A 115343-nucleotide genomic window follows, 5' to 3' on the forward strand; every position below is an offset into this window, starting at 1 on the left:
AAAATGATCGCTCGAGCGACGGCAATGCGTTGACGTTGGCCACCGGAAAACTCATGAGGGTAGCGGTCGGCGCAGCTCTTTGGCAAGCCGACCTCACTGAGAGTGCGGTGAACTCGCTCGGTCACTTCCATCTCACTCAGCGTTGGGAAGTGAAAGCGTAACCCTTCACTGATGATATCGAACACGGGCATACGGGGAGATAGGGCGCCATATGGGTCCTGAAACACCATTTGAAAACGGTGCCGCTGACGGCGTAACGCCTCCCCAGTGAATTGGCTCAGTGTCGTGTCGCCCAGCTTGACGTCGCCTTGGCTCGCTACCAAGCGCATGATGGCGGAGGCAAGGGTCGTCTTTCCAGATCCCGACTCACCGACGATGCCTAGTGTTTCACCTGGTGTAAGGCTGAGATCAGTGGCTTTTAGCGCTTCGAATGCGGGCGGTTGACGCTGGAATAGGCGTGTTTTAGGGCGCGCGAAACTGACCCGGAGTTGTCGAGTGGTCAGCAAAGAGTGAGTGTTCGAAGGTTCGGCTGGGCGGCCCTCAGGCTCAGCGGCAATCAACGTTTTAGTGTAATCGCTTTGCGGTCGGCGAAACACGTCCTCGACTCGACCGCTTTCCTGCAACTTGCCTTGGTACATGACGCAAACGCGATCGGCATGACGACGGACCAGATTCAGATCGTGGCTAATCAGCAATACGCCCATGTCGTGACGGTCACGTAGCTCTTTGAGTAGCGCTAGGATGTCCTGTTGCACGGTCACATCCAGCGCGGTCGTCGGCTCGTCTGCAATCAATAGCGCAGGGTCGTTAGCAATCGCCATGGCGATCATCACCCGCTGGCGCTGGCCACCGGAGAGCTGGTGGGGCCAAGCGTCCAGAAGTTCTTCTGGCCGAGGCAGCTTTACCTGCTCGAGAAGCGCTTTGGCTCTCTGCCGGGCCGCTTGGCCATTTAGGCCTTGGTGTAGTCGGAGGGTTTCGCCAATTTGCTTGCCGATGCGATGCAGAGGGTTGAGTGACGTCATCGGCTCCTGAAAAATGAACCCCACGCGGTTGCCGCGAATGCCGTTCCAGTCACGTTTGCTTAGCTGTGTTAGATCGGTGCCTTCTAGCCAACGTTGACCGCGCACTTCTGCATTGCTGGGCAATAGGTCAATGGCACCCAGCGCAGAGACCGACTTTCCTGACCCAGACTCGCCAACGATCGCGAGCGTTTCACCCGGGTTTACCGACAGTGAAAGGTCATCTACAACGACCTTGCCATCAAAGGCCACCGTGAGTCCATCGAGTGTCAGCAGCGGTTGTGGGGTTGGCTCAGACATGAGTCGTTTCCTGGGCAGTAGAGGGACGCTGCTTAACGTGGCGCGGGTCGAACGCATCGCGTAAGCCTTCCCCGATAAACACCAACAGAGACAGCATGATGGCTAGGGTCATGAAGGCGGTGATGCCAAGCCACGGCGCATGCAGATTGTTCTTGCCCTGTGCGGCGAGTTCCCCGAGCGACGGGGCCCCGGGTGGCAATCCAAAACCTAGAAAATCCAGTGCCGTTAGGGTCCCAATGGCGCCGGTAAAAATGAACGGAATGAACGTTAGGGTAGCGACCATTGCATTGGGCAGCACGTGGCGCCACATGATCAGGCGAGAGGGCAACCCCACGGCTTTTGCGGCGCGGACGTACTCCAGGTTGCGGGCGCGCAGAAATTCGGCGCGCACGATGTCGACTAGCCCCAGCCAGGAAAAGAGCAGCATGATACCTAGCAGCCACCAAAAGCCTGGCTGTACGAAGCTTGCCAGTATGATCAGCAAAAACAGCACCGGCAGTCCCGACCAGATTTCGGTGATCCGTTGACCGATCAAGTCGACTTTGCCACCAAAATAGCCCTGCACGCCGCCTGCGATAACACCGATCACCAGCGAGCCCGCCGTCAATACCAGCGCGAACGCCACAGAGAGCCTGAAGCCGTAAATGACGCGGGCCAAGACATCGCGGCCTTGGTCATCGGTGCCTAGCCAGTGGCGGCGGTCCGGCGGTGCAGGGGACGGGCGCGTCATCTGCATATCGAGCGTTTGGTAAGAGAACGGAATGAGGGGCCAGAGCGCCCAACCGTGGTTGCTAATCTGTTGCTGAATGAAGGGGTCTAGATAATCCGTGCGGGTCGGTAAAAAGCCACCAAACTCGGTTTCTGGATAATCGACCAATAGCGGCACGTACCACTGACCGTCGTACTGCATGACGATGGGTTTGTCGTTGGCGATGAGCTCGGCGAATAAGCTGATGAGAAACAGAACGGCGAACAGCCACAGCGAAACCCGCGCGCGGCGATTATCGCGAAACGCGGCGAGTCGCCGAAGCGTGATGGGCGATAGGCGAGAGGTGATTGCGCACATATCAAGACTCCCTCGACGCGAAATCGATACGCGGGTCGACCCACACGTAGGTAAGATCCGATACCAGTTTGAGCAGCAGGCCAATCACGGTATAGAGAAAGAGCGTGCCAAAGATGACCGGATAGTCGCGCTGCATGACGGCCTCGAAACCAAGCAGACCAAGGCCATCCAGTGAGAAAATCACTTCGATGAGCAGCGCACCGGTAAAGAAAATACCAATCATGGCTGATGGCAGCCCAGCGATGATGATCAGCATGGCGTTACGAAACACGTGCCCGTAGAGCACGCGTTGCTCATCGGCACCTTTGGCGCGTGCGGTGAGCACGTACTGCTTATGTATTTCATCCAAAAAGCTGTTTTTGGTCAGCATGGTCAGGGTGGCAAAACTGCCGATTGAGGCCGCGATAACGGGCAGCGTGATATGCCAGAAGTAGTCTTTTATCTTGCCCCATGCCGACAGGTCGTCAAAGCCTGGCGAGGTTAGCCCGCGTAGCGGAAACCAATCTAGATAGGTTCCCCCAGCAAACAGAACAATGAGTAGAATGGCGAATAGAAAGCCGGGAATGGCGTAGCCAACGATCACCAGCCCCGATGTCCAAACGTCGAAACGCGAGCCATGGCGTAGCGCTTTGCGAATGCCCAGAGGAATGGAAATCAGGTAGACCAGCAAGGTGGTCCATAGGCCGAGTGACACCGATACGGGGAGCCGCTCTATCATTAAATCGATCACCGGACGATCACGAAAGAAACTGGTGCCAAAATCTAAGGTTAGGTAGTCCGTCATCATGCCGATGAAGCGTTCATGGGCAGGTTTGTCGAAACCAAACTGCTGTTCGAGCTGCTCGATGAAGCGCGGGTCGATGCCCCGTGCGCCACGGGAATCATCATTGATCTGAACATCCGCACCGCCCATGTCCAAGCGTGTACTGGCCATGGCATTGGCACCTTCGAAGCGAGCCAGCATTTGATCGATCGGCCCGCCTGGCGCGGCTTGTACGATCATGAAGTTGAGCAGCATGATACCGAACAGCGTCGGAATCATTAGTAGCAGTCGGCGTAAGGTATAGCGAGCCACAATGCACTCCATGAATGGACGACAACAAGGAGGGTTGTCGGCAAGCGTTATCGGCGCTGGTTATCAGCGATGGTTGGCAGCATTCGTTCAAACTCACCCCGGGGCAGGCATGCCTACCGGCGGCGATTGCGTCGCTGAAGCGCCGCTTCACGTTCGGTATCTACCCACCAAGCATCGAGATCCATGGCGTAATCAGGAAAAGGTTCTGGGTAGCCAAACTTATCCCACACGGCGATGCGTGTCTCGCCAGAGTGGTAATGCGGAATCACATAAAAGCCCCAACGTAGCACACGGTCAAGGGCGCGGGTGGCCGTATCCAGTGATTCCCGGTCATCGGCTCGAATGATCTCTTCCACCAATGCGTCGACGGCTGGATGGGCCAGCGCCATACGGTTGCGGCTTTGTGGCGCTTCGGCGGCAGCGCTGGTCCAGTAATCGCGCTGTTCGTTCCCAGGGTTATTGGATTGAGGAAAGTGGCTAATGACCATGTCGTAGTCGTAATCCCGCACCCGGTTAAGGTACTGGTTAATATCGACAATGCGCATGGACGTCTGGATGCCTAGGCGTGCCATGTTGCGTAACATCGGTTGTACCACGCGCTCCAGCCCTGAATCATATAGGAGCACTTCGAGGGAGAGGGGGCGCTCCTGATCATCTACCAGTACCCCCTCCTCAACGCGGTAGCCTGCCTCACGAAGCAGGCTTAACGCCAACCGCAGCCGCTCGCGTAGTTCAACCGGGTGATCGATGGGTAAGGGCGCCGTAAACAGCCTGTCTGATCGATGTGACGCCAAAAGCTCATCACGGTATGGCTGTAGTAGCGCCAGTTCCTCATCGGAAGGCATGCCGACCGCTTCCATTTCGGAGTTTTGAAAGAAGCTCTCGGTTCGGGCGTAAGTGTTGTAAAAAATATTGGTATTGAGCCAGGGGAAGTCGAACGTCAGGCTCAAGGCTTCTCGTACACGTGGGTCCTGAAACTTCTCTTTACGCAGATTGAAAACGAACGCCTGCATCATCGATGGGTTAACGTCGGGTACGGTAATCCTCTCGATTAGCCCGTCACGGTAAGCAGGAAAATCGTAGCCGATGGCCCAGGTGGCGGCACGCGCATCGATACGAAAATCGGTGAGGCCCGCTTTGAACGCTTCCCAGGCAATGTCCCGATCCCGGTAGTACTCGTAGATGACCCGATCGATGTTATAGCGCCCGATATTGACGGGCAGGTCTTTACCCCAATAGTTTTCGTCGCGCTGGTAAACGATGCGACGCCCAGGGTCTACCTCACTAATACGGTATGGTCCTGAGCCAGGGTGAGCGGCAAGCGTCGGAGCGCTAAAATCACGAGGCTCCCAATAATGTCGGGGTAGGATGGGAAGCTGCGCCACGATCAGGGGCAACTCTCGAGAGTCGGTGTCATTGAATTCAAAGCGCACCTGATGCTCGTTCAACGCGATGGCTTTCTCGACGCCTGCGTAATAACTGGCATAGAAAGGGTTGCCCTGTTCGCGAAGAAGGTCGAACGAGAAAACGACGTCGTAGGCGGTTAGGGGCTCTCCATCCTGAAAGCGGGCTTGTTCGCGCAGGTCAAACTCGATCCAGCGACGCTCCGGATCCAAACGCACGCCTTCTGCTAACAGGCCGTAAAGGCTAAAAGGCTCGTTAGGGTTACTCGCCATCAACGTGTCATAGATTTGCGAGATACCGGTGGCTGGCGTACCGCGAATGATGAAGGGATTGGTCGAGTCGAAGCTGCCGCCGACCGCAGTGTGAGTGATGGAGCCACCCTTGGGCGCTTGAGGGTTTACGTGGGGGAAGTAGGCGAAATCTTCGGGTAGCGCCGGGCTATCGTAAAGCGATAGCCCATGTACCGTCTCGACCGGGACGGTACTGGGCGCGCTGCCAAGCATCTCTTCCGAGGCCCATAGCGAACAGCTCAGCAGCAGTGTGCTGATCAATAATCCCGTCTTTTTGAGCATGACGCTGCGTGCCATCGGTAAACTTCCTGTTGTAACCTTGCCTCAACGTTATAATGCCCGTGTATGACTGTGCTATCGTCTCTGCTACCGATCCGAGAGTGACAGTAGCTGCCCAGGCTGAAGGGCTTCGGGGCGCTCGATAGCATTCCAGCGGATTAAGTCTTGCTGATCAACGTTATATCGGGCAGCAATCGTTGACAGATTATCCCCTCGCTCGACGCGATGCACCTCTGGGGTAGCGGTCGAGGCCAGCGTCGTGTCGTTGGCTTGCGAAAGCTGAGCTAATACCTGCGTATCTACCTCTTCTGGCACCAGGAGCGTCTGCGCGCTACGTGGGTCGAGGCTGCCATTGAGCAGACCAGGGTTTAGCTCGGCTAGCGCTGATTGGCTGACATCCAATAGTTGGGATGCTTGTGCCAAGCTGACGGGCTGCTCCAGCTGCACTTTGGCAAAGGCAGGATCTGGATGGATGTCCGGCAGTTTGACGCCATACTTGTCGGGCTCGTTGATGATGGTGGCAATGGCTTTTAACTTGGGTACGTACTGCATGGTTTCATGGGGCAGTGATAGGTCCCAATATTTGCCGGCTAGCCCTTGGCTCTGTGCTTGGCGCTGGGCACGATTGACGGTGCCTGCGCCCGCATTATAAGCGGCTAGCGAGAGCATCAGATCTCCCTCGTACCACTCATCGGCCTGCATTTCCAGATAATCCAGCGCTGCTTCCGTCGAAGTGACCACATCCAATCGGCCGTCATAGTTGCCATTACGTACTAGCCCCAATGCGTCACCCGTACCGGGCATGAACTGCCATAAGCCGGCTGCACCGAGATGGCTTCGTGCGCTAGGGTCAAAGGAGCTCTCGACAAAGGGAATCAGAGCGATTTCACCGGGTAAGCCGCGGTCACTCACTTGTTGAGCGATCCAAGCGAGCCACGGTGTGGCACGTTCGGTAATGGCCGCGATGTTTTCCGGGCTAGAGCGATAGTACTCGATCCATTCATCGACTCTGGATTGAGCATCGGCGGGAAGGTTCTTATCCTGCCACTGGAAGCTCGAGCGTAGCGAGCTCCACGCATCCTGGGGCTCCAGTACCAGCGACTCCCAGAAGTGGTGATGCAGCGCAGTGGGCTGGAAGCGTGCGGTACGTTCGTTCCCATTATTCGCCACGGCATCATTGACGGTGGTATAGGTCAGATTCGGATCGGTGGCAGATGCTTGTGAGCTGGCTGCAGCGGCCAAAAAAAGGCCCATTACTACGGTACTCCCAGCGCTTAACAATAAGCGCTGGCGAATCGTTCGATAGGTCATAGTCGAGTTCGTTTCTAGTCGATAGCGTTCTTAAAAACGGTTCTTCCACTCCCGAAGAGTGGTGAACGTAGCGAGATTGTCATCGTTAGACCCCTGGCATCCCGCCGCTTGGCGCACGCTGTCGGTGCCCACGCGCAAGTAGGGGTTGATCGTCAGCTCGCGTCCTATCGTGCTGGGTAACGTCGGCCGGTCCAATGCCCGTGCCTTCTCACACTCCTGCAGTGTGTATGTCACAGCGTCATTGTCAGGGTCGGCAGCACGTGCAAACGTCAGGTTTGCTTGCGTATATTCATGCGCTGCAAAGACCAGTGTATCCTCGGGGAGTTCCGCTAAACGATTCAATGAGCTGAACATTTGCTCGGGTGTGCCTTCGAACAGGCGCCCGCAGCCTGCGCAAAACAGCGTATCGCCGCAGAAAAGCAAGGCGGGAATGCCGGGAGCGAAATAACTAATGTGGTCAAGAGTGTGTCCCGGTGTCGCCATGACATCGAACAGGCGACCCATGATGCGCACCTGATCACCGTCCCTCACGCGAACGTCGATTCCTTGGATGTCAGGGTTGTCGGGGCCAATGACGCGAGGAGAGTAGCGTTTGATGAGCGCATCCAAACCGCCAACGTGATCCTGGTGATGGTGAGTGATCAGTATGGTGTCTAGGGTGAGCGCCTCACGTTCGAGGATGTCAATGACAGGCGCTGCTTCACCGGGGTCCACCACGCAAACGCTTTGACTGGTATCTTGTCTTATGAGCCAAATATAGTTGTCGCTTAGGGCGGGTATCGGTGTCACGCTCATCATGGGCGAGATCCTTTGAATGCTAAAAATGCGTAAAGTCCAACCATGCGCTGTCGCGCGCAAAACTGATACAAATAGACGTTAAAAAGCCGTTACTGTGGAGGGAAGCGCCGTTTATGTCAAATTCGCCAAAAGCCGACAGCTTGGCGCAGCGCTTGACCTGCGCGCAGGCTTACTGGCAATCCGATGCAGGCCGAGCGCTTTGGGAAACCCAACGTGCCTGCCTGGGCCCTGTGGTAGAAGGCCGCAAAGGCGGCCACAGTCTCGAAATGGGCATGGGGCCAGCAATGATGGGTATGTCATTGATTACACACCCGATTCGCTGGGCTCCCAGCCGCGCCTTGGCAGAGAGCGATGCCTCGTTGGTGTGCCCGCCGGATCAATGGGCACTGCCTGACCGTTGCCTGGATACGGTGGTCATTCACCACTGGCTGGAACACCTTCATGAGGCTCACCATACCCTTCGGGAGGCGGCTCGCGTAACGGCGGATAATGGCGTTCTGGTTCTGTTTGGATTCAACCCGCTCGGTTTGAATGGCTTAACACAGCGCTGGCGCAAGCAACAAACGGCCTTCCCCTGGAACGGCCACTGGCGTTCGGCGAACCGTTTAAAGGATTGGTTGGCGTTTGTCGACTTTGAGGTTGAGCGCGTAGACTACTGCTGTTTTCGTGGCCCACTCAGTACAGCTTGCGGTGTGCGCTGGGAGGCTTGGGGGAGGCGGCATAATTTGCCGCTGGGCGAAAGTTATATGATCCAAGCCCAACGACGCCAGCGTCATGCCCCCGTTCAGCGCGTCAAATTTGGTCTAAGTGCTCCGATCGCGCCCTCTTCGTTGGGCGCTACACGGACGGGCGCTCCCTGGAGCCACTCGAAGAGCCAGCGTCGTTTAAAAAAGGATAGTGAACGTGATTAAGCAAGCAGCCGAGGGGCTGCCCCAGGTAACGGTGTATACCGATGGGGCCTGTCGAGGAAATCCGGGCCCAGGCGGCTGGGGTGTCGTGTTGGAAAGCGGACCCCATCAAAAGACATTGAAAGGCTATGAGGCCGAGACCACCAACAACCGCATGGAGTTGACGGCAGCGATCATGGCACTGCGTGCTTTGAACAAGCCTTGCAGCGTTGCGTTATGGACAGACTCGCAATACGTCCGCCAGGGCATTACCCAGTGGATCCATAACTGGGTCAAACGCGGCTGGAAAACGGCGGCCAAGCAGCCTGTCAAAAATGCCGAATTGTGGAAAACGCTTCATGAAGAGACGCATCGCCATCGCGTAGAGTGGCACTGGGTGAAAGGGCATAGCGGCCATCCAGGCAACGAGCGTGCCGATGAGCTGGCCAACGAAGCCATCGATGAACATCAAAGGAGAGCGGCATGCGTCAAGTCATCCTAGATACGGAAACGACGGGTATCGATCCCAAAGATGGGCACCGTTTAGTGGAGATTGGTGCCGTCGAGATGGTCAATCGTCGTTTTACCGGACGGACTTACCATCAGTACATCAATCCCGAGCGCCATATCGACGCTGAGGTGGTCGCGGTCCACGGCATCGATGATGCCAAAGTAGCGAACGAGCCTGTATTTGCTGAGATCGCCGATGCGTTTTGGGCGTTCATCGAAGGGGCCGAGTTGGTCATTCACAATGCCCCCTTCGATGTCGGATTCATCGACCATGAGCTAGGCATGCTCAACAAACGCCGTCGGGCACCCGCGCTCGGACCGGTGCGAGACCATTGCCGAATCCTCGATACGTTGGTCATGGCGCGTGAAATGCACCCGGGGCAACGTAATAATCTCGACGCGTTGTGCAAACGCTATGATATCGACAATGGACACCGCGTACTTCACGGCGCTTTGCTAGACGCCGAAATACTGGCCGATGTGTATCTGGCTATGACCGGCGGCCAAACGGCGCTGACCTTGGATGCCGATAGCGGCAGTGACAAGCGTCAGCAGAATGAAGCGAACGAAGGTCTTTCGGTGCGTCGCTTATCACTGTCGCCTGGGCAACTGCGTGTCATTCGCCCCACCCAAGAGGAGCGGGCAGCTCATCAGGCCAAATGTGAGGCCCATCAGTTGCGCTGGCTAGACGGATCCGCTGCCGATGCTTAAGCGCCAAATCCCCCATCATGTCAAAGAGGGGCGTGTGATACGTGTCTCTCGCAGTCACATTGCGCCTGCGCCTATCAAGAGTGAGCTATCGCCGCTGCAGCCTCTCCAACCATGGACTGAGCAGATGCAGCCACTGTGCTATTGGTACGATGAACCGGTGGCACTGCTGGTGGAAACCCAACCCGGCGACGACTGGATAGAGGGGCGACAGTGGCTGGGACAGTTGCCCGCATCCTGGTTTAGCTTGCTATCGACGGCACTACAAGTGGGTGCGTGGCTGGAGAATCACCGTTTTTGCGGACGTTGCGGAGAAAGAGCCACCAAGCTCGAAGCCGAGTTTGCCATGCACTGTCACTCCTGTGGGCACCGTAACTATCCGCGCATTTCGCCCTGTATCATTACGCTGGTCACCAGCGGTGAGGCAATGCTGCTAGCGCGCAGTCCGCGCTTTCCTCCTGGGCGCTACTCCACGTTGGCCGGTTTTATCGAACCGGGGGAGTCTGCGGAGGAGGCCGTACATCGAGAAATTTTCGAAGAGGTAGGGGTGCACGTGGATCGGTTACGATATCACCATAGTCAGGCGTGGCCCTTCCCGCACTCGCTCATGCTGGGTTTTTTTGCCGAGGCCACGACAAAGCGCATTCGGATCGATGGTGTAGAGATTAGCGATGCTGCATGGTTCTCGCCGCGGCAGCTTCCGTCGCTGCCGCCGCCTTACTCCATTTCTCGCGACTTGATTGAAACGCATTTAGCAAGGTGGCGCGAGTAGGACGTGTTTATTGGCTGGGGAACAGGCTGGTCAGCTTGGTGGCGAGCATGACGTTACCGGTGGCCTTCAATTTACCGGTCATGAACGCCGTCATGCCATTGATCTCACCGTTCATGATGCCCTTCAGCGTGTCCGTACTCATGCTCAGGCTGACCGACGGATCGTCGTGCTCGCCCTCATGCACGCCGAGCGTACCATCCTGGATATCCAAGTAGTGACTGCCCGCATCGGCGAAGTGAAACTGAAAGACTTCGTGCATCCCTTTGGCCGCCTCGGGGTTAAAGCGAGATTGCAACTTATCAAGTGTGGTGGATGACATAGGATCGTTCCTAAGTGTGAGTGGTGTGATTAACGTACCATGTTTGGATGAGATTATTTCAAACAATTGTTTTAATCAAGCCTGCGGTCACTAACGCGAAAAGCAGGCTTGATTGATAACAAAAAAGCAAACGTTTCAAACACAGCAGAGGAGAGTGACGATGGCTGAGTGGGTCGTGGAAATGGGCACATTCTTACTGCAAACCACGCTGATCATGGGGGCCGTCGGGCTATTGCTGATCATCGTTATGCGCAGCAAAGAGACTGGCGAACATGGCCTGAAGCTGCATGTCGAGTCGCTCAATGATCAGCGTCGGGCACGCCAGCGCCGTCTGCGTGTGACGACGACCGTCCAAGGGGCGCGTAAAAAGCTCATCAAAGCGTTTCGTCAGGAGGAGAAGGCCAGGCAAAAAGCAGCCAAACAAGGTCATAGTGGCAGTTCATCGCAACAAAACGTTTGGGTCTTGGACTTTCATGGCGATATCAAAGCGTCTCAGGCGGAACGGTTTGCCCAGGAAGTGTCTGCGGTGATCGACGTAGCCAGTGCCGATGATGAAGTCATCGTCAGGCTCGAATCAGCGGGCGGTCTGGTACATGCCTATGGCCTAGCAGCCGCCCAGCTCGATCGACTCAGAGAAGCGGGTCTGACGACGACGGTGTGCATTGACAAAGTGGCTGCTAGTGGGGGCTATATGATGGCCTGCACCGCCAGTCACATCAAAGCCGCACCCTTTGCAGTGATCGGCTCGATTGGCGTAGTGGCGCAAGTGCCAAATATCCACCGCTTGCTCAAACGTAACGATATCGATGTCGAGCTGCTGACTGCCGGTAAATACAAGCGCACGTTGACGGTTCTGGGAGAGAACACCGAAGAGGGGCGCGAGAAGTTCATCGATGATTTGGAAAACACGCACCGTTTGTTCAAAGAGTATGTCTCCCGACATCGTCCAGAGATGGATATCGACACGCTCGCGACAGGCGAAATTTGGTATGGCAGTGAAGCGTTGGAGCAAAAGCTGGTGGATAGTATCGGTACCAGTGAGGCTTACCTGGTGGAGCGAATCGCCAACGCACAGGTGTACCGCGTCAAGCTAGAGCCGCCGAAAACACTTAGCCGTAAGGTGGGGTTGGCGGTGTCGGCGGGGGTAGAGCATGCCATTGTGAAGGCGCTAGGCGTGGTCGATGCCGCAGGGTGGCAGCGCCGCTAACATCGGTGGCTGGCGGCGATGGTGCGCTACGCCGCATAGTGTTGCGCCAGGGTGGCGATGATCGCCTTGGCGCTTTCACTGCTCAGAGAGTAGTAAATGGTTTGTGACTCCCTGCGGGTATTGACCAACTGGTCACGACGTAAGATGGCTAGATGCTGTGACAAGGCCGATTGGCTCAACGAGAGCTGCTGATTGATTTGTGTCACTGACAATTCTTTCTCAGCCAGTAGGCACAGAATCTGCAAGCGTTTTTCGTTGGCTAGTGCTTTAAGCAATTGCGTGCCCGCCTCGATGGCGTGACCATTATGTTCCAGAAGTCGTGTAGCGGCGCTCGTAGAAGCAGACATGAAAATCTCCTTGCCTACACTGTTATGACAGCGTTGTTATAGGTTATGTAGCCATCGTCGCGTCGCGAGGATTGGGTTGTTTAATGATCAGTAATTTAGGGGTTTTTGTCCAAATATGGGTTTAACGATCTATCAATGATAATAGGTCGTGCGTTGTCGACAATGCTGGCGTTTAGATGCGTCTTTGGTCGTGTTTACACCCATAGTATGAGGGTGGGTTGGTGAATTACTTTATAAAGTGTCAACAATCCATCTTTGCTTTAAAGATGCTCTTTCATTGACACAATAATCACAAGGTCACCATGAGCCTCTACCAGCGTACCTACCAACACGCCATCGAACATCCAGACATGTTTTGGGCCGAGCAAGCCAAGCGAGTGCCCTGGTACACACCACCTAGCACCATTCTCTATTACGATGAGCAGCAGCATGCGCGCTGGTTTCACGACGGAGAGCTGAATATCTGCTACGCCGCCATCGACTACCATGTCGAGCAAGGTCGCGGCGATCAGCCTGCGCTGTACTGGGACTCCCCGGTCACCAACTCAAAACAAACGCTGAGTTACCAAGCGCTGCGCGATCGAGTGGCGCATGTTGCGGGCGGGCTCGCCAAGCTGGGCGTGAACAAAGGTGATCGCGTGATCATCTATATGCCCATGGTGCCCGAAGCGATGATTGCCATGTATGCCTGCGCCCGCTTGGGCGCGGTTCATTCGGTGGTATTTGGTGGTTTTGCCCCCCATGAGCTGGCGGTACGTATCGAAGATGCCGAACCCAAAGTGGTCATCGCTGCCTCCTGCGGTGTCGAAGTCGATAAAGTGCTGCCCTACAAGCCGATCGTCGACAAAGCTATCTCTCTAAGCAGCTTCAAACCCGATGCTTGTGTGATCTACCAACGCGATGTGCACCGCGTCGAGCTGCAGCCTGGCGATGTGGATTGGCAGACGCTGGAGGCAGAGGCGCTTTATGTTGAGTGTGTCCCCGTCAAAGCCACTGACCCGCTTTACATACTGTATACCTCTGGCACCACTGGGAAGCCGAAAGGGGTGGTGCGTGATACCGGCGGTTACGCCGTCGCCTTGGCCTACTCCATGGAAGCCATCTATGGGTTGAATCCCGGCGACGTCATGTTCACCGCCTCCGATGTGGGGTGGGTGGTGGGGCACTCCTATATCGTCTATGCACCGCTACTGCGCGGCTGCACGACCATCGTCTACGAAGGCAAGCCCGTTAAGACCCCGGATTCAGGGGCGTTCTGGCGCTTGATTGATGAGTACAAAGTGAAAAGCTTCTTCACGGCGCCCACGGCGTTTCGAGCCATCAAAAAAGAAGACCCCGAAGCCAAGCAGTTAGAGCAGTACGATATCAGTAGCTTGCAGCACTTATACGTGGCAGGCGAGCGTCTAGATCCGCCTACGTTCCACTGGTTAGACGACCTGCTCGATGTGCCGGTGATCGACCACTGGTGGCAAACCGAGACCGGCTGGCCGATTGCTGCCAACCTGCCAGGCATCGAAGCGGCGCCCACCAAAGCGGGGTCTGCGACATACCCCGTGCCTGGGTTCGACGTGCAAATAGTAGATCGCGATGGCGAACAGGCACCCGCCATGCAGCAGGGCATTGTCGTCATCAAGCAGCCGCTCCCCCCGGGGTGTCTGGTAGGCATTTGGCGAGACCCACAGCGCTTTCATAGCGCTTATATGGCGGCTTACCCAGGTTTTTATTTGACCGGTGACGGCGGCTACTTCGATGAAGAGGGCTATCTTTTTATCATGGGGCGTACGGATGACGTGATCAATGTCGCCGGACATCGTCTCTCTACCGGTGAAATGGAAGAAGTGGTGGGTGCGCATCCTGCCGTGGCTGAGTGCGCCGTGATCGGTATTCACGATGAGTTGAAAGGTCAGGTGCCGGTCGGGCTGGTGATCCCCAAAGATGGCTTTAATGGCTATGAAGCAACGCTTGAAGCCGAGCTCATCGAGCGGGTTCGCGATCACATAGGCCCCATTGCGTGTTTCAAGCAAGTGCTGATGGTCAACCGGTTACCCAAAACTCGCTCTGGTAAGATATTGCGCAAACTGCTGCGTAATATCGCCGATGGTAAATCCTTCGGGATACCCTCTACCATCGATGACCCGACCAGCCTGGATGATGTGCATACCGCGATGCGCGAACGCAATGTGGGTGCCGCTGATCAGGCTACTCCCACCGATCACTAATGCTGTGCTGCACGCGCCACCGCCCTGTGAGAGCCTAGCTGCCGGGGCGGTGGGGCGACAAGATACGTTCCACTGTCTTTTATTACTGCTGGTAACGCGTATAATGCGCGCCCCAGTAGCGCTTATGGCGCTTTTTTGAGGGTTCCCTAACCCCTCTCCATTAAAAAAAGGTCAATTCGCATGTTCGCTTTAACCGACGCTCAGCATCGCCGTTGCCTCATGGTGATGGTCGCTTTCCATATCACCATCATCGCCGCCAGTAACTACCTGGTGCAGCTCCCCTTCACACTGTTTGGTTTTCACACCACCTGGGGCGCCTTTAGTTTCCCATTTATCTTTCTGGCGACTGATTTGACGGTTCGCCTGTTCGGTAAAGGACCTGCGCGTAGTATTATTTTGCGCGTGATGTTTCCCGCGCTGATGGTCTCCTACGTCGTATCCGTGATTTTTCCGCGAGGCAGCTTCGCTGGCATCGAAGCGCTTGGCGAGTGGAATCTTTTCGTGGCCCGCATTGCAGTGGCAAGTTTTCTGGCATACGTGCTCGGCCAGCTGCTGGATGTGCAGGTGTTCGATCGCTTGCGCCAGTGGGCTTGGTGGGTCGCGCCCGTTTGTTCGACGATCCTGGGCAATCTAGCGGATACGTTTGCCTTCTTCGCCACCGCCTTCTATAACAGTCCTGATCCTTTCATGGCGCAGCACTGGGTAGAAATTGCTGCCGTCGATTACGCTATTAAGCTGGGCATTAGCCTACTGTTCTTCCTGCCGCTTTATGGGCTGCTGCTGGCGTGGCTCACGCGTCGCTTGGTGGTATGGACGGGACAACACGATGCCTCACCGCGAACCGCTTAACCGATAAGGACGTAGCATGACCGACCGTGCCCCCGTGGATCTTTACGTGATGGACCTGCCCGCCGAGGCCGATGAGACAAGCCAGCCGCTGGTAGTGATTCATGGCTTGCTCGGTAGCGCCGACAATTGGCGCTCTCACTTGAAAGTGTGGCAGCGAAAGCGTCGGGTGGTCGCGGTGGACCTACGAAACCACGGACGTTCTCCCCACGCCGAAGGCATGAGCTATCGGGCCATGAGCCAGGACGTGTTAGCCGCGCTGGATAAGTTGGGCATCGAGCAAGCCCACGTGTTAGGGCACTCCATGGGCGGCAAGGTGGCCATCACGCTGGCCCGCCAAGCCCCACAGCGCTGTCTCTCACTGATGGTGGCCGACATCGCCCCAGTGGCCTATCAGCACGGCCATGACGACGTCTTCGCCGCGCTTGAGCAGGTGCGCGAAGGTCAGCCTACCAATCGGCGTGAAGCGGATGCCTTGCTGGCGGAGCATGTCGATTCACGGCCCACACGACTCTTTCTCGCCACCAACCTGGTGCGAGACGAGCAGGGCGTGATGGGCGTGCGGGTGGGGCTAGACGAGATCAAGCGCGGCTACGAGGATATCATCGGCAAGCCCGATGGGAATGTCCCGTTCGAGGGGGCAACGTTAGTTCTGCGCGGCGCCGACTCTCACTACGTCAGTGACGACATGCTGCCCGCGCTGCGTGAGGTGCTGCCGCGAGCCCGGCTCGTCACTCTCAAAAACGCCGGGCACTGGCTACACGCCGACCAGCCCGAGGCGTTTCAGCAAGCCATCGATGCTTTCATAGCGGCGCAATCGTAAGGCCGTGCTGGTCGGGCGCGCTCAAAAAGCGGTTGAAGATGCGATAGGTATCGACGTCGAATTGTGGCGCGTCCCCCGTCAGCGCTTGAGCGCAGCGGTGGGTCGTGGCGCTCCCCAAGTAGCACCAATGGTCGACCACATGATACGCAATGGGGCCGCCTCGGCGGCTCTGCTCACGGATGACGATACGGCTTGGCCACGGCCATGCGCTCACCTGCAGTTTGGCCAGTGCTCGCTGCGCGCGCAGGCTATGCGCTTCCAGCGGTTCCTGCTGACAGCACGCGCCACGGCATTTGCCTAGCTGTTGCGCAAAGCAACGCCCTTTGCCTTTCTCCAGGCCCAATACGCGAGGGCAAAGGCCGTGCTCTTCGGCCACGCTGCGTAGCGCTTCTTTGGCCTCTTTGGCACTCCTAAATAGACCGAACAGCTTGCCCGGCTGAGGCTGGCTGATGGCCTTGCCGCTCACCAGTGTGGGGCAAAGGGCATCGCTTGGCCAGTACCACGCTTTCAGACTCCCTTGGCGGCGTAGCTGGCGGTTCATGATGGGCATCAACGTCTTGACGAGCTGCGCTTCGCGTAGCTGAGCGCTCATATCCCCCGCGGTTTCTTCCCACTCGATATGCTGGATCTGTTGAGCAAGACGCATTTCTTTATCGTCTTGATGGTCGCGTTGAAAATGACCCAGCACTCGACTGCGCAGATTGACACTTTTACCCACGTAGAGCGGCAAACGGTTATGCCCGTAAAAAAGATACACGCCGGGGGCACTAGGCAAATCGGCGATCTGATCGCTGGAGAGCTGCGCTGGCAGACTGCGATGGCGCTGTTCGTCGGTAAGGGCCGCCTGAAAACGCTCCGTTTCACATTCGCGTCGCCAGGTTAGCCATAGCTCCCATAGCGCGTTGGCATCGTCTTCGGCGCGGTGCTGACGTGCCCTAGGAATATCGTAATGGGCCAGCAGAGCGGTCAAGTTATGCGTGGGCAGCGTCGGGTGTAAGCGTCTTGCAAGGCGCAGCGTGCATATCACCGAAGGTTGGTAGCGATGGCCAGCGCGTTTGAACTCGTTCCGTAAGAAACTAGCGTCGAATCGCGCGTTATGCGCGACCAGGCAGGCACTGCCGAGCCATGCCAGCAGCTTCTCGGCGATGTCAGAAAACGTAGGGGCGTTGGCCAGCATGTCATCATAGATGCCGGTGAGCTGACTGATATGGGCGGGCACACTGGTCTGAGGATGAATCAAGCAGACAAACCGGTCGACGACGTCACCGTCCACTACCTTCAGTGCCGCGATTTCGGTGATCCGGTCGCGGGTGGCCCGAGTGCCGGTGGTTTCGATATCGATAAACACTAGTGGGGTATCGTGCATAGAGCTCCAGCGCGTGATGGATGTGGCAGGTAGCTAAGGCGTGGGTCAACGCGTCATGAGAAGGTGTGGATTCACCGCGAGGCGCGCTACAGGAAGCTCGTTAGAGATCGCACCAGCGTTTTGTAAATAGCGCTCGAACGCTGCATAGCGCCGCTCATCCAGCGCCGCCGGGCTTAGCGCGACGCGGCGAAGCAGATCATCCCATGTGGTTTGATGAATGGGATTATCCAGCACGGGGTGAGTCGTGACCAATAGCGACCACGCCTCGTCCGGGTGCTCGATCATCCAATTGCTGGCTTCTTCCACCGCCAACAGTACCCGAGACCACGTTGTGGCTCGACGAGCCACGGAATCGCTGTTAGCTACGAGAATGAGTCCGTCGTGGCGGGGGATATCGAGCTCGCTGTAGCGAACGGTGTGGGTGACGATGCCATCGGCCGCCAGTTGCGCGGGCAAGCTGTGGTAAAAACCATCCGCCACGGCATCGACTCTGCTCGAACGGAGGGCATCAGCGGCATCGAAATGCACGCTTTCGGGCGCAACGAAGTCATCCACTTGCCGCACCGAGCGTGGCAGTAGTCGCTCTACCAGCACGTCACGCCCTTCGCGGGTAGAAAAGCCGTAGTGCAGATCGGCCAGGGTGTCTTCGACGTTGGCAGGTGCGGGCGCTTCGCCCGCCACGATCACGGCGTTGAGCGGTGTCTCGATCAACGTGGCGATACGGACGATGGGCGCTCCTTCATGGGCATGTAGATGTAGAAGCGGCTGGCGAGTCAGGGCTAAATCGACCTCGCCGGCTGACAAAAGCTTGATGGCAATGGATGGGTCAGCTGGGGTCGATAGGGCGATATCCAAGCCTTGGGCGGCGAACAGTCCGCGCTCTTTTGCCACGATAAGCGCCGCATGCTGTGGGCTCAAATACCAATCTAGCATCAGCGTAAGTTGTTTGAGCGGTGGCGGATCAAGGGGCGGTGGCGGTACCACTGCCATGCTGGGAGCTTCTTCGAGTGCCTCTATTGCCCGGTCGTCATCGGCAGGCCACAACCCCTCGGGTAGTCTTACGGTGCTATCCAAAGAGAGCGGCGGCTCAGTGATCTCTGCTTCACGCTCTTCGTTTGCGTAAGTCACTGAAAATGAAAATAATAAAATAAGGACCCATGACAGAGCTATTAATGAACGTTCACGCCAAAAAGCGTTCAACATAACCTCAACTCCCGATGGTAGGACGGCGGAGTTTAGCTGTCAGGCAAAGCATCTGGCTAGTCCCTTGCATAAACCTAGCGAACACGCTCAGTAAATTCAGCAACGACATGCAATAATAGAACGGCATTAATGTAGAGACGGAGAGACATGGACGCAATTTATACGTTCTTCCTGGTGGGTGGTTCCCTAATGGCGCTCAGCATCCTCGCGAGTCGTCTCTCTTCCATGGTGGGCGTACCGATACTGCTGATTTTCTTGGGCCTCGGGATGTTGGCCGGAGAGGAAGGCCTGCTAGGCGTCGAGTTCGATGACTATTCCATGGCCTTTACGATCGGCCATCTAGCGCTCGCCATGATTCTGCTCGACGGTGGGTTGCGCACGCGTCTTAAAACGTTCCGAGTCGGGTTTCGTCCTGCGCTCTCTCTGGCGACGTTCGGTGTCTTCATTACCAGCGCCATCGTCGGCGTCATTGCCATGTGGGTATTTGATCTCTCCTTGGTACAAGGGCTGCTGGTAGGTGCCATCGTCGGGTCTACCGATGCTGCGGCGGTCTTCTCCATGTTGAGCGGGCGGGGAGTGAACCTTAACGAACGGGTAGGGGCGACGCTGGAAATCGAATCGGGTACCAACGACCCGATGGCGATCTTTCTAACCCTGATGCTGGTAGAGCTGCTGGTCGGTGACATCGGCGGTGTCGGCGAAACGTTGCTGTTCTTCGTTTCTCAGTTTGGTATTGGGTTGGCCGTCGGCATTGGGGGCGGATGGCTTAGCGCTAAACTGCTCCGCTGGCTGGACTTGGCACCTGGTCTTTATGCCATGCTGGCGCTGGCACTTGGCTTTAGCGTGTTCGGGTTGACCAGCGTGCTAGGAGGTAGCGGCTTTTTAGCGATTTATCTAGCGGGCCTGATGATTGGTAATCAGCCAGGCCGCCACCTCAATTTCATCCTGCCCGTACACGATGGTTTGGCCTGGTTGAGCCAAATCGGCTTGTTCTTGGTGCTGGGATTACTGGTGACGCCCAGCCAGCTTTGGGACGTGGCCCTGCCCGCTGGCTTCGTTGCGTTGGCGTTGATCTTCGTCGCTCGCCCGCTGGCCGTCTTGATTAGCATTAAACCCTTTTTCAAATTCCGTTGGCGCGAAACCCTCTTCATTGCCTGGGTCGGCCTGCGCGGAGCCGTTCCGATCGTGCTCGCCATTTTTCCAGTGATTGGCGGAGTCGAAAACGCGTCGCTCTACTTTAATGTCGCCTTTGCGGTGGTGCTGATGTCGCTGCTGATTCAAGGCGGCTCTCTCACCCTCATGGCCCGCTGGCTGAAAGTAGAAGTACCCGCGGGTACCACGCCCAACCGTCGCGGTCCACTGGGCATCCTCCCGGATAACGACTTCGAGATGTTCGTTTATGTCGTCGAAAACGAAGACCTTGAAGACGTTCCAATCCGATTGCTGCGCTTCCCCTCGGGTGCGCTGATTTCGGCGCTGTTCCGCAATCACGTCATGCTGCATCCCAAGGGTAGCACCCGGTTGAAACTTGGCGATGTAATCTGTGTGATTGGTCGTACGGAAGACCTGGTCGCGCTCAACCGACTGTTCAATGGCGATGCCAAGCTCAAGCAAGAACGCGCCTTCTTTGGCACCTTTACCTTGGACGGCAACGCCCAAATGCAGGATATCGCCCAAGCCTATGGCTTGACACTGAGCCCCGGCGAGCAGGAGATGACGCTCGCAGAGTTCGTCTCTCTCAGAGTCGGCGGTCACCCTGTGGTCGGTGACGACGTAGATTGGCATGGTATCCACTGGGTCGTCAGCGAAATGGAGGGTGGCATGATTACCCGCGTCGGTTTAAGGCTCTACTAATTTATTCAAAAGGCGTTGACTTACAAGGAGAAGCTGTTAGTATACGCACCCATAAGCCGGAGGGATGGCAGAGCGGTTGAATGCACCGGTCTTGAAAACCGGCATAGGTTAATAGCCTATCCAGGGTTCGAATCCCTGTCCCTCCGCCACTTATCTCGAAAAGCCCCTGATTCGTCAGGGGCTTTTGCGTTTCTAGGCCCCGCGCTTCCTTCCTACCTACAAGCCCTTTATAAAAGGCACCGGTCTTTCAGTGTGTCATCTGGTACGATTTTGCTCTAATCCATGTAGCAACTAACAATCCTCTGTTGAGATGATGGGAATTCAACAGGAGAATGCGATGTCTCTAACGGATAATGAGCACAAGCTTTAGGTTAATGATGTTTTGCGGACACCTGTAGGTGCGGGCGGAACATAAAAGCTAACACATGAAATTACGCATCAAACCACATCGCAAGGCTCGTGCGTCTGGCTCCGTTATGGAGATTTGACCAACGGGTAACTACATTGAGTTCATGCCAAAAGGTACACCTCAGCAACGTGTGGGGCAGTATTATTGGCAGAATGTAGGATTACAGCTCAGTAAATCCATCAAGACCATCAAGACTTATGAGTAGCTTGGCCATGAAAGTTGAGAATGTCCAAACGCGGCCATTTGGCTTATGTTGATACCTCAACCAATAGGACGGTGAGTTTATGAAACGGGTATTAGCTCTAGCGATAGCGTTGGCCATGTCAGGTATTGCTCATGCAGATCCGACCATTGATGGCTCAAACCCGCGCTATTTCGACAGGTCACTTCAAGAAATTCGTGCCTCGTTAGATGAAGCAGAGGCAGAGCGCTTTAACGAAGCCGTCGAAGCTCTGTTGATGCGTCGATCTCAGCAAGGGATGACGATTGTCGAGATCAGCGAGCTAAGTGATGATGAACTTGAAGCCATGGCCACAGAGGCTCGTCGCAGTCTGCACGGCCTTAGCGGCCCTGAGGTGCTCGAGCTCGCGGGAGAGCTCCCCGAGAAAAGCAAAGAGGCTGACGATCTTGACATTCCCATTGCGCAAGAAATGCTGGACCGCTTCGTTATCGAAAGCGCCGAGTACCAGTTGATTGAAGATGACTCGTTGAATGCTGATCCCGTGATAACGTTGCGCGTGACCAACAACACTGGCGAGCCAGTCGCGAGGGCGCACTTCCGAGGTGTATTGCAAAGCCCAGGTCGTTCGGTGCCTTGGGTCGACGAGACGTTCTACTATACCATTTCTGGCGGTATCGAGCCGGGCGAAACGTTGGAATGGAATTTAGCGCCCGATAGCACTGGCCCATGGGGCAACCCATCGATTGGTGATGACGCCAGTCTAAGTATTGAGGTGCTTCGCCTGGACGATCCCTCAGGGAGCATGCTTTGGGAAAGACCTTGACGTAAATGGTGCCTAAAAACCCGCCTCGGCGGGTTTTTTTGATGCCGATTAAGCCATTCACGATTCCTAGCCAAACTTAGTGAATTGCGTTGCGTTCACTTCTGGCTCAATCCAGCAGCGATTCCCCCGTGCGCGTGAGCAGCGCTTTCAAGCTAGGCGACTCGAACCGGCGCTGGATGGTAATGGCATAGAACTCTTCCCAGACGCCGGGGAGCGCGCCGTAATCTTTGAGCGTTCCGTTATTGAGCTCGTCACGCACGACGACCGGTGGCATGACGGCGATGTGCTGGGTATCCCTCGCCAGCAGACGCATCATGGCCATGTCATCCACCTCGGCGGCGATTTTGGGGGTAAGACGATGATGGCCGCAAAGCTGATCGAACGCGTGGCGCGTGGCGTTTTCCACGCCGGGTAAGATGAAGGCATGCCCGTTGAGCGCGCTAGGAAAAATGGGCGGGGGGGAAAGACGAGGCGTGGCGATCAGGCTCACCGACTGCCGCGCCAGTCGCTGAGAGTGCCAGGGGTGTTCGCTATCGCCGCGAACGGGCTGGTTCGAGAGCACCACGTCGAGCTTGTGGGCAGAAAGCCGTCTGAGCAGGTCGTCGAGCCCTCCGCTTTGCAAAATCAAATCCAAATCGTCTCGACCTAGTAGCGGCCTTACGAACCCCTCCTGAAAGTTACGCGACAGCGTGGCGACCGCCCCCACGCGAACGACCTCGCGGTGGGCGTGGCCACCCTCGGCGAACAGCGCGCTGAGCTCTTCTCCCTGGGTAAAAATGGCCTCGGCGTAATCGAAGGCGAGCCTGCCGGCTTCGGAAAGATGCAGCTGGCGCCCCTCTCGAATGAACAGCGCTTGGCCCAAGCGCTCCTCTAACTGACGAATCTGCTGCGAGAGGGACGACTGAGAGACATGCAGCGCCTCGGCCGTGCGGGTGAGATGGCCTAATTTTGCCACTTGCCAAAAGTAGTAAAGATGGTGGTAGTTGAGCTTCATGGCAGGAGATCTCAGCAAGGTGGGTCTTTTCGTTCTGTTTTAGCGAACGTTTTAACAGATATAAACTATTTTTTATATGGTGACGAGGGCGGCATAGTCTTTGGGATACGACCAAGGGAGAACGGCTATGCCTCAATTCATCGACTTCGCGGTGCTGGCACTACTGGCGTTATGGCTACTGATTCCGGTATCGCTACTGGTAGTGGCAGGCGCGAGTGCCCGCGCTGGCTCCTCCAAATCGCTAGGCCGTGCATGGAAAGCGGGCCGTCTGCTGACCCTAAGTGCGCTGGTAGCGAGCCTTGCCGTGGGCGCGCTGCTTTTGATGGATGCCTGGGGGCTACCGACCGGCCTGCCCGAAACCGCCCAGCCTTTAGGATTGTACCCCGACGGTTTGGCGGTGTGGATGGCGCTGCTCATCAGCCTGCTGGGTACCGTATTGCTGCGCTTTGCCGAGGGCTACTTGAAAGGTGACCGGGGAGAGCGTCGCTTTTTGCCGTGGTGTCTGGTCGTCCTCGCCAGCGTGATGCTGTTGGTGTTTACCCATCACTTGGTCGTGATGTTGATTGCCTGGGTCGGCGTCAGCGTTGCCTTGCACCATCTCTTGACACTCTATCCCGAGCGTGTGGAGGCGCAGCGGGCGGCGTGGCAGAAATTCGTCGTCAGCCGTATCGGCGATATCGCGCTGATCGCAGCGGTAGCGCTGCTCTATGCGCGTTTTGGCACGTTTGAACTGCCCCAACTGTTTGCCGCGGCTGCCGCTGGCTCAGGTGGCTGGCAGGTAGAGGCGGCCTCCGTTGCCCTGGCGGTGGCGGCACTGTGTAAGTGTGCCCAGGTGCCCATGCACGGCTGGCTAATCAAAGTCATGGAAGCACCCACGCCCGTGTCGGCGCTGCTGCATGCAGGGGTGATCAACTTGGGGGGCTTCGTGTGGCTACGTCTATTTCCAGTCTTCGATGGCTTGACGCTGGGGCACTATCTGCTCATCGCCGTGGGTGGTTTCACGGCTCTGGTGGCCGTCATGACGATGCTGACCCAAACGTCTGTCAAGCACGCGCTGGCCTGGTCGACCTGTGCGCAGATGGGCTTCATGCTGTTCGAAATCGGCGTCGGTGCCTACACCCTGGCGTTGGCGCATCTGCTGGCGCACTCGCTCTACAAAGCTCACTCGTTCTTGGCGTCTGGCCGTACCGTCCGTGCGGCTCGCTGTGAGCGCTTGCCGCTGGCCCCGATGCGTCAGCGACTGGCCCTTGCGCTGCCTGCGGCTGCGCTTGCCGCAGCGGTATTGGCCGTGTTCCCCACGCTGGTAAGCCACAACCCGCTACTCGGGGCACTGCTGAGCTTGGCCGTGGGTAGCACGCTATTGGGCATGCCCGTGGGCACGGCAAAGCGCAAGCGTTTAGCGCTATTTGTCATGGCGCTGGGGCTGGTACCGCTGTATGCCTTGCTTCACAGCATGCTCGCACCTGCGCTACCCAGTGCGTATGCCCCCTTGACGCTGACGGCGGGCTTGCTGGGCACGCTGATGCTGGCGAGTTTGGTGCTGGCCGCCGGAGCGGTCACGCTCTTTCCGCAGGCGGCTTGTGTGGCGCGCTGGCGGGTTCACTTTAGCCAAGGCCTCTACTTGGCGCTGCCGTTCCAGCGCGCCGTCGATGCCATTGCTCCCATTCATGATTGGTCACGTCCTGCACCGCTGGCCCACGGTTTGAAAGGAGAGTGGTCATGACGTCGTCGTACCTCGATGCTTTGAAGCGTGCCACCGACGCCATTGCCCCGGTATGGCCTCTGGATCAGTGGATTGCGGTCAACCCTTGGTGGGGGCTCAAACATCAGCCCATCGAGCAGGTGAGCCAAGCGTTGAGCCGCCGTGCTGGGCAGCCAATGACCATGCCCGCCGAGTTTTATCGCCATGCATGGGAGGCGGGGCGCATCACATCTCAGGATGTGCAGCAAGCGCTGCGTCAGGGCGGCTATGCTTACAGTGAACAGAGCCTAGTCGGCTACTTGGCATCTCCGCCGAAAGCAGCCACGCCGCTGCGCAGCGCCTGGGAGGTGCTGAAAGGGCACGATGGGTTCGATGCGCTTGCAGAAAGCTGCGCCAGCTACTTCGACCAGCATCAGCAGCGCTGGTCAAATCCTACTGGGGAGTCGCTGTATCCCTTCTGGAAACATACGGTACAGCACGATTTACGCTGGCCTAAAACGCTTCGCCAGTCGCTACGGACGCTGCCCGATGAGCCCATGGCCGCGGTCGAGCAGGTCGCAGCGGATTGGGCGCTGACGCCAGAGGCCTTCGAGGCGTTGACCCATACGCTGCTATTGAGAGTCAACGGCTGGGCTTCCTGGTGTCAGGGGATTGGGTGGCACTCGGCTGATCAACAGCCGAGTGCTGGAATACACCAGCTGGCGGCCATGGCGCTGGTTTGGGAGTGGCTCGGAGTCGATCAGCTCACCACCGTTCAGCGAAGAGAATGGTTTTCCCAGTGGCAAACCGGGCAGAGCACGCTTGACCAACACGAGGCGCTGTGGTGCTGGCAGCACGCCTATGAGCTGGGGTATCAGCGCGCGCTTGCATCGGTGCTGGCGGCACCGAGTGAGCCGCTGCCCCACGTACCCAAGGTGCAAGCTGCGTTTTGTATCGACGTACGTTCGGAGCGCTTTCGTCGCCACTTGGAGAACGCCGACGCCTCGGTGGGCACGCTTGGGGTAGCCGGGTTTTTCGGCATGCCGGTCGCCGATGCGGACACCGGCCCCGAGCGGGCTCAACCCCGCGTGCCGGGGCTGCTGAAGCCCGCCTACCGCATCGGCACGCCTGATCCTCATGCACAAGGCATTCAGCGCTATCAGCAAGAGAGCCAGCGTCAAAGCGTACGCCATGCCAAATACGCGCCGCTCTCGACGTTCACGCTCGTCGAGACCACCGGGATTGCCTGGGGCTGGAAGCTGATCAAAGACAGTCTGCGCAAGCAGGCACCGGTGCCGCAGTGCGAGGCGCCCGAAGGGTTGTTTCATACCTACGACGGCGAACCGATTGCAGGCCATGACAAGGTGGCTCTGGCGAAAAACCTGCTCACGCTCTTGGGGCACCCAAGCGCTTCGCTGTTGGTACTGGTGGGGCACGATTCACAAAGTGACAACAACCCCCACCACGCCGGGCTGACCTGCGGTGCCTGTGGCGGCCAGGGTGGCGGCATGAATGCCCGGGTCGCCGCTGCGCTACTGAATGACACGGAGGTTCAGCAGGCGTTGCCACAGATGGGTATCGTGCTGCCTTCGCCATTTTTCGCGCTAGCGGCGACGCACTGTACGCTGACCGACCGGGTGCACGTCTATCACGACGAGCAGATGCCCGAGACGTTGGAAAGCGCACTGAGGGCTTTCGAAACTGCTGCCCAGCGCGCCGGTGCGGCCACCCGCTTGGAGCGTGCTCCCGCTCTGGGCGTCGAGAAACAGGGTGCCACCGAGCGCTTGGAGAGTATGGCCATGCGCGGCGCCGACTGGTCGCAGCCGCGCCCGGAGTGGGGTCTGGTCAATAACGCCGCGTTGATTCTCGCGCCCAGGGCGCGCACCCAAGGTAAAGCGTTGGATGGCCGCGCTTTTCTGCACGAGTACTACCCCGAGCAAGACCCGGAAGGCAGCGTACTGGAAGGATTGATGATGGCGCCAATGCTGGTCGCTAGTTGGATCAATCTGCAGTACTACGCGTCGACCGTGGTACCCGACCTGTACGGTGGGGGCAACAAGCTATTGCATTCGGTGGTGGGCGGTCACGTGGGCGTGATCGAAGGGAACTCCCCCCAGCTACGTATCGGTTTGCCAGAGCAGTCGCTGCGCGATGGCGATACGCTGCACCACGAACCGCTGCGTCTTACGGTGGTCGTGGATGCGCCCAAGGCGCGTATCGAGGCCATCATCGAGCGCCAGCCGGTCGTTGCCGAGTTGATTCACCACCGCTGGCTGTGGCTAACGCGATTGGGCGAAAATGGCCTGGAGCGCTACTCACCCCAAGGCTGGCAGCCCATCGCGGGCGAGCGCGAGTGAATACGGCTCATTTGCTCGTTGCGTAGCCGGTCATTTCTAGATAGCCGACTCCTAGCGCCTCTTGCGTGATGGTGTCTCGCACCGTCACATCCCCTTCCCAATAGGGCACGGTGGTCGGCATCCAGCGATTGGGATGGCGGGCCTCGATCGTGAGATCCAACCCGGCGTTGGGCATTTCCAATTGCCAGGTCGTCGGTATATCGCGCTGCGCGACGCGCTCGGTCGTAAGCGGGGCCAGGGTAATCTCCTGGGAGCCTATCTGCTCGGTGTGGCCATTCGCGTCGAACAGATGGGCAAACGAGTAGTCGCCGCCGTTCTCTCCGCCGCCCCGTAGCCGATAGGCCATTAGCTTGCGCCCATCGTTCAAGTGCAGGGAAAACCAATCCCAACCGGTCTGCTCCGCGGTGAGTAGTTGGCTACTCCACTCGCGGTCCAGCCAGCCCCTGCCGGTCACGCTCGTTTGTTCGCCATTGAGTGTGACGCTTCCTTCGATCTGTAGATAGGGCTGGCTGTAGTAATGCGACCCCTGGCCTTGCACGGTTTTGGCATTGAATCCGTTGTCGCCGTGCCACACCAGCGGGCCTTTTGCCGACAGCGTTAGCGCGTAGCCAAAGCGCTCATTGCCCTCACTGCTGTAGGCGCTAAGGGTGAAGTGCTCGAAGTTCGCGGAGGCGGGACTTTGAAAGCGCCAATCGTCTATCCAAGCTTGAAACGGCGACGCCGTGACGCCCGCCTGACCCTGGGACTGTTCACTGTGGCTGCGAGCAAAGCGTTCCGCCGCCAAATGCGTGCCCCCTTTAGATAATCCCATGTGAGCCATCCAGACTTGGTCACTGGCCCACTCAATAGGCGCTGGACGCTCATCGGGGGGCATCAGTGCTTGGCGAAAGAGCGTCCATTGAAGGCCTAGCGGCTGGCCGACGCTATCCTCCAAATTGGCAGTAAGATACCACCACTCGATACGGTAGTCGGGATGGGGACCGTGGTCGTCGGGGAAAACGAGCGGCGTCTCGGCGCTAGCCTGGGCGTAACCTTCTGCCTCCGCTCCCAGTCCGGCAAAGCCGGCTTGGGGGGACGACATGTCACTTGGCTCACTGCAGCCCACCAGCAGGGTGGCCATGCCGATCATCCACGCGGTCAGCAACGCTCGCTGGGTGCGTTTGTTCATGTGACTCCTTCGTTGAGCAACGTGCTAGGCGCGCTGCGCCAGAGTTTCCAGCAGGGAAGGATGGCCGCAAGCAGTGCCACTCCGACCGCCGTCAACAACATCGTCATGATGTCGCTGGGAAACAGTTGGAGCGGTAATCGCCAGCCAAACGCCGCGACGTTGATGACGGCCACCAACAGCCAAGTGATCGCAATGCCCAGCGGTAGGGCTAATAGCCCGGTGAGAAGCGAGAGTCCGCCTAACTGCATCAACGGTAGCACCACCAACGTCCTGCGTGGCACTCCCAGCGCCCATAGCGCGGCGAGATGACGCTGGCGCTGATGCGCCTGGGCCAGCAGTGTGGCCAGCAGTGCCAAGGCGGCCACGCCGAGGGTAAGTGCATTGAGCGCGCGGGTAATAGTAAAGGTGCGCTCGAAAATTTGCCTCGCCGTTCGCTTGATCTCCTGCTGGTCCACCAGCGCCTCACCTGACAGGCCGAACGTATCCATGAGGTCGCGACGAAACCGCGCTTCGTCTGCGTCGGTTCGCAGAGCCACCCCCACGGTAGCCAGCTCACCCGCAAAGCGTTGGGTTAGCGCGTCGACGGTCATGACGATCTGCGACTGCGGGTTGCCATAATCAGGGTAGATCGCAGCGATGGTCGCTTCCTGGCTGCCCTGTCGAGTGGCGAGTGTCAGAGTGTCCCCGGGGACAAAGCCATAGGTAAACGCCATTTGCTCGTTGATGAATACGTCGTCTTCGCGCAGTGCTTGCCAAGCTACAGAGATGCCTCGCTCGGTGGCTAGCAGGGGCCAGTAGTCGGTCAGTCTGGGTATGGGATGGATCCCGAAGAGCGAAACAGCGCCTGCTGGAGGGGCTTGATGCGCGGACGCCGTGCTCACGTCGAGTACCTCCGCCGTGCCTCTGGCGGTGGGAAGAGTGTCCAACACGCTCGCTTGTTCGTGAAGCCACATGTTGAGGGGCGCTAGGGTCGAGGGAGCGGCGTTAATGTATAGGGGAGCCGTGAGACGCTGGTCCAGCCACTCTAAAAAGGTCAGCCGAAAGCCGCCGACCATACTGCTCACCCCTAAATTCGTAGCCAGGGCGATGAGAAGTGCCATCATGGCCAGCGATAGTCGAGGAAGCTGCCGCTGCATATCGGCCACGGACCATTGCAGCAGGGCGGCGCGGCGAAAGATGCGCTGCAAGCAGCGTAGTAAGATGTCAAGAAGCGGCGGTAAGCAGAGCGCACAGGTCAGTAGCAGAGCCGCGACGAGTCCAAAACTCAGCAGTAAGCCGCTGCCGCTAGGAAGTCTGCTCAACCAGAGTGCCACCCCCAGTGTCGTGAGTGCTGCAGCGCCCCCCGCAATGGTGAGGCGGCGTAGCTGGCGCTGATAGCTGCTTCGCCAAGCGTGGTCATGGCCCAAGGCAAGCACATTGAGCGTGGCGGCACGCCATAGCGTACCGCTACCGGCAAGCAACAAGCCACCCAGTGTGATGGCGAGGCTTCCAAGCCAGTAATGCCAAGGCAGGCTCAAGGCGCTCTGCACCTCGGTGCTATAGAGTGTGTTTAGCGTACTAGCGACATCAGGCAGGAGTTTACCTGCCAGCCACAGCCCGCTGACCAATCCGGCGGCGGCACCAATGCCACCTAACACTAAAAGTTCCAACAATATGGCGGCAGTAAGTGTAGCGGCCGGTACTCCCAGTGCCCGTAGCGTGCGCATCGTCGCCAGCCGCTGCTCCATGGCCAAGCCAAGCGTGGCTTGGACGATAAATAGTCCAACGATCAGGGAAAGAAAAGCCAGTGCCGTCAGGTTGAGATGGAAGCTATCGGTCAACTGGCCCGGTGAGGCCACGCTGGCCGCCCGGGTCATTCGGTAGCCGCTAGGGGGTTGCCTAATGGCGTCTGGTTCGGCGACCAAGCTAAGCGTTGCCCGCTCGCCAAGCAGCGCAGATAGCGCGCCAATGTCCATGACCAGTGTGCCGGGAGGGAGATCATTACGCAGCGTTAAGGGCGGTAAGTGGTATCCGCCAAGGAGGGGGGTTGCGCCTGGCGCGTCCGCGCGGTTCAGCCCAATGGAGGGTAGGGAGTCCGCTGCGAGCTGTGTCTGCCAAGGAGGTGTCATGAACGCTGTGAGCGAGCTAGTGCCGTCACCGGAGGGGAGCGTGAAGGGGTCGATACCCAGTAGCGTTAGGGTGGTGCCCTGGTGGAGGATCGTGGCTTCGAGCAGCGGTGAAACAGGCAGTCCCGCCCGGCGTAGCGCTAGGTAGTCGTCCATACTCAGCGGTGCGCCGTCCAAGCGGTCGAGCTGATCGCTGCTTGCAGTGAACAGTGCGCTAGCGCGGGCATAGCTCTCTTTTGCAGTGGTGTTAATCGCCTGCACGCTGCTCCATAGCGCGCTGGCGACCCATAAACCTATTAGTAGCATCGCCAACTGCGTCGGGTGGCGCTTATAGTGGCTGAGCAGTGTCCTCAGTACGTGTCCCATCATGCGACAGCGTCCTGAAGTTGGCCCCGATGTAAACGCAGGGAGCGGTCCAGTGGCGCAGCAACGCGGCCGCTGTGCGTCACCATCAACATCGCGCAGCGGGTCTCCTTGACCAGTTCAAGCAGCAGCTCCAGCACGCGCCCTGCCGTTTGCTCGTCTAAATTGCCGGTGGGCTCATCGGCCAGCAGTAGCGACGGGCGCACGGCGAGCGCTCGCCCAATGGCAAGCCGCTGCTGCTGGCCCCCGGAAAGCTGTTCGGGGTAGTGCGCTTCACGCCCGGCAAGCCCTAACCGCTCTATTAAATGACGGCTCCATCCAGGATCTTCTTTGTTTGCTAGCCTTGCCTGCAAGCTTAGGTTGTCGGCTACGTTCAGGCTCGGCACGAGGTGAAATTGCTGAAACACCAGCCCTAACTGCTGACGGCGGAGAAGGGCACACTGGGTTTCATTGAGCTCGGAGAGTGACTGGCCATCGATAACGACTTGACCGCTATCGGGTGTATCCAGGCCAGCGGCAAGATGGAGCAGGGTGGACTTGCCACTACCGGACTCGCCCATCAGCGCGAGGCTTTCGCCGCGGGCTAGATGGAGGTCGACCCCACCCAGTACCTGGAGTTTGCCCTGAGGCGTGCTGAAGGTTTTACGAAGCCGTTGCAGAGCAAGCATAGGTGTCTCCTAGGAGAGAGGAAGCCTGACTATAGCAAAGCACAGGGAATCCTCTCGGGCGTTACGGGTCTATCGTTGCGTGCATGACCCTATCGAAAAGTTTCAAAGTCACAAGGAGCGCATATGGAAAGGATTTACGCGTGGGATCATCGACATGAGCAGGTGGTGTATCGCATTCCTGGCCATACCCATAAAGACGGTCGTGAAGATAGTGATCTATCACCGGTTTGGCTGCCTGCATCACCAGAGGAGTTGCCAAGCGGGGTGGCCGTCGATGATTTACGTAAAGTCGATGTCGACGATTAGAACTGAGAAGAGCGCTCAACCGCCGTTTTTTATCGAAAATTTGCTAAGCTGATCGACGATTTTCTCGGCGGGTACTCATGGCATGCGCTCTTCCCCTTTCACTTTTCGTCCAACGCGTTGGCTACCCGGCGGGCATCTGCAAACGCTGTATAGCCCTCTTTTTCGAGCCACGCCTCGGCTCCAGCGTCATCGAGAGCGTATCACACTGGAGGACGGCGATTTCATCGATCTGGACTGGTACGGGCCACGAGGGGAAGCGACGCGCTGCGCTATTCTACTCCATGGCCTCACCGGGAGCTCGTCATCGCTGTACATTCTAGGCCAGCAGCAGGCGCTGGCCCAGCAGGGTTGGCAAAGTGTGGCGGTCAATTGGCGCGGCTGCTCCGGCGAACCCAATCATCGAGCCCGTGGTTATCATTCCGGTGCCAGCGAAGACCTTGCCGATATCGTCACGCAGTTAGCCGCACGCTATCCGAATAAGCCGCTCGTGGCCGTGGGCTACTCCCTAGGCGGGAACGTGCTGTTGAAATATCTCGGTGAGACAGGCAGCCAAAGCATGCTCCGAGCCGCCGTGGCGGTATCGGTACCGTTTCGGCTGGACCACTGTGCCGAACGAATTCGCCATGGCTTCTCGAGGGTTTACCAGGCGCGATTTCTACGCGGTTTGCGTCATTATGTGGAATCCAAACAGAGAGCTTTCCGTACGCAGGGCCGAGAGCAAGAGCTTGAGCGTTTGACGTCTCTGGAAACGTTGGACGGAATGGAAACGTTTTGGGATTTCGACGGTCGCGTCACGGCCCCTTTGCACGGCTTTGCCAGCGCTGAGGAGTATTACCGACGCTGCAGTAGCGCCTTCTTCGTATCAGCCATTCAAGTGCCGACGCTGATCGTGCACGCCCAAGACGATCCCTTCATTTACCCGCACAGCGTACCCGAGGCCGATATGATACCAGAGTGTGTGACGCTGGAACTCTGGGCCAGTGGCGGCCATGTTGGTTTCATCGAGGGCGCCCCTTGGCGGCCGCGATATTATCTCGAACACCGCTTGCCGGATTGGCTGGGGACACAGGTGCCTGTTTGTGCAATCTTGCAGTCCAGGCAGACGATAGCGTCGTGATCTTTCTATTGATGGTCTGCCTATTGAGTGAGGAGTGGTATGTCAGCGTTTTATGATCGTTTGAAAGAAGTGGCCTCGCCGCGTATTGGGCTTGGCTGTATGAATTTATCCCATGGCTATGGGCAACACGTGCCCGAGCAAGCGGGCATACGAGCACTTAACGAGGCCTTCGAAATGGGATATCGCCATTTTGATACGGCCACGCTATATGGTGCGACGGCTAACGAGCGCTTGCTGGGTAAGGCGCTCGCGTCCAAACGGCAAGGATTCTTCTTGGCTAGCAAGTGCGGCATGGCCATGAACCCAGAGAGCGGCAAAAGAGTGATCGACGGGCGGCCCGAGACGCTGCGCCGCCAATGTGAAGAGAGCCTGGCGCGCTTGCAAACCGATCATCTGGATCTTTATTACCTTCATCGTATGGATCGCCAAGTGCCCATCGAGGAGAGTGTGGGCGCACTGGGGCGGCTGGTCGAGGAGGGTAAAATCAGGGCCGTCGGTCTTTCAGAAATTTCGGCCGACACGCTGCGTAAGGCGCACGCCGAGTATCCCATTGCGGCGGTGCAGTCCGAATACTCGCTATGGACGCGTAATCCCGAGATCGCCTTGAGCCAGACGTGCCAAATCCTAGGGACGGCGCTGGTGGCGTTTAGCCCTTTGGGTCGAGGGTTTCTCTCCGGCGCCATCGATGCCGATACCGTCTTTGCCGAAGGCGACATGCGCGCCGGAATGCCGCGTTTCAATGGCGATAATCGTCACCATAACCTCACGCTGCTGGCGCAGTTCACGGCCGTGGCAATCCGCTTGGAGATCACTCCCGCCCAGTTGGCGTTGGCGTGGGTAAAAGCGCAGGGAAGGCATGTCGTGCCGATTCCCGGAACACGCTCTGTCACCCATATGCGGGAAAATCTACGAGCTGAACAGCTGGTGTTGAGCGAGCCAGACCTTGCGCTGCTCAACGAAATGATGCGTCCCAACGACGTCGCTGGCGCGCGCTACAACGAAGCACAGCAGGCGGATATCGACACCGAAGAATTCGCCTAGTAGACGCGCCATTTATTTTGAGCGCCGCGTTGCTTTCTATTGGCCCTGCGCTACTATTCTCATCATTCAGACGAGCGTTTCGTCTGGCAAAGGGCCACGACCATGTTAAAAGGCTTAATCGTTTGTTTTGCGGTGTTGTTAGCACAGTTAAGCGTGCTGAGTATTATCGATGCGCGTCTTTATAACGCTCAAGATGCTCGCCAAGTCACGTCGACGGTCGTCACACCGCAAAAAGAAGAAGATGGCGACGATCACGAGCCGCCGCTGCTGTAAGCATTTCATGGCATACAAGCCGAGCCTTCGGGCATCGAACAAGGGTAGCATCGGCTACCCTTTTTTATTCGGTGACCTTCTACCGTGTGTCTACAGCATCTCCTCTAGCCACTGATTGAACGTTGCCCAGGACTGCTCATCGGCACGTGGGTGGTAACGATCGCTGCCGAAGACACTGAACGCGTGCGGTGCACCCGAATAGATGCCGACTTCATACGTCACTCCCGCGGCTTCCAGTTCCTCCGCTAGAGTTGCCACATCGTCTAGGCTCACTGCCTCATCAGCACCGCCATGAGCAATGAAAATCGGCGGCGTGTCACTTGAATAGGCTTGCCCATCGGGTGTGTCTAGTCCGCCATGGAAACTCGTGTAAGCAGCAATATCGTTGGCTTCGCCCGAGCGAGCGATCTCTAGGGCGACTGCACCACCAAAGCAATACCCCATGATGACCGCCTGTGTGGCGGCGCCTGATGCTCGTGCTTGATCGAGCCCTGCTAGTGTCAGCGTTCGCATGCGTTCGCGGTCTTGATAAAGGGCTTGTGTGGCTGCCTGCTTGTCTTCAGTGGCCTGGGGACGATTGCCTGCCCCAAATAGGTCGACGGCAAACGCATCGTATCCTTGCTCTGCAAGCATATCGGCGCGCTGTCGTTCGTAATCATCTATACCGTCCCAATCGTGGACGATGATGACGCTCCCCTTGGCGTTGTCGCCCCCTGAGATGAAATAGCCTTCGAAACGTTCGCCGTTTACATCGTAGCTAACGTCCTCTCCACTGGGCGTATACGCATTAGCCGTCGTGGCGAACGACAGCGACGCGAGTGTCAAAAGGCCGAAGCAAGTAAATGAAGTAGGAATTTTATGGCGCATGGATCTGTCCAAGTGGGTGTAGGAGTTAAAGCATAGTCAACCCAATCGAAAGGAGAGACACAAACGCGGATGTTTAGCGTGGAAGACTAAGACTTGCGTCTGGAACTAGCTAACGGCATCCTTGTCCGTTGATAGTATGACCACTAGGGAGCATAGATACATGGCTTTTAACGATTCGAACACGGCGAGAACGCAACCCCAGAGTGTGGTGAGCGGCGCTAGTGCCAACAAGGTGTTACGCAACACTTACGCTCTTTTGGCGATGACACTGCTGTTTTCGGCTGTCACGGCGGGCGCTTCTGTGGCCATGGGTATCCAGCAGATGAACATTTTCGTGTTCTTCATTGGGGCTTATGGCTTGATGTTCTTGGTCCACAAGACCGCCAACTCCGCGGCAGGTCTGCTGGCAACCTTTGCGTTTACGGGCTTCATGGGGTTTACCCTAGGGCCGATTATTTCTGCCTATTTGACGCTGCCTAACGGTGGCGCGTTGATCATGAACGCTCTGGCCATGACCGGCCTGACGTTCATTGGCCTGTCTGCTGTGGCGCTGACGACCAAAAAAGACTTCAGCTTCTTGAGTAATTTCCTGATGGCGGGTGCCATCGTGCTGATCCTCGCCATGGTGGCGGGTATCTTCTTCAACATCCCCGCGCTGTCGCTAATGGTGTCTGCAGGTTTCGTGCTATTTGCGTCTGCCGCGATCCTCTATCAAACGAGTGAAATCGTGCACCGCGCTGGTGAAACGAACTACATCCTCGCCACGGTGACGCTCTACGTCTCTATCTACAATCTGTTCGTCAGCCTGCTCTCTATTCTGGGTATCATGAGCAACGACTGATCGTTAGCATGCAGGCTGTCACTTGACGCGGCATCCCCAACAGACAACAGACCCTACTAGGTAGGGTCTGTTTTTTTCACGGGTTCAGTAAGAGACGATACAATGGAGTACGGCTTATTGGTCATGGGCGCGCCTTACGCCAGTGCAGCACCGCACTCGGCACTTCGCTTTGCCAAGGCGCTCATTGATACAGGTCACCGAGTGGCGGGAATTTTCTTCTATCAAGAGGGAGTTCATAACGCTTCACAGTTAATGACTCCGCCACAAGACGAACTCAACATGCGTGATGCGTGGATTGCGTTGCACCACGAGCATGGCGTTGCACTGGAAGTATGCATTGCTGCCGCGCTGCGCCGGGGGATAATGAGCGAGACCGAGGCCAAGCGCCATGGCCAAACGCACTTCAACCTACAAGCGCCGTTCGAATTGACCGGCCTGGGGCAATTGCTCGCCCTTCAACAGCGTTGCGATCGTGTGATCACTTTTGCGTAGGGAGCAGTACGATGAGTCATGAACAAGAGCGGCTGGTGATCATTCGTCATGCGCCGTATAGCTCCAATGCCCTGCGAGAGGGGCTGGACGTGGCTTTGGTAGCGGCCGCGTTTGGCCAAACGGTCAGTCTACTGTTTCTTGGGCAGGGTGTACTGGCCCTGCTAAAAGAGCAAAAAACGGGTGCGCCAGGGCAGAAGGCGACGCTACCGACCATCGATATGCTGGAGATGTACGACATCGATCAACTGTTAGTGGCACAAAGCGCGCTGGATGCGCTGCACTTGCAAGTCGACCAGCTAGTAGAGGGGGCGACTGTAGTGGCCGACGAGGGGTTGCCCGAGTTGTTACATCGCCACTCTCAAGTGATGAATTTTTGAAAGGGCAGCGCCATGTTACATATTTTGAACAAGCCCACGCATAGCGAGCCCGCAGAACAGATGCTCCTCACCGTTGCCGACGGCGATAGTATTTTGCTCATCGAAGATGCCGTTCAAGCGTTACTGCACGTTAATTGGCGGGGCTGGCACCTGGAAAATGATATCCACGTGTTCATATTGGAGGAAGACGCAATATCTCGGGGTGTATATCCAGCTTCCCCCGTTCCTCAAGATCGATGGCTGGATATGAGAGGGTTTGTTGCGTTGACCGAGCAGCATACGAAGATTTTATCGTGGTACTGACTAATGAACGATACAAGTTTATACCGTTATCTCGATGCAACCCAAAAAGTTAAAATAGACCCTGAGGGCTATTTAGTTAAGCAAAGCGACTGGGACCATAGCGTTGCCGCGTTATTAGCTGCGGATGAAGGGCTAGCACTGACGGAGGAGCATTGGGAGCTCATTCGTGTGGTTCGGGATTTTTATACGCGCTACGAAATGGCGCCGGCGATGCGCCCATTGGTCAAAGCCACCAAGCAAGCCCTAGGCGAGGAAAAAGGGCGCTCGGTCTATTTGATGCGTTTATTCCCCGGCAGCCCGCCAAAACGTTTGGCTCGTATTGCTGGGTTACCTAAGCCAACGAACTGTCTATAGCCGACTGAACAGGGTTATACCAGATCGCCGCGGGTGCATACTGATAGCACGACCGCATCTTCTTGGCTGGTAGAGACTAGGGCGTGGCCCATGTCACTGTCAAAGTAGATACTGTCTCCTTCCGCTAGCACTAACGGAGCATAGAATTCCGTATAAAGCATGATGTCGCCGTGCAGTACCATCAAAAACTCTTCGCCATCGTGCCGTACCCACTGATGATATTCGTCAAAGCTGCGTGCTCGAACGATCGTTTTAAATGGGATCATGCGCTTTTGCGCGAGCTGATGGCCCAGCAGTTCATGTTCGTAAGTTGGGGTAGGGTGCAGTTGGCCTTTTCCTTTACGCGTCAGATCGCGACGTCCCATGGTGTAGCGCTCGCGCTTGGGAGGCGTAAAAAGCTGCGGTAGATCGATATCGAGACCGCTCATTAGCTTCTGTACTACGCTGAACGTTGGCGAGACTTGGTCGTTCTCGATTTTAGAAAGCGTAGAACGAGCAATACCGGTGCGCTGGCTCACGTCCTCCAGCGTCCATTGATTAGCTAGTCGAATCTGTTTGAGCCGTTCGCCCAACCGTAGTGGTTCGACGAACGGCTTTCGCCCTGACGCGATGCGCAGCGCTGCGTGCTCTTCAGAAGTGGCGGTCATAACGGTCACGTGAGGTAGAGGGCAACATGAACGCCGCATGGTACCACAGCTCTTGCGCTCAGGGCGCCACTAGGGAGCATCGGTGAAGGGGAGTCCCAAAAGCGCTTTGATATGCGCCTCGGCGCTGCTGGCAAGGGAGGTTGGGTTGTAACCTCCCTCTAGTACGGACACGACGCGATTGTCGGCATAAAGCGCCGCAATTTCCATGGCCAGGTGCGTTACCCAATAGAAGTCTTCATCTTCTAAGCAAATATCGCCCATTGGGTCCTCTTTATGAGCATCGAACCCTGCCGATAACATTACCAGGTCGGGTTTGAAGGCATGCAGTGCGGGGAGCCAATGACGTTCGATGACCCGTCGATACTCTTCACTGCCGGTACCGACTTCCAGCGGGGTATTCACCACGTTTTGCCATTCGCTGCGCAAGTAACGCCAAGGATAAAACGGGTATTGAAAGCTGGTGCAAATGAGCACGTCTGGATCGTTCTTAAAAATGTCGATGGTGCCGTTGCACTGGTGAACATCGAAATCGAGAATGGCGATCCGTCGAGCACCATAGGTTGCTTTTGCATGAGCGGCCCCCACGGCAATGTTGTTGTAAAAGCAGAAGCCCATGGCATCGGCTGCTTCGGCATGGTGGCCGGGGGGGCGCACGGCGCAAAAGACGTTATCCGCTTGCCGTTTGAACACCTGATCCACGCCCCGAATGACGGCACCTGCGGCTACACGCGCTGCTTTCAAGCTATCCGGGTTCATCATGGTGTCGCTATCCAGCGTCACGATTCCTTCGCTAGGCAGGCATTTCTCCAAGGCATGAAGGTGGCGCAAAGGATGAACTCTGGCTAACGCCTCGTCACTCGCCTCTTTGGCATCACCCTGCATGGTTTGCTGTAACAGTCCAGAAAGTGACAGGCGCGCCCGAATCGCCTCTAGCCGCAAGGGACTTTCAGGGTGCTCTGGCCCCATATGATGCAATACGCAGTCGGGGTGGGTAAGGTAGGCAGTGATCATTCGAGCGCTCCGGTAACGTTAGCATCACCTTAATCGCCTCGAGGGCTTGCGCGACAGTGTCAATAAGTCGTACACATTAGTCATTCATGTCAGAGGGAGACGCATCGTGAGCACACGCTTTCTGCATCATTTTTTCGAACCTCGCTCGGTGGCGGTGTTCGGTGCCTCTGAAAAGCCAGAATCTTTGGGTGGTTTGGTGTTGGGCAACCTGCAAGATGGCCAATTCAGAGGCAAGCTCTGGGCCGTTAACCTGAAAGGTTATGAAAAGGTGTTTGGCGTAGATTGCGTACGTACAGTGGAGGAACTGCCCGACATTCCTGATCTCGCCGTCGTGTGTTCGCCCATTGAGGGCGTTCCCAGACTGATTAAAAAGTTGGGTAAGTACGGTGTGAAGGCGGCTTTGGTGCTTTCCGGGGGTGCGTACCTAGACCGTGAGGAGGGCAGCAAGGGGTCGATACGCCAGCGCATGCTGCAGGCTGCCCGTGAATCCGGCATCCGCGTTCTAGGCCCGGAGTGTATGGGGCTAATCGTACCGGGAAAAAAACTCAATGCTTCGTATGCCAGCCAGCCGATCAAGGCGGGGCGCGTGGCATATCTAGGCCAATCAGGAATGCTGGCCAATGCGATGATCGACTGGGCAGCGGGCCGAGATGTGGGCTTCTCTCACCTCATTACCGTTGGCGATAGTGTCGATGTGTTATTGCCGGATCTCATCGACTACGTCAATCAGTATTCGCCTGCGCAAGCGATTCTTCTACATCTCGAGCGGGTGACGGATGCCCAGCACTTTATGACGTCTGTCCGGGATGCCTCACGCAACCGACTCGTGGTGGCGATCAAAAGTGGTCGCACCGCTCAGTCGGACATATCTGGTATGCCGCCCACGCCGGGCATTGCCAATCGCGATGTCGTGTTCGATGCCGCCTTTGCACGTGCCGGCGTGGTGCGTGTCAACGATTCGGATGAAATGCTCGATGCCCTAGAAACGCTGTCACGTATGAAACCGCTACGCGGTGATCGCTTGGCAATCGTCTCCAATGGACTTGGGCCTGCCATGCTGGCCATCGATAAGTTAATTAGCGCGGGTGGCAAGCTGGCTGAATTCAGCCCCGAAACCCAAGCGGCGTTACATAAAAGTCAAGTCGATATGAGCAAGCCCGGCGAAAACCCGGTGGACTTGGGCGGAAACGCGACTCCGGAGCGGTTTGTTGAGGCGCTGCAAATCGTCACCGCTGACCCGAACGTCGATGCCGTCCTAGTCGTTCATGCACCTACACGTTTAGCGCCTTCCCAGGTCACGGCCCAAGCGCTCATCGATCACCGTCGCTCTTTCAAACGTAATTTACTCACGAGTTGGATGGGTTTGAAAGAGGCGCTCAATGCGCGACATGTCTGCAACCTCGCGGGTATTCCTACCTATACGTCACCTGAAAAAGCGGTGAAGGCCTTTATGCATATGGTGGATTATCAGCGCGTTCAGGCGTTGCTGCATGAAATACCGCCCAGCCTGCCGTTTTCCACGAGCCCAGAGATTCGCGCCGAGTGTCGTGCGCTGATCAAGCAAGCAAAAGAACAGGGCCGCCAAACTCTCGCTCACTCTGAAACCGCCCAAGTATTGGAAGCTTATGGTATACCCACTGCCCCCAGCGCCTACGTGAACTCACCAGAAGAAGCCTTGGTGGTCGCCGAACGCTTTCCAGGACCAAAGGCGCTGAAAGTGGTTCACGAAGGAAACTGTCGGCCGTATCGCTACCGCAAGCATCCGCATAAGATTTCCGCTGGGTTACTGCAAGATTTAGAGACGCCCGAACAAGTCGCCGACGGGGTGAGGCAATTAGACGATAAAGTGCAGGAGAAATTTCCCGAGCATGCCATTCGCGAATACTGTTTGCAGCCGATGCAGCGGGGCAAACATTCGATGCAGATTTGTGCAGGCATCACCCGGGACCCGGTATTTGGGCCGCTGATCGTGTTTGGTATCGGGGGCTATAAGGTCAACGTGTTGGCTGACCGGCAGGTGGCGTTGCCCCCGCTCAATATGAGCCTCGCCTCCGACGTCGTGGGGCGCACCCATGCGGCCTCTTTGATCCGCGAGCACTCCGCCGACCCCGAGCGGGATATCCAGCATCTATGTCAGTTGCTAGTCAAACTTTCCCAAATGGCGTCGGATTTGACCGATTTACGTGGCCTGGAGCTCAATCCATTGCTGTTGAACCGCGACGGTATGTTGGCAGTGGATTTTGCCATGGATCTGGGGCACCCCGCGCGTTTTGCGATCATGCCGTACCCGGAAGAGCTTCGTCAGTGGGTGACGTTGAAAAATGGCTGGCAGGTAGAAGTGCGACCCATCCGCGCAGAGGATGCACCACTGATCACCACCTTTCACCGGCAGCTCTCAGAGGAGAGCATCCGTTTCCGCTACTTCCATAACAAGTCGAACCTTACCCAGCGCGACTTGTCGATTTTGTCGCATATCAACTATGACCGTCAGATGGCATTCATCGCGGAGCATCAGCACGATGATGGCAGTAAGGAGATGTTGGGGGTGGTTCGGGTATGGAACGACCCTGACAATATCCGCACCGAGTTCTCCGTGATCATTCGGGATGATCTTCAGGGACTGGGCATTGGCAGTCTACTGATGAAGAAAATGATCGACTACTGCACCAGTATAGGCACGCTCGAAATGATCGGTAAGATCATGGTGGATAATCACCCCATGCGAGCGTTGATGAAACATCTTGGTTTTCGTTGCCGTTACAATATGGAAGAGCAGGTGATCGATGCCGTACTGCGACTGAATGAACCCGACAGCGAGTGGCAGCGCCATCGTTTGGAGAGTCAACCGGATTGACCCTTCCAATGAACGGTCTGTGGCTTGTCACCCGCAGACCGTTTGAGTGTTACGTCTTGCGCCTGGGCATCAGGGCGCTAAACGGAAGCGGCTCCACTCACCGCCGTCGCGCCGTTCGTAGCGCAGTCGGTCGTGCAAGCGGCTGGGCTGCCCCTGCCAAAACTCGATCATTTCCGGGTTTACCCGATAGCCTCCCCAGTGAATAGGGCGGGGAATATCCTGGCCTTCATAAGCTTGTTCGAAGCGCTTTTGACGCTCTTCGATCCAGTTCCTGTCAGGAATCACCACGCTTTGGGTGGCAATCCAAGCACCGAGCTGACTACCGCGTGGGCGACTGGCAAAGTATTCATCCGACTCTTCGGCGGAAACTTGCTCCACCGGGCCCTCTATCCGCACTTGACGTGATAGAGACGGCCACCAAAAGGTGAGAGCGGCATAGGGCACATTGCTCAGCTCGCTACCTTTATGGCTATGATAGTTGGTGAAAAACACCATGCCTCGCTCGTCGAACCCTTTCAGCAGCACAACGCGTGCATGGGGACGACCCTGACTGTCGACCGTAGAGAGCGTCATGGCATTGCCATCTTTACCTTCGCTGTCAAGGGCCAGACTGAACCACTCATCGAACGTCACGAATGGGTCGTCGGAGGTGTGCGTTTCGTCCAAACGCCCGCCCTCGTAGTCACGCCTGACGTCGGCAATGTTACGTGTCATCGGTGAAGCTCCCCTGAGGTGATAAATTACATTGAGGTCATGTTCGCTGGTCTAACGCTAAAGCTCAAGTGTTGTTCGTTCAGGATGGCCCAGTGACACAGCGTTGGAGCGCTCGCGGAATCCTTCTATGAGAATATTGCCATAAATGCGAAAATATACCCGTACGAAGATTGAGGATAGCGCGATGCAGAGCCGCACGACACGCATAGCCGTATGGGATGCGTTCATTCGCTTGTTTCATTGGTCCCTGCTGGCAGCGGTGATTATTTCTTTCTACACCACTAAAACAATGGGTCAGCCCTTTCTATTTCCGCTGGAAGTACATGCTCAGGCGGGCTATTTGATCATTGGGTTACTCGTTTTTCGCTTGATCTGGGGCTGGGTGGGCACCCCTTATGCTCGCTTTAGTACGTTCGTATATGGCCCTAGGACTACCGCACGCTATAGCAAAGCGCTAATGGCACGGCGCGCATCTCCCTACGCCAGCCATAATCCGCTCGGCGGGTGGATGGTCGTGCTGTTGCTAGTGTCGCTTGGATTTCAAGCGTTAAGTGGGCTGTTCTTGAGCGATGATATTTTCTTTCAGGCACCGCTTTACGGAGTGTTAGGCGCTAACATGGGCGATCTGCTCGCTCAGTTACACTCACTCAATAGCGATCTACTGTTAGTGTTGATTGGTTTGCATGTCGCAGGGCTACTTTGGCACACGCTACAAGGCGAGCGGCTCATTCCCGCCATGTTGACGGGAGTGAAAAGATTTCATAGCCCGCCCGTCGACGCAAAACCCGTCTCGTCGCGCAGGCAAACTTGCTACGCCGTTGGGGCGCTGCTGATCGCATCAGGCGTCAGTGGCTGGCTATGGTTTTATTGATATCGTTTAACCGTTAAGACGGAGTTGTCGGCTTCGAAAGCGCGCGTAGCCCATGCAGCCCGTAAAGAGCGCCAGCGATACAAGCGCTTCTAATACGCCTCTCATTCCCTGTTCTGGCAAGGTCGCCAACATCACACCCTGGGTGAAGTAGAGCAAGCTGACGAAGGCAAGCCAAGCGTGCCCACGGGCACGTTGACCAATGATCGATGGCAAGAACAGCACCAAAGGCAAAATGAACGCCACCACGGGTCGCCAATTGAACGTTTCGCCCTGTACGAAGAAGCCACGATAAATCACCAGCAGAAGCAGCACGCCAAAACTGACGAGCACTAACAGTCGTGCTTGTCGCGTCAACGTGTCGAGTCCGTGTTTATCTTCCAGCGTCTCTAACCACTGTCTCATGATGACGACGTCTCCTGGCGCATTTTATGTAAGGCTAACGCGAGTTTGGCGAGCCGTCTTCCTTGTGCTTGGCACAACGCTCGTTCGTGCTCGTCAACCGGTCGGTCACTGCGTGTGCCAGCCACATGGCTGGCCCCGTAAGGCGTGCCGCCATGCTGAGTGCTCAGTAATTCCGTCTCGCTGTAGGGGATGCCCGCATAGACCATACCGTGATGCAAAAGTGGCACCAGCATGGTCAGCAACGTGCTTTCTTGGCCGCCATGCAAGCTAGACGTCGAGGTAAACGCACAGGCGGGCTTGTCGATTAGCGCGCCGTTCATCCAAAGACTGCTAGTGGTGTCGAGAAAAAACTTGAGTGGCGCGGCCATATTGCCAAAGCGCGTAGGGCTACCCAACGCTAGTGCGCTGCAGTGGCGTAAATCGTTCAGGTCGGCGTAGACTGCCCCTTCAGCGGGAATCTCTGGGTCGACGGCTTCACAGGTGGGGGAAACCGAAGGTACCGTGCGCAGTCGCGCTTCTATACCGGGAATGCTCTCGACGCCCGCTGCTAGTTGGCGGGCCATGTCTGCCGTAGCTCCTGAACGGGAGTAATACAGAATCAAGACAAAGGGCTTGGCTTCACTCATGACGTATCCTAATTGGTGGGCAGAGCGACCAGGCGTTGAGCGGTCACTGGCAACGCCTCATATGGTAACAGAGCTATCCCATAGGCAGGAGCGCTATCCATCAGGCTGACTTCCGGAAGCCGAACATAAACCCATGCTGTGGTGCCATCGGCCAGTGTCTGCTCTATGCGCTCATAGCGAATGCCGAGCCGTTCATAACGATCGAGGCGCTCGAGCGCGCGTGGTGACACGGTCAACAATAGACCATCGACATGGCTATGATCACTCGGCGAGAGATCCAATCCATGACGCTCGAACCCTTCCAGGCGTGCCGGCTCTGGCGAGCCTGAGTCTCCCATGACAATCCAACGAACCGGCCAATAACGTAGCGTGCCGTAAACGAATACTTGGTGGGTGCGCTGTTCGATCGTGGGCAGCTCATCAGGCCGTTCATAGAACCATGGGCTGAGCATGGTCAGCCAGAGCCAAGCGGTCACGCCTACCGCGCCAGCCAGCAACCCGACGCTTAATCGCTTTCCCCAGCTCATATCTCTTTCCTTGGTGATAGGTAGATGTATAGGGTGCAGAACGGCCTGTGATAAGACAAGTCTTAAGCAGTGTCGGTGATTTTGCTAAGATACATTACGCTGTCTAGGCCTAGACCCTATCGGAGGAGCCTGTTATGAGCCAGTCACTTCGTGATGAAATGGACTTCCGCGCGTTAGTGGGTGATGTGAAGCCACTGCCAAAGCGCAATCGTGCAGATACAGGTCCCCAACGTCAGCGGCCATCGGAAGCACAGTTGGCCAGACGCGAAAGCGCCGAAGAGCGTTTGGATGAGCGTAACTTTCTCTCGGACGATTTCGTCGATTTACTGCCACCTTTCGATCCTATCGAGTTTCGCCGTGAAGGTATTCAACAAGGGGTGGTCGACAAATTGAAGCATGGCGGATACAGCGTGCAAGCACAGCTTCATCTGCTTCGCCGACCGCTAGCAGAGTGTCGACGCATGCTCTTTCCCTTTATTCAGGAGGCCTATGCCCACGACCTTCGCTCGGTAATGGTCGTTCATGGGCGAGGACGGGAGGTGGACAGCCCGGCCAACGTGTTGCGCTCCTATATCGCCAAGTGGCTCGCTCAGTTCGATGAGGTGCAGGCTTACGTGTCTGCCCAGCCATCTGAAGGCGGGCTCGGCGCTACCTGGATCATGCTACGCAAAAGCGACCGTGCTAAAGCCAATAATCGCGAGCGCCAGCAGAAACGGCGCGGCTAAACAAAAAACGCCGACAAAGGCATGCCCTTGTCGGCGTTAGCGATGCAGCTTGTCTTTAGTGGGTAGTGGCTAAACGCTTTTCGAAGAGCGCCTGGCGTACTTCTACGTCGGTCTGGTAACGGACGCTAAACGCATTGAGGGCGCGCAGAGCATCTTCTGGGTGCTGATCATCTCGTAATGCCATGGTCGAAAAACCGCAGCGACGCATGTAATCCAACTGATCGACCAGAACGTCACCTACCGCACGTATCTCTCCCGTAAACCCGTAACGTTCTCTGAGTAGGCGGGCAATGGTGTACCCACGCCCGTCGGTGAAAGCGGGGAAGTCGACGGCGACGGCGGGTGCTGCCTTTAGTTCACTAGCCAGCTCAGCGTTGAGCTCTGTGTCGCTCGCTAGCAGCGGTGCCAGTTCTGTATCAGCCTGGTTGTTCTGCCATAGCGCAAGGGGGACGAAGGCAGGGCGCTGCTCGGGCAGTGTTTGCGCATCGTAGGAGACGCACCAAGCATTTTCCGCGGCCAGTTCGCCGTTGTCGATCAAGTGATCGACGTGAACAGGGGTCTGTTCCATTGCCTCGGCTTGGGTATCATTGCTGGGCATAAACACGCTCCTTGAAGGGTTTTAGGCCAATACGGCGATACGTATCCAGAAAGCGCTCATCTTCGTGACGTTCCGCTACGTAAACTTCGAGCACCTTCTCGACCACGCCCGGCACGTCCTCACGGAAGAAAGAGGGGCCTAGAATTTTACCCAGTGAGGCGTCGTCCGTTGAATTACCGCCAATCGAGACTTGGTAATACTCTTCGCCTTTTTTATCCACGCCAAGAATGCCGATATGGCCAACGTGGTGGTGTCCGCAGGCATTCATGCAGCCTGAGATGTTGAGGTCCAGGGGCCCCAGGTCGTACAGGAAATCCAAATCTTCGAAGCGCTCTTGTAACGCCTGAGCAATGGGAATGGAGACCGCATTGGCAAGACTGCAGTAGTCGCCACCAGGACAGCAGATGATGTCGTTCAGCGTGCCTACAGTGGGGTTGGCCATTCCCAGGGCATCCAGTTCTTTCCAAAGCGCTTCGAGCTCGTCGACTGGCACGTCGGATAGCACCAAGTTCTGCTCGTGAGTTACCCGCACTTCGCCAAAGCTATAGCGGTCGGCGAGGTCGGCCACGGCGTCCATCTGGTCGGCAGTCACGTCACCTGGAGCATGCTCGCGGCGCTTCAACGACAGCGTGACCGCTTTATAACCCGGCACTTTGTGGTCGGTCACATTATTGGTGACGAAACGCGCAAAGCTGCGATTGTCACGACGCAGTTGGTCGAACGCTTCCACCGAGCTGTCGGCCACCGGGCGGAGCTCAGGCTCGGGGAAGTGCGCTTTGGCCGCGTCGACGGCGGCTTGATTCAGTGTCTGGGGGCCATCTTTCAAATGCGCCCACTCTTCGTCGACACGTCGGCGGAACTCTTCGATACCGAGTGCCTTCACCAATATTTTGATACGCGCCTTGAACTTGTTGTCACGGCGACCGAACTGGTTATAAACCCGCACGCACGCTTCGAGATAGGTCAGCAGGTGCTGCCAGGGCAGGTCCTCACGCACCACGTCGCCAATCATCGGCGTGCGGCCTAAACCGCCACCCGCCAATACTTTGACGCGAAGCTCGCCGTCAGCGTTGCGCCACAAGCGCAGACCAATGTCATGAACCTGAATCGCTGCCCGATCTTGGGCGGCGCCGCTGACGGCAATTTTGAATTTGCGCGGCAGGTAAGCAAACTCGGGGTGCAGCGTCGACCACTGGCGGATCAGCTCGCACCAGGGGCGGGGGTCTTCGACTTCATCGTTGGCAATCCCCGCAAACTGGTCGCTGGTGGTATTGCGGATACAGTTACCGCTGGTTTGGATGGCGTGCATCTGCACTTTGGCCAGCTCGGCCAAGATATCCGGCACGTCTTCCAGTGCAGGCCAGTTGAGCTGCAGGTTTTGTCGCGTGGTGAAGTGGCCGTAGCCGCGGTCGTAGCGGCGAGTGATCTCGGCCAAAGCACGCAGCTGATGGCCCGCCAGCATACCGTAAGGTATAGCAATACGCAGCATCGGCGCATGCCTTTGAATGTACAGGCCGTTTTGCAGCCGCAGCGGGCGAAACTCTTCTTCTCCCAAACGACCGGCTTGGTAGCGCTCCATCTGATCGCGGAACTGCGCTACGCGCTCGTCAACCAGCGTTTGGTCGTGAATATCATAACGGTACATGTGGCACGATCCTGCTAAAAGCGAAATGGTCACGTCGAGACGGACGGTAATATACCGTCACTCTAACGCGGGCGTCATATTCTACAAAAGAATATATAATTATCTTTTTATCGTTAAATGCTATTTGAACTGCGAGTGAGTGTCATGGACTAACCAGCGGCGGCGCTGCCACACCCATAAAAAGCCAGTGGAGTTGAGCAGCCGGTAAAAGAGCTGTGTCAACCAGACCCCGACTAACCCGTAACCGAGCCAAATACCGACCCACCACGCCAGAGGTAAAAAGAGTAGCCACTGCATCCCTAGCGTGAGCAGCATGACGGTACGCTGAGCACCAGCGCCCATCAACGCCTGCGCTAGTACTAGCGCGGCGGCGTCGAACACGATCATCAGGCCAGTAATTTGCAGGGGCAGTCTCCCTAACTGAACCAACGCTTCATTGGTAAAGAAAATGCCTAGAATCGTGTCGGGTATCACCAGCATTGGTAACGCTAAAACAGTCAGCAGCATACCGGCAACGCTCAAGGCGTCAATGCCCCAGCGGTGTGCCGCCTGCCGATCGTCACGGCCCAGCGCCTCGCCGACAAGACTCATGGCCGCCACTCCAACGCCCACGCCTGGTAGAATCAGCAGAAGAGATAGATTCACTAAGACATGACCGACCGCAACGCTCGGCGTGCCGAGTTTACCCAGTAGCCAAAAGAGCACGACATAACCAGCGGCAAACCAAAGCTGCTGTAGCGAATGGGGAAACGCTAGCGTCAGCGTCGACAAAATGCTCTGCCAGGAGGGTATCGAAAGCGCGTTTGGCTGACACTGTCGCCACGTGATGACTCCCCAGATCCCCAGTCCCAAGAGCAGTGACAAGGTCGTACCGATGGCGGCTCCGTTCACCCCTAAGCCTGGCAGTCCAGCGACCCCATAAATGAGAGCCGCGCTCAGTGCAACGTTAGTTGTGTGGACGACGACGACGATACGAAGGTAGAGGTGCGTTTGCTGTCGCCCGTTCCAGTAGCCGCGCAGGCATAGCGTCAGCGCGATGGCGGTCAGTGCGACGATCCGCAAGCGAAAGTAGTCGACGGCAATGTGCGTGACCGCTTGCGAGGGAGCAATCCATCGGATTAGCTCCGACGCCTGCCACCAAGCGATGCAAGAGATGGGTAAACCGACAGCCACACCAATGACCAACCCGGACCCTAGGGGACGTGTAAGACAACTTTGATTGGCACCTACTGCCTGGGCGGTTTGCGACTGGACGCTGGAAGAGAGACCGAACACCAGCGCTGTCATCATGAACATGGCATAGCCGCCGAGTCCGACCCCTGCCAACGCCTCTTGTCCCAGATGACTCACTAGGGCAGCATCGATCAAGTTGAGCACGCTCTGAGAAAGCATGCCCAACATGATCGGAAGGGCCAAACGCATGACCTTACCTTGACGGCGCACTACCGGCGTCATGGATGAGTCGATCAACTAGGGTCGTAAGAGAGCACCGGCGAGAGCCAACGCTCCATTTCGGTCAGCGGCATCTGCTTGCGCTCGGCCAGCACCTCGACCTGATCTCGGGTGATTTTGCCGGTGGAGAAGTACTTCGACTGGGGGTGCGCAAAGTACCAGCCCGACACGGCGGCCGCTGGCCACATAGCAAAGTTTTCCGTGAGCGTTAGGCCAGTATTCTCCGTGGCGTTTAACAGGCGGAACAACGTCGCTTTTTCAGTATGGTCAGGGCACGCAGGATAGCCGGGGGCAGGGCGAATACCCTGATATTTCTCGGCAATCAGCGCATCGTTATCCAGCGCCTCTTCGGGCACGTAGCCCCAAAACTCTTTACGCACCCGCTCGTGCATGCGTTCGGCAAAGGCTTCGGCTAGCCGATCGGTCAGCGCCTGGACCATGATGGCGTTGTAATCGTCACCGGCGGCCTCGTAGGCTTTGGAGAGTTCATCCACGCCATGTCCGGTGGTCACCGCAAAGCCCCCAATCCAGTCGGGTTTGCCGCTCTCTTTCGGGGCGATGAAATCAGCCAGGCTGTAGCAGATACCGTCACGGCCCTTAGTGGTTTGCTGACGGATGTGGTGCAAACGCTCGATAACCTTGGTGCGACTCTCATCGGCGTAGACCTCGATCACGTCGTCATCCACGCTGTTGGCGGGCCATAAACCAATGACCCCGCGGGCATGCACGCGCTGTTCATCGATCAATTTGCGTAGCATCACTTGCGCATCGGCAAACAGGCTCTGGGCGGCTTCGCCCACCACTTCGTCATTGAGGATTTTTGGGTACTTCCCGGCAAGTTGCCAACTCATGAAGAAGGGCGTCCAGTCGATACGTTCGACCAGCTCTTCCAGGTCGTAATCGTCGAAGGTCATCAGACCCAGGGTATTCGGCTTGGCGGGCGTGTGATTTACCCAATCGGTGCGAAAGCGTCGTTTACGCGCCTGGGTATAGTCCAGGTCTGCCGCTTTGGGGCGGCGTTTGGCGTTGCGCTCGCGGACTTTCTCGTACTCTTCACGGATCTCGGCCACGTAGGCCGACTTCAAATTGGGGGCTAGCAGTCTGCCTGCCACGCCCACGGCGCGAGATGCGTCGGTGACATAAATCACGGGGTGCTCATACTGCGGTTCGATTTTCACCGCCGTGTGTGCTTTTGAGGTGGTGGCGCCGCCAATCAGCAGCGGCAGGTTCATACCGCGGCGCTGCATCTCTTTGGCAACGTGTACCATCTCGTCCAGCGACGGGGTAATCAAACCAGAGAGGCCGATGATATCGGCATCGTTGTCGATGGCGGCCTGGAGAATTTTCTCGGTCGGTACCATGACGCCCAGGTCGATGACTTCGTAGTTGTTACACTGCAGTACCACGCCGACGATGTTCTTGCCGATGTCGTGGACGTCACCCTTGACCGTGGCCATCACGATTTTGCCCTTGGCCTGAGTGTCCTCACTTTTTTCCGCTTCGATGAAGGGAATCAGATACGCCACCGCCTGCTTCATGACACGGGCGGACTTGACCACCTGGGGCAAAAACATCTTACCCGCCCCAAACAGGTCGCCGACCACGTTCATGCCATCCATCAACGGACCTTCGATCACCTCGATAGGACGTTCCGCCTGGGCTCGGGCTTCCTCGGTATCCTCTTCGATGTATGCGGTGACCCCTTTCACCAGCGCATGCTCGATACGCTTGTTGACCGGCCAACTGCGCCACTCGAGATCCTCTTTCTTGGCGGCGCCGCTGCCGTCGCCCTTGTACTGATCGGCGATCTCCAGCAATCGCTCGGTACCGTCGCTGCGGCGATTGAGCACGACGTCTTCGACGGCTTCACGCAGCTCGGTGGGCAGGTCGTCATAGACTGCGAGCTGCCCCGCGTTGACGATGCCCATGGTGAGGCCCGCACGAATGGCGTGGTAGAGAAAGACCGAGTGAATCGCCTCCCGCACGGGGTTGTTGCCTCGAAACGAGAAAGACACGTTGGACACGCCCCCAGAGACCATGGCGTGGGGTAGGTGTTCACGAATCCATTGGGTGGCTTCGATGAAATCGACGGCGTAGTTGTTGTGCTCTTCAATACCCGTGGCGATGGCAAAGATGTTAGGGTCGAAAATGATGTCTTCTGGCGGGAAGCCAATCTCGTCGACGAGCAGCCGGTAGGCACGCTCGCAGATCTCGGTCTTGCGCGCAAACGTATCGGCCTGGCCCTCTTCGTCGAACGCCATGACGACAATGGCGGCGCCAAAACGACGGCACTTGGTGGCCTGTTCGCGGAAGGCGGCTTCCCCCTCCTTGAGCGAGATCGAGTTGACCACTGCCTTGCCCTGAACGCACTTCAGGCCCGCTTCGATGATGTCCCACTTTGAGGAGTCGATCATGATGGGCACGCGGGCGATGTCCGGCTCGCCTGCGATCAGGTTCAAAAAGCGCACCATGGCTTCTTGCGACTCCAACATCCCCTCATCCATGTTGATGTCGATGATCTGCGCGCCGTTTTCGACCTGCTCTAAAGCCACTTCCAGAGCCGTGGTGAAATCTTCCTCTACGATCAAGCGCTTGAAGCGAGCAGAGCCGGTGACGTTGGTGCGCTCGCCTACGTTGACGAACAGCGAGTCGGCTTCGATGTTGAACGGCTCGAGACCCGACAGCCGGCACGCTTTGCTGCGCTCAGGCACTTGACGGGGCGCCATAGAATGCACGGCTTCGGCAATGGCGCGGATATGGTCAGGCGTCGAGCCGCAGCAGCCGCCAATGATGTTGACCAAGCCGCTCTGGGCAAACTCACCAACGATCGCCGCCATCTCTTCTGGAGTTTGGTCGTACTCGCCAAACTCATTCGGCAAACCCGCGTTAGGGTGGGCAGAGACGAACGTATCGGCTTTGGTGGCGAGTTCTTCCAGATAGGGGCGCAGCTCCTCGGCCCCCAGGGCGCAGTTCAAGCCCACCGACAGCGGGTTAGCATGACGCACGGAATTCCAGAAGGCCTCTGTCGTTTGGCCGGACAGCGTGCGGCCCGAGGCATCGGTGATCGTGCCGGAGATCATCACCGGCAAACGACGATCGAGATCATCGAATAACTCCTCGAGGGCGTAAATGGCGGCTTTGGCGTTGAGCGTGTCGAAAATCGTTTCGATCATGATCAAATCGGCACCGCCTTCGATCAGAGCGCTGGCCGCTTCGTAATAGTTGTCACGCAACTCGTCGAAGGTGACGTTACGTTTGGCGGGGTCGTTGACGTCGGGCGAAAGCGATGCCGTGCGCGACGTTGGCCCCAGCACCCCGGCCACATAACGCGGGACATCGGTCTCCGCCGCCACGGCGTCGCACACCTCGCGCGCCAGGCGAGCCGACTCGCGGTTGAGTTCCGGCACCAGGTCTTCCATGCCGTAATCGGCTTGAGAGAGCCGAGTACTGTTGAACGTGTTCGTTTCCAGGATGTCTGCGCCCGCTTCCAGATAGTCGCGGTGGATACGGGCGACCACATCGGGGCAGGTCAACGCAAGTAGATCGTTATTACCTTTCAGATCCGATGGCCAAGCGCGGAAGCGTTCTCCGCGGAAATCCTCCTCGCTGAGTTGGGCATTCTGCAGCATGGTGCCCATACCGCCATCCAGAATGAGAATGCGTTGGGAAAGGCGATGGGTGAGGGAAGCAGTCAAATCACTAGCAGCCATGGCAGGGGACATTCTCCAGCGTCGCAGTCGGAAAGGATGTTTTTTATAGTCGTCGATAGGTGAGCGGGGCTTATCATACCAAAGGGCACCCTGTAGGGCAGCAAACGTGGGCGTGAAGTTATTGCAGTCTCTCTATTAAGCTTTCTCATGCACACCGCAATAGCCGACTAAAATACTCGGGATTGTGTCGGCAGGCGGTTTTGCTTACCATAGTGGCAAATGACATGTGATGTGGCGTTGCCACTACCACGGGAGGACAGTGTCCCATATGACCACGACTATCGAAGCGCCTGGTATCGACATTACCGACAGCGCACAAACATATCTCGCCGAACTGCTCGAAAAACAGAACGTCGAGGGAATAGCCGTCCGCATTTTCATCACTCAACCCGGCACTCCCTACGCAGAAACTTGCTTGGCGTACTGCCGTCCTGGTGAAGAAGAGCCCACTGACGTCAAACTCGAGCTCGAGAAAATCAACGTTTTTCTCGACAAAAACAGCCTTGCCTTTTTGGAAGAAGCGGTGGTCGATTTCAACGCCGACCGCATGGGTGGTCAACTGACCATCAAGGCCCCCAATGCCAAAATGCCCAAGGTCAATGCCGACAGTCCGCTCGAAGATCGCATCAATTACACGCTCTACAGCGAAATCAATCCTGGACTGGCGGCTCATGGCGGTGAAATCAAACTCGTCGAACTGACCGACGACAAAGTGGCCATCTTGGCCTTTGGCGGGGGGTGCCAAGGGTGTGCCGCGGTGGATCTTACGCTCAAGGACGGTGTCGAGAAGACCCTGATGGAGCGTATTCCCGAACTGGCAGGTATCCGTGACGTGACCGATCACACCGATACCACGAACGCCTACTACCGCTGAGCGTACCCGGCAGATGCCAAAAAGAGCGTGGTCGCATGAGCTAGGTTTACTAACCTGCCAGCGCTAAACGTTGCTCTTGATAGCGAATAGCCATCCCGCTATTGGGGTGGCTTTTTTGGTTGGGCCGGGTCACTGGCAGGCGGCGTGAGTGCTTCTGGTAGTGCCGCCAACTGAGCTTGCAAGGACGCCATACGCTGCCATAGCTGTTCTTGCCACTGATCGCTATCGCGTGCTTGCTGTTGCTGTGCCTCTAATGCCTGATTCGCCCTGTCCAGCGCTACCTGCAGTTCGCTGCGCTGCGTTTGTAGCTCGGCATTGTGGCGCTTGAGCTCTGCCAAGCGCTGCTGCTGAGAGGCGCTTTCCTGCTGATAGCGATGTAGTTCATCGGTCACCTGCCGAACCTCTTTGGATAGCGCTTCTGCTCGCTCTTCCCGCTGCTGTAGACGCTTTTGCAGCACTTTCTCTTCTTGTGCCCGCTCTTGACGCAGCGTGTCCAATAACGCCATCAATTTGCCTTCTGACGCCTCATTGCGCTGTTCCTCTTGGGCCAAGCGCTGCTCCCAGGCAGTTTGCTGCGCGGCCTGTTGCTCACTAAAACGCTGCTGATCCGCTTTGAGAGTTTGCTGGGCTTGCTCGAATTGCCCTCGATAGTGGCTAACTTCTTCAGCGGCTTTCTCTGCCTGCTGCTGCCAGTGACGTTCATGGGTCTGGCTTTCGCCCAGGTCACGCTGAAGCACCTCCAGGCGTAGTTCTATGTGGCGAAGGTGCTCGGCCAGGGCGCTCTCACGCTGTTCGGCATTGGCAGCCTGTTGACGTGCTTCGGCCGCTTCTTGCTGCGCGCCCTCCACCTGACGATTGGCCTCTTCTCGGTAGTGCACTAGGGCTTGGTAGGCCGACTCTTGCGCTTCCCGCCATAGCTCACTGGCTACATTGACGACGACTTCTGGTACCCCTTTGGGAGGCGGTACATCGCGATTTTGCTCACGCTCGGTGCGCCATTGCCGGAAGTGTTCGCTGATGGTGGTAAAACTGCCGGTGCCAAGCACTTCGCGGATACGCTGCACGCTGGGGGAGTCCCCTTGAGCAAGCAGCGTGTCGATTGCTTGCTGAACGTCACTGTACTGAACTCCGTTGCGCGCCATGGCGTCCTCCTCATGCGTTGAGTGGCGTTACTTGAGGGGCATTGTCCTGTCTTTGTGAGAAAAAAACAATTATTACGTAAAACATAAAACGTAATATTATTTATCTAATAATAATAAAATTCAAGATTACGCTCATTATCTTGAATTTATAACGCTGTAACGCCACACTGCTCACAGCGATATAGACCACGGCTAGCAAGGAGCCAGCATGCCCCCTTCAATGACTCGATTTAGCCTAGACGAACACGCACCCATTGGTGCGGAGACTGGCATCAGCGATAAGAGGGAGGGGAGTCACTGGCCAGCGAGCCAACGAGCGCTGTCTCCTCATCTGCGTTCACGAATCGAAGCGGACAACGACCACCAGGCCGTGCTGCTGTGGTTAACGGAGTATCGAGACAGCCCACAAACACTCAAAAGCTACCGGCGAGAAGCCGAACGACTGCTGCTTTGGCTAGCCAGCCAGGACAAAGGGCTGCCCGATATGAATCGTGAATTACTGCGCCAGTTCGAAGCTTTCCTAGAGAACCCGCAGCCCCGGGCAGTATGGGTGGGGCCTTCAAAACCCCGAGAGCATCCTGAGTGGCGGCCGTTTAGAAACGGTCTTTCTCCCACGAGTCGTCGGCAGACCTTGATCATTCTGCAGGGCTTGTTTACCTGGCTGGTGGAGGCCGGCTGGGTAGGGCACAACCCCTTTGCGCTGATGCGCGACAAAGCGCGGCGAATGAACAATCAGGGGCAGCGCATAGAGCGCTATCTGGAGCAGCCGCTATGGGCTTGGTTATGGCAGTGGCTGAACCAGCCGAGCCATAGCAACGACGCTCGGCTCGTTTATGAGGGCGCCCGAAGACGGTTTATCTTTAGCTTTGCCTACCTACTAGCGCCACGCGTTAGCGAGATGGCCAATGCTCAAATGAGTGACTTTCACGAAGTCGAAGGTCGCTGGTGGTGGCGCGTGATAGGGAAGGGCAGTAAGCAAGCCCGCATACCCGTGCCCGTAGACATGCTCGAGAGCCTGCAAGCCTGGCGAGAAGCGCTAGGTCTCGTATCGTTGCCAAGCTATCACGAGCCAACTCCGGTGATTCGCGCACTGGATAAACGCAGAGGTATAAGCGACAACCAGCTTTACCGATTGATCAAAGAGACGTTGGCCAACGCTGCTGACGCACTCGAAGAGAAGGGCGGCAAGCCTGCTTATGTCGAGGCGCTCCGGCGAGCAACGCCTCACTGGCTGCGGCATACGGCGATTACCCACCAAGCGCAATCAGGCGTAAGCTTACGCTACTTGGCGGAAAGCGCCCGCCACGCAAAGCTGGATACCACCCGACGCTATTTGCACACCGAAGCCGACGAGTGGCATCACGAGCAGCAGCGACACCGCTTGAAAACGCCCCCAAAAGAATGGGCTGAACCGTTATAATAGCGGCGACAAAGACTCATCAACCCAAAGGATACGCCATGGCGACTTCAGGCGCAGAGCTAGCCCAGCAGGAGCTGGTGGAAGAGTTCGAGATGTTCGATAACTGGATGGACCGCTATCAATACATCATCGATATGGGCAAGCAGCTTCCTGACTTTCCCGAAGAGCGGCGAACCGACGAGTTCAAAATTCAGGGCTGTCAATCCAATGTATGGATGTGCCATGAAAAGGCGGGTGACAAGCTCGTGTTTAAAGCGACCTCGGATGCGGCCATCGTCTCTGGACTGATCGCCGTGCTGCTACGCATCTATAGCGAGCGTACGCCAGAAGAGATCAGTCAGACCGAGCCGCATTTCTTGAAAGACTTGGGGCTTGATAAACATCTTTCGCCAACGCGCAGTAATGGCTTACACGCGATGCTAGAGCGTATTTATCAAGTAGCCAAGCAGTGATAAACGAAGAGCACGCGATTAGTGATGGCCGCAGGTCGAGCAGCAGCGCTTTGACGTTTGCTCCTGATCATCACGGCATAACGCTTCGCTGCGTCCGCCGGGTACCGGATCCATGCCCCCTGGATGGCCAGGGTGGCATTTTACGATGCGCTTGGCGGCCATCCAGCCTCCTTTGATCGGACCATGCACCTGGAGCGCTTCGATGGCGTAGGCAGAGCAGCTTGGCCAAAAGCGGCACCGCGGGCCCAATAATGGGCTGAGAGTGTATTGGTAGATGCGTATGCAGCCCACCAATATGACGGTCAGTAATCTATGACAGCCTCGCTGCAGGAGCCGCCATACGTTTTTCACGGTGTTTTTTTACCGTAAAGCATTGCCGGATCGATCATCGGCTCGCTGGTGATCTTTGCGCCGTCTGCCCCTAACGAGACATAGAAGCAGCTGCGACGTCCAGTGTGACAGGCAGGCCCCGTTTGATCAACCTGTACGAGCAGCGTATCGCCGTCACAGTCCAGCGCCGCGTTAATAAGGCGCTGTTGTTGGCCCGAGGTTTCGCCTTTGCGCCAAAGCTTCTGGCGTGAGCGCGAGTAGTAGCATACTCGCTGCGTGGTCAACGTCTCCTCCAGGGCTTCGCGGTTCATCCATGCCATCATCAGCACCTCTTTAGTATCGTGCTGCTGGGCGATGGCGGGGATTAGACCATCTTCGTTGAATTGGACAGCATCTAACAGCGTGGCCAATGGGGGCAAGCTATCGGTGGGCGAGGCGGACTCTAGCGCCTTGAAAAATTGCTTGGGAGTCATTGAGTCAAGTTGAGACATTAGGCATTACTCGCTGTTCGGCACGCTTGGCACAAACCCTGAAGCTCGATGGTTTGACGCTCGACGTTGAAGCCTTGACGCTTTGCCAGGGCCGCAAGCTGATCGCTGATTTCATCCAAGTGTAGTTCTTCGACGTAACCACATTGACGGCAGATGAGCAGCTGGAAGCCGTGGGTATGCTCAGGGCAGGCGCAGGCGACATACGCATTCTGCGATTCGATACGGTGCACCAACCCCTGCTCGATAAGAAATTCCAGGGCGCGGTAGACGGTGGGCGGGCGAGCGGCGGCGTGCTCCGTAGAAAGCTGGTCCAGCAGGTCATACGCTTTCAGCCCTCCGCCATGCTCTGCGATGAGCTCAAGCACCCTGCGGCGTATCGGGGTGAACCGAACACCGCGGGTGTGGCACTGAGATTCTGCTTGCTGCAATAGCGTATTGGCTTCTGTCATTGGATCACTCGTTGGGCATTAGACAAGCAGTCTACGCCGTTGCCGAAGGTGTGTCAGGGGTATCGACCAGCTCGCTCTTGCGCGCAAAGTGGTGCTGGGCAAACGCGACACGCTTGGCCACCGGGACGTTGTCGGGTTGACGCTCGATGAGATCCAAGCGACGGCGCAAGCCTTCGCCGTTGGTCATCTGAATCGCCAAGCCGGGTCGGGCATTGAGCTCCAGCAGCATTGGTCCGTGTTGACGATCCAACACCATATCGGTCCCCAGGTAGCCAAGGCCGGTCATCTCGTAGCAGCCCGCCGCTAGGTGCAGCAGTGTTTCCCACTGGGGTACGACCAGACTGGCCAAGTCGTGCCCCGTATCGGGATGGCTGTAACAAGGACGGTCGAACTGCACGCCACGCAGCGCTGCCCCGGTGGCAATGTTCAACCCCACGCCGACGGCGCCTTGGTGAAGATTCGCTTTACCATCGGAGGCGGCGGTGGAGAGGCGCATCATCGCCATGACTGGGTAACCCTTGAAGACGATGACGCGAATATCGGGAACGCCTTCGTAGGTATACTCCAATAAGCTCTCTTCGAAATTGATCAGCGTTTCGATCACGGCCACGTCGGGTGAACCACCAAGCGAATACAACCCCGAGAGGAGGTTGGAGACGTGACGTTCGATATCGCTGATCGTTAGGCTCGCACCGCTGGGTTTGTAGAACAAACCATTCTCTACTTTCTCGATGACCAAAATACCTTTGCCACCGCTCCCTTTGGCAGGCTTGATCACGAATCCCGCATGGCCCTCTAGCATTTCGCTAATGTGTTGAACACCAAACTGTGTCGTGACCGTGCCAATCAGCTCAGGGGTGGTAATGCCGTACTGCTGAGCCAGCAGTTTCGTCTTTAACTTATCATCTACCAGCGGATAGAGCCGACGTGCGTTATACCGCCCTATGTAACGAATGTTACGCCGGTTCATACCCACGATGCCTTTATCCCGAAGACGGGTAGGCCACGTCCAGTTTTTCAGCCAACTCATGACGGCTTCTCGTCTTCGGTGATGGGTTTGAAACGGCGCAACTCCAGCAGGCGATAGCCGGTGTAATTACCCAGCAGCAAAATGAATGCCATCAAGATGAGCTGCACGCCCAGGAAGTTGAACGTAATATGGCGCACCCACGGGTTGTTCATGGCCAGGAAAGCCAACACGGCGGTCAGCAGGCTACCACCGCCCTGGATTAGTACCTGCTTGGGGCCTTCCTCCTCCCAAAGGATCGACATCCGCTCGATGGTCCACGCTAGGATGATCATCGGGAAGAACGTGACCGTCAATCCGGCACTCAAACCCATACGGTAGGCCAGCACAGTGAAGATCGAGATGATCGCGATGACCGTAATGATGACCGCCGACACCCTCGCCACCAACAGCAAATTCAAGTAAGAAAGGTAGTTACGGATGATCAAGCCAACGGCGACGATCAGCAAGAACCCAATCAAACCGGTCAGTAGCGTCGTTTGAATGAAGGCCAGCGCAATCAGTACCGGCATGAACGTGCCCGATGTCTTTACGCCCACCAGCACACGTAGGAACACCACGACCAGCGCGCCAATCGGTATCAAAAGGATCGTTTGGAACAGCGCTTGCTCTTCTAATGGTAGGCTGTGAATCGAGAAATTCAGCAGCGTATCGTCCGAGTAGTGGTTACGGACCGCCGCGGATGCTGGCTGATAATGGGTCAACATCGAGAACGATACGCGAGAGTTAGTGCCACCTTGCACTTCGAGTACGGCACGACCACCGGTTTCCCACAGCAGCAGGTTATCAGGCTGTCCCTGCTCGCCAGTGGCAGGGTTGAACAGCGCCCACTCTTCGGCGGTTTGGTCGAACACTTGAATCCAACTACTCAGCGTTTGGCGGCGGCGACCGTCCTCGAGGAGCAAACCGCTGACTTCTCTTGCCTGCACGCCTGCCTGATTCAAAAGGCGAACGATCAGCGCGGAAGGCTGCATCTGAGTTAGCAGCAAGCGGGCGTTTTCACCTTGTCGCTCGCCATTGATATCCAAGATAAGTTCACGAGCGAACGTGGCGTTATTGGCGCTACGCCCCCAGGCGCGCTCGATTAGCTGGTTGGCCGCCGTGTCGTAGGGGCTTTCCCAGGGAGTGACGGCTGGAATGCCGGGCGGCGTTTGTACGGGCGCACGCGAATCAGGGGATACCAGCATCTGCACGGAGTAATAAAGTTGCTGGCTGCCTGCTGCCTCACGGATGGTCCACTGGGCTTGCCGACCCAGCTCATCCGCCTGATAGGCAAGCCCATAACCGGATGAGGCGGTGTTTTCAGTCAGTACGCGAAACCCGGCCTGGTGAGATGGCAACGCCAAATCGACCTGCACTGGACCATTTTGTGCGTTGAAGTTAATGACTGCTTCAATTTCCCACACTTGGCGCTGTTCTCCTGGAAACCAGGGAATCTCGAACTGTAAATGGCGATGCACGCTGGCGACGATCCCGACCAGCAGTAGTAACCCAACGATAAAATAAAACGGCAACCGGGACATGGTGATTCCTTTCAGCGTAAAGCGGCAGGGGAGTGGTATTACTCTTCGGTATCGTCTTGATCGGCCGCTTCATCGTCAGCCGCTTCTTCAGAGGGCTCACCACCTGGAAATTCCGGGCGGTCATGCAGATACGTTTCGGCCACATCGATCGTGGCAATATCCATCATGAAGCGACGACCCAGTAGCACCGGGTAATCCAAATGCGTACGGTCGTTCAAGGTGAATTCGACATTTTCGCGGATGGGGCCCAATGTCATGAGTAGAGAAATGACAGGACGGGACTCTTCGCCAGAAGCCTGCACGATTTTGACGCGTCGCTCGATAGGCGCCTCGATCCACTCATCGCGCACTTGATCGACGACGACGTCGTCATCATTGAGCGCTAACTTGAAACGCACCCAGTCTTCACCGTCACGCTCAAAACGCGTGATGTCAGCGGCAGACAGGGAAGACGTGTTGGCCCCTGAGTCCACCCGAGCCTTCAGATAAGTACCAATGCTGGGTAATCCCACCCATTCGCTGCGTCCCAGCAGCGTTTTGTTGTCTGCAGGCTCTGTGACACTGCACTCTTCACGTATGATGACGGGCTCTTCACCGCGTGCTTCCAAGCTCGCAATATCTTGGCGCATTAGCCGCAACAAGCTGCCTACCTCGCGAACGTCGGCCGTTAGCACCTGCTGCTGACTACTTTGCTGTTCATGCAATTGCGTCGTCGCTTCACAACGTTGTGAAAGGGACGCTTCAAGTTCAAGGATGCGGTTATTGAACGAGGCCTCGCTCAACGGCGGCGGTTCATTCGACTCTGGCTGTGTCACTGCGCAGCCTGCAAACGACATTGACAAACCGGCCATTAGCCATAAAACACCTGAGCGCATAACGAGGGATATCCTTGGACAGTAAGAGCACGAATGATAAGGAGAAGGCAGTCCGCTTGTCCAACATGGTAGCGGTTTTTCATCAGACCATTTCATCCGATTTAACATAATATATATTATGCGAACTGAGGATAACGTCTAGCATGGCAACGCGCTAACGGCATCTATTGAACCGCCATATTTTCTCCTACAATAACTATACACTTCGACATTGATATCAAGGATTTCCTCAATGAAACTCTCACGAAAGCGCCTGCGTGCCTTCTTGCTCGTATCTAGTGTTGTGCTGCTTACTGGCTGTACCAGCGTCAACATCGAGGAGTATGCTGATACCGCCCCCCGCTTAGACATTGCGGAGTACTTTACGGGCCAAACTCGCGCTTGGGGAATGGTGCAAGACTACTCAGGTGAAGTACAGCGGCGTTTTACAGTCGATATCACGGGTACTTTCGAGGGCGACACGCTAACGCTAGATGAAGCCTTCGTATTTTCCGATGGTGAAACCGACCAGCGCGTTTGGGAATTCGAGCGTGTCGACGAGCACCGCTGGATTGGTACCGCCAATGACGTCGAGGGCCAAGTCGATGCCCGGCAATATGGCCACGCGTTTCACATGCGCTACCCACTCGACATCGACGTGGGAGGACGTACGCTCAGTTTCACCATGGATGACTGGATGTACCTTCAGCCCGACGGGCGACTCATTAACCGCACCGCCATGCGCAAATTTGGCCTGACACTGGGAGAAATAACGCTCGTATTCGAACAAGTCGACCGCTAGGCAGCCATTAAAAAAGCAGCTTGGCGGCACGCCAAGCTGCTTTCACTAGCGACATCAAAGCAAGAGTTTATTCATCAGCAGGCGCGTAAGAGCCATCTTCACGATGAACTTCGTTGCCAGTGATCGGCGGCGTGAAAACACAGGCCAGATGCATCGTCTTATGGGCACGCAGCAGGTGTTCATCGTGCTGATCCAGTATATAGATATCGCCTGGTTTGATGGGCCAAATTTTGCCATCCGCCAGGGTTTCTACCTCGCCTTCCCCTTCGATGCAGTAAACGGACTCGTAATGATGCTTGTAGTGAATATGCGTCTCGGTGCCTTCGAAAATACGCGTGATGTGGAACGAGAAGTTTCCGCCATCGTTGGCCAGCACGAGACGGGTGCTATCCCAGTTGCCGTTTTCCGCGGTGACTAGGCGGTCCGTTTGACGAGCTTCTTCAATATTACGAACGATCATATAACGTGCTCCGTTGCATGGCAGCCCGTACAGGCTGCCCGTTCCTATTCAAGGACGTAATGGCGTTAGGACGGTTAGACTAACGCTCAACTACGCGCTAATGACAGTCTTAACTGACGTTTCCAGAATATCCAGTGCTTCCAACAAGTCTGCGTCGGTAATGGTGAGCGGACATAGGCACTTCACGACTTCCCCGTCTTGACCGCTGGTTTCAATGATCAGGCCATGTTCGAAGGCCTTGCTGGTAATCTTATCGGCGATATCACCCGACACGACATCGATACCGCGCATCAAACCGCGACCGCGCTCAGTTGCCGGCATGCCGTTTTCAGTCAGCAGTGCCGCTAGCTTCTGAAAACGCTCTTCAACGATACGCGCCTTACGCTGCACGTCACGCTCGAAGGTATCGTTCGACCAATATTTTTTCAGCGCTGCAGTCGCCGTCACCATGGCTAGGTTAAAGCCGCGGAAAGTTCCGTTGTACTGACCGGGCTTCCACTTATCCAGTTCAGGACGCATCAACACATGAGCAAATGGCAGTCCAAAGCCCGACAGCGATTTCGAATTGGTTACGATATCCGGCGTGATACCTGCATGCTCGAAGCTGAAGAATTTACCCGTACGGCCACACCCTGCCTGGATGTCATCGACGATCAATAGAATATCGTGGGCGTGGCAAATGCCCTCCAAGCGCTTGAGCCAATCCAGACCCGCAACGTTGATGCCGCCCTCGCCTTGCACGGTTTCGACGATGACACCTGCAGGAATGTCTAAACCGCCTGACTTGTCATTCAGCAGTTTCTCAAAATAGTCCAATGTGTCCGCGTGCTCGCCCATGTAGCCATCGAACGGCAGGAAGCTGGCACCTTGGGTGGGAATCCCCCCGGTAGCTTCACGGAACTTGCGGTTGCCGGTGGTAGCCAGTGCGCCCATGGTCACGCCGTGGAAGCCGTTGGTGAAGGTCACAATGTTATGGCGACCTTTAGCAACACGCGCCAAGCGGATGGCTGCCTCAACGGCGTTCGTGCCCGTCGGACCTGGCAGATGCACTTTGTAATCGAGCCCGCGGGGCTTGAGGATCACGTTCTCCAATGTTTCCAGATAATCGCGTTTGGCACTGGTCCACATATCCAAGCCGTGAACCACACCGTCACTGGACAGGTAGTCAATCATGGCTTCTTTTAGGTGCGGATTGTTGTGGCCGTAGTTCAGCGTGCCGGCACCGGCCAGAAAGTCGATGTACTCTCGGCCATTTTCGTCGGTCAAACGTGCATTCTGTGCCTTCGTGAAGACAACGGGAAACGAACGTGAGTAGGTACGAACGTTGGATTCCATGCGTTCGAGTGTCTGGGTCTGCATTTGCGACCTCCTTATCAGTGTTGTGAGCCAAGCGAGAAAAGCAGCTAGGTCAACACGAGCGGGAAAACGCTCGCTCAAGACGACAGATCAAATATGGTTCGTCTGAAACGGCCCGATGCGGACGAGGTTTTCCGGGTCGTGCTCTCCACCTAACTGCTCAGTGGAGAAGTATTCCCGGCTATTGAGGGGAGCCTGCCAGCGCGCTGCCAAGCGTCGAAACAGCCCCCAAGAAGCCTGGTTATCAGGTGTGATGGTGGTTTCGAGGTGGTGGACATCATCCAGTTCGGGGCGCGACATGATGGCTTCTACCAAACGGCGTGCTAACCCCGTTCCACGCGCTTTCTCACCCACCGCTACTTGCCATAAGAAATAGGTATCTGGCGCGTTGTCTTTGACATAACCCGAAACGAATCCCACGACTTCGCCCTCTTCATTGGTGGCAACGGCGCAGGTATCTCGGAACTGGGTCGCCAGCAACAGGTACGCATAGGCTGAGTTCACGTCGAGCGGTGGACACGCTTTGATCAATTCGTAAATGCCCCAACCGTCGTCGGCATTAGGCTTACGAATAAACAGTGGCATTTCTGCATGGCCTACCACGGCGTCTGCAACGGTAGGTCGAGCCAGCTCGGCAGAGGGTGTAAACGGCTTGATGGGCGTACTCATGGTTATGCTTCGCTGTAGCGAATTTGAGTTTCATTATAACAGCTGATTATGAGCAATTCAAAAGCCATATTATTCATCTCCCTACTTTCCATAAATTGTGGTTATCAAACAGGCCGACTCCCACGCCTGCTCTTGGCGAGATCACTCAATGAGTTTAGATCAGGCTGACCGCTACGCGAGACAAAAAAGGCGAGCCGATGCTCGCCTTGCATAAGCAAAAGGCCGTTCAATAACGGGAGGGAGTGCGCATGGTCACGAACTCCTCTGCTCCGGTGGGATGGATGCCAACGGTAAGGTCAAAATCTTCTTTGGTCAGCCCAGCGCGTACCGCGATGGCGATACCTTGAATCAATTCACCGGCCTCCTCGCCCACCATATGGGCACCTACGACTACGTCGCTGGCGTCATCGACGATAAGTTTCATCAGCATGCGTTCCTGACTTCCGGAAAGCGTATGCTTCATGGCTCTAAAATCGGTACGGTAGACGCGGATTTTATCGAATTTTTCCCTTGCAGCCTCTTCCGAAAGTCCCACCGTGCCAATGTTAGGATGGCAAAAAACGGCGGTGGGGATGGTGTCGTAATTCAACGGCCTTGGCGCTTTTTGGTGGAAGTGAATGTCTACTAATTGCATGGCTTCTGCCAGCGCTACCGGCGTCAATTCAGGCCCCTCGATCAGATCTCCCAAGGCGAGAATCGAAGGCACCGTGGTTTCATAACGCTCATTGACCGGCAGTTTGCCATCACCATTTAATGCGATACCCAACGACTCGACGCCCAGACCGGTCACGTTGGCTTGGCGGCCAGTGGCCGCCAAAACGGCATCTACTTCCAGCGTTTCACCCGTGGTGAGTGCCACTTGCAGCGCGCCGTTCGACTGTTCGATACGAGCAATGTTGGCAGCAAAATGTAATTTCACACCTTTCTTAGCCATCTCGTCTCGGGTGAATTCTCGTACTTCCTGATCGAAGCCTTTCAAAAAAAGATCGCCTCGATAAATCAGGTGCGTCTCACTACCTAAACCGTTAAAAATGCTCGCAAACTCAACGGCGATATAGCCGCCCCCCAGCACCAAAAAACGCTCGGGGAAGGTTTCCAGGTCGAATATCTGGTTGGAGGTCAAGGCAAGGTCGCTGCCAGGGAACTCAGGCACCCAAGGCCAGCCGCCGGTGGCCAGCAAAATCTTGTCGGCACTGATGCTGACGTCGCCCTCGGCATTGGACAAAGTAACCGTATGCGGATCGGTCACCCGGGCGCGCGCGTTGAAGAGCGTCACCCCTGCTCCCTCCAACATGCGCTGATAGATACCGTTGAGTCGTTTGATCTCGCTGGTTTTGTTGTCTCTCAGAGTCGGCCAATCAAAGGTTGCAGGGGATGGCAGCTGCCAGCCAAACCCCGCTGCGTCATCAAAACTGTCATGAAAGTGTGCCGCATATGAATAGAGCTTCTTGGGCACGCAGCCCACGTTCACACAGGTGCCTCCTAAGTAACGATCTTCTGCAATCGCCACGCGAGCTCCAGCCGCCGCCGCCATACGTGCCGCGCGAACGCCGCCGGAGCCTGCGCCAATCACGAATAAATCGAAGTCATATGCAGCCTCTGCTGACATGGTTATCTCCTGTCCTCTGCCGAACTTACCACGGTTGGGTAAGAGCTAATAAGATTGACCTTGCGGGCAAGGGAGGTTAAAAACGCCTTCCTTAGTTTGTTAACAACAGTTTGTTAACAACGCCGTTGGCCCCCGAATAAACTCAACTAACAATGCCGCCTGGAGATTGGATGCCTCATCGAATTGCAACGCTGCTAGAGAACAACCGCACATGGGCTGAGCGCATGCGCAAAGAGGATCCGGACTTTTTCAAACGGTTGGAGAACCAACAATCCCCAGACTATTTATGGATCGGCTGCTCGGATAGTCGCGTACCGGCCAACCAGATCATTGCTCTGCCGCCTGGCGAAGTGTTCGTTCACCGTAACGTCGCCAACCTGCTTCACCATACCGATATGAACGCGCTCTCGGTGGTCCAGTACGCAGTCGATGTGCTCAACGTGCGCCATATCATGATCGTGGGCCACTACGGGTGTGGCGGCATCAAAGCAGCCGTGACCGGCGGAGAATGCGGGGTGGTGGACTACTGGCTACACTCGGTCCGCGAACAGTACACACGCCATCGTGATACCCTGGAGCATCTGCCGTTAGAGGAGCAGATCGACCGCATGTGTGAGCTAAACGTCAACGCCCAGGTCAGTAGCCTATGCCGGACGAAAATCTTGCAGCGAGCTTGGCAACGCGGCCAGTCGATCTCGGTACACGGCTGGGTATACGGCTTGAGCGACGGCCGCGTCAAAGACTTGAACTGTACGGTCAGTGGCCTCGATCAAGTCGAAACGCTGTATCGCATCGACCGTGTTCAGCCTAGCGACTGATGGCGATTTTCCTCTCGGTCCCTAATGCAACAGCTCCACCATCGCCACGATCCGTTGCCGTCAGTCGTAGCGGTAAGCTCGGTGGCAGCTACGACAGCTCAGTCCAACATCGGAAAACGCGCGCGTCGCTGCTCGGTAATCTTCCCGTTCTGCCGCTTCTACCAAAACGCTCACTTTCTCTTCCAGGTCGGTGAACCCGGCAGCAAAATCTTCCCACTCTTCCCAGATGTCTGGCTTGGCGTCAGAGCCACGTCCATCGGTTCCTGCAATAAAGGCTGGCAAAAAATGGGCTTGGGTCGCTTTCTCTTGCAACTCTGCCAGTCGCGGGGCTGCTCCACGAGCATCCTGATTGTTGACCAAGTCGAAGCGAAGCTGCCGGAGCAGACGCTCCAGGTCTTTGAGTTCGTCTTGGCGCCAAATGACCGCCTCACGTTCGCTCGCAAACGGCGTATCTTCTGCCGTCTGCGGCATTGCAGGGAGAGACTGCTCAGCCTTTGCACTCATGGCAAAAAGCCCTAGTAGCGTCATGACGCATGCCCACTGGGGGGCTCTTCGCCCCCTTGAAGATCGATGCTGCATAATGATGTCCTTTACCCTATGGCGCAGGTGACGCCTGTGCCTTTCAAGCCGCAGTATCCCCCCGGATTTTTATCGAGGTACTGCTGATGATACGCCTCGGCATAATAGAAAACGTCCAGCGGTCTGATTTCTGTGGTGATAGTGCCTTTACCGGCTTGTGTAAGGGCCTGCTGAAAGGCTTCGGCACTCTGCCGAGCGACCGCCAGCTGCGCGTCCGTGGTGGTAAAGATGGCTGAACGGTACTGGCTGCCGATATCGTTACCCTGGCGATTACCTTGCGTTGGGTCGTGCTGCTCCCAGAAAATTTGCAGCAGAGTCTCTAGAGGGACCTGTTTGGGATCAAAAATGACCCGGACGACTTCGGTGTGGCCGGTCAGGCCAGTGCAGGTTTCTTTGTAGGTCGGGTTGGGCGTCGTGCCACCGGCATAGCCAGCCGCCGTGACATATACCCCCGGCTGCTGCCAAAAAAGGCGCTCAACTCCCCAAAAGCAACCCATACCGAACACGATCTCTTCATGTCCTTCCGGATAAGGAGGATGGATCGAGTGTCCGGTAATGGTATGAAGGTCGCTTGTCTCGATAGGTGTGTGGCGCCCTTCTGGTGCGCTTTTTTTCGTCAATAGCGTCATAACACCCTCTCTATTGCTGGGGATAAATATAAGGATCGCCCGAACGGGTGAATCTATAGATCAGGTCCACTGCCTGGTTAGCTCCAGACACTGCTTGAACATACAGGTTCCGCCAAAGCGTGTAGCGTAACGTAAGTTCCGCGATGGGAGAGAAAATACCTACACCGTAGCTAATGCGTAAGTCATCAGTGAGCTGACCGCTCACGGCGACCTGGCTATCATCACCGGCACCGGTGGTATCCAGCGTAAGATCGTCGATACCGAATGCTTCCCCAATCGAGCCCACGGCGCCGCCCGTCCGTCCTAATGACATTCCGATCAGCGCCGTGGTCAACGCGCTGTCGATCCCGCCACCCGACGCATCCGGTGCCCGGCCGCGCAGCAGGTACGAAAGGGAGCGCGTTTCGTCCATCGCAGGTTCGGAGAAGATCATGACGTTCGGCTGCTCTGCGTTGCCGGTGACCCGCAAGCCAGCAATCACGTCATCTTCGGTGACTTCAGGGTTTCGAATGGCTTCGAAGTCCAATACCGGAAGTCCAGGTGGCCCACTGAAAATAAGCTGACCACGACGAATCAACAGATCCTGGCCAAAGGCTTGGAAACGGCCATCGACGAGATTGACATCGCCAAATAGCTGCAGCGCGCCGCTGTCTTGGCGAACTTCGAGACTGCCGCTCAGCCCTGATTCCAGCCCGTAAGCTGAAATCTGCATATCCCGGCCAAGATTGAGCGTGATCAGAACGTCAAGCACCATGCCGGTGGATGCTAACTCGTCGGCCGCGCTGGGGTCGTTGCCTGCTTCTGCGGCCAGACGTGCTTGGCGCTCGGCCTCGCGGTCATCTCGCTCGGTGATGATGATCTCATCGGGGCTAGGTGATGTTGCTGACGCTGGTAAATCACCGACCTCCAGACGCGCCCAGGGGAGGTCCACGTTACCACGAACTTGAAGACGCTCAGGAGTGACGCGTATGCGAATGTCCGGCGCTGCCTCCAAGCGGCCAAACTGCGGGAGAACGACGAGCAAGGGTTCTTGTGTTGCATTGAGATCGACCCCGATTCGCCAGGCGTCACCGGTGGGCCAATAGGCGTTACCACTGATGTTAAGGCGTCCGCGTTCTGCGGCAATGAATCCATCGATTTCCCCCTCTTCACCATCGAAGGCAACGGCTAGTTCACCATCCACGATCGCAATGGGAATGTCTGGCCCGCTCACTTTTAAACGACGCAGAGCAAGCTCACCCTGTAAGTCCGGCTGGCTAGTCGAGCCGCCAATGGTAACGGTGCCATTCAGGCCGCCTTCTAACTCGTCCATACCCACTACCATGGGGCGATACGGCGCTAGAGTGACGTTATTGGCGCGCAGCTGACCGTCTAGGGCACCCTGACCTAGAGGGTCGTTAACCGCCAAGTTGAGCGTCAATTCTCCCGCTTCGGAGAGGGATAACAGCACGTCTGCCTGCGCTTGCGCTTGATTGGCTTCGATTCGTGTATCGAGATCGATCACCGGTAGCTCGACGGGCTGGCCATAATCGTTAACCGCAGTGATGGCCAACTCACTCAATAATTGAAGATTGGCTTGCCACTGTGCGCCGCCCTGACGCCAACTAGCGACTAGATCGGCCGTGGTGTCCCCCTGGAAGCTCCACTCCTCTGGCAGGAACGGCTCCAACATTTCCATAGGCACCTCGCGCACGCTCAGCACGGCGCGCCCTTGGTCAGCAGAGGCCGTTATTGGCTCTTCAGAGCACACTAGCCCTCCCTGCAAGCGACGCAGACAAAACGGGCTGAGGTTGGCCTGCCCATTGGCCAGGTTGTAAGTAATGTCCAGAGGCTCTTCCAGTCGGATGTCCCCAGCCTCCGAATCGACTTCCAGAGGTGTCAGCCGGGCTTGATAACGCTGAGCTTGTTGGTTGAAACGGCCATTAAGCGCCACGTTCGCGCGGCTTAGAACATTGTTGGTGTCGCCGGTGGCATCAAGGCGTAGGGCATGCTCTGAGAGTCGGCCGGTCAGAACCAACGCGACAGAGGCCAATGATTGACCTGCTGCGTTGACGCCTTGGGCATCCAGGTCGATGCGTAGGTCAGGATCATCCAGACCTTCCACTCTTCCAGATAGCGAAAGCACCGCTAAGCGGTTCTCGGCAAAACGCAGATTGCGGCCGTTCACATTCGCTACGATGTTAGGCTGCGTAAAGCTGCCTTGTGCCTGAATGTCGCCGGTCAGCTCCCCGGCTAGATCAGGATGGAGGCTTTGCAATTGGTTGAGCGCGATATTGGCCTCTAGGGACATTGCCTCTTGGCTCATTTGACCAGACGCGGTCAGGCGATTATTGCCTTGGGTGAATAGCAGCGTTTGGATATCGACTTCTAGATCACTGTTGGCGGCGAGTTCTGCTTGAAGAGTGAGAGGATACTCCTGCAATCGCCCCTGAATATCGAGTTCAGGCACGCTGACGTCCCAGCGCGCTCCCCGCTGGCGGACACTCGCCACGATGCTGCCGCTGAGATTGCCTTCCAACTGGGGGACGAAGAGTGAAGGATCCAACGCATCCAAACGTACCTGTGCGTCCACGGCGATGGCCTCGGACCAGTTCACTTCGCCTTCACTGCTCACAACGCTCTCATCGACGGTGATCGCGAGCGGGAGCCAGCGGAAAGAGGACAAATCCCCTTCACCCTCCAATTCGATGGCGGTCGTTGGAACTTGAGGGCCTTGCGCCACCGTGGCCAAGTTCACTCGATACGACGCTAGGCTTCCACTGACAGCGAGATCGAGGTTCTCCAGTATATAGGGGGCGCTTTGGCTTTCATTGCCACTATCGGTCTCTTCGCTGCCTGCACCTTCGCTGGAAGGGTCGCTCAACGGCCACTGCAAGCGATCACTTTCGAGACGTGCCTCGAAAGGCAGCGTGGGCGCAAGCGCATCGACTTGAGCCGTCAACGTAGCTCCCACCTGACCGGATAACCTTAGATCAGCCGTCAAGTCGGCAAGGCTACCGGAGAGATCGAGGGCTACCTGCTCTCCCCTTAGCGCGGGAAAAATGTCGGGCAACCATAGCTCTGCGCGAAGCGCCGCATCCAGGGGATAATCACCGCTCAAGCTGATGTCAGCCGTTAAACTGGCATCGGCATCTGGGGTGGCAAGCTCCAATGTACTGAGCGTGATACGGCTTTCCCGTGCCTGCGCTTCTAACAACAGTCGCTCGACCTGGTACTCGAAGGCACCTGAAATATCGACATCCGTGACGAGCAAGGAGGCCAACTCGACGTCGATTGGCATGGTGAATTCGGGTAGCGACAGGCGCTCCCGATCGCTCAGCGCAAGTGACGGCGCTCCATCGTCAGCTTCGACGGGGCGAGTGGCCTGCACGGCAGCGTCAATGGCAGTTGCGCTCAATGCTGTGTTGGTGTCTTGCGTCAGCAGTACACCTGGAGATGGCGGCAAGTAGATCGACGGCGATTCGAGCGTCGTGGGTGCAATGGTGACCTGCTGCCCTTCAGCAGAGATCGAGGTGGTAAATGCTGTCCATTCGATACGAGTACCATCGCCCAAGGTAAGCCGCACGTCATTCAGTGCGATGTCGCGCAGCTCAATGGGAAACGGCAGCGTTATATTTAAAGGCCCCGGTTCTTCTTGAGGCGGCTCTTCCGCCCCTGACCCGCTGGAGAGACGAATGTCAGCCTGTTCTATCCGCAGTGACTCCAGGCAAAGCTTACCGGAGAGTAAACAGTCTTCTGCCCACGCAAGCTCGACATCATCAATCTCGATCCGAGTGCCTGCAACGGCCATCTGAAAGCCTTGAAGACGAAAACGATCGAGAAGCGCGCCCTCTTGTTGTTCATAGGTAAAGAAACCGCGCTGTTCGCCCTGCGAGAACAGCTGCTCCGTCCCCCAAGGCGACAAGGCAACGCCGAGCATAACGATGATTATGCCCAGCACCCATAGCGGGAAGACGATGAGCAGACGCAGCAAGCTCCATAGGGCTAACCAGAGGCGGCGTTTGGCCGAGAGCGGCTGACGCTGTGGGGCTGTTGGTTTATCGACCTGAGTCAAGGCGCTCTCCTAGAATTCCGGACCGATAGAGAAGTGCACGCGGAAAGCGTCGTCCACATCGAAGGGGTGGGCTATATCGAAGCGAATAGGCCCTACAGGAGAGATCCAGCGAACCCCTACCCCTGCGCCTGTTTTGAGATCATTGGGCCCCCAATTATCGAATGCATCACCGGCATCGATGAAGGTGGCGCCCCACCAGTCTCCGGTCACACGGCGCTGGTACTCAAGCGTCGACGTCAGCATTTGCTGGCCACCGCGTAAACGCCCTTCTGGGTTGCGGGGGGACAAACTCTCGTAGGAGTAGCCACGTACGCTGCGGTCACCGCCGGCAAAGAAACGTAGCGAAGGCGGTAGTTTGTCAAAGTCATCCGTCTCAATGGCCCCTATGCTCAACCGTGCAGAAAAGCGATTATCGTTACCGATCATACGAATCCACTCAGTATCCCCCGTGAGCCGGGTGAATCGCGCATCGGATCCCCAGGCGCGGTCGGAGTATTCGATCGACAGCTGCTGGCGGTCGCCCCATAACGGAAAACGTTGAGGGCGCGTGCGGGTTCTCGACCACTGAATACCGGGATAGAACAGCCAAACTTCGTCTGCCTGACCACCTTGAGTAAAATCTTCATAGGTCGTTCTGAAGTAAAGCGTTTGCACCCAGCGGTTATCGAACTCCCAGCGCCGCGCCACTTCCACCGTGCCTTCTAACGACTGGGTGTCGCTATCATCGACGTTTCGCACGCCGTATTGGAGACGGTAGCTGTCACGTAGGGGATCTTCGAGCGGAATGTTGTACACACCGGTAAACCGCTGCTCTGGAGCAGATACATAGAGATCATGGTTGAGGCTATGGCCAAACCGGTTGATCCAGGGCTGTTGCCACCCAAAGCGGAGACGGGGGCCCACGTCGGTAGCAAAGCCCACACCCACTTCGAATTGGTGTCGATCAGCGGGCTCTACATTGATGTCGATGGGAAGCCGAGTGTCATTGTGGCTGTGAATGCTCAGTGCGCTGGCCAGTGCTGCGCTGCTCAGTCGCGGACGCTGGGGTTGCGATGCCGTCGCTTCGTTCCACCAGGGAGATCCACCGCTGGGAGGAGCGATCGTCAATTCTTGCGCGGTTTCCAAGCGTGGCCTCACAGAAACAGAACTGAACCAACCTGTTTCCGCCAGCCGCTGATTATAGCGGGCTAGCGACTCGGCGAGGTAAGGGTCCCCTGTTTCGAAGGTTTGCATTTCACGTAACCGCTCGGGCTGGATATGGCTGCCCGTGATCAACGTCTCGCCAAACTGATAACGAGGGCCGCTATCGAAGGTCATGTAGAGACGCGCGCTTTCCAAATAAGGACGGACTTCCATTCTGCGGTCGGAGAAGCCCCAGTCGAAATAGCCGCGTTCGATCGCTAACCCAGCGAACTGCGAGCGCAAGTTATCCCATGGAGCATGACGTAAAGGGTCGCCTTCTTTGAGAGGAAAGTCATCTAGCGCTTCTTGGAACGGTGGATCGTCGTTGGCATCTCCATTGAGGGTGATGTCGAGCACTTCGATCGTGACTTGTGGGCCTGGTTCTATGCTTATGGAAATAGGCGTCGCGTTTAGATCCACCGTGACGTCGGGCTCATAGTAGCCATATACGCGCATGGCCTCTTGGGTACGCTGGCGAATTTCCCCCTCTAAACGCGTGTCGGTGTATTGTTCGGCGTCGATAGTTTCCAAGTAAGCACCGATGTTATCGGAGACTTGACCGCTGACACCGCTAATAGCCGCCTCTAACGCCCATGTGGAGGTGGCAACCGATAAAAGTGGCAGTGTCACTACACAGGCCATTTGTTTGGCCGAGGGCCAATGCCGTTGTCTTCCCATACCGTGATATCCCTAACCCCATGACCGGCTGTGTGGCGACTACACTTGACCGCATAAACAGGTACTTAATTTCTCAGCATCTCCATCTGCGCGCTAAAGGCAAGCTGCGCTTGGCGGACCTGCCTGACGTCGCTCTCGAGTGTACTCAAGCGTTGAGACCACTGCTCCTGAAGGGCCGATAGCTCCGCCTGAGTGGCAGATTCATCGACTGATGCAACGGCCGTCACGTCGTTTGATAGCTGAGTCAACTGCTGCTCGACCTCTGCCTGCCAGTTTTGAAACTGTGCCTCTAGTGCTTCTCGGTCGCTGGAAACTTGGCGCTCCATGGAGGTCAGACGCTGCCCCAGAACGTTCTCCAAATGCGCTACTTCTTCGACCAAATTTTGCCGCCCTGAAGTTCCTGCTTGCTCCAATGCATCCAACGAAGAGCGTATCGAGGCGAGCTGGCGGTCGCGTAACTCGGCTTGCTCTTGGACTTGTTCCAACTGTAAAGCGAGTGGCTCCAGTGCTTCATCGGAGACTAGCTCCTCATTATCCGTCAGCAGCCCATAGAGCTCTTCCCGGGTATTGGTGAGCGCAATGGAGAGCTGCTCCTGCTCTTGAAACAGCGTCGTCATTTGAGCTTGTACAAAGGTTAACGCATCCTGAGCATCCGTGTCACCTGAGTCCAGCCTGGCGTGTAGATTAGAGACTTCACCACTAACGCGATGTACTTCGCCCAGCAGCCGTTCTCTCTCGTACCACAATCCCGCCGCCGCAGCTCCCAAGAGAAGTAGAATCAACACTAACATGAGCCACAGGGGCCAAAGCTTCGGGCCTCTGCGATGACGTAAATGATGCGCCGTCAGGCTTTGATCCACATCGGGAACGATACGCTGAGATGAAGTCGCGTCAGACATGATGTTTCCTTAAAGCGTCGTTGGATCGGCGCGGCGCCCAATCCCTCGGTAATGCAGGCCACAGCTCGCCACAAAAGCCGGATCGTAAATGTTACGACCGTCCAAAATAAGCCTTGCGTTGAGGAGACTCGCTAAGCGATGCCAATCGGGGTTCCAGTAGGCCTTCCATTCGGTCACTAACATCAACGCATCCGCATCTTGGCAAGCCAAATAGGGATCTGCGTCGAAAGTCATTAGACCGTCCCGCTGGCCAACGGTAGCGTGCAGCGCATGAGTGGCGGCCGGGTCGTGGAGCTTGACCGTGACGCCCTGTGCCCACAAGGCTTCGAGCAACGTGAGCACCGGCGCGTGGTCGATGCGTGCGGTGCCGGGCTTGAAGGCCGCTCCCCATATCGCCACGGTTTTACCCGCTAGATCGCCTTCGAAGAACCCCCATAGTTTTCTGAACAGAGTCTCTTTCTTCTGCTCATTGATGTCCATGACTTGCTCGAGCAACGCCGAGTAACGTCCGCTAGCGGACTGTACGTCGGCTAGGCGCATCAAATCCCTCGAAAAATTGGGCCCGCCGAAGCCGCAGCCCGGATAGAGGTACTCAAAACCGATACGTGTATCGGCCCCCATTCCCTGGCGAACGTGTTCGACATCGACTCCCAGCGTGTCCGCCAACCCAGCAATCTCATTCATGTAGCTAATACGTGTCGCGAGCATGCCATTGATGGCCAGCTTGGTCAGTTCCGCTGCCCGACAAGGCATACACTGAAACACTTCGCTACGACGGTTGAAAGCGCGCAGTAGCTCTCGAGTCACCTGTTCGCCCTTGGCGTCATCACAACCCAGCAGCCAGCGCATGGGCCGCGTAAACGATTGCCATGCACGTCCTTCCTCTAATGTATCAGGCAGGGCAACACGACTATGCTGCTGCCCCATGAGAGAGTGCAGCCGTTCCGTCTCGCCTACCGGGAACGTCGAGTTATTGACCAATACTGCCCCACTGTAGGCGTCGAACATGCCGTGCCCGAGAAGCGTGCTGGCCGCTTGTCGCTGGCTAGGAGAGAGCCCTAGCCAAACAACATCGGGCGTCTTACACATCTCCGGGGCGTCGATGACACGTAAGTTACCAGCAGCCATGGCCTGTTCGATATGCCCCATGAGAGAAGGCTCGCGCCGCAGCCAATCTGCATTGACCAGAGTGGACCACGGAACGCTGTCGTGGAGCAGCCAATCTACACGGTGTCCGACCCAGGCCAGGGCGGCCGCCGCCGTGGCCGCGCTGAGCTCACTTCCATGCAGCAGTACCTTCATCAGCGGCTCTCCTTATCCGATAAGCGCCGGTAAAATAAAGTGTTAGGCCTCATGCTGCGTTCCTTTCCATGCGTTCCACGCCAGGAGTGGTTAGAATAACCATCATACTCAACGTAAGAGTGGATGGCACCTCGCCTAACAATGGCCAAGGGCGCATCGACTACTCACCATTCATCGCTGATAGGGGTTACACCATGCCAGAGACACTTCAGGATAGCACTACTGGGCGCCACCAAGACAACGTCGACGCCGCAGAAGTTGCGAAATTTGAAGCACTTGCCAGTCGCTGGTGGGATCCAAACAGTGAATTCAAACCGCTCCACGATATCAATCCACTGCGACTTGATTTTATCGATGCCAGAGCGGGGCTTGCCGGAAAAAAGGTCTTAGACGTTGGCTGCGGTGGCGGCATTCTGAGTGAAGCGATGGCCCATCGAGGTGCCCATGTGACGGGTATCGACCTGGGCGAAGCACCGCTTGGCGTTGCCCGCTTGCATGCTGAAGAAAGTGGGGTCGAGGTCGATTATCGCCATGTTAGCGTCGAAGGCTTAGCAGCCGAACAGCCTGGTCATTACGATGTGGTGACCTGCATGGAGATGCTGGAGCACGTCCCTGATCCTGCTTCGGTCATTCGTGCCTGTAGCGTACTGGTGCGTCCCGGTGGTTATGTGTTTTTCTCTACGTTGAACAGAACACCAAAATCCTACGCGTTTGCCATTGTAGGCGCAGAGTACGTGCTCAAATTATTGCCCCGCGGCACTCACGATTACTCGAAATTCATCCGCCCTTCTGAGATGGCCCAATGGGCACGCTCGTCAGCGCTAGAAGTACGCGAACAAACAGGGCTGACGTATAACCCCATTACGCGTCATTATCGCTTGGTGCCCCACGATGTGTCGGTTAACTATATGATGTATTGCCGTAAAGTGAGCGAATGATGACGTCAGCTACTCCCCCCATTGCGATTCTATTCGACTTGGACGGCACGCTGGTCGACACCGCACCGGATCTCGCGGCGGCGACGAATGCACTGCGTGCGCATCACGGTTTAGATCCTTTGCCGTTTCACGTCATACGCGCCCAAGTCTCGAATGGCGGCAGCGCATTGGTGACGTTGGCACTCGGACTGGAGGCGGGTAGTGCTGAGCACGATGCGGCCAGGCAGTTCTTGTTGGATGCGTACGAGCAGGCCTTGGCCGTCGATAGCAGACTGTTCGCTCCCCTAGATGAGTGGTTGATTACCTGGGAGGGGGAAGCACGTAAGTGGGGAATCGTCACCAACAAACCACGCCGCTATACCGAACCATTGATCGAGGCGCTGGCGCTTACCCCGGGGGCTTTGTTGTGTGCTGATGACTTGAGGGTCAAAAAACCAGCGCCTGAACCACTTTGGGAAGCAGCAAAGCGATTGGGCATTCCACCCGAGGCGTGTTGGTACGTCGGCGATCATGTGAGAGACATGGAAGCCGCCAAAGCGGCTGGCATGACCGCCGTGGCCGTGGGCTATGGCTATATCAGTGAAGAGGAGGACTATCAGCAGTGGCCCGCCGACCTATGGTTTGCGACCTGCGCTGAGCTGGTGGCCGCTTTGCACGGCCACCGAACGACTTAAAAAGAGAAACGGTCAGGCGCGTGGCGGCTGGGCATCGAATTTCTGGCCGCTGACGCCTTTACTATCGGGCCCCATGAGCCATAGATATGTTGGCATGATCTCTTCAGGCGTGCGCAGCGTGAAGGGATCTTCTCCAGGGTAAGCGGTACGGCGCATTTGTGTCCGCGTTGCCCCAGGGTTCAACGTATTGACCCGCACGTTGGGCTGCTTATCCAGCTCGTCAGCGAGCACTTCCACAAAGCCTTCCGTTGCAAATTTGGAGACCGAATAGGCTCCCCAGTAAGCGCGGCCCTTCCGCCCTACGCTAGACGACGTAAAAACTACCGAAGCATCATCGGATGCTTGCAGCAACGGCAGCAGCGCCTGTGTCATCCAAATGGGACCATTGATATTGACCTGCATCACCTGTTCCCACAGCTCAGGATTATACTGCTCGAAAGGAGTGATACGGCCCAGCAATCCCGCATTATGCAATAGGCCATCCAAACGCCCGAACTCTTTGTCCAGCGTTTCTGCCATGTCATGGAAGTCCTTGAGGGTCGCGCCTTCGAAGTTGAGCGGAAAAATGGCGGGCTGTGGGCCTCCCGCTGCTTCGATTTCATCATAAACGCGTTCAAGCTTGGCAATCGTGCGCCCTAACAGCACCACGGTAGCCCCATGGCGGGCATAGGCTAATGCCGCCGCGCGACCAATCCCATCTCCCGCACCGGTTACCAACACGACGCGATTTTCGAGCAGATTGGGCGCTGGTTGATAGTCGATTTTACAGCTCATGAGGTTTCCTTGAGGCGTTTCTCTTCACACTTGTTAACCTGCGGATTGGCGTAAGAAATCGTTGGCCAACCCTGCGGCACTGCTTTGCGGATAGTCGTCGCGGACCTGCTCTAACAGTTCACGACTGCGTTGAGCTTCCCCTTGACGTGCTTTGACCAAGCCAAGCTTGTAGAGCGCATCGGGCACTTTGGTACTGCCGCTGTACTGCTCGATGACACGGGTAAACGCTTGGTCTGCAGCGTCCAGCTCACCCTCCGCAGCGTAGAGCTCGCCAAGCCAGTAATGACCGTTCGCGGTCAAGCTGCTATCGGGGTGGTTGGACACAAAGGCCTCGAACGCCGCAATAGCGTCCCCAAATTGGCGGGCTTGTACATGGGCAAAGGCAGCTTGATAGTCGGCCTGGGCATCTTCGGAAACGTTTCGCGAGGAAGGTGCCTGTACGACCTGCTCTGCAGCCTCGGGCTCGACCTCAGGAGTGGCCTGCTCGATTTGACTTGGCGCGCTGCTCATCAAGCGATCTTCGATATCCAGGTATTGCTGCTGCGACTGGTTTCGCAATTGCTCCAATTGATGCCGCAGCTCTTCGATTTGGCCCCGTAGCTGCTGGATTTCCTGCTGATGTTCCTGCACTTGATTGAACAGCACCAGATTGCCACCCGATGCTTCTTGCCGCTGCGTTTGCTGATAAAAGCCGCTGGAAGAACCAGAAGAGAGATCTTGCACGAGGGGCTGTTGTGCCAACGCTGTACCGGACAAAAATGATAAGGGCAATACGGAAAGCGGGAGCGCCAGGGCTCCCGCACCGCACAGCCTCTCAACATAGCGCTTGAGACTGTGATTCATATTAGCTCCGAGCGATGCGATTGGCGTGCCTGCACACGCCAATACGATCAGTAGTTAAAGACGACGCGACGGTTCTGCGAGTAAGCACTTTCGTTTTGGCCGCTCGCTGCCGGACGCTCTTCACCGTAGCTAACTACGCTCATTTGTGACGGAGAAACGCCCTGAATGTTCAGGAAGCGCTGCACGGCGCCGGCACGACGCTCGCCTAGTGCCATGTTGTATTCACGAGTACCACGTTCGTCGGTGTGGCCGTGCAAAACCACACGGGCATTCGGGTTGGCACGCAGGTAGCGCGCATGCGCCATCACGACGGATTCATACTCGCTCTTGATCGTGTCACGATCGTAATCGAAGTAGATCGTACGCACTTCAGGAATGCGCGAATCGGCCTGCTGGCCAGCGCCTGAACCCGATGTTGAACCATACTGACCACCTGTGCCCACACCCGACGTGTTAGCACCCATACTGCTGCCATCCTGGCTTCCGTACGAGTCACCGTCCTGGGTTCCGCCGGTGCTGGAACAGCCAGCGATCACTACGATAGATAACGCGACTGCCAATGAGCGAGCCAACGGCTTAAGTTGCATAATCAGACTCCTTGCCTGAAAACAGAGATTAGTGCTGTTCATCTATTAATTTAAGAAAGGCGACCACGCAGGGTCACGTACATCACCTTGTGCTGCGGGCAACCTAAATGACGAGCGGCCATCGGCTGAAACGGCACTTAGTACTCCGCTATTACCCTGTTGGGTAGCGAAGATTACCATGGTCCCGTTCGGTGCAACACTAGGAGATTCATCTCTTGTGGATTCGCTCAACACCACCAAGCGACCGCCATCAAGATTTTGCTTGGCCACTTGGAAACCGCGGCTCGAACGGTGAATCATAAAGATCTCTTCACCGTCAGGTGAAAAGCGTGCACGGGCGTTATAGTTACCCGTGAAGGTCAATCGGTTGGTCTCTCCACTACCCAGCGAGGTTTGATAGATTTGTGGGCCGCCGCTGCGATCGGAGGTAAAAATCAAGCTGCGACCATCCGGAGACCAAGCGGGTTCGGTGTCGATACTATTGCTTTGAGTGATACGCTCCAAAGAACGACTGGCCACGTCCAGCACGTAAATTTCCGGCTGACCGTCTTTAGAAAGTGACATGGCGATACGGCGGCCATCGGGAGACCACGTCGGTGCGCCATTGATGCCGTCGAACGAGGTGGCTTGAACGCGCTGGCCTGTATTGACGTCCTGGATGTAAATAGATGGCTTGCCAGTCTCGAACGAGACGTAAGCGAGTTTGCGGCCATCCGGAGACCATGCCGGTGACATGATCGGCTGATCGGATGTCAATACTTGCTGACTGCGGCGGCCATCGGCATCGGCAACGTACAGGCCAAACTGCATGTTGTCGCCCAGCCCCTGAGCCGTCACATATGCAATGCGCGTCGAAAATGCGCCGCGAATATCCGTAATGGCTTCGAAGATTTGATCGCTGATGTAGTGCGCTGCGCCGCGAAGATCGTTACTGCTCGCCGTGACGGTTTCACTGATCATGGGGCGCTGGCCACTAATGTCGACCAAATCGAACTGTAACTCATACCCCCCACCTGTTTGCTGGGCACGCCCCACGACGAGGTAGCGAACGTCCAGCGACCTCCAGGTGCCAAACTCGACGTCCGACGCTTGGCTGGGACGGTCAAACATGGCGCTACGCTCGAGCGGTGCGAAAAAACCGCTACGCTCGAGGTCGTCTTGCACGATTTGAGCAACGTCCTCGGGTAAGCCTTCGTTGCCTGCAAAGGGAACGACGCCAATGGGCAGCGCTTGATCACTGCCGCGGGTAATTTCAATGGTTAGATTGGCACTTGCTACGCTGCTGATCAGTAGCAGTACGCAAAAGAGCCACACTTTGCTTAACGTTTGCATCAGCGAACATCCCCCGGGGTAAATCGCAGATTAAATTGACGTAAAGTACGCTGCTGCTCCGCTGGCAAGTCACGTAACTCGCTGAACGGGGCAGCATGCTCGACCGCTTGCATGGCCGAACGATCAAATGCACTGTCGCCGCTGGAGGCGGCCACAGAAGTCGCTAACAGCTCACCCGATGGGCCAAGCCGTACTTGTATCGTAGCACTCATCGAATCACTCGCAGCGGGCGGAATCAGCCACGCCTGCTCAACGGCACGGCGCACGATGTTGATGAAGCTGTTCGCTGCTTGCTGTGCTTGCTGAGCATTGGCAGCCGCCTCTGCTTCTCCAGCGAGCTGGCGCTGCATAGCGGCTTCTGCCGCCTCTGCGGCGCGACGCTCTTCGGCTTCCCGTTGGCGCTGGGCTTCTGCCTCACGCGCGCGCTGCTCCTCTGCTTCTCGTTGGCGACGAGCCTCCTCTTCGCGCTGACGCTCCGCCTCTGCCTCCCGAGCACGTTGCGCTTCGGCTTCTTCACGTGCGCGCTGCTCTTCGGCTTCGCGCTGACGTCTAGCCTCCTCTTCGCGAGCACGCTGCTCTTCCGCCTCGCGCTGACGTTGAGCTTCTTCCTCGCGTTGACGCTGTTCCTCGGCCTCACGCTGACGCTGAGCCTCCGCTTCCGCTCGTGCACGCTCTGCTTCCACCTCTCGCTGACGCTGGGCTTCTGCTTCTTCGCGAGCACGCTGCGCTTCGGCTTCGCGAGCCTGAGCTTCGGCTGCCTGCTGTTCGGCCAACCGTTCAGCCTCTTCAGCACGACGCTGCGCCTCGGCTTCGGCCTCTGCTTGCGCTTGTTCGAGGGCGCGGGCTTGTTCAGCCGCTTCGGCCTCCGCTTGTCGCTGGGCTTCGGCGGCGGCCTGCTCCTCTGCAGAGGGCTCTTCGCTGGGCGGTTCTGGATCGGGCGTTTCAGGCTCAGTGGCACTGTTCATAGCCGCCTGCTGCTCGGTGACTTGCTGAGCCTGATCGGTAAACGTTTCCGTGCTCACGAACGTCGCTTGTACGATCGAAGAGGAGTCAGGCTCGGCCGTCATACTGGGTAGCTTTATCAAGCTAAACACGATGACGAGCAGGTGCACGGCAATGGCCAAAATCGTCGGCCACGTATAGCCAACGTCTTGAGGGTCACGCGGTGGTTTCACAGCCATGTGCGACTCGCCCTTAACCATCTTGCGGCGGCTCGGAAAGCAGCCCCACGTTGGCGACACCCGAGCGCTGCAGCGTGCTCATCAGAAGAACGATCTGGCCATAGGGTACATTGCGGTCACCCCTCACCATGACCGGTGTTCCCGGGCGGCGTTGCAGAATGGCCACGACCCTTTCCGACATCTCGTCGAGCGTCACGGCCGTCGAGTCCTCACCCAACGTAATGAAGTAGCCGCCCTCTCGATCGACTGAGATGATGATCGGGTCATTATCTTCCTGAGTCTCAATAGGCTCGGAGGTGACCTGTGGAAGGTCGACCTGCACACCCTGCGTCAGCATAGGAGCGGTAATCATAAAGATGACCAACAGCACGAGCATGACGTCGATGAAGGGGACGACATTGATTTCCCCCATCGGCTTGCTTTTGCCACTACGATTGAACGGACCTTGCATGGCAGACTCCCTTAACCAGCGCTAGGTTTGCCGTCACGCCCTTGCAGATTACGATGCAAAATGGCGTGAAACTCCTCAGCAAAGTCTTCGTATTTGCCCAGTAGGCGGGACGCATTGTTGGAGAGACGGTTATAAAAAATAACGGCGGGAATCGCAGCGAAGAGCCCCATGGCGGTGGCAATCAGCGCCTCTGCAATCCAGGGGGCCACCGTGGCGAGCGTGGCTTGTTGCGTCATGGAGAGCGACTGGAACGACCCCATGATGCCCCACACCGTGCCAAATAGGCCGATATAGGGACTGGCAGAGGCGACCGTTGCCAAGAACACGAGATGCTGAGTCAGACGATCCTCTTCCCGCGACCAGGCAACGCGCATGCTGCGTTGAACGCCTTCGAGAACGGTGTCAGCACTGCGAGTCTTGGGCATCAAGCGATTGAACTCACGAAAACCAGCTTGAAAAATATGCTCTGCGCCGTGCCGAGGATCGTCCGCAGGAATCTCACGGTAGAGTTCGTTCAAGTCAACGCCAGACCAAAACGACTCTTCGAACTGGTTGTACTCCTGCTTGGCTCGTCGTAGCGCGATACTGCGCTGAAAAATCACCACCCACGAGAGAATTGACCCCACCACGAGCAGCAACATGACCAGCTGTACGACCGTGCTGGCGCTCATTATCAAGTGGGGAATGGACATGGCGTTATCGTTCACAGTTGCCCTCTTCAATCAATTAGTGTCGTTATCGACGGGATACGGTGTTAAGTGATGATGGCCACGCTTTGGGGCGCAGTGTTGCTGCGTGCAAGCAGGCTATCTCGACTGTGGCAGAGCACAAGAGTTCCTTTTCACGAAAAACCTGCTGCGCGAACGTCATTCGGCAGCGTCCCTGCTCCGCGATGCTGGCCGTCACCGTGAGCGCCTCATCTAACCGGGCCGGTTTGGCATAGTGACAGGCCATGCGGTATACCACTAGCTGCGTACCTTCGTCTAGCAGCGTTTGCTGGTCGAGGCCTAAATCTCTCAACCACTCACTGCGTGCACGCTCCATAAACTTCAAGTAGTTAACGTAGTAGACAATTCCCCCCGCGTCAGTATCTTCCATATAAACCCGCACGGGGATGCTAAATGTTTCGCTCATGGTCGACGCTCTCCCTCGGCATTGATCGAATGCTCGTGGGGCACGCGGTCGAAGTGCAACCAAGCTTGGCGGGTAACCACGCGTCCCCTGGGGGTACGCATCATTAGGCCTTGCTGAATCAAATACGGCTCGATAACGTCTTCGATGGTATCGCGCTCTTCGCCAATGGCGGCAGACAGTGAGTCGACCCCGACCGGACCGCCATCGAACTTGTCGATCATGGCCAGCAGCAGGCGTCGGTCCATATGATCCAACCCGTGATGATCGACGTTTAGCATATTGAGTGCCGCATCGGCGAGCGTCACGTCCACCACGCCGTCGCCCTTGATGTCGGCGTAGTCGCGTACCCTGCGCAGCAACCGATTGGCAATACGAGGCGTCCCACGAGAGCGCCGGGCGACTTCGATGGCCCCTTCACGGCTGGTTTCCACGCCAAGCAAACGGGCGGAGCGCGCGACGATTTCGGTTAGCTCTTCGAGGTTATAAAATTCGAGGCGTTGCACGATGCCAAAGCGGTCGCGTAGCGGAGACGTGAGCAGTCCTGCTCGTGTCGTGGCACCTACCAGTGTGAACTTTGGGAGATCCAGCTTGATGGATCGCGCTGCGGGGCCTTCACCGATCATGATATCGAGTTGAAAATCCTCCATCGCCGGATACAGAACTTCCTCTACCACGGGAGAGAGGCGGTGGATTTCATCGATGAACAGCACATCGCCAGGCTCGAGATTCGTGAGCATGGCGGCAAGGTCGCCGGCGCGCTCGAGCACCGGACCAGACGTCGATTTCAACCCGACGCCCATTTCGGTGGCAATGATGTTTGCGAGCGTCGTTTTGCCCAACCCTGGCGGGCCGAAGACCAGGGTGTGGTCCAGACTCTCCTCGCGCAGCCGTGCCGCCCCAATGAAAATCTCCAACTGCTCGCGCACCCGTGGCTGGCCAATATAATCCTTGAGGTGCTTGGGACGAATCGCATGGTCGATGCGCACTTCGCCTTGCTCGGGCTCGGCGGCAATTAATCGGTCGTGTTCTAACATAGTGACTCTTCTGGAGTGCTTACCAAGGCGTACTCATGATACCCGTACAGCTCAACCAGACATTCGCTTGGTCAATGCGGCTTTGATGAGGGCTTCGGTGCTCTGGTTCGGATCAACATCGGCGAGCATTTTGGCCGCCTCGGTCAACTTATAACCCAGGCTGACGAGAGCGGCTTCTGCGTCTGCCAAATGGTCTCTAGGCGCGGCTCGTCCACTGGTAGCTTCTAAAGCGAGGGGAGCATGACTGCCCTGCTCCCAATCCGGAAAGCGGTCGCGCATTTCGATGATCAAACGCTCCGCCGTTTTTTTACCCACTCCTGGCAGCTTCGTCAGTGCTTTGCTGTCGTCGTCTCGCACGCAGCGCATAAAAGCGTCTTCATCCATACCGGATAGAATCGCCAAGGCAAGCTTGGGGCCGACGCCGTTGACTTTGATTAGCGCACGAAATAATGCCCGTTCATGCTCGCGTCCAAAGCCATAAAGCAAATGGGCATCGTCACGTATTGTCAGATGGGTATATAGCATCACCTGCTCGCCAGGGGCTGGCAGCGCCACGAAGGTGTTCATTGAGGCTTCGAGCTCGTAACCTACCCCGTGAACGTCAACCACCATCCACGGCGGCTGTTTTTCCAGCAATAAGCCCGTCAAACGTCCAATCATCCTTTGCCTCACAGCCATTCGAAGTAGCGGTCACTATAAAGCTACTCTGTACAGATGACCAGTAACCCTAAAGCCGCCAACGACCGGTAGCGCGGCGTTTACTGCGAGATGGCGTCGCCATGACGAGCGCACTCCCTGCATAGGCGTGCGTCAAGGCAATCGCCAGCGCGTCGGCAGCATCCGCTTGGGGGGTGGCCGATAGGCCAAGCAGCGTAGTGACCATGTGCTGAACTTGGCTTTTATCGGCTCCCCCTTGCCCGGTTACCGCCTGTTTGATCTGCCGCGCTGCGTACTCGGCAATGCTTAATCCATGGTTCGCTAGGCAGACCAGCGCCGCTCCACGGGCTTGACCGAGTTTCAGCGCGGAGTCTGCATTTTTGGCCATAAACACCCGCTCGACGGCGACGGCATCGGGGCGATGAAGCCCTATCACCTCGCCAATCCCTGCATAAATCTGAGCCAGGCGCTGCTCTAGCGCTCCCTCAGCCGTTCGAATGCAGCCGCTGGCTACATAGCGTGGCTTCATCCCTACTAGGTCAATCACTCCATACCCGGTGATCCTGGAACCTGGATCGATCCCCAGAATTCTAATCGTCGCAGGGGGCTGTCTTTCGTCCATGGACACTTCTCTTCGCCCTCTTCCTTTAGTACTACCTGAAACAAAAACACCGACGCTGGCGCGTCGGTGTTTGACTCGTCAATGCGATAAGGCGATCTTATTCGCCCGCAGCATCCGCCTTTACTTTTTGGCGCAAGCGAATGTTGAGCTCTTTGAGCTGGTCAGCGCTGACCTCACCCGGGGCGTCGGTCATCAAACAAGCCGCACTTTGCGTTTTCGGGAAGGCAATGACTTCACGAATGGTTTTTGCGCCCGCCATGAGCATGACCAGACGATCCAAACCAAAGGCAAGGCCGCCGTGGGGCGGTGCGCCGTACTGCAGCGCATCCAGCAAGAAGCCGAACTTCTCTTGCGCTTCTTCTTGCCCAATACCCAAAATCTCGAACACGGTGCTCTGCATGGTTTGGTCATGGATACGGATAGAGCCACCGCCAAGTTCCGTACCATTAAGCACCATGTCGTAAGCGCGGGAGAGCGCTTTGGCCGGGTCGGCCTTCAACGCTTCCGGCGAACAAGACGGTGCCGTAAACGGGTGATGAAGCGGGCTTAAGCGGCCATTGTCGTCGGCTTCGAACATGGGGAAGTCAACGACCCACAGGGGCGCCCACGCCTGGGTGTAGAGGTCAAGATCGGCCCCGAGCTTGACGCGCAGCGCACCAATGGCTTCATTGACGATACGCGCTTTGTCGGCACCGAAGAAGATGATGTCACCATCCTCGGCCCCCACACGGTCCAGCAGCTCTTCGACGACGTTCTCCATGAACTTGACGATCGGCGACTGCAAGCCATCCAGCCCTTTGGCACGTTCGTTGATCTTGATCCACGCCAGGCCTTTCGCACCATAAATACCCACGAACTTGGTGTATTCATCGATCTCTTTACGAGAAAGCTTGGCGCCACCCGGCACTTTGAGCGCCGCCACACGACCGTCGTCTGCGCTGGCCGGGCCGGAAAAGACCTTGAAATCCACCTGCTTCATGAGGTCATCGACATCCGTCAGCTCCAACGGAATACGCAGGTCGGGCTTGTCGGAACCAAAGCGGTCCATGGCTTCTTGCCAGGTCATGCGCGGGAACTCGGGAAGTTCGACACTCAACACTTCCTGGAACAACTGACGAATCATGGCTTCGGTAATGCCCATGATGTCGTTCTCTTCCACGAAAGAGGCTTCGATATCGATCTGCGTAAACTCCGGCTGACGGTCAGCACGCAGGTCCTCGTCACGGAAACACTTGGCAATTTGGTAGTAGCGATCGAAACCCGCCACCATCAACAGCTGCTTGAACAGCTGGGGGGACTGCGGCAGCGCAAAGAAGCTGCCTGCATGGGTGCGGCTAGGTACCAGATAGTCTCGCGCGCCTTCAGGTGTGGCACGGGTCAGTACCGGCGTTTCGATGTCCAAGAATCCTTGGTTTTCCAGGTAGGCACGAACGCTATGTGAAATACGCGAACGAAGACGCAGTTTCTCGATCATATCGGGCCGACGTAAATCGATATAGCGATGCTTCAAACGCACTTCTTCACCGACTTTGCCATGCTCGTCGAGCTGGAAAGGCGGCGTTGCGGCGGTATTGAGCACCTCGACGTCTTTTGCCAGCACTTCGATCATGCCGGTGGGCATGTTGGGGTTCTGAGTGCCTTCGGGGCGCAGCCGAACGCGGCCAGTGATGCGCAGAACGTATTCACTGCGAGCACGATCGGCATTAGCAAACGCCTCGGCGGTATCGGGGTCGACGACGAACTGGGCGATACCGTCACGGTCGCGCATGTCGAGAAAAATAACCCCACCGTGGTCACGACGGCGGTGAACCCAACCGCAAACGGTGACCGTTTGATCCACCAATGTTTCGTTAAGCTGGCCGCAATAATGGCTGCGCATGTCACATCCTGTTCTGTTTCGTGGCAATTAAGTTGTCTTGGGCCATGGCCCTGACAGCCGCGGCTATGCCGCGGCGCCTTTGTTTGTTGACGTGCTGCTGGCATCGCTTTTCGCGCTACCGGAAGCTTGTCCTTCAGCAGCAAGATTCTTTTTGCTGCCTGTCTTGAAATCAGTTTCGTACCAACCGCCACCCGCTAAGCGGAACCCGGCTGCAGAGACCAAGCGCTCCAGATCATCTTGCTGACATGCAGGGCAGCTTTTTAACGGATCTGCGCTAATTTTCTGAAGTTTTTCCATGCGATGGCCGCAGGCCTTGCACTCGTACTCATAGATGGGCATGTTGATGGCTCCTGAAAAAGCTCAACTCCAACAGGTTTCGTCTTGTCGGTATCGCGGTTCACCCGACGTTATCAGGCTGACAATATGTGGCCTGCCAGGATAAATTCCAAGACTGCGGTCGATAGAGCGGTCATTATACCCTTTTGTGCCCCCTGCCGAGCAAGGCCAAGCGGCTTTCGGCAATGAATGGAGAACATGCAATGCCCAACGCGGTCATACTGGATGCCCAAAGCCTTGGCCCAGACATCGATTTGACGGCGATTCGTAACGCTGTCACGCACTTAGAGATCCATCAGCAGAGCACCACGACGCAAGCTCGTGAACGCTTGGTCGAAGCAGAGATCGCGATCGTCAACAAGGTCAAACTCGACGCCGACACGCTCGCTCAGCTACCTTCTTTGCGACTCATTTGTGTGCTGGCCACTGGGCTGAACAACATCGATCTGGAGGCCGCTAAAGCGCATAACATCGCCGTCAAGAACGTCTCGGCCTATGGCACAGCCAGTGTCTCGCAACATACCCTCATGCTCATGCTGTCATTGGCCAATCGCCTCCCCCGCTATCAAGCGGACATTGCCGATGGAAAATGGCAGGACAGTGACTTTTTCTGCTTGCAGGAACATCCCACACTGCAGTTGTCTGGCAAGCAACTGGTCATGGTCGGCCAAGGGGAACTGGGGTCTGAAGTGGCACGTTTAGCCGAAGCCTTTGGTATGCAAGTCACGTTTGCCGCCCGACCCGGCAATGAGCACAACGATCAGCGGCCGTCCTTGGACGAACTGCTGCCCACCGCCGACGTCATCAGCCTACACTGTCCGCTGAACGAGGCTACGAAACACCTTCTCAACAAGGAGCGTCTTGCCAAGGCCAAGCCGTCACTCTTGATCGTCAACTGTGCCCGTGGCGGCATCATCGACGAAGTGGCGGCGCTCGAGGCCCTTCGTAACGGGGACATTGGTGGGTTAGCGGTCGATGTGCTGCCTACCGAGCCGCCCAAAGACGGGCATCCGCTCCTCGATGCTCTGGCAAAAGCAGAACCGCTCAATTTGATCGTAACGCCTCACAACGCTTGGATAACGCCTGAAGCACGGCAAAACATCGTTGGCCTCACTGCCGACAATATCCGCGCTTGGCAAACCGAGGCTCACTAACTTTTTCACCCAGTGCCAGTAGCACGTATCTAGTAGGTCGAGAAGTGGTCAGGGGCGTATTGGTTCTCGAGTGTCTCCAGCGTGACATGAGTGACCTGCGCCCCTTGTGGACCTTGCCATAGCCATTGACCAAGCTCTGAGACGGCCGCAACCTGGCCACACATGAGCACTTCCACACGACCATCAGGCAAGTTTTTCGCATAGCCGGTGACGCCTCTCAAGAGTGCTTGCTCTTGAGTAGCACGGCGATACCAGACGCCCTGCACTTTTCCCGTTACGAATGCACGTACACAGCATTGAGCCATCGTCCACTCCTTAACATCAAAGCAGTTCTCGCTTGACCAGCACGGCGCTATTGCGTGGCACTAGCGGACGTCCACGGCGTAACAGCAGCGAGCGCGTAAAAGCAGCACCAAACAGCAAAATAAGCGAGCTATAGTACACCCACAAAAGAATCATGACGACGGACCCCGCCGCTCCATAGGTCGACGCCGTCGCGGTATAAGCCAAGTAGATCGCAATCACGCTGCGCCCAATGGTGAAAAGCACGGCAGTGACGACAGCGCCAATCAATACATCCTGCCAGCGTAACACGACATCCGGCAGTACTTTAAAGATAGTGGCAAAGAGTAAAGCGACCATGGCCAGTGAAATCAAAGATTCTGCGGTCGTCGTCAGTAGACTTGCGAAAGGGAGAAGATCATTAGCAGCGTGAAGCATCCCTCTGAGCATGACACCGAGCACAAGCGAGACGAGCAGAATAAAGCCAATCGAAAGTACGACGGTCAGCGAGAGCAGTCGGTTTTTGATGAAAATAAATGCACTGTTACTGGTCGGTTTAGCGGTCACTCCCCAAATGGTATTGAGCGAGAACTGCATCTGGGCAAAGACGGTCGTGGCACCGACGAGTAACGCAATAAAGCCAAGTAAGGTCGGCAGGATACCCGACTCTTCAATGCGCGATTGCGCCACGGCTTGCTCGACCGCCAAGGCCGCATCCACTCCTAAAGTGCCTTGTAATTGGGCGACAATTTGGCCCTGGGCGGCCTCTTCTCCTAACACCACACCAATCACGGTAACGGCAATGATAACCGTCGGTGCGAGCGAAAACAGCGTATAAAATGCCAATGATCCGGCATAACTGAACGCATTGCGCTCGAGCCATAACGACGTTGCATCCTGAACCACGTTCCACCAAAACGTGAGTGTCTTTTTAATCATAGTGTTTCCCTTCAACGCAGTGTATAGCGTTCTTTTGCAACGCCGGTCTGACAACGAATGAATAAGCATACCTAATCAAAGCGTTGAGCGCAGTCATGATTGCATTGCAGGGATGTAGGGTGGCGATCATAATGGCACCGCTCTATTCTTCATTTTCCGCAATCAGGAAATGCGATGAACTCAGATGCAGCCCGATCTGCCACATCTTACGACTTTGATTGCTTAGTGTTCATAGGTCGATTTCAGCCACCCCACTTGGGGCATCTGGCCATTATTCGAGAAGCGCTCAAAAAAGCGCGCCAAGTGATCGTCATGGTGGGCTCATCCTGGCAAGCACGGTCGTTACGCAATCCCTGGCATTTCAATGAGCGCCAATCGATGCTTCGCTCAGGATTTGACGATGCGGACAATCAGCGGCTTGAAATCACTCCCCTGTTGGATGCGCTTTATAACGATGATGTGTGGGTGAGAGACGTACAGCGCAAGGTGCGCGATCTGGCTACCCCCGCCAATGCACGCTTACCGCGCATTGGGCTCATTGGTGCGAGTCGCGGCCAATCAAGCTACTATCTCTCGCTTTTCCCCCAGTGGGAGTCCGTCAGTGTCCCGTTGGTCGAAGGTATTTCAGCTAGTCACATTCGTGAGCGGCTGTTTCGTTCCCCTGGCTCTACCGATGACTACTTGAGTACCGGTGCTTACCATGACTTGCCACCCGGCGTCGTAGAGAGCGTCAGAGATTTTTGCAAAGGAAATGCTTACCATCGGCTGCTGGAAGAGCAGCAGCTTCTAGACCAATATCGTCACGCCTGGTCCCAGGCACCCTATCCGCCTATTTTCGTCACGGTGAACGCTGTTGTCGTTCAGTCGGGTCATGTGCTGTTAGTCAAGCGTACGGCGGCGCCGGGCAAAGGATTGTTCGCCCTCCCCGGTGGTTTCATCAACCCCCATGAGCGTTTGCTAGATGCTTGCTTGCGTGAACTTCGCGAACGGCTCCGGCTGAAAGTACCAGAGCCCGTTTTGAAAGGCTCGCTAAAGGGTCAGCGGCTGTTCGATGAGCCACACCGCAGCTGGCGAGGTCGCACGTTGGCCGAGGCGTTTTACTTTGCTTTGCGGCCCGACCAGCAGTTGCCCCGCCTTAAACCCGTCAAGGGCGGCGATCACGCACGCTGGGTGGCGCTTGCCGACCTGGAGCCCGAAAGCCTCTTTGAAGACCATTTTTTCATTATCCAAAACTTCCTCGGCCTGCCCGCAGATTTTGGCTCTCTTTAGAGCTACACGTTTAGGCCTGCAAGAAATCACGCGGCAGTTTCATCATCTGCCGCCACAGCCGCTCTACCCCCGGCTTGTGCACTAGCGAACAGCGATAGAGACGTATTTCTAGCGGTATATCCCAACTCTCATCCCCAGCTCTCACGAGCTTGCCGGTTTTTAACTCGTCGCGTATACAAAAATCAGGTATCCAAGCAACACCAACGCCTTGTAATACCATGCCCTTCAAACCTTCGGCCATCGCCGTCTCATAAACGGTTCGAAGTTTCATTCGTAATGGGTCATTTTTCAGCAGCATGCGCACGCTGCGGCCTAGAAAGGCCCCTTGGGTATAAGCCAAATACGGAATCGAGCTATCACGCTGCAGCGAAAATAGCGGCTTACCCTGCGTATCAGGTAGCGAGACGGGCAACATCTTGACCTTACCGATGGAGAATGATGGAAAGACCTCTGCATCTAACTGCATCGTCGCGAAAGGGTCGTAGTAGGCCAGCATCAGGTCGCAGTTACCCTCGCGAAGCACATGAATGGCTTCACCGACATTCATGGCGACCAAGCGCGTCGGCAACTCCCCCAGTCCTTTTTGCAGTCTTGAGATCCAGGGGGGGTAGAAACTCAGCGCGAGCGAATGCGCCGCGACGATGTCCAGCGCTTCGTTGGCAATCGACAAGCCGCGTAAATGACTCAACGATTCATTAAGCTGTTCGACTAAATTGCGTGCAGTCACCAAAAAGAGTTGCCCTTCCGAGGTCAACCCAATGGGGGTGGTGGATCGATCCACCAGGGTGACGCCAACGGCCTGCTCCAAGGCCCTGATACGCCGACTGAACGCGGGCTGGGTGACATGGCGCTGTCGGGCAGAGGCTGAAAAACTCCGAGTGTTTGCAAGGGCGACAAAGTCTTCCAGCCATTTTGTTTCTAGGTTCACCCATGTCTCCTATTGTTTGTTCGTTGAGAGTTTCGTCCGTTGGTGACGCTGAGACTCTATTGCACGGGGGCCATTAAATAAGCAGCGCGAGAAACGACCTTTTTCCACATAGGTCGCTGGCTCACTTCATCGAGCGTTACACGGCGACACCTTGCAAAATCGGCTTCTAACATGGTGGCCACATCGGCAGCAAAATCAGCACTTGGCACGAATGCCGTAATCTCAAAATTTAGCCGAAACGAACGATTATCTAAGTTCACTGTGCCGACTGTTGCTGAAGAGTCATCGATGAGCATGATCTTTTGGTGCAAGAACCCAGGTTGATAACGGTATATTTTTACGCCTGCCCTTAACATGTCAGGCAAAAACGAAAAGGCGGAAAGAAACACCAGTAAATGATCTGGCCGTTCTGGAATCATCACACGTACATCAACACCACGCATGGCGGCTAGTCGTAGCGAGTCTTGTACGCCTTGATCGGGTACGAAATAGGGACTTGTAACCCAAAAGCGGTGATTGGCACTATGAATCAGCTGCTGTACGAGTAACCCTGCGGTATCCTGCTTGTCGGCTGGGCCAGAAGGCACGATGACTACTTGCTGATCTTGCTGTGGGTGGCACTCTGCATGCCAGTTCAAGGTAATGACGTCTCCCGTTGCCCAGTGCCAATCTTCCCAAAAGGCTTCTTGTAATCCCAACACGCAAGGGCCTTGCACGTTTAAATGGGTATCTCGCCAAGGGCCATGTTTGGCGCTCTTACCTAGATACTCGTTCCCCACATTGAAGCCGCCAATCCACCCTTGCTTACCATCTACTACAGCAATCTTGCGATGGTTTCGGAAATTGAGCTGGAAACGGTGTTTGAGTCCGCGTGACGAACGGAATGGCGATACTTCGACGCCGCTTTCTCTCAACTCGTTAAAGTAGCTGTCGTTGAGTTTACGGCTGCCAATTTCGTCATACAGAAAATAGACGCGCACTCCTCGCTTGGCCGCCGCGCTCAATTGTCGAAGGAGCTGTCGACCCAACTCGTCGTCACGGACGATGAAGAACTGGATGAGCAGGTAGTCCTGCGCTTGTTCGATACCTTGGAACAAACTCTCGAACGTTGCTTTGCCATCGATCAAAAGCTTGGTGCTATTGCCCTTCGTCAACGGCATCATGGCCAACTGCTCGACGGCCTGTATGTCGGTATTGTTAGAGTGTGCAACGTGAGGTTTTACGTTATGCCTATAACGTACGAGCACCCGGCGCAGTACCGAATCGCGAGCGCCTCTTGCGGTCACATAACCATAAAAACGTGGACGACCAAATAGCCAGTAGGCAGGGACTGCGGCGTAGGGAAACGTCAGTAATGAAATGATCCACGCGACTGCACCTTGTGACGTGCGACTCGACATCAGAGCCATCACGGCCGAGATCATACCCAGCACGTGAATCAACATAATCCCTGTCCCTAGCAACCAAGAGGTCATGGGCTATTCCTCAACATCCGTTAGGTCTCACGACGTCGCTCCATACACAGGAGCCCCGCTAAAACGGGGCTCCTGTCGTGATACAACGTCTATTGCATCAGCCTATCACGCTTTTTCAGCAATGATCTCTTTCCATTTGGCCGGACCGGTCTGGTGCACCGATGTGCCTTGGCTATCCACCGCAACGGTAACGGGCATGTCTTCCACTTCGAATTCGTAGATGGCTTCCATTCCTAGGTCCTCGAACCCTACGACCCGCGATTTCTTGATGGCCTGCGCCACTAAGTAGGCAGAGCCACCCACCGCCATGAGATAGACGGCTTGGTTATCACGAATCGCCTCGATGGCAGCTTGACCACGCTCGGCCTTACCCACCATGCCCAATAGCCCCGTCTCCTCCAACATCGTACGGGTAAATTTGTCCATTCGCGTCGCCGTCGTAGGGCCAGCCGGGCCGACCACCTCGTCACCCACCGGATCGACCGGCCCAACGTAGTAGATGAAACGACCTTTCATATCGACAGGCAGCGGCTCGCCTTTGGCGATCATATCGACCATGCGCTTGTGAGCCGCATCACGGCCCGTGAGCAGTTTACCGTTCAATAACAGCGTGTCGCCAGGCTGCCAGGTTTTCACTTCCTCGGGGGTGACGGTATCCAGATTGACACGCTTCACGTTGTCGCCCGCTTCACGGGTAATTTCCGGCCAGTCTTCGAGCTTAGGCGCCGGTAAGGCCACAGGGCCGGATCCGTCCAGCGTGAAATGGGCGTGGCGGGTAGCGGCACAGTTGGGAATGATCGCCACTGGCTTGTTCGCCGCGTGGGTGGGGTAATCTTTGACTTTGATATCCAGCACGGTGGTCAAGCCCCCCAGCCCCTGCGCGCCGATACCACTCTTGTTCACCTTGTCGAATAGCTCGAGACGCAGCTCTTCGGCACGGTTGCTGGCACCGCGAGCCTGTAGTTCTTGGATATCGATAGGGTCGAGCAGCGCTTCTTTGGCAATCTCCATCGCTTTTTCAGCGGTGCCACCAATCCCAATACCCAGCATGCCCGGTGGGCACCAGCCCGCCCCCATTTTGGGAAGCTGCTCCATTACCCAATCGACTACGCTGTCGGAAGGGTTAAGCATGGCGAATTTCGATTTTGCTTCGCTACCGCCTCCCTTCGCGGCCACATGGATGTCGACTTTATCGCCCGGCACGATTTTATGGTGGATGATGGCGGGCGTGTTGTCTTTGGTGTTTTGACGCTTGCCGTCCGGATCGGCCAGAACCGAGGCTCGCAATACGTTATCCGGCAACTGGTATGCACGACGCACGCCTTCGTTGACCATGTCGTCAAGGCTCATCTCGGCGTCCCATGTGACGTTCATGCCCACATGTACGAAGACCGTCACGATGCCGGTGTCTTGGCAAATCGGGCGGTGACCCGTAGCGCACATGCGGGAATTGATCAAAATCTGTGCGATGGCATCTTTGGCTGCCGGGTTCTCTTCCCGCTCGTAGGCCGCCGCCATGGCGTCAATGAAATCTTTGGGATGGTAGTAAGAGATGTACTGCAGAGCATCGGCAACGCTTTGGATCACGTCGTCCTGGCGAATCACGGTCATGGATTAACAGCTCCTCGGTTAACGTCTAGGCTGCAGCCTTGGCGGCCGTCTAAGTGTGCGGGAAGTATACCGTATTGAGGCCCAAGGCGGCAGCCAATCCAGTGGGCTACGCGCTTTGTTCACTTAGCTCTTTGGTAGGATTATGAATCATCAAAATTGAGATAACGGTATAAAATTTACGGCGAAGGAGGTGGCTGACACCGAGGGCACCAATAGAGTCGCCGTGACCCTATTGTCGTACGCTCAATCACATAACCACAGCGGTGGCACGATAATCCGGCACGCTCGAACACGCTGAACCGCCATTGGCGGCGAGACTCACCAGAGGCAACGGCTTGTTCGATCCACGCGTCCTGATTGGTGACACCTGCTGTTCGGTAAGCCGTGCGGGTAATATCGATGATGCGCGACGACAACACCGCTAGCTGCTCACTCGTGAGGTCACAAGGACGCTGCTTGGGATGCAACTGGGAAAAAAAACAGAATCTCAGAACGTAAGTAGTTACCCAGGCCGGCGACCAGCCCCTGGTCGAGCAGTAGTGCTCCCAAACTTCTGCGCCTAAACGCCGGTAACAAAAGACGTTGCTCTACGTCGGCAGCACTGACTTGCTGGCTCAGCAAGTCAGGTCCTAAACGGGATAAAAACGGATGATGCGCCAGCCTGTCCTCTTCCCAAAGCGAAACGTCAGAAGCACTGTATAAACTGGCAGCACGCCCTTCCGCCACCAAACGAACTCGTAAGGAGCGCGACGTATTGGGTGGCTTGTCGTCAGCATGCAGTTTCCATACGCCATAAAGCTGGTTGTGCGAGTAAAGCACACGACGGTCGGCAAACCGAATCAGCATGGCTTTTCCCCACGAGTCCACTGCCGACACCCTGACACCGATCAGCGAGCTGGCTTGACTGGCAAGCTCGGGAAAGGCGAACCAGGCATCCTCGAGAATTTTTCCACCAATCTGCTTTTCAATGCGATCCGCCGCTCGGCGGATCTCGGGACCTTCGGGCATCGGTTATCCTAGCGCCAGCTGTTTTTCTTTCATTTGATGCAGCTGGTCGCGGAGCCGGGCAGCCTCTTCGAACTCCAGGTTTTGCGCTGCTTCGAACATGGCATCTTCGATCTTGCTGATGGCGGCCAGAAGCTCCTGCTGGTTCATGGACGCCACATCGTATCCGCCTGATGGCTCAGCCACTTTACGCTCGCTACCCTTACGGCGATTGCCCTTTTTACCCGGCGTTTGGGCCGCTTCGAGGATGTCCGCCACGGAGCGCGTGACCGTTGTGGGCGTAATACCATGCTTTTCATTATGCGCCATCTGTTTGGCACGGCGTCGCTCGGTCTCATCGATCGCTTTACGCATGGAATCGGTGATTCGATCACCGTACAGAATCGCCTTGCCGTTGGCATTGCGTGCGGCACGACCAATGGTTTGGATCAACGAGCGTTCAGCGCGCAGGAAGCCTTCTTTGTCGGCATCCAAAATGGCGACCAGCGATACCTCAGGAATGTCCAACCCTTCCCGAAGCAGGTTGATACCCACCAGGACATCGAACTTACCCAGCCGCAGGTCTCGGATGATCTCGACACGCTCGACCGTATCGATATCGGAGTGCAGGTAGCGCACCCGGATATCGTGCTCGTCGAGGTAATCCGTCAGGTCTTCCGCCATGCGCTTGGTCAGCGTTGTCACCAGCACGCGCTCGCCAACGGCGTTACGTAAGCCAATCTCCGACAGCAGGTCGTCCACCTGCGAACTGGCCGGGCGCACTTCGATCTGCGGATCCAACAAGCCCGTTGGTCGCACGACCTGCTCGACGATTTGACCTGCGTGCTCGGCCTCGTAAGGCCCAGGTGTCGCCGACACGAAAATCGTTTGGGGTGAGATCGACTCCCACTCCTCGAACTTCATCGGCCGGTTATCCAACGCGGACGGCAAGCGAAATCCATACTCCACCAGCGTTTCTTTACGCGAACGGTCGCCTTTGTACATCCCTCCCACTTGAGGCACGCTGACGTGTGACTCGTCGATAAACAGCAGCGCATCATCCGGCAAGTAGTCGAAAAACGTGGGAGGCGGCTCGCCAGGAGCACGGCCTGAGAGGTAGCGCGAGTAGTTTTCAATCCCGTTGCAGTAGCCCAATTCGAGCATCATCTCGATGTCGTAGAGCGTTCGCTGCTCTAGCCGCTGAGCCTCTACCAGACGCTCGTGATGACGCAGCCACTCCAAGCGCTCTTTGAGCTCGGCTTTGATGGCGTCGATAGCTTCAAGAATGGTTTCTCGGGGCGTCACGTAGTGGGACTTCGGGTAGATCGTCATGCGAGGTACTTGACCACGAACATCGCCGGTCAGCGGGTCAAACAAACGAATAGAGTCGATTTCGTCGTCGAACAGCTCGACGCGCACCGCCTCTTCGTCCGAGTCCGCTGGAAAAATATCGATGACATCGCCCCGCACGCGGTAGGTACCGCGACGGAAATCCATATCATTACGGGTGTACTGAAGCTCGGCCAAACGGCGCAAAAACGCACGCTGATCGATCAGTTCACCGCGTGTAAAATGAAGACGCATCTTCAAGTACTGATCGGGGTCCCCCAAACCATAGATCGCCGATACGGAAACGACGATCAGCGCATCCCGACGCTCTAACAGGGCTTTAGTAGCGGACAAGCGCATCTGCTCGATATGGTCATTGATCGAAGCGTCTTTCTCGATGAACGTATCTGAAGAAGGCACGTAGGCCTCTGGCTGGTAGTAGTCGTAATACGAAACGAAGTACTCGACGGCGTTATCAGGAAAGAACGACTTGAACTCCCCGTAAAGCTGGGCTGCTAGCGTTTTGTTGGGCGCCATGACGATCGTGGGTCGTTGCAACTGCTGAACCACGTTGGCCATAGTGAAGGTTTTACCCGAACCGGTGACACCAAGCAGCGTCTGATGGGCAAGCCCGGATTCCAAACCGCTAATCAACCCGCGGATGGCCGCAGGCTGATCGCCCGCAGGCTGAAATTTTGACTGCAGACGAAATTCCTTGCTCATCTTTGCTCCTATTGGTGAATGGGCCTACACGGTGTGGGTGGCTATCTCGATCGTCGCCTGGGTCATCAGGCGTTGGATCGGGCAGCGATGGCTTATCTCCTCCAGTTTAGCGCGTTGCTCTGGAACGCTGATGCCATGAAGCTCTAACGTCACGTCCAGCTTGTAGTGACCTTGGCGTTCGCCGCTGTCATCGCGCTGCACTGTGACGGTCACCCCTTCCAACGGCCACTGCTTACGTTTGGCGTACATTTGGACCGTGATCGCCTTGCAGGTTCCCAGCGCAATATCAAAATAGTCATGGGGATCTGGAGCGCTTTCATCTCCTCCTACCACCGTAGGCACGTCCGCGAAGAGGTCATCCATGCCGTTGACCTCGACGCGCTGACGAAAGGCGATATTTCGTTCACTGATCACCACGATAGGCAGATGCATTTACGATACCTTGATGCGCAGGTTGAGTTTTTCAATGGCCTTGATGAGAGCGTCTCGTTTCGCGCGCCCCTCCACTTCTGCACCATAGCGCCCCACTTCAGCGCTATCGACGCCATCCAACATCATCAGAGCGGTGGTAATTTTGTTGACTTGTTCTGCGGTGGTAACACCCTGAAAACTCAATGATTGAACTGCCATGAAACGTCCTTTTGAGGAAAAGTGTTTGCCTAGGTTGCGTCGTGGTAACCGGCAACGACCATTACCTATGCAAACCTGATACAGAATGAAGAGTCTAGCATGCCGTCAAGGCCTTGCAATCCAACAAGTCTGCCCACATTTTGATAAAGATCGACGATGCTTACCCACAATGTTCAGGAGCGACCATGACCATGGAGAAGACGCCGCCCTCTAGTGCCGTACGTTTGGATCAATATGCTGCACTGGATATCAAAGGGGCCGATGCGGAGAAATTCTTGCAAGGTCAAACCAGCGCGCAAGTGGGATTGGCAAACGGCTCGTTTGCGCCGCTTACCTGTTTTTGTACCCCAAAGGGCCGCATGTTGGCCAACGGACAGCTGTGTAGGCTCGAGATGAATCATTATCGGCTGATTCTCGACGCCTCTCTGGCGAATGATCTGGCCAAACACCTGAACAAATTTGCCGCTTTTTACAAAGCGGAGTTATCAGTGGCACAAAACATCATTTTCGCAGGCGCCAGTGAGTCAGCCGAAAACTTGGCCTATTGTCTGGGCGTGACGTTGCCAAAGCAGCCCTACACCCACGCCACTAGCACGTCTGGCACGGTGCTACGCCTCCCAGGGTCTCCTCGTTGGCTATTCATGTTCGAAGAAGAGCCTCAAAATCTCTTGACAGACAGCGAGGCATTGCTCAACGCCTGGAAGCTGTCAGATATCCGTAGCGGACTGGCGTGGCTCACGGCCGCTCAGCAGGACCAGTTCCTACCACAAATGCTGAATTGGGAAGCGTTGGGCGGGATTAGTTTCAAGAAAGGGTGCTATACCGGCCAGGAGGTCGTTGCCCGCGCCCATTTCCGCGGCCAAGTCAAGAAGCGCCTCGTGCACGCCCGCGCGCACACTGCCTCGCTGCCCGAGCTGGGTGCCACCCTAATGGATGAGAGCGGTAAATCGTTAGGCGAAGTCGTCAGCAGTGCAACCAGCGATGATCAGCACATCGAGCTTCTGGCCGTAATGAATACCAAGGTGATGGAAGACGGCGTGACCGTCTATTGGCAGACAACACCTCTTACCTTGCAGGCGCTTCCCTATCCGATCGAGCGCTTGGACCCTGAGCAGATAGCCGCTCAGCTTGCTCAGAACTGATCGTCTAATGCAAACAGCCGGGCGGCGTTGGCACTGCTCAATGCCGCCACGGTTGCGAAGCGCTGTTTTCTCAACTCTGCCACTACCTTCGCCACCTGCGCCACGTGCGAAGGTTCGTTGCGCTGGCCTTGGTAGCCACTTAACGGCATATCGGGGCTATCGGTTTCCAGCACGAACCCATCATCAGGCAATTTTGTCACTACGCGGCGTAACTTTTGAGCACGCTCATAGGTCACCGCCCCCCCCAATCCCAGCATGTAGCCCATATCCAAAAACTTGGCGGCCTGTTCGTAGGAGCCAGAAAAGGCATGAACGAGCCCTGCCCTTGGCAACGCTTGTTGGCGCAACCGCTGACTGACTTTGTCATTGGCCTTGACGCAGTGAACCACGACCGGTAGACGGCTTCGCTTGGCGATAGAAAGCTGGGCATCGAAGTAGTGCCACTGAGCGTCCAGACTATCAATAAAACGACCATCGATACCGCACTCACCAATCGCCACCGGCCGGTCCTTAGGCGCCCCCTCGAGCTGCTGGGTGACCAGCGCCTCGAGAGCCGTCAAATCATCTGGGTGATGGTGCTCAATGAAGTAAGGATGAAGCCCGAGACAGATGCGGACATCGTCACGCTCGCCGAGCGCCAGCACATGCGGCCAACGCTGCCGCACCGTCGCAGGCACGATGAAGCGGCAGACGCCCACGGCCTTCGCAGCGGCGATGACGGCATCACGGTCCGTCTCGAACTCCGCAACGTCCAAATGACAGTGGGCGTCTATCAGCATCTATCCCCCTTGCGGATATTAATGCTCGCGGGTTGGCTGGAAACGAATGTCTGGCCAGCGCTCCTGGGTCATTTGCAGGTTGACCCGCGTCGGCGCGATGTAGGTTAGATAGCCACCACCGTCGATAGCCAAGTTGGCGCTTGCCTTACGCTTGAACTCTTCGAGCATTTTCGCGTCGTCACAATAGACCCAGCGTGCGGTTTGCACATTGACGCCCTCGTAAAGGCAGTCGACCTTGTACTCCTCTTTCAAACGGTGGGCGACCACATCGAACTGAAGCGTACCCACGGCCCCCAGAATCAGGTCGTTGTTGTCCATCGGCATGAATACCTGCGTAGCGCCCTCTTCAGAGAGCTGCTGCAGGCCTTTTTGCAGCGCTTTCATCTTGAGAGGATCCTTTAGGCGAACCCGCTTGAAAAGCTCAGGAGCGAAATGAGGGATCCCCGTAAAGCGCATATCTTCACCGACGGTGAACGTATCGCCAATCTGAATCGTGCCGTGGTTATGTAAGCCGATGATATCGCCAGGCCACGCCTCCTCTACCTGAGAGCGGTCCGAGGCCATGAACGTCAGGGCATCGGCGATCTTGACGTCTTTACCAATGCGCACATGGCGCATTTTCATGTTCTTTTCATACTTACCCGAACAGACGCGCAGAAACGCAATGCGGTCACGATGATTCGGATCCATATTGGCTTGAATTTTGAAGACGAAACCAGTGAATCGCTCGTCTTTCGCGGTCACTTCGCGGGTATCGGTCTCGCGAGGTTGTGGTGATGGCGCATGCTCAACGAAGCCATCCAACATTTCACGCACGCCAAAGTTACCCATGGCGGTACCAAAATAGACCGGCGTTAGTTCACCACGACGATAGGCTTCTAAGTCGAATTCGTGAGACGCGCCGCGCACCAAATCGACCTCCATGCGAAGCTCTTCGGCTTGCTCCTCGCCCAGGATCGCGTCTACCTCAGGGTTATCCAATCCCTCAATTCGCTTATCCTCAGGAATACGGTTGCCTTGCCCTTGCGTGTAAAGATGGATGACATCATTGTAGAGGTGATACACCCCTTTGAAATGGCGCCCCATCCCGATCGGCCACGTCATCGGCGCACACTGAATATTGAGGACCGTTTCGACCTCATCCATGACTTCGATGGGATCGCGTATATCGCGATCCATTTTATTGATGAACGTCAGAATGGGCGTCGTGCGCAAACGACATACTTCCATCAACTTGATCGTGCGATCTTCGACGCCTTTCGCGCCGTCGATGACCATCAGCGCAGAATCCACCGCTGTCAGGGTACGATAGGTATCTTCGGAGAAATCCTCGTGACCCGGCGTATCAAGCAGATTGACGATACGGCCGCCGTAAGGAAACTGCATCACGGAGGTAGTGACCGAAATACCGCGCTCCTGCTCCATCTTCATCCAGTCGGACGTTGCGTGGCGATCATTACGTTTACTTTTCACCGACCCCGCCAGCTGAATGGCATTCCCGAACAGCAGCATCTTTTCTGTGATCGTGGTTTTGCCGGCGTCAGGGTGCGAAATAATCGCAAAAGTACGGCGCAGCTCGGCTTCGCGCGCTATTTGGGCGTCAGACATGGAGTTCTCTAAGAAGGTGCAACGTGATGACTTAAAACTTGGCGCCAAATCCTCGACGCAATAGGCCTATGGTAACGCAAGTCGCCTACAACGGCATACCACCACGTGAGTAACGTCCAGTGCACAAAAAAACGCCGACAGTGTCGGCGTTTGGGTCTATTGAGGCAAGCACTCAACAAGAGCAAGCGTTAGGCGTAGGTATTCACTTGGGTGCCCACGCTACCCTCTTGAGCAAGGTTCGGCTGAGCACCGGTGTCAGCAGAGGCCAACACTTCAGTGATTTGCTCAGCTTGAACGTCCAGAGCCTCGCGGAACATTTGCATTTGCGCTTGCTCAGCGGTTTGCGCCTGATTCATGTACAGCGCTGTGCTGACGGCATTACTTGCAGCTACATCCATACTACACCTCGCTCCTATAGATGACATTCATAGCCTAGCAAACCCAAACCGACGGAGCCATGTTTCTCCCGCGTGATTATGTAAAGACGTGCGACAAGGCGTTTAAAAGCGATCCGCACGGAAGGGGCTCATATCGATGGCCGTTGGTTTATTTTCCATCATATCCGCTAGTAATTGGCCAGTCGCAGGTCCCAGAGTAAATCCTTGGTGGCCATGGCCAAACGCAAGCCAAAGGCCGGGATGGCGCGGTGCTGGGCCAATGACGGGTTTCATGTCCGGCAGGCATGGACGAGCCCCTTTCCATGCCGCACTGTCCTTGCGTTCCCCAAGTGGAAAGATCGAGCGCGCGACTTTCTCAGCAGCGCCCAACTGCTCTTCATCGGCAGGGGATTCAAGACGGTCCAGCTCCGCGCCAGTGGTCAAGCGCACTCCCGCATTCATAGGTGCCAGCAAATAACCAACTTCGGCATCCATCAACCAGTAATTCAGCTTCGCTTCTGGCTGAGTCGCATAGTGCATGTGGTAGCCGCGCTTTACGAACGTTGGGAAATGGTAGCCCAGCGGCTTCATCCACTGGCCCGCCCACGGCCCCAAGGCCATGACGACTTGATCTACCTCTAACGACGCTGCGTTGGTCGTTACGGTCCAGCGCTCACCGTGCTGGGTGACGCCGGTAATATCGGCCTGTAACAACTCCCCACCCATGGCCTCGAATGACGTCGCATACGCCGCCACCAGGCCACCGGGGTCAGCAACGGTCCAGGGGTCGAGCCAGTGAATGGCACCAATAATGTCATCACCAAGCTGCGGTTCTTTAACGCTTAACGCAGCGCGGTCGAGCACAGCAAATTCGACGCCATAGAGTTCGCGGGCCTCTTCAGCTTCTTGAATGCGTTTATCGAGCTTCGCTTGAGTGCGATATATCTCCAACCAGCCCTCCTTACGCACCAAATGATCGGCCTTTGCCGCTTCGATCATCGGGCCATGGGCGTTTAGGCAAAGCTGAATCAGTGAAGCGTACTCGGGCACGATTTTTTTATAAAGCCGAGATGAGGAGTGGTGCCAGTAGCTCAGCAGCGGTGAAGCGGCATTGACCATTCCGGCGGGCCGGTAACGGATATCGACACGACGATTAGGCAACACGCTAAGGATGGTCTTCATATCGCGAGGAAACGGATAGGGCCGAACCGCCTCTCGCTGAATGATGCCCGCGTTACCAAACGAGGTTTCTCGGCCAGGTTGGCGACGATCGACCAGCGTGACTTGATGGCCACGTTTCTGCAGCTGCCAAGCAATACTGACCCCTACCATGCCTGCCCCCAACACCACCGTTTGACGCGCCATTTTGATGCACTCCTTTCTATCTGGATATTGTTCAGACTCATACTGTGAGCAGCATGGTTAACATATTGAAAAATATCACCAATCAAACCGCATTTGCACAGTCATAAAAACTGTTTTATCTATCATTTTTAGTCATTTATCACGCTTAAAGCGCAATAAAGGATGACTTCACTATCTGCGGCACAACAATTGCTTCATTACCATTAACACTACCTGAGCCACTCCATCGTTATGGACACTTTTAGGCTGGACGCTGCGTTCATGAGAAGCAACTCGACATTCTTTGCACCCCCTTCATGTCTGCGATGCACCAAAACAGTACAAGGAAAACACCATGGCCGATAGCTTCGACTCCACCTTGATCGACACGCTTTGGGTGCTATGGGCGGCAGCGCTCGTCTTCGTCATGCAAGCAGGTTTTCTCTGTTTGGAAGCGGGCACTACGCGCACGAAAAACGCCATCAACGTAGCAATGAAGAACTTGGCGGATTTTGCTATTGCCGTTAGCGTTTTCTGGCTAGCCGGTTTCGGCATGATGTTTGGCATTTCGCAAATGGGATGGCTAGGCAGCTCCCTGTTTGGCTGGCAATTGGAACCTACCAACGCATGGCTCATGACGGTCTTCGTCTTTCAGGCCATGTTTTGCGCCACGGCCGCTACCATCGTTGCAGGCGCCGTTGCCGAGCGCATGCCCTTCCTTGGCTATTTATGGACCGCCTTTTGGATTGCCCTATTGATTTACCCGGTGTTCGGCCACTGGGCCTGGGGCGGCTTACTGGGAGGCATGCCTGGCTGGTTGGCCACACTTGGCTTCATCGACTTTGCCGGGGCGACCGTGGTGCACAGTGTTGGCGGCTGGGTAGCCCTCGCAGCCGTAATCGTCATTGGTCCGCGCCAAGGGCGCTTTCAGATCGATCATCCCCCCACCGCGTTTCCAGCGGGGAACTTGCCGCTGGCAATGCTGGGGGCGCTCTTCATGATACTGGGTTGGTTTGGATTTAACGGTGGTAGCACACTCGCGCTGAATAGCTCCGTGCCTGGGATTATCGCCAACACCATGCTGGGTGCCGTAGGCGGCATTTTATCGGCCCTGCTGGTGGGCTGGCGGGTGCGCCGCTACGCCGATGTCATGTATGCCATCAACGGGGCCATCGCTGGTCTGGTGGCCGTCACGGCAGGTGCTCATGCGCTGTCACTCCATGCCGCCTTTTTACTGGGTAGCGTAAGCGGCGTGCTGATGGTACTGGCCAGCGAATGGCTGCTGAAAAAGCGTATCGATGATGCAGTAGGCGCCATCCCCGCTCATTTGGTTAGCGGTGTGTGGGGCACCCTCGCCCTTCCTTGGTTCGCGGACATGAGCAGACTCGGCAACGATGTTAGCCGCATGGAGCAATTTGGGACTCAACTACTCGGCGTGTTGACCTGCGGCCTTTGGAGTTTTGGCATGGCCTGGATGCTGTTTCGCATCACACGTCGCTTTCTTCCTCTGCGGGTCTCTGAGGACGCGGAAAAAATGGGGCTCAACCTCGCCGAGCATGGCGCCAAGAACGAACTCCACCAACTCCTCGAGCATATGCGCCAGCATGAAAGGCAGGGCGATATGCGCCAGCGGATCGAAGCGGACCCGTTCACCGAAGTAGGCGAAATCGCCGCTAGTTACAACCGTGTATCAGCGGCGCTGGAACGCGCAGTGGGACATACGCAGGTCATGCTGCGCAACCTGCGCGATGGTGTCATTACTTGGCAAGCCGATGGAACACTGACGGGACTGAATCCCGGCGCAGAAGCACTGTTCGACGTGGACGCCGAACAGCTGGTTGGTCGTCCGGTGACCACGCTGCTTCCCCATACCCCCCTCGCCCCTGGCGCTAAGCATGAAATCAAGCTTCGACTGGAGGACCAGCAAGTGCGTTACTTGGAACTCCAAATAAGTGAAGGTGCTATCGGCTCGGCTTCAGAGTGTTCTGGCATGGTGCGCGACATCACCGAGCGCAAGCAGCTTCAGGAGCAGTTGAATAGAGAGCGAGACTTGGCCCGTACCACGCTAGCGTCCATTGGCGACGGCGTGATCACCTGTGATGCCAGCGGTAACATTACCTTTATCAATGGTGAGGCCGAACGGCTAACAGGGTGGACGCTCACCGAAGCGACGAACAAACCGATTCACACCGTTTATCAGCTTCGCGACGAGCTGAGCGACGAGCCCATCAGCAATCCCGCGCGACAGGTATTGACCCAACATCGTGCGGTGCATTTCAGCGAGCATTGCCAGCTACTGCACCATAGCGGCAAACGCGTGCCCATTCAGCACAGCGCTGCCCCGATTCGTTCGAGGGGTGGCCTGACTCTTGGTGCCGTGGTGGTGTTTCAAGACGTTAGTTTGACCCGACAACTTTCGGAACAGCTCAGCTACCAGGCGACCCATGACAATCTGACAGGGCTCCTCAATCGGCGAGCCTTCGAGACGCTGATGACCAAACTGCTCACCCAGGAGGAGAAGCACCACCACGTGCTCTGCTATCTCGATCTGGATCAATTCAAGATCGTCAACGATACCTGCGGACACCTGGCGGGGGATGAGCTTTTGCGACAGATAGCGTTAAAACTGAAAGCACACGTTCGGGATAGCGATACGGTTGCTCGTCTAGGCGGGGACGAATTTGCGCTCGTCTTGACTCACTGCCCGATGAAGAAGGCCAATATCATCTGTGAAGCGATTCGTCGCGATATCGAACATTTTCGCTTTGCATGGCAAGGCCACACCTTTGGCATTGGCGTTAGCATCGGCTTGGTCGCGATGACGCCCGAGCACGCCATGCGTCTGTCGGACATACTCCACGCCGCCGATGCTGCGTGCTATACCGCCAAGGAAGCGGGTCGAAATCGTCTTCATTGCTACCAACCGGACGATCATCTGCTACTAGAGCGTCATGGAGAGTTGCAGTGGGTTCAGCGGCTGCAAAATGCCTTGGATAACGATACATTTCGCTTGTTCGCACAGCCTATTACCGCGGTTAACGGTCATCACTCAGGCTATCGAGAGATCTTGCTGCGCTTGGAGGAGAACGGCACACTGATCGCTCCTGGCAGCTTTCTACCTGCCGCTGAACGCTATCACTTCATGCCCCGCATCGATCGCTGGGTGGTGCGCAATACGCTCGCCTGGCTGAGTGACCGCCATCGCTGCGCTGAGGGAGATACCATTGGCCAGTGGGGGATCAATTTATCGGGGGACTCCCTATCAGACAGCGATTTTTGTCAGGAGCTGATACAGCACGTGCGTGGTGCCAGTCTGCCTGACGGCACCCTATGTTTCGAAATTACCGAAAGCGCTGCGATTGCACAGCTCTCCAAGGTGAGCGAACTGATTCAGTCGCTCAAATCTCTAGGCTGCCGATTTGCCCTCGATGACTTCGGCACCGGTCTCTCTTCTTTTAGCTACTTGAAGCAACTCTCCGTCGACTACCTCAAAATCGATGGCAGCTTCATCCGCAATATTCATACCGATCCTATCGATCGCGCGATGGTAGAAGCCATTCATGCGGTTGGGAAAGCTCTGCACATCGACACGGTAGCCGAATACGTCGAACATCAATCGACATTGGACACGCTGCGTTCACTGGGAATCGATTACGCGCAGGGGTATTTACTGGGTCAACCGGAGCCCATCACCGTGACAGCGGAGGGACGGATAAAAGTCATGCCGAGATAAACAAAACGGCCGAACAAATAAGAAGAAGCACAAAAAGGAAGGAGAAGAAAAGAGGGAAAATATGAGAGGCAAGAAAACAGCGATCAGGTTAATGGGGTGGATGATGGGGATCGAACCCACGACCACCGGAGCCACAATCCGGGGCTCTACCACTGAGCTACATCCACCACAACCTGTAAAACAATACGCTTGTTCGTCAATGGGGTGGATGATGGGGATCGAACCCACGACCACCGGAGCCACAATCCGGGGCTCTACCACTGAGCTACATCCACCACTGACGAAAGCGCGCTTGATAACATCCGACTGGAAAACAAACACGGATACGTATTTGATTGGCACGCCCAGCAGGACTCGAACCCGCAACCTACGGCTTAGAAGGCCGTTGCTCTATCCGGTTGAGCTATGGGCGCACATGATGTATCCAAAGAATACGGATGAGCACTTGACCACAACCAAAATTTGGAGAAGCAGATTAACACCTTCCGTTTTAGGCAAGTGGTCGGGATGGAGGGATTCGAACCCCCGACATCCTGCTCCCAAAGCAGGCGCGCTACCAGACTGCGCTACATCCCGATTGCTTGCTTTAGACGCTGCTGCGTGTCCCGTCTCAAGCGAGGCATATATTACTATTTCTGATTTTAAAGTCAACACTTAAAGTGATTGATTCGCTGGGCGCTTTGCCTTGATGTCCTACCATGCGAAAATCGCCTTCTCTTTAAAACGCGCCTTGTCGTCGGCGCTTGTCATTGCTTCGCTTTTAAACCGCATAGGGATCTCATTACATGACCGCCCAACTCATCGATGGTAAAGCCATCGCCGCTAATGTCCGTCAACGCGTGGCCGATCTCATCGCGGCGCGCCAGCAAGCGGGCGCTCGCGCTCCCGGACTAGCCGTTGTCGTGGTCGGCGAGGACCCCGCCTCTCATGTTTACGTCAACAACAAGCACCGTGCCTGCGAACAGGCAGGCATCCTCTCTTTTCAACATGCGCTACCTGCCGACACCTCGCAAGAAGCGCTCGAGACGCTGGTGGACCAATTAAACGCTGATCCCACTGTCGATGGCATCCTGGTTCAGTTACCGTTGCCAGCCCATTTGGATGCTCGACCCATTCTCGAACGTATACGCCCAGATAAAGATGTCGACGGCTTCCACCCCTACAACTTGGGTCGACTGGCTCAGCGACTCCCTTCGCTACGCCCCTGCACGCCCAAAGGGATCATGACCATGCTGGCCCAAAGCGGTGTCGAAGTGCGCGGACTCGATGCCACCATCGTAGGCGCTTCCAATATCGTTGGTCGCCCCATGGCGTTGGAACTCATGTTGGCGGGCTGTACCACGACGGTATGTCACCGCTTTACACAAGATTTGGCCAGTCACGTCAGCCGCGCTGACTTGGTCGTCGTCGCCGTGGGCAAACCAGGTATCGTCAAGGGTGAGTGGATCAAACCGGGTGCAGTGGTCATCGATGTAGGTATCAATCGCCAGGCAGATGGCACTCTCGTAGGTGATGTAGATTTTACCGCCGCTGCCGAGCGCGCTAGTCACATCACGCCTGTTCCGGGGGGGGTGGGCCCCATGACGGTCGCCACACTGTTAGAGAACACGTTAGAAGCGGCTGAACGCCACGACCAGCAATCGTAAAGACCGAATGCCCTTCGATTGTACTCAACGCATCAGGACGGAGAATACCCGTGCAACGCATTGGAATTATTGGCGCTATGGCGCAGGAAGTGAGCATCTTAGCGGGACAGCTCGAAAACGCTGAACGCTACGAACACGCCGGTTTCGTCTTTCATACCGGCACGCGCCATGGCCTAGAGATCGTCATTTTGCAATCGGGTATCGGCAAAGTGAACGCAGCGGTAGGCACGGCCATTTTACTCGAGCGTCACCAGCCGGATGCCATTATCAATACGGGCTCAGCAGGCGGTTTTGCCACCGATTTGGCCATTGGTGATGTGGTCATTTCCGATGAGCTTCGCCATCACGATGTCGATGCCGTCGTCTTTGGCTACGAATTAGGCCAGGTGCCCGGCATGCCCGCCGCTTACCCTGCGGATAAGCGCCTACGCGAGATCGCTCGTGGCGCCATTGCCGCTCTGGGAGAAGTCAACGTGCGTGAAGGGATGATTGCTACAGGCGACGCGTTCATGGCCGATCCAGATCGAGTAGCCGCCACACGCGCTCAATTCCCCTCCATGCTTGCCGTCGAGATGGAAGGCGCGGCCATTGCCCAAACGTGCTACCTCTATGACTGCCCTTTCGTGGTCATTCGCGCCCTCTCCGACATCCCCGGCAGCGGCGACAATCACCTCTCTTTCGAGCAGTTTCTCGATACCGCGGCCGACCACTCTTCGCGCATGGTCGATCAAATGCTGTTGACATTAGGACAGCAGTAAACCCGGCTCATATTCGTCGCTCGCCCATGCATAAAAAAACGGAGCCACCCAGGCTCCGTTTTCCATTGAAAGTGCTTTGTTAAGAGCACTTTATGTGAGCACTTATGCTACTTAGCCGCTACTTCTTCATCGCCCAGGCCAACGTCTCGCCCGCCAGTAATGGCACGATGGTTTGTCCAGACGCATAGGGATAACTCGCTGGCAGCGTCCATTCACGACGCTCGAGAGTGATGCTATCCGCATTCGGGGTAAGGCCGTAAAAGCGTGGCCCATTCAAGCTCGCAAACGCTTCCAACTGGTCGAGGGCCTGCATCTGTTCGAAGGCAGTGGCATAGAGCTCGATGGCGGCTGGGGCGGTGTAAGCACCCGCGCAGCCACAGCTGGACTCTTTGTCGCCCTTGGCATGGGGCGCGCTATCGGTGCCTAAGAAAAATTTATGGCTTCCGCTCGTAGCGGCTCTCAACAGCGCTTGGCGATGCTGCTCGCGCTTTAAAATGGGCAGGCAATAGTAGTGAGGGCGGATACCACCAGCCAACATCTGGTTGCGATTGAAAAGAAGGTGGTGAGCAGTAATAGTAGCCGCCACGTTATCAGGCGCGCTAGCCACGAACTCCGCCGCCTGCTGCGTGGTGATGTGTTCGAATACGACTTTCAAGTTAGGGTGTCGCGCCAACAACGGCTTCATAACGCGCTCGATGAACACCGCTTCCCGGTCAAAAATATCGATCTCATGATCGGTTACCTCTCCATGCACCAACAGCGGCATACCCAGCTTTGCCATCATGGCAATGGTGGCGTCGCAGTGAGCAATATCTGTCACACCCGAGGCAGAGTTGGTCGTGGCCCCTGCTGGATATAGCTTCACGGCTTTGACGATACCACTCTCGACGGCACGCTCGATCTCCTCGGGCGGTGTCGTATCCGTCAGGTAAAGGACCATCAACGGCTCGAAGGTGCTGCCTTTGGGCAAAGCGGCAAGGATGCGCTCGCGGTACGCGACGGCCTGCTCTGTCGTGGTCACCGGTGGTTTTAGGTTCGGCATGATGATCGCGCGACCCATTTGTGCGGCGGTGTGCCCCACCACGGCACGAAGTGCCTCATCATCACGCAAGTGTAGGTGCCAATCGTCAGGGCGGGTCAAAGTAATAGCGTCCACGGCGAATCCTATTGATCTAGGTGAAGGGGATCTGCGAGCGGCCACAGTATACCCAATACGCCGTTAGGATAAATCTGCGCGTGCTCCCACAGGTCCGCGCAAGTGTCGTATCATGACGCCACGCTGTAAGATCAAGGATTCAGTTGTTTATGCAGAACGTACGCCGCTATGCAGATTTCATTGCCAGCCTGGAAGGGTTGGCATGGCTGGGGCTTGCATGGTCCATTTCCATATCGATGCACCGTCAAAGCACCGAACCGACACTTGCGGTGATGTTCGTCGTGGCAACGCTGGTACTCTTTAGCTGGGCACATAGGCCGCTACGCCACTTACTGCGTCGCTATCACATTCGCAAACGCCGCACCGACATGTGGATCCACACGCTTGCCTTGCCGCTATTGCTAGCCATGTTTTTTCATATCATGCTGGAGGCACTCCTCGGTTCGGCGTGGCTTCCTCCCAAAATATTGCTGTTCAACCTGCTAGCATCGGCGGGTTGGCTGACGTTTGTCATGACACTTTTCATCAAGTTCGTCATTCATAGCGTCAAAACATCGAGCAAATAAGTCGAACCATGCCTACTGCCCTGCCCTTACCGCTCTCTACGCCCAATCGTAACCTGGTTCGGCTTACCATCGTTCGGGGGATCACCTGGACGGGCTTTTTGATGGCCATCATCGTTGGCATAGAACTCCTGGCATTCGACCTACCCGTCACGGCCGTAGTGAGCGTGGTCATTGCCATGGGGCTGCTCAACATTGCCACTTGGTGGCGGTTAGGCCGACCCAAGGCCGTAAGCCATGGCGAGTACCTATCGCATCTCTTGGCCGATATCGCCGGATTGACACTGCTGTTCTATTTTTCGGGTGGTTCTACGAACCCTTTCATTACGTACTACTTGGTCCCTGTCACCATTGCAGCTGCAACGCTGCCTTGGCGGCACGCCTGGATCATCGCAGCCTGTGCCATGGCCGGTTACAGCTTCTTGATGTTTTACTATCACCCGATTCCACAGCTGGGCCATATCAGTAGCGAAGGACCGCTGAGCCTGCATATCTTGGGCATGTGGCTCAACTTTGGACTGTCGGCTGGGCTCGTGACGTTTTTTATCTATAAAATGGCGCATGCACTGCGCAGTCGTGACAAAGCGCTATCGCGTACTCGTGAAGCCGCCCTTCGTAACGAGCAGGTACTGGCCGTTGCCACCCAAGCGGCGGGCACTGCCCACGAGCTGGGCACACCTTTGTCGACGATGGCCGTCCTGCTCAAGGAGATGCAGGCCGATGCAACAAGAGATAGCGCACTGGAGGAGGATATCGCGCTGTTACGTCAACAGGTCGATATCTGCAAGTCGCGCCTGCAGCATTTGGTGACGAGTGCCGACCGTCGGCGCATGGCCGAGCCCGAAGTGCTGGACGCCGAAGTATGGCTAGCGGGCGTGGTGCAGCGCTGGCTGGTCATTCGTCCCGATGTCAGTCATCGCTTCGACGTCGCAGAGCGCCGCGGCCGACCCTGGCTAGCGGTAGATGCAACGCTGGACCAGGCGCTGACCAACTTATTGAATAACGCGGCAGACGCCAACCCTGAACACATCGCGATTCGTTTGGATTGGCAAGACGACAGCGTAATCATCGATATACGCGACCACGGCCCAGGCGTGGCCATGTCGATTGCCGACCAGCTAGGTGATACGTTCGTCTCGACCAAAAGCAAAGGGTTGGGCATTGGCCTGTTTCTCACCCATGCCACCATCAACCGCTTCGGCGGCGGCGTTAGCCTGTACAATCATCCCGAAGGTGGAACGCTGACCGAGGTCACGCTGCCACGCGGCTCAGCGCCCAACTAAGCGAGGCGACAGTGATCAAGACAAACGAGGGAAGTATGCAGAACCAAGCGCAGCGCCTGCTGATTGTCGATGACGATGAGATGTTTTGCCACGTACTGAGCCGCGCCTTGACCCGGCGAGGATTTGAGGTCATGGTCGCGCATGATGCCGATCAAGCACTGAGCACTGCGTCACACTTCAAGCCGACCATGGCCACTCTGGACCTGAAGCTGGAACACAGCTCTGGACTCAAACTGCTGCCCGATCTCCTGTCTGCCGTGCCCGATTGTCGTATCGTGGTGCTGACCGGCTATTCCAGTATCGCAACGGCAGTCGAGGCCATCAAACTGGGCGCCATCAACTACCTATGCAAACCAGCGGATGCAGATGATGTGATGACAGCATTCGAGCATCCTGATGCCGATCCCAATGTGGAATTGGCAGACAACCCTCCTTCCATCAACCGGATCACCTGGGAGCATATTCAAAAAGTGCTACAAGAGCA

At 56.4% G+C, this 115343-nt stretch carries 107 protein-coding genes, 5 tRNA genes and 2 pseudogenes (2 of these 114 cut by a window edge); 41 read left to right on the forward strand and 73 right to left on the reverse strand.

Features of this window, described 5'->3' with window-relative positions; all coding sequences use genetic code 11:
• The 6 genes from GYM47_RS08415 to gloB form a co-directional block, all read right to left on the reverse strand.
• Positions 1-1319, reverse strand: the 5' portion of a protein-coding gene (locus GYM47_RS08415) for an ABC transporter ATP-binding protein (protein ID WP_153843307.1). The gene continues 274 nt to the left of window position 1, outside the view; the window shows 1319 of its 1593 coding nt (coding positions 1-1319); it begins with the start codon at positions 1317-1319; its stop codon lies off the left edge, out of view.
• On the reverse strand, positions 1312-2385 hold the full coding sequence (locus tag GYM47_RS08420) for an ABC transporter permease (RefSeq protein WP_153843308.1): 1074 nt from the start codon (positions 2383-2385) through the stop codon (positions 1312-1314). Before GYM47_RS08420 ends, GYM47_RS08415 begins: the two co-directional genes overlap by 8 nt.
• A gap of 1 nt (position 2386) precedes the next feature.
• Positions 2387-3460 carry a microcin C ABC transporter permease YejB gene (locus GYM47_RS08425; protein ID WP_153843309.1) on the reverse strand — a complete coding sequence of 358 codons (1074 nt, stop codon included), beginning with the start codon at positions 3458-3460 and terminating at the stop codon, positions 2387-2389.
• Between the two features lie 113 nt (positions 3461-3573).
• Positions 3574-5451 (reverse strand): extracellular solute-binding protein, encoded by a 1878-nt coding sequence (locus GYM47_RS08430; RefSeq protein WP_153843310.1) that lies wholly within the window; start codon positions 5449-5451, stop codon positions 3574-3576.
• A gap of 69 nt (positions 5452-5520) precedes the next feature.
• Positions 5521-6744, reverse strand: a complete 1224-nt coding sequence (locus GYM47_RS08435; RefSeq protein ID WP_153843311.1) for a transglycosylase SLT domain-containing protein — start codon at positions 6742-6744, stop codon at positions 5521-5523.
• A 30-nt stretch (positions 6745-6774) separates the two neighbouring features.
• Positions 6775-7542, reverse strand: a complete 768-nt coding sequence (gloB, locus tag GYM47_RS08440; RefSeq protein WP_153843312.1) for a hydroxyacylglutathione hydrolase — start codon at positions 7540-7542, stop codon at positions 6775-6777.
• Positions 7543-7655: 113 nt separating this feature from the next.
• Between gloB and GYM47_RS08445 the strand changes: the two genes are divergently transcribed.
• The 4 genes from GYM47_RS08445 to nudC are packed head-to-tail and all read left to right on the forward strand — an operon-like array spanning position 7656 to position 10419.
• Positions 7656-8453 (forward strand): class I SAM-dependent methyltransferase, encoded by a 798-nt coding sequence (locus GYM47_RS08445; RefSeq protein ID WP_139527684.1) that lies wholly within the window; start codon positions 7656-7658, stop codon positions 8451-8453.
• Positions 8446-8931, forward strand: coding sequence for a ribonuclease HI (gene rnhA / locus GYM47_RS08450; RefSeq protein ID WP_139527683.1), 486 nt, complete (start codon positions 8446-8448; stop codon positions 8929-8931). Before GYM47_RS08445 ends, rnhA begins: the two co-directional genes overlap by 8 nt.
• Positions 8913-9650 (forward strand): DNA polymerase III subunit epsilon, encoded by a 738-nt coding sequence (gene dnaQ / locus GYM47_RS08455; RefSeq protein ID WP_139527682.1) that lies wholly within the window; start codon positions 8913-8915, stop codon positions 9648-9650. The genes rnhA and dnaQ overlap by 19 nt, the downstream gene beginning before the upstream one ends.
• On the forward strand, positions 9643-10419 hold the full coding sequence (gene nudC, locus GYM47_RS08460; RefSeq protein ID WP_153843313.1) for an NAD(+) diphosphatase: 777 nt from the start codon (positions 9643-9645) through the stop codon (positions 10417-10419). Before dnaQ ends, nudC begins: the two co-directional genes overlap by 8 nt.
• Before the next feature lie 7 nt (positions 10420-10426).
• On the opposite strand, the gene GYM47_RS08465 is transcribed toward nudC, so the two are convergent.
• Positions 10427-10738 carry an SCP2 sterol-binding domain-containing protein gene (locus GYM47_RS08465; RefSeq protein ID WP_139527677.1) on the reverse strand — a complete coding sequence of 104 codons (312 nt, stop codon included), beginning with the start codon at positions 10736-10738 and terminating at the stop codon, positions 10427-10429.
• A 160-nt stretch (positions 10739-10898) separates the two neighbouring features.
• Here GYM47_RS08465 and sohB point away from each other — a divergent pair, with 160 nt between their 5' ends.
• Positions 10899-11945 (forward strand): protease SohB, encoded by a 1047-nt coding sequence (gene sohB, locus GYM47_RS08470; protein ID WP_153843314.1) that lies wholly within the window; start codon positions 10899-10901, stop codon positions 11943-11945.
• Between the two features lie 26 nt (positions 11946-11971).
• On the opposite strand, the gene GYM47_RS08475 is transcribed toward sohB, so the two are convergent.
• Positions 11972-12292 carry an ArsR/SmtB family transcription factor gene (locus GYM47_RS08475; protein WP_139527673.1) on the reverse strand — a complete coding sequence of 107 codons (321 nt, stop codon included), beginning with the start codon at positions 12290-12292 and terminating at the stop codon, positions 11972-11974.
• A 299-nt stretch (positions 12293-12591) separates the two neighbouring features.
• Here GYM47_RS08475 and GYM47_RS08480 point away from each other — a divergent pair.
• The 3 genes and pseudogenes from GYM47_RS08480 to GYM47_RS08490 form a co-directional block, all read left to right on the forward strand.
• A pseudogene (locus tag GYM47_RS08480) lies at positions 12592-14511 on the forward strand (propionyl-CoA synthetase); the annotation flags it as partial.
• Between the two features lie 180 nt (positions 14512-14691).
• A complete protein-coding gene (locus tag GYM47_RS08485; protein WP_153843316.1) occupies positions 14692-15360 on the forward strand; it encodes a 7-cyano-7-deazaguanine/7-aminomethyl-7-deazaguanine transporter in 669 nt (222 codons plus the stop codon).
• 16 nt (positions 15361-15376) lie between these two features.
• A complete protein-coding gene (locus tag GYM47_RS08490) occupies positions 15377-16180 on the forward strand; it encodes an alpha/beta fold hydrolase (RefSeq protein ID WP_139527667.1) in 804 nt (267 codons plus the stop codon).
• Here GYM47_RS08490 and GYM47_RS08495 read toward each other — a convergent pair.
• Both GYM47_RS08495 and GYM47_RS08500 read right to left on the reverse strand, forming a co-directional pair.
• On the reverse strand, positions 16161-17546 hold the full coding sequence (locus GYM47_RS08495) for a 3'-5' exonuclease family protein (RefSeq protein WP_153843317.1): 1386 nt from the start codon (positions 17544-17546) through the stop codon (positions 16161-16163). The two genes, GYM47_RS08490 and GYM47_RS08495, sit on opposite strands and share 20 nt — an antisense overlap.
• A 45-nt stretch (positions 17547-17591) precedes the next feature.
• Positions 17592-18674, reverse strand: a complete 1083-nt coding sequence (locus GYM47_RS08500; RefSeq protein ID WP_331250798.1) for an ABC transporter substrate-binding protein — start codon at positions 18672-18674, stop codon at positions 17592-17594.
• Positions 18675-18896: 222 nt separating this feature from the next.
• Between GYM47_RS08500 and GYM47_RS08505 the strand changes: the two genes are divergently transcribed.
• From GYM47_RS08505 to GYM47_RS08515, 3 genes are all read left to right on the forward strand, one after another.
• The gene (locus GYM47_RS08505; RefSeq protein ID WP_153843319.1) at positions 18897-20603 is read left to right on the forward strand and encodes a potassium/proton antiporter; all 1707 of its coding nucleotides are present in this window, start codon (positions 18897-18899) and stop codon (positions 20601-20603) included.
• Positions 20604-20661: 58 nt separating this feature from the next.
• Positions 20662-20752 (forward strand) — tRNA-Ser (locus GYM47_RS08510).
• A gap of 544 nt (positions 20753-21296) precedes the next feature.
• Complete coding sequence (locus GYM47_RS08515; RefSeq protein ID WP_153843320.1) at positions 21297-22016, forward strand: DUF6694 family lipoprotein; 720 nt, start codon at positions 21297-21299, stop codon at positions 22014-22016.
• A gap of 106 nt (positions 22017-22122) precedes the next feature.
• Here GYM47_RS08515 and GYM47_RS08520 read toward each other — a convergent pair whose 3' ends face one another.
• Positions 22123-23028, reverse strand: coding sequence for a LysR substrate-binding domain-containing protein (locus GYM47_RS08520; protein WP_231125609.1), 906 nt, complete (start codon positions 23026-23028; stop codon positions 22123-22125).
• A 109-nt stretch (positions 23029-23137) separates the two neighbouring features.
• On the opposite strand from GYM47_RS08520, the gene GYM47_RS08525 reads away from it, so the two are divergent.
• Both GYM47_RS08525 and GYM47_RS08530 read left to right on the forward strand, forming a co-directional pair.
• Positions 23138-24733, forward strand: a complete 1596-nt coding sequence (locus GYM47_RS08525) for an NADH-quinone oxidoreductase subunit L (RefSeq protein ID WP_153843321.1) — start codon at positions 23138-23140, stop codon at positions 24731-24733.
• Positions 24730-27048 (forward strand): putative inorganic carbon transporter subunit DabA, encoded by a 2319-nt coding sequence (locus tag GYM47_RS08530; protein WP_153843322.1) that lies wholly within the window; start codon positions 24730-24732, stop codon positions 27046-27048. Before GYM47_RS08525 ends, GYM47_RS08530 begins: the two co-directional genes overlap by 4 nt.
• A gap of 7 nt (positions 27049-27055) precedes the next feature.
• Here GYM47_RS08530 and GYM47_RS08535 read toward each other — a convergent pair whose 3' ends face one another.
• Genes GYM47_RS08535 through GYM47_RS08545 form a run of 3 tightly spaced genes read right to left on the reverse strand, consistent with a single transcriptional unit; the run spans position 27056 to position 31352 of the window.
• The gene (locus GYM47_RS08535; RefSeq protein WP_153843323.1) at positions 27056-28216 is read right to left on the reverse strand and encodes a lipocalin-like domain-containing protein; all 1161 of its coding nucleotides are present in this window, start codon (positions 28214-28216) and stop codon (positions 27056-27058) included.
• Positions 28213-30690, reverse strand: coding sequence for an FtsX-like permease family protein (locus tag GYM47_RS08540; RefSeq protein WP_176558243.1), 2478 nt, complete (start codon positions 30688-30690; stop codon positions 28213-28215). The genes GYM47_RS08535 and GYM47_RS08540 overlap by 4 nt, the downstream gene beginning before the upstream one ends.
• Entirely contained in the window at positions 30687-31352 is a 666-nt protein-coding gene (locus GYM47_RS08545; RefSeq protein WP_139527653.1) for an ABC transporter ATP-binding protein, read from the reverse strand. Before GYM47_RS08545 ends, GYM47_RS08540 begins: the two co-directional genes overlap by 4 nt.
• Before the next feature lie 123 nt (positions 31353-31475).
• Here GYM47_RS08545 and GYM47_RS08550 point away from each other — a divergent pair, with 123 nt between their 5' ends.
• The 4 genes from GYM47_RS08550 to GYM47_RS08565 all read left to right on the forward strand — a co-directional run bounded on the left by GYM47_RS08550 (position 31476) and on the right by GYM47_RS08565 (position 34089).
• Entirely contained in the window at positions 31476-31658 is a 183-nt protein-coding gene (locus GYM47_RS08550; protein WP_139527652.1) for a hypothetical protein, read from the forward strand.
• Positions 31659-31740: 82 nt separating this feature from the next.
• The gene (locus GYM47_RS08555; RefSeq protein WP_139527650.1) at positions 31741-32775 is read left to right on the forward strand and encodes a hydrolase; all 1035 of its coding nucleotides are present in this window, start codon (positions 31741-31743) and stop codon (positions 32773-32775) included.
• 39 nt (positions 32776-32814) lie between these two features.
• Entirely contained in the window at positions 32815-33816 is a 1002-nt protein-coding gene (locus GYM47_RS08560) for an aldo/keto reductase (RefSeq protein WP_139527648.1), read from the forward strand.
• Positions 33817-33918: 102 nt separating this feature from the next.
• Positions 33919-34089 (forward strand): hypothetical protein, encoded by a 171-nt coding sequence (locus GYM47_RS08565; RefSeq protein ID WP_168444447.1) that lies wholly within the window; start codon positions 33919-33921, stop codon positions 34087-34089.
• Positions 34090-34179: 90 nt separating this feature from the next.
• Here the strand turns inward: GYM47_RS08565 and GYM47_RS08570 are convergent, their stop codons facing one another.
• The gene (locus GYM47_RS08570) at positions 34180-34956 is read right to left on the reverse strand and encodes a dienelactone hydrolase family protein (RefSeq protein ID WP_139527647.1); all 777 of its coding nucleotides are present in this window, start codon (positions 34954-34956) and stop codon (positions 34180-34182) included.
• 160 nt (positions 34957-35116) lie between these two features.
• Here GYM47_RS08570 and GYM47_RS08575 point away from each other — a divergent pair, with 160 nt between their 5' ends.
• The 5 genes from GYM47_RS08575 (at position 35117) to GYM47_RS08595 (ending at position 37323) form a co-directional block, all read left to right on the forward strand.
• Entirely contained in the window at positions 35117-35797 is a 681-nt protein-coding gene (locus GYM47_RS08575; protein ID WP_139527645.1) for a Bax inhibitor-1/YccA family protein, read from the forward strand.
• Between the two features lie 102 nt (positions 35798-35899).
• Entirely contained in the window at positions 35900-36289 is a 390-nt protein-coding gene (gene tusD, locus GYM47_RS08580) for a sulfurtransferase complex subunit TusD (protein WP_139527643.1), read from the forward strand.
• Positions 36290-36300: 11 nt separating this feature from the next.
• A complete protein-coding gene (gene tusC / locus GYM47_RS08585; RefSeq protein WP_139527640.1) occupies positions 36301-36666 on the forward strand; it encodes a sulfurtransferase complex subunit TusC in 366 nt (121 codons plus the stop codon).
• Between the two features lie 12 nt (positions 36667-36678).
• The gene (gene tusB / locus GYM47_RS08590; RefSeq protein ID WP_139527638.1) at positions 36679-36969 is read left to right on the forward strand and encodes a sulfurtransferase complex subunit TusB; all 291 of its coding nucleotides are present in this window, start codon (positions 36679-36681) and stop codon (positions 36967-36969) included.
• Positions 36970-36972: 3 nt separating this feature from the next.
• Positions 36973-37323 carry a TusE/DsrC/DsvC family sulfur relay protein gene (locus tag GYM47_RS08595; protein ID WP_139527636.1) on the forward strand — a complete coding sequence of 117 codons (351 nt, stop codon included), beginning with the start codon at positions 36973-36975 and terminating at the stop codon, positions 37321-37323.
• Positions 37324-37337: 14 nt separating this feature from the next.
• Here the strand turns inward: GYM47_RS08595 and GYM47_RS08600 are convergent, their stop codons facing one another.
• Positions 37338-37970, reverse strand: a complete 633-nt coding sequence (locus GYM47_RS08600; RefSeq protein WP_139527634.1) for a helix-turn-helix domain-containing protein — start codon at positions 37968-37970, stop codon at positions 37338-37340.
• A 69-nt stretch (positions 37971-38039) separates the two neighbouring features.
• Complete coding sequence (locus GYM47_RS08605) at positions 38040-38981, reverse strand: histone deacetylase family protein (RefSeq protein ID WP_139527633.1); 942 nt, start codon at positions 38979-38981, stop codon at positions 38040-38042.
• A gap of 106 nt (positions 38982-39087) precedes the next feature.
• Between GYM47_RS08605 and GYM47_RS08610 the strand changes: the two genes are divergently transcribed.
• The gene (locus tag GYM47_RS08610; protein WP_153843324.1) at positions 39088-41835 is read left to right on the forward strand and encodes a bifunctional acetate--CoA ligase family protein/GNAT family N-acetyltransferase; all 2748 of its coding nucleotides are present in this window, start codon (positions 39088-39090) and stop codon (positions 41833-41835) included.
• 69 nt (positions 41836-41904) lie between these two features.
• Here GYM47_RS08610 and pdxH read toward each other — a convergent pair whose 3' ends face one another.
• On the reverse strand, positions 41905-42549 hold the full coding sequence (pdxH, locus tag GYM47_RS08615) for a pyridoxamine 5'-phosphate oxidase (RefSeq protein ID WP_139527629.1): 645 nt from the start codon (positions 42547-42549) through the stop codon (positions 41905-41907).
• A gap of 184 nt (positions 42550-42733) precedes the next feature.
• Between pdxH and GYM47_RS08620 the strand changes: the two genes are divergently transcribed.
• Positions 42734-43420, forward strand: a complete 687-nt coding sequence (locus GYM47_RS08620; protein ID WP_153843325.1) for a cytochrome b/b6 domain-containing protein — start codon at positions 42734-42736, stop codon at positions 43418-43420.
• Between the two features lie 6 nt (positions 43421-43426).
• Here the strand turns inward: GYM47_RS08620 and GYM47_RS08625 are convergent, their stop codons facing one another.
• The 3 genes from GYM47_RS08625 to GYM47_RS08635 are packed head-to-tail and all read right to left on the reverse strand — an operon-like array spanning position 43427 to position 44975.
• The gene (locus tag GYM47_RS08625) at positions 43427-43822 is read right to left on the reverse strand and encodes a DUF2069 domain-containing protein (RefSeq protein ID WP_139527626.1); all 396 of its coding nucleotides are present in this window, start codon (positions 43820-43822) and stop codon (positions 43427-43429) included.
• A complete protein-coding gene (wrbA, locus tag GYM47_RS08630) occupies positions 43819-44448 on the reverse strand; it encodes an NAD(P)H:quinone oxidoreductase (protein WP_139527624.1) in 630 nt (209 codons plus the stop codon). Before wrbA ends, GYM47_RS08625 begins: the two co-directional genes overlap by 4 nt.
• Positions 44449-44456: 8 nt before the next feature.
• Positions 44457-44975 (reverse strand): gamma-glutamylcyclotransferase family protein, encoded by a 519-nt coding sequence (locus GYM47_RS08635; protein ID WP_153843326.1) that lies wholly within the window; start codon positions 44973-44975, stop codon positions 44457-44459.
• Between the two features lie 134 nt (positions 44976-45109).
• On the opposite strand from GYM47_RS08635, the gene smrA reads away from it, so the two are divergent.
• Positions 45110-45700, forward strand: coding sequence for a DNA endonuclease SmrA (gene smrA / locus GYM47_RS08640; protein ID WP_139527620.1), 591 nt, complete (start codon positions 45110-45112; stop codon positions 45698-45700).
• A 55-nt stretch (positions 45701-45755) separates the two neighbouring features.
• Here the strand turns inward: smrA and GYM47_RS08645 are convergent, their stop codons facing one another.
• The 4 genes from GYM47_RS08645 to metH form a co-directional block, all read right to left on the reverse strand.
• Positions 45756-46298 (reverse strand): DUF934 domain-containing protein, encoded by a 543-nt coding sequence (locus GYM47_RS08645; RefSeq protein ID WP_153843327.1) that lies wholly within the window; start codon positions 46296-46298, stop codon positions 45756-45758.
• Positions 46285-47943 carry a nitrite/sulfite reductase gene (locus tag GYM47_RS08650; protein WP_153843328.1) on the reverse strand — a complete coding sequence of 553 codons (1659 nt, stop codon included), beginning with the start codon at positions 47941-47943 and terminating at the stop codon, positions 46285-46287. Before GYM47_RS08650 ends, GYM47_RS08645 begins: the two co-directional genes overlap by 14 nt.
• 120 nt (positions 47944-48063) lie before the next feature.
• Positions 48064-49398 carry an MATE family efflux transporter gene (locus GYM47_RS08655; protein ID WP_153843329.1) on the reverse strand — a complete coding sequence of 445 codons (1335 nt, stop codon included), beginning with the start codon at positions 49396-49398 and terminating at the stop codon, positions 48064-48066.
• Between the two features lie 11 nt (positions 49399-49409).
• A complete protein-coding gene (gene metH / locus GYM47_RS08660; RefSeq protein WP_153843330.1) occupies positions 49410-53105 on the reverse strand; it encodes a methionine synthase in 3696 nt (1231 codons plus the stop codon).
• 268 nt (positions 53106-53373) lie between these two features.
• Between metH and nfuA the strand changes: the two genes are divergently transcribed.
• Positions 53374-53979: a Fe-S biogenesis protein NfuA gene (gene nfuA / locus GYM47_RS08665; protein WP_139527610.1), complete on the forward strand. Its 606-nt coding sequence runs from the start codon at positions 53374-53376 to the stop codon at positions 53977-53979.
• 98 nt (positions 53980-54077) lie between these two features.
• Here the strand turns inward: nfuA and GYM47_RS08670 are convergent, their stop codons facing one another.
• Positions 54078-55121, reverse strand: coding sequence for a DNA-binding protein (locus GYM47_RS08670; RefSeq protein WP_153843331.1), 1044 nt, complete (start codon positions 55119-55121; stop codon positions 54078-54080).
• Positions 55122-55329: 208 nt separating this feature from the next.
• Here GYM47_RS08670 and GYM47_RS08675 point away from each other — a divergent pair, with 208 nt between their 5' ends.
• Both GYM47_RS08675 and GYM47_RS08680 read left to right on the forward strand, forming a co-directional pair.
• Positions 55330-56541, forward strand: coding sequence for a tyrosine-type recombinase/integrase (locus GYM47_RS08675; protein WP_231125610.1), 1212 nt, complete (start codon positions 55330-55332; stop codon positions 56539-56541).
• A gap of 38 nt (positions 56542-56579) precedes the next feature.
• Complete coding sequence (locus tag GYM47_RS08680; RefSeq protein ID WP_153843332.1) at positions 56580-56993, forward strand: SufE family protein; 414 nt, start codon at positions 56580-56582, stop codon at positions 56991-56993.
• 18 nt (positions 56994-57011) lie between these two features.
• Here GYM47_RS08680 and yidD read toward each other — a convergent pair whose 3' ends face one another.
• From yidD to GYM47_RS08710, 6 genes are read right to left on the reverse strand one after another with little or no spacing between them, the layout of a single operon-like run.
• On the reverse strand, positions 57012-57323 hold the full coding sequence (yidD, locus tag GYM47_RS08685; protein ID WP_196781586.1) for a membrane protein insertion efficiency factor YidD: 312 nt from the start codon (positions 57321-57323) through the stop codon (positions 57012-57014).
• A 17-nt stretch (positions 57324-57340) separates the two neighbouring features.
• Positions 57341-57814: a phosphoribosyl-AMP cyclohydrolase gene (gene hisI / locus GYM47_RS08690; protein ID WP_153843334.1), complete on the reverse strand. Its 474-nt coding sequence runs from the start codon at positions 57812-57814 to the stop codon at positions 57341-57343.
• Entirely contained in the window at positions 57814-58263 is a 450-nt protein-coding gene (locus tag GYM47_RS08695) for a transcriptional repressor (RefSeq protein ID WP_139527601.1), read from the reverse strand. The genes hisI and GYM47_RS08695 overlap by 1 nt, the downstream gene beginning before the upstream one ends.
• Before the next feature lie 31 nt (positions 58264-58294).
• Positions 58295-59293: an alpha-L-glutamate ligase-like protein gene (locus GYM47_RS08700; protein WP_153843335.1), complete on the reverse strand. Its 999-nt coding sequence runs from the start codon at positions 59291-59293 to the stop codon at positions 58295-58297.
• Complete coding sequence (locus GYM47_RS08705) at positions 59290-60813, reverse strand: inactive transglutaminase family protein (protein ID WP_139527598.1); 1524 nt, start codon at positions 60811-60813, stop codon at positions 59290-59292. The genes GYM47_RS08700 and GYM47_RS08705 overlap by 4 nt, the downstream gene beginning before the upstream one ends.
• A 38-nt stretch (positions 60814-60851) precedes the next feature.
• Positions 60852-61688: an ATP-dependent zinc protease family protein gene (locus tag GYM47_RS08710; RefSeq protein ID WP_139527596.1), complete on the reverse strand. Its 837-nt coding sequence runs from the start codon at positions 61686-61688 to the stop codon at positions 60852-60854.
• A 232-nt stretch (positions 61689-61920) separates the two neighbouring features.
• Here GYM47_RS08710 and GYM47_RS08715 point away from each other — a divergent pair, with 232 nt between their 5' ends.
• Positions 61921-62469: a DUF3833 domain-containing protein gene (locus GYM47_RS08715; RefSeq protein ID WP_139527594.1), complete on the forward strand. Its 549-nt coding sequence runs from the start codon at positions 61921-61923 to the stop codon at positions 62467-62469.
• 67 nt (positions 62470-62536) lie between these two features.
• Here the strand turns inward: GYM47_RS08715 and GYM47_RS08720 are convergent, their stop codons facing one another.
• The 4 genes from GYM47_RS08720 to gorA form a co-directional block, all read right to left on the reverse strand.
• Positions 62537-62929, reverse strand: coding sequence for an ectoine synthase (locus GYM47_RS08720; protein WP_139527592.1), 393 nt, complete (start codon positions 62927-62929; stop codon positions 62537-62539).
• Positions 62930-63019: 90 nt separating this feature from the next.
• Positions 63020-64288 (reverse strand): diaminobutyrate--2-oxoglutarate transaminase, encoded by a 1269-nt coding sequence (gene ectB / locus GYM47_RS08725; RefSeq protein ID WP_139527590.1) that lies wholly within the window; start codon positions 64286-64288, stop codon positions 63020-63022.
• Positions 64289-64375: 87 nt separating this feature from the next.
• Entirely contained in the window at positions 64376-64954 is a 579-nt protein-coding gene (gene ectA, locus GYM47_RS08730) for a diaminobutyrate acetyltransferase (RefSeq protein WP_139527588.1), read from the reverse strand.
• Between the two features lie 226 nt (positions 64955-65180).
• Positions 65181-66563 (reverse strand): glutathione-disulfide reductase, encoded by a 1383-nt coding sequence (gorA, locus tag GYM47_RS08735; RefSeq protein ID WP_139527586.1) that lies wholly within the window; start codon positions 66561-66563, stop codon positions 65181-65183.
• Between the two features lie 170 nt (positions 66564-66733).
• Here gorA and can point away from each other — a divergent pair, with 170 nt between their 5' ends.
• Positions 66734-67381, forward strand: a complete 648-nt coding sequence (gene can / locus GYM47_RS08740) for a carbonate dehydratase (RefSeq protein ID WP_139527584.1) — start codon at positions 66734-66736, stop codon at positions 67379-67381.
• 60 nt (positions 67382-67441) lie between these two features.
• Here can and GYM47_RS08745 read toward each other — a convergent pair whose 3' ends face one another.
• From GYM47_RS08745 to GYM47_RS08770, 6 genes are all read right to left on the reverse strand, one after another.
• A complete protein-coding gene (locus GYM47_RS08745; RefSeq protein ID WP_231125611.1) occupies positions 67442-67885 on the reverse strand; it encodes a c-type cytochrome in 444 nt (147 codons plus the stop codon).
• Between the two features lie 86 nt (positions 67886-67971).
• Positions 67972-68589 (reverse strand): peptide-methionine (S)-S-oxide reductase MsrA, encoded by a 618-nt coding sequence (msrA, locus tag GYM47_RS08750; protein ID WP_139527580.1) that lies wholly within the window; start codon positions 68587-68589, stop codon positions 67972-67974.
• 10 nt (positions 68590-68599) lie between these two features.
• A complete protein-coding gene (gene tamB, locus GYM47_RS08755; protein WP_231125612.1) occupies positions 68600-72643 on the reverse strand; it encodes an autotransporter assembly complex protein TamB in 4044 nt (1347 codons plus the stop codon).
• Positions 72644-72652: 9 nt separating this feature from the next.
• Entirely contained in the window at positions 72653-74503 is a 1851-nt protein-coding gene (gene tamA, locus GYM47_RS08760) for an autotransporter assembly complex protein TamA (protein WP_139527578.1), read from the reverse strand.
• A gap of 65 nt (positions 74504-74568) precedes the next feature.
• Positions 74569-75402, reverse strand: coding sequence for a coiled-coil domain-containing protein (locus GYM47_RS08765; RefSeq protein WP_139527576.1), 834 nt, complete (start codon positions 75400-75402; stop codon positions 74569-74571).
• Between the two features lie 9 nt (positions 75403-75411).
• Entirely contained in the window at positions 75412-76704 is a 1293-nt protein-coding gene (locus GYM47_RS08770) for a nucleotide sugar dehydrogenase (protein WP_139527574.1), read from the reverse strand.
• Positions 76705-76898: 194 nt separating this feature from the next.
• Here GYM47_RS08770 and ubiG point away from each other — a divergent pair, with 194 nt between their 5' ends.
• Together ubiG and GYM47_RS08780 are read left to right on the forward strand one after the other, a co-directional pair.
• Positions 76899-77642, forward strand: coding sequence for a bifunctional 2-polyprenyl-6-hydroxyphenol methylase/3-demethylubiquinol 3-O-methyltransferase UbiG (gene ubiG, locus GYM47_RS08775; RefSeq protein WP_139527572.1), 744 nt, complete (start codon positions 76899-76901; stop codon positions 77640-77642).
• Complete coding sequence (locus GYM47_RS08780) at positions 77642-78316, forward strand: HAD family hydrolase (RefSeq protein ID WP_139527755.1); 675 nt, start codon at positions 77642-77644, stop codon at positions 78314-78316. Before ubiG ends, GYM47_RS08780 begins: the two co-directional genes overlap by 1 nt.
• A gap of 12 nt (positions 78317-78328) precedes the next feature.
• Here the strand turns inward: GYM47_RS08780 and GYM47_RS08785 are convergent, their stop codons facing one another.
• The 13 genes from GYM47_RS08785 to GYM47_RS08845 all read right to left on the reverse strand — a co-directional run bounded on the left by GYM47_RS08785 (position 78329) and on the right by GYM47_RS08845 (position 89149).
• Positions 78329-79090 carry a YciK family oxidoreductase gene (locus tag GYM47_RS08785; RefSeq protein WP_139527570.1) on the reverse strand — a complete coding sequence of 254 codons (762 nt, stop codon included), beginning with the start codon at positions 79088-79090 and terminating at the stop codon, positions 78329-78331.
• Positions 79091-79123: 33 nt separating this feature from the next.
• Complete coding sequence (ybgF, locus tag GYM47_RS08790; RefSeq protein WP_139527568.1) at positions 79124-79933, reverse strand: tol-pal system protein YbgF; 810 nt, start codon at positions 79931-79933, stop codon at positions 79124-79126.
• Between the two features lie 47 nt (positions 79934-79980).
• Positions 79981-80520, reverse strand: coding sequence for a peptidoglycan-associated lipoprotein Pal (gene pal / locus GYM47_RS08795; RefSeq protein ID WP_139527566.1), 540 nt, complete (start codon positions 80518-80520; stop codon positions 79981-79983).
• 45 nt (positions 80521-80565) lie between these two features.
• On the reverse strand, positions 80566-81852 hold the full coding sequence (gene tolB, locus GYM47_RS08800) for a Tol-Pal system beta propeller repeat protein TolB (protein ID WP_139527564.1): 1287 nt from the start codon (positions 81850-81852) through the stop codon (positions 80566-80568).
• Positions 81852-83033 (reverse strand): cell envelope integrity protein TolA, encoded by a 1182-nt coding sequence (tolA, locus tag GYM47_RS08805; protein WP_139527562.1) that lies wholly within the window; start codon positions 83031-83033, stop codon positions 81852-81854. Before tolA ends, tolB begins: the two co-directional genes overlap by 1 nt.
• Before the next feature lie 13 nt (positions 83034-83046).
• Positions 83047-83484 (reverse strand): protein TolR, encoded by a 438-nt coding sequence (gene tolR / locus GYM47_RS08810; protein WP_139527561.1) that lies wholly within the window; start codon positions 83482-83484, stop codon positions 83047-83049.
• An 11-nt stretch (positions 83485-83495) separates the two neighbouring features.
• A complete protein-coding gene (gene tolQ / locus GYM47_RS08815) occupies positions 83496-84191 on the reverse strand; it encodes a protein TolQ (protein ID WP_139527559.1) in 696 nt (231 codons plus the stop codon).
• Between the two features lie 28 nt (positions 84192-84219).
• The gene (gene ybgC / locus GYM47_RS08820) at positions 84220-84618 is read right to left on the reverse strand and encodes a tol-pal system-associated acyl-CoA thioesterase (protein WP_139527557.1); all 399 of its coding nucleotides are present in this window, start codon (positions 84616-84618) and stop codon (positions 84220-84222) included.
• Positions 84615-85652 (reverse strand): Holliday junction branch migration DNA helicase RuvB, encoded by a 1038-nt coding sequence (gene ruvB / locus GYM47_RS08825; protein WP_139527555.1) that lies wholly within the window; start codon positions 85650-85652, stop codon positions 84615-84617. Before ruvB ends, ybgC begins: the two co-directional genes overlap by 4 nt.
• 51 nt (positions 85653-85703) lie before the next feature.
• Positions 85704-86312, reverse strand: coding sequence for a Holliday junction branch migration protein RuvA (ruvA, locus tag GYM47_RS08830; protein ID WP_139527553.1), 609 nt, complete (start codon positions 86310-86312; stop codon positions 85704-85706).
• A 67-nt stretch (positions 86313-86379) separates the two neighbouring features.
• The gene (gene ruvC / locus GYM47_RS08835; RefSeq protein WP_139527548.1) at positions 86380-86931 is read right to left on the reverse strand and encodes a crossover junction endodeoxyribonuclease RuvC; all 552 of its coding nucleotides are present in this window, start codon (positions 86929-86931) and stop codon (positions 86380-86382) included.
• A 97-nt stretch (positions 86932-87028) separates the two neighbouring features.
• Positions 87029-88810, reverse strand: coding sequence for an aspartate--tRNA ligase (gene aspS, locus GYM47_RS08840; protein ID WP_139527546.1), 1782 nt, complete (start codon positions 88808-88810; stop codon positions 87029-87031).
• Between the two features lie 63 nt (positions 88811-88873).
• Positions 88874-89149, reverse strand: coding sequence for an FmdB family zinc ribbon protein (locus GYM47_RS08845; RefSeq protein WP_139527544.1), 276 nt, complete (start codon positions 89147-89149; stop codon positions 88874-88876).
• A gap of 200 nt (positions 89150-89349) precedes the next feature.
• Between GYM47_RS08845 and GYM47_RS08850 the strand changes: the two genes are divergently transcribed.
• On the forward strand, positions 89350-90300 hold the full coding sequence (locus GYM47_RS08850) for a D-2-hydroxyacid dehydrogenase (RefSeq protein ID WP_153843336.1): 951 nt from the start codon (positions 89350-89352) through the stop codon (positions 90298-90300).
• 29 nt (positions 90301-90329) lie between these two features.
• Here GYM47_RS08850 and GYM47_RS08855 read toward each other — a convergent pair whose 3' ends face one another.
• Both GYM47_RS08855 and GYM47_RS08860 read right to left on the reverse strand, forming a co-directional pair.
• A complete protein-coding gene (locus GYM47_RS08855; RefSeq protein WP_139527540.1) occupies positions 90330-90605 on the reverse strand; it encodes an acylphosphatase in 276 nt (91 codons plus the stop codon).
• 16 nt (positions 90606-90621) lie between these two features.
• Positions 90622-91521, reverse strand: coding sequence for a YihY/virulence factor BrkB family protein (locus tag GYM47_RS08860; protein WP_139527538.1), 900 nt, complete (start codon positions 91519-91521; stop codon positions 90622-90624).
• A 174-nt stretch (positions 91522-91695) separates the two neighbouring features.
• Between GYM47_RS08860 and GYM47_RS08865 the strand changes: the two genes are divergently transcribed.
• Entirely contained in the window at positions 91696-92790 is a 1095-nt protein-coding gene (locus tag GYM47_RS08865) for a bifunctional nicotinamide-nucleotide adenylyltransferase/Nudix hydroxylase (protein ID WP_139527536.1), read from the forward strand.
• Between the two features lie 10 nt (positions 92791-92800).
• Here GYM47_RS08865 and GYM47_RS08870 read toward each other — a convergent pair whose 3' ends face one another.
• From GYM47_RS08870 to GYM47_RS08900, 7 genes and pseudogenes are all read right to left on the reverse strand, one after another.
• Entirely contained in the window at positions 92801-93718 is a 918-nt protein-coding gene (locus GYM47_RS08870; RefSeq protein WP_139527535.1) for a LysR substrate-binding domain-containing protein, read from the reverse strand.
• Between the two features lie 56 nt (positions 93719-93774).
• Positions 93775-95193: a cardiolipin synthase gene (gene cls, locus GYM47_RS08875; protein WP_153843337.1), complete on the reverse strand. Its 1419-nt coding sequence runs from the start codon at positions 95191-95193 to the stop codon at positions 93775-93777.
• Positions 95194-95298: 105 nt separating this feature from the next.
• The gene (locus GYM47_RS08880) at positions 95299-96804 is read right to left on the reverse strand and encodes a fumarate hydratase (RefSeq protein ID WP_139527531.1); all 1506 of its coding nucleotides are present in this window, start codon (positions 96802-96804) and stop codon (positions 95299-95301) included.
• Between the two features lie 176 nt (positions 96805-96980).
• A pseudogene (gene nei, locus GYM47_RS08885) lies at positions 96981-97812 on the reverse strand (endonuclease VIII).
• A gap of 3 nt (positions 97813-97815) precedes the next feature.
• Entirely contained in the window at positions 97816-99840 is a 2025-nt protein-coding gene (gene uvrB, locus GYM47_RS08890; protein ID WP_139527527.1) for an excinuclease ABC subunit UvrB, read from the reverse strand.
• Between the two features lie 24 nt (positions 99841-99864).
• Entirely contained in the window at positions 99865-100272 is a 408-nt protein-coding gene (locus GYM47_RS08895; RefSeq protein WP_153843338.1) for an OsmC family protein, read from the reverse strand.
• A complete protein-coding gene (locus GYM47_RS08900) occupies positions 100273-100470 on the reverse strand; it encodes a hypothetical protein (RefSeq protein WP_139527524.1) in 198 nt (65 codons plus the stop codon). It abuts the gene before it with no gap.
• A gap of 185 nt (positions 100471-100655) precedes the next feature.
• On the opposite strand from GYM47_RS08900, the gene ygfZ reads away from it, so the two are divergent.
• Positions 100656-101612, forward strand: coding sequence for a CAF17-like 4Fe-4S cluster assembly/insertion protein YgfZ (gene ygfZ, locus GYM47_RS08905; RefSeq protein WP_139527522.1), 957 nt, complete (start codon positions 100656-100658; stop codon positions 101610-101612).
• Here ygfZ and GYM47_RS08910 read toward each other — a convergent pair.
• From GYM47_RS08910 to GYM47_RS08925, 4 genes are all read right to left on the reverse strand, one after another.
• Complete coding sequence (locus GYM47_RS08910; protein ID WP_139527520.1) at positions 101603-102391, reverse strand: TatD family hydrolase; 789 nt, start codon at positions 102389-102391, stop codon at positions 101603-101605. The two genes, ygfZ and GYM47_RS08910, sit on opposite strands and share 10 nt — an antisense overlap.
• Positions 102392-102409: 18 nt before the next feature.
• Positions 102410-103999: a peptide chain release factor 3 gene (locus GYM47_RS08915; protein ID WP_139527518.1), complete on the reverse strand. Its 1590-nt coding sequence runs from the start codon at positions 103997-103999 to the stop codon at positions 102410-102412.
• A 188-nt stretch (positions 104000-104187) separates the two neighbouring features.
• Positions 104188-104397, reverse strand: coding sequence for a putative motility protein (locus GYM47_RS08920; protein WP_139527516.1), 210 nt, complete (start codon positions 104395-104397; stop codon positions 104188-104190).
• A gap of 102 nt (positions 104398-104499) precedes the next feature.
• Positions 104500-105741, reverse strand: coding sequence for an NAD(P)/FAD-dependent oxidoreductase (locus GYM47_RS08925; RefSeq protein WP_139527513.1), 1242 nt, complete (start codon positions 105739-105741; stop codon positions 104500-104502).
• Positions 105742-106075: 334 nt separating this feature from the next.
• On the opposite strand from GYM47_RS08925, the gene amt reads away from it, so the two are divergent.
• Entirely contained in the window at positions 106076-109453 is a 3378-nt protein-coding gene (gene amt / locus GYM47_RS08930; protein ID WP_139527511.1) for an ammonium transporter, read from the forward strand.
• Between the two features lie 92 nt (positions 109454-109545).
• On the opposite strand, the gene GYM47_RS08935 is transcribed toward amt, so the two are convergent.
• From GYM47_RS08935 to GYM47_RS08950, 4 genes are all read right to left on the reverse strand, one after another.
• Positions 109546-109620 (reverse strand) — tRNA-His (locus tag GYM47_RS08935).
• 33 nt (positions 109621-109653) lie between these two features.
• Positions 109654-109728 (reverse strand) — tRNA-His (locus GYM47_RS08940).
• 61 nt (positions 109729-109789) lie between these two features.
• Positions 109790-109866 (reverse strand) — tRNA-Arg (locus GYM47_RS08945).
• 86 nt (positions 109867-109952) lie between these two features.
• Positions 109953-110029 (reverse strand) — tRNA-Pro (locus GYM47_RS08950).
• Between the two features lie 209 nt (positions 110030-110238).
• Between GYM47_RS08950 and folD the strand changes: the two genes are divergently transcribed.
• Positions 110239-111099 carry a bifunctional methylenetetrahydrofolate dehydrogenase/methenyltetrahydrofolate cyclohydrolase FolD gene (folD, locus tag GYM47_RS08955; protein ID WP_139527509.1) on the forward strand — a complete coding sequence of 287 codons (861 nt, stop codon included), beginning with the start codon at positions 110239-110241 and terminating at the stop codon, positions 111097-111099.
• 50 nt (positions 111100-111149) lie between these two features.
• Positions 111150-111857: a 5'-methylthioadenosine/S-adenosylhomocysteine nucleosidase gene (gene mtnN / locus GYM47_RS08960; RefSeq protein WP_139527507.1), complete on the forward strand. Its 708-nt coding sequence runs from the start codon at positions 111150-111152 to the stop codon at positions 111855-111857.
• A gap of 118 nt (positions 111858-111975) precedes the next feature.
• On the opposite strand, the gene pyrC is transcribed toward mtnN, so the two are convergent.
• A complete protein-coding gene (gene pyrC, locus GYM47_RS08965) occupies positions 111976-113013 on the reverse strand; it encodes a dihydroorotase (protein WP_139527505.1) in 1038 nt (345 codons plus the stop codon).
• A gap of 149 nt (positions 113014-113162) precedes the next feature.
• Here pyrC and GYM47_RS08970 point away from each other — a divergent pair, with 149 nt between their 5' ends.
• The 3 genes in view from GYM47_RS08970 to GYM47_RS08980 are tightly spaced (at most 35 nt apart) and all read left to right on the forward strand, a layout consistent with a single transcriptional unit that may run on beyond the window.
• The gene (locus tag GYM47_RS08970) at positions 113163-113579 is read left to right on the forward strand and encodes a hypothetical protein (RefSeq protein WP_139527503.1); all 417 of its coding nucleotides are present in this window, start codon (positions 113163-113165) and stop codon (positions 113577-113579) included.
• Positions 113580-113587: 8 nt separating this feature from the next.
• Positions 113588-114859 carry an ATP-binding protein gene (locus tag GYM47_RS08975; RefSeq protein ID WP_139527501.1) on the forward strand — a complete coding sequence of 424 codons (1272 nt, stop codon included), beginning with the start codon at positions 113588-113590 and terminating at the stop codon, positions 114857-114859.
• A gap of 35 nt (positions 114860-114894) precedes the next feature.
• A protein-coding gene (locus tag GYM47_RS08980; RefSeq protein WP_139527499.1) for a response regulator transcription factor crosses the window boundary here: on the forward strand, positions 114895-115343 show its 5' portion. It continues 91 nt past the right edge of the window; only the first 449 of its 540 coding nucleotides appear in the window; the start codon lies at positions 114895-114897; its stop codon lies beyond the right edge, outside the window.

The sequence above is a fragment of the Vreelandella piezotolerans genome, assembly GCF_012427705.1.
GTDB classification, from domain to species: domain Bacteria; phylum Pseudomonadota; class Gammaproteobacteria; order Pseudomonadales; family Halomonadaceae; genus Vreelandella; species Vreelandella piezotolerans.

Coding starts and splice junctions, on each gene's coding strand:
- GYM47_RS08465 (WP_139527677.1), bottom strand. CDS start 10,738: ATGTCATCCACCACACTTGATAAGTTGCAATCTCGCTTTAACCCCGAG.
- tamA (WP_139527578.1), bottom strand. CDS start 74,503: ATGGGAAGACAACGGCATTGGCCCTCGGCCAAACAAATGGCCTGTGTA.
- GYM47_RS08605 (WP_139527633.1), bottom strand. CDS start 38,981: ATGATCACTGCCTACCTTACCCACCCCGACTGCGTATTGCATCATATG.
- GYM47_RS08865 (WP_139527536.1), top strand. CDS start 91,696: ATGAACTCAGATGCAGCCCGATCTGCCACATCTTACGACTTTGATTGC.
- GYM47_RS08975 (WP_139527501.1), top strand. CDS start 113,588: ATGCCTACTGCCCTGCCCTTACCGCTCTCTACGCCCAATCGTAACCTG.
- GYM47_RS08525 (WP_153843321.1), top strand. CDS start 23,138: ATGCCTCAATTCATCGACTTCGCGGTGCTGGCACTACTGGCGTTATGG.
- ectA (WP_139527588.1), bottom strand. CDS start 64,954: ATGAGTACGCCCATCAAGCCGTTTACACCCTCTGCCGAGCTGGCTCGA.
- GYM47_RS08785 (WP_139527570.1), bottom strand. CDS start 79,090: ATGAGCTGTAAAATCGACTATCAACCAGCGCCCAATCTGCTCGAAAAT.
- GYM47_RS08570 (WP_139527647.1), bottom strand. CDS start 34,956: ATGCGCCATAAAATTCCTACTTCATTTACTTGCTTCGGCCTTTTGACA.
- pdxH (WP_139527629.1), bottom strand. CDS start 42,549: ATGACACGTAACATTGCCGACGTCAGGCGTGACTACGAGGGCGGGCGT.
- ectB (WP_139527590.1), bottom strand. CDS start 64,288: ATGCAGACCCAGACACTCGAACGCATGGAATCCAACGTTCGTACCTAC.
- tolR (WP_139527561.1), bottom strand. CDS start 83,484: ATGCAAGGTCCGTTCAATCGTAGTGGCAAAAGCAAGCCGATGGGGGAA.
- GYM47_RS08595 (WP_139527636.1), top strand. CDS start 36,973: ATGAACGATACAAGTTTATACCGTTATCTCGATGCAACCCAAAAAGTT.
- GYM47_RS08495 (WP_153843317.1), bottom strand. CDS start 17,546: ATGCACGATACCCCACTAGTGTTTATCGATATCGAAACCACCGGCACT.
- GYM47_RS08655 (WP_153843329.1), bottom strand. CDS start 49,398: ATGACGCCGGTAGTGCGCCGTCAAGGTAAGGTCATGCGTTTGGCCCTT.
- GYM47_RS08565 (WP_168444447.1), top strand. CDS start 33,919: ATGTTAAAAGGCTTAATCGTTTGTTTTGCGGTGTTGTTAGCACAGTTA.
- cls (WP_153843337.1), bottom strand. CDS start 95,193: ATGACCTCTTGGTTGCTAGGGACAGGGATTATGTTGATTCACGTGCTG.
- tusB (WP_139527638.1), top strand. CDS start 36,679: ATGTTACATATTTTGAACAAGCCCACGCATAGCGAGCCCGCAGAACAG.
- GYM47_RS08900 (WP_139527524.1), bottom strand. CDS start 100,470: ATGGCAGTTCAATCATTGAGTTTTCAGGGTGTTACCACCGCAGAACAA.
- GYM47_RS08710 (WP_139527596.1), bottom strand. CDS start 61,688: ATGCGCTCAGGTGTTTTATGGCTAATGGCCGGTTTGTCAATGTCGTTT.
- nudC (WP_153843313.1), top strand. CDS start 9,643: ATGCTTAAGCGCCAAATCCCCCATCATGTCAAAGAGGGGCGTGTGATA.
- GYM47_RS08555 (WP_139527650.1), top strand. CDS start 31,741: ATGCGCTCTTCCCCTTTCACTTTTCGTCCAACGCGTTGGCTACCCGGC.
- GYM47_RS08765 (WP_139527576.1), bottom strand. CDS start 75,402: ATGTCTGACGCGACTTCATCTCAGCGTATCGTTCCCGATGTGGATCAA.
- ruvB (WP_139527555.1), bottom strand. CDS start 85,652: ATGTTAGAACACGACCGATTAATTGCCGCCGAGCCCGAGCAAGGCGAA.
- ygfZ (WP_139527522.1), top strand. CDS start 100,656: ATGACCATGGAGAAGACGCCGCCCTCTAGTGCCGTACGTTTGGATCAA.
- tusC (WP_139527640.1), top strand. CDS start 36,301: ATGAGTCATGAACAAGAGCGGCTGGTGATCATTCGTCATGCGCCGTAT.
- aspS (WP_139527546.1), bottom strand. CDS start 88,810: ATGCGCAGCCATTATTGCGGCCAGCTTAACGAAACATTGGTGGATCAA.
- hisI (WP_153843334.1), bottom strand. CDS start 57,814: ATGTCTCAACTTGACTCAATGACTCCCAAGCAATTTTTCAAGGCGCTA.
- GYM47_RS08720 (WP_139527592.1), bottom strand. CDS start 62,929: ATGATCGTTCGTAATATTGAAGAAGCTCGTCAAACGGACCGCCTAGTC.
- GYM47_RS08680 (WP_153843332.1), top strand. CDS start 56,580: ATGGCGACTTCAGGCGCAGAGCTAGCCCAGCAGGAGCTGGTGGAAGAG.
- ybgC (WP_139527557.1), bottom strand. CDS start 84,618: ATGAGCGAAACATTTAGCATCCCCGTGCGGGTTTATATGGAAGATACT.
- GYM47_RS08780 (WP_139527755.1), top strand. CDS start 77,642: ATGACGTCAGCTACTCCCCCCATTGCGATTCTATTCGACTTGGACGGC.
- GYM47_RS08705 (WP_139527598.1), bottom strand. CDS start 60,813: ATGTCCCGGTTGCCGTTTTATTTTATCGTTGGGTTACTACTGCTGGTC.
- GYM47_RS08860 (WP_139527538.1), bottom strand. CDS start 91,521: ATGATTAAAAAGACACTCACGTTTTGGTGGAACGTGGTTCAGGATGCA.
- GYM47_RS08970 (WP_139527503.1), top strand. CDS start 113,163: ATGCAGAACGTACGCCGCTATGCAGATTTCATTGCCAGCCTGGAAGGG.
- GYM47_RS08435 (WP_153843311.1), bottom strand. CDS start 6,744: ATGACCTATCGAACGATTCGCCAGCGCTTATTGTTAAGCGCTGGGAGT.
- GYM47_RS08625 (WP_139527626.1), bottom strand. CDS start 43,822: ATGAGACAGTGGTTAGAGACGCTGGAAGATAAACACGGACTCGACACG.
- GYM47_RS08855 (WP_139527540.1), bottom strand. CDS start 90,605: ATGGCTCAATGCTGTGTACGTGCATTCGTAACGGGAAAAGTGCAGGGC.
- tolA (WP_139527562.1), bottom strand. CDS start 83,033: ATGGCTGTGAAACCACCGCGTGACCCTCAAGACGTTGGCTATACGTGG.
- wrbA (WP_139527624.1), bottom strand. CDS start 44,448: ATGAGTGAAGCCAAGCCCTTTGTCTTGATTCTGTATTACTCCCGTTCA.
- GYM47_RS08770 (WP_139527574.1), bottom strand. CDS start 76,704: ATGAAGGTACTGCTGCATGGAAGTGAGCTCAGCGCGGCCACGGCGGCG.
- GYM47_RS08675 (WP_231125610.1), top strand. CDS start 55,330: ATGCCCCCTTCAATGACTCGATTTAGCCTAGACGAACACGCACCCATT.
- amt (WP_139527511.1), top strand. CDS start 106,076: ATGGCCGATAGCTTCGACTCCACCTTGATCGACACGCTTTGGGTGCTA.
- GYM47_RS08475 (WP_139527673.1), bottom strand. CDS start 12,292: ATGTCTGCTTCTACGAGCGCCGCTACACGACTTCTGGAACATAATGGT.
- GYM47_RS08920 (WP_139527516.1), bottom strand. CDS start 104,397: ATGGATGTAGCTGCAAGTAATGCCGTCAGCACAGCGCTGTACATGAAT.
- GYM47_RS08745 (WP_231125611.1), bottom strand. CDS start 67,885: ATGAGTGCAAAGGCTGAGCAGTCTCTCCCTGCAATGCCGCAGACGGCA.
- smrA (WP_139527620.1), top strand. CDS start 45,110: ATGAGCCAGTCACTTCGTGATGAAATGGACTTCCGCGCGTTAGTGGGT.
- GYM47_RS08915 (WP_139527518.1), bottom strand. CDS start 103,999: ATGTCTGACGCCCAAATAGCGCGCGAAGCCGAGCTGCGCCGTACTTTT.
- ubiG (WP_139527572.1), top strand. CDS start 76,899: ATGCCAGAGACACTTCAGGATAGCACTACTGGGCGCCACCAAGACAAC.
- dnaQ (WP_139527682.1), top strand. CDS start 8,913: ATGCGTCAAGTCATCCTAGATACGGAAACGACGGGTATCGATCCCAAA.
- GYM47_RS08530 (WP_153843322.1), top strand. CDS start 24,730: ATGACGTCGTCGTACCTCGATGCTTTGAAGCGTGCCACCGACGCCATT.
- nfuA (WP_139527610.1), top strand. CDS start 53,374: ATGACCACGACTATCGAAGCGCCTGGTATCGACATTACCGACAGCGCA.
- GYM47_RS08850 (WP_153843336.1), top strand. CDS start 89,350: ATGCCCAACGCGGTCATACTGGATGCCCAAAGCCTTGGCCCAGACATC.
- GYM47_RS08535 (WP_153843323.1), bottom strand. CDS start 28,216: ATGAACAAACGCACCCAGCGAGCGTTGCTGACCGCGTGGATGATCGGC.
- GYM47_RS08925 (WP_139527513.1), bottom strand. CDS start 105,741: ATGGCGCGTCAAACGGTGGTGTTGGGGGCAGGCATGGTAGGGGTCAGT.
- GYM47_RS08445 (WP_139527684.1), top strand. CDS start 7,656: ATGTCAAATTCGCCAAAAGCCGACAGCTTGGCGCAGCGCTTGACCTGC.
- GYM47_RS08845 (WP_139527544.1), bottom strand. CDS start 89,149: ATGCCCATCTATGAGTACGAGTGCAAGGCCTGCGGCCATCGCATGGAA.
- GYM47_RS08635 (WP_153843326.1), bottom strand. CDS start 44,975: ATGAGCTGGGGAAAGCGATTAAGCGTCGGGTTGCTGGCTGGCGCGGTA.
- GYM47_RS08600 (WP_139527634.1), bottom strand. CDS start 37,970: ATGACCGCCACTTCTGAAGAGCACGCAGCGCTGCGCATCGCGTCAGGG.
- GYM47_RS08880 (WP_139527531.1), bottom strand. CDS start 96,804: ATGACCGTGATTCGCCAGGACGACGTGATCCAAAGCGTTGCCGATGCT.
- GYM47_RS08620 (WP_153843325.1), top strand. CDS start 42,734: ATGCAGAGCCGCACGACACGCATAGCCGTATGGGATGCGTTCATTCGC.
- GYM47_RS08420 (WP_153843308.1), bottom strand. CDS start 2,385: ATGTGCGCAATCACCTCTCGCCTATCGCCCATCACGCTTCGGCGACTC.
- GYM47_RS08575 (WP_139527645.1), top strand. CDS start 35,117: ATGGCTTTTAACGATTCGAACACGGCGAGAACGCAACCCCAGAGTGTG.
- GYM47_RS08895 (WP_153843338.1), bottom strand. CDS start 100,272: ATGCATCTGCCTATCGTGGTGATCAGTGAACGAAATATCGCCTTTCGT.
- GYM47_RS08540 (WP_176558243.1), bottom strand. CDS start 30,690: ATGATGGGACACGTACTGAGGACACTGCTCAGCCACTATAAGCGCCAC.
- GYM47_RS08515 (WP_153843320.1), top strand. CDS start 21,297: ATGAAACGGGTATTAGCTCTAGCGATAGCGTTGGCCATGTCAGGTATT.
- GYM47_RS08650 (WP_153843328.1), bottom strand. CDS start 47,943: ATGTACCGTTATGATATTCACGACCAAACGCTGGTTGACGAGCGCGTA.
- tolB (WP_139527564.1), bottom strand. CDS start 81,852: ATGCAAACGTTAAGCAAAGTGTGGCTCTTTTGCGTACTGCTACTGATC.
- GYM47_RS08910 (WP_139527520.1), bottom strand. CDS start 102,391: ATGCTGATAGACGCCCACTGTCATTTGGACGTTGCGGAGTTCGAGACG.
- GYM47_RS08695 (WP_139527601.1), bottom strand. CDS start 58,263: ATGACAGAAGCCAATACGCTATTGCAGCAAGCAGAATCTCAGTGCCAC.
- can (WP_139527584.1), top strand. CDS start 66,734: ATGCCTCATCGAATTGCAACGCTGCTAGAGAACAACCGCACATGGGCT.
- GYM47_RS08490 (WP_139527667.1), top strand. CDS start 15,377: ATGACCGACCGTGCCCCCGTGGATCTTTACGTGATGGACCTGCCCGCC.
- gorA (WP_139527586.1), bottom strand. CDS start 66,563: ATGTCAGCAGAGGCTGCATATGACTTCGATTTATTCGTGATTGGCGCA.
- GYM47_RS08505 (WP_153843319.1), top strand. CDS start 18,897: ATGGACGCAATTTATACGTTCTTCCTGGTGGGTGGTTCCCTAATGGCG.
- GYM47_RS08670 (WP_153843331.1), bottom strand. CDS start 55,121: ATGGCGCGCAACGGAGTTCAGTACAGTGACGTTCAGCAAGCAATCGAC.
- gloB (WP_153843312.1), bottom strand. CDS start 7,542: ATGATGAGCGTGACACCGATACCCGCCCTAAGCGACAACTATATTTGG.
- GYM47_RS08715 (WP_139527594.1), top strand. CDS start 61,921: ATGAAACTCTCACGAAAGCGCCTGCGTGCCTTCTTGCTCGTATCTAGT.
- pal (WP_139527566.1), bottom strand. CDS start 80,520: ATGCAACTTAAGCCGTTGGCTCGCTCATTGGCAGTCGCGTTATCTATC.
- GYM47_RS08560 (WP_139527648.1), top strand. CDS start 32,815: ATGTCAGCGTTTTATGATCGTTTGAAAGAAGTGGCCTCGCCGCGTATT.
- GYM47_RS08430 (WP_153843310.1), bottom strand. CDS start 5,451: ATGGCACGCAGCGTCATGCTCAAAAAGACGGGATTATTGATCAGCACA.
- GYM47_RS08485 (WP_153843316.1), top strand. CDS start 14,692: ATGTTCGCTTTAACCGACGCTCAGCATCGCCGTTGCCTCATGGTGATG.
- GYM47_RS08545 (WP_139527653.1), bottom strand. CDS start 31,352: ATGCTTGCTCTGCAACGGCTTCGTAAAACCTTCAGCACGCCTCAGGGC.
- msrA (WP_139527580.1), bottom strand. CDS start 68,589: ATGACGCTATTGACGAAAAAAAGCGCACCAGAAGGGCGCCACACACCT.
- GYM47_RS08700 (WP_153843335.1), bottom strand. CDS start 59,293: ATGAGTTGGCTGAAAAACTGGACGTGGCCTACCCGTCTTCGGGATAAA.
- metH (WP_153843330.1), bottom strand. CDS start 53,105: ATGGCTGCTAGTGATTTGACTGCTTCCCTCACCCATCGCCTTTCCCAA.
- sohB (WP_153843314.1), top strand. CDS start 10,899: ATGGCTGAGTGGGTCGTGGAAATGGGCACATTCTTACTGCAAACCACG.
- ruvC (WP_139527548.1), bottom strand. CDS start 86,931: ATGGACGAAAGACAGCCCCCTGCGACGATTAGAATTCTGGGGATCGAT.
- GYM47_RS08550 (WP_139527652.1), top strand. CDS start 31,476: ATGGAAAGGATTTACGCGTGGGATCATCGACATGAGCAGGTGGTGTAT.
- ybgF (WP_139527568.1), bottom strand. CDS start 79,933: ATGAATCACAGTCTCAAGCGCTATGTTGAGAGGCTGTGCGGTGCGGGA.
- folD (WP_139527509.1), top strand. CDS start 110,239: ATGACCGCCCAACTCATCGATGGTAAAGCCATCGCCGCTAATGTCCGT.
- GYM47_RS08645 (WP_153843327.1), bottom strand. CDS start 46,298: ATGCCCAGCAATGATACCCAAGCCGAGGCAATGGAACAGACCCCTGTT.
- uvrB (WP_139527527.1), bottom strand. CDS start 99,840: ATGAGCAAGGAATTTCGTCTGCAGTCAAAATTTCAGCCTGCGGGCGAT.
- tusD (WP_139527643.1), top strand. CDS start 35,900: ATGGAGTACGGCTTATTGGTCATGGGCGCGCCTTACGCCAGTGCAGCA.
- ruvA (WP_139527553.1), bottom strand. CDS start 86,312: ATGATTGGACGTTTGACGGGCTTATTGCTGGAAAAACAGCCGCCGTGG.